The sequence below is a fragment of the Paraburkholderia sp. BR10936 genome, assembly GCF_040965735.1.
In the GTDB taxonomy this organism is placed as follows: Bacteria; Pseudomonadota; Gammaproteobacteria; order Burkholderiales; family Burkholderiaceae; genus Paraburkholderia; species Paraburkholderia nodosa_A.
The window spans coordinates 1-112,644 of the sequence record NZ_JBFRCM010000009.1; the positions used below are offsets into that span (position 1 = coordinate 1).

111 protein-coding genes and 1 tRNA gene (1 of these 112 only partly in view) are annotated in these 112,644 nt (G+C 64.5%); 45 read left to right on the forward strand and 67 right to left on the reverse strand.

The features are described from left to right. From AB4Y36_RS19430 to AB4Y36_RS19455, 6 genes are all read left to right on the forward strand, one after another. Positions 1-234, forward strand: a 234-nt coding sequence (locus AB4Y36_RS19430; RefSeq protein ID WP_368683858.1) for a hypothetical protein, incomplete at its 5' end; no start/stop codon positions are given. Positions 235-439: 205 nt separating this feature from the next. After that, positions 440-1,654 carry a DUF2863 family protein gene (locus tag AB4Y36_RS19435; RefSeq protein WP_368683859.1) on the forward strand — a complete coding sequence of 405 codons (1,215 nt, stop codon included), beginning with the start codon at positions 440-442 and terminating at the stop codon, positions 1,652-1,654. 325 nt (positions 1,655-1,979) lie between these two features. Further along, positions 1,980-2,261 carry a hypothetical protein gene (locus AB4Y36_RS19440; protein ID WP_368683860.1) on the forward strand — a complete coding sequence of 94 codons (282 nt, stop codon included), beginning with the start codon at positions 1,980-1,982 and terminating at the stop codon, positions 2,259-2,261. Positions 2,262-2,293: 32 nt separating this feature from the next. Next, complete coding sequence (locus tag AB4Y36_RS19445) at positions 2,294-2,773, forward strand: hypothetical protein (protein WP_368683861.1); 480 nt, start codon at positions 2,294-2,296, stop codon at positions 2,771-2,773. Positions 2,774-2,805: 32 nt separating this feature from the next. Then, the gene (locus tag AB4Y36_RS19450) at positions 2,806-3,081 is read left to right on the forward strand and encodes a hypothetical protein (protein ID WP_368683862.1); all 276 of its coding nucleotides are present in this window, start codon (positions 2,806-2,808) and stop codon (positions 3,079-3,081) included. Between the two features lie 73 nt (positions 3,082-3,154). Then, a complete protein-coding gene (locus AB4Y36_RS19455) occupies positions 3,155-3,511 on the forward strand; it encodes a DUF4224 domain-containing protein (protein WP_368683863.1) in 357 nt (118 codons plus the stop codon). An 18-nt stretch (positions 3,512-3,529) separates the two neighbouring features. On the opposite strand, the gene AB4Y36_RS19460 is transcribed toward AB4Y36_RS19455, so the two are convergent. From AB4Y36_RS19460 to AB4Y36_RS19485, 6 genes are all read right to left on the reverse strand, one after another. Then, positions 3,530-4,369 carry a hypothetical protein gene (locus tag AB4Y36_RS19460; protein WP_368683864.1) on the reverse strand — a complete coding sequence of 280 codons (840 nt, stop codon included), beginning with the start codon at positions 4,367-4,369 and terminating at the stop codon, positions 3,530-3,532. Positions 4,370-4,379: 10 nt separating this feature from the next. Beyond that, the gene (locus AB4Y36_RS19465; RefSeq protein ID WP_368683865.1) at positions 4,380-4,811 is read right to left on the reverse strand and encodes a hypothetical protein; all 432 of its coding nucleotides are present in this window, start codon (positions 4,809-4,811) and stop codon (positions 4,380-4,382) included. Continuing rightward, positions 4,798-5,337, reverse strand: coding sequence for a hypothetical protein (locus tag AB4Y36_RS19470; RefSeq protein WP_368683866.1), 540 nt, complete (start codon positions 5,335-5,337; stop codon positions 4,798-4,800). Before AB4Y36_RS19470 ends, AB4Y36_RS19465 begins: the two co-directional genes overlap by 14 nt. 507 nt (positions 5,338-5,844) lie before the next feature. After that, positions 5,845-7,125 (reverse strand): hypothetical protein, encoded by a 1,281-nt coding sequence (locus AB4Y36_RS19475; RefSeq protein WP_368683867.1) that lies wholly within the window; start codon positions 7,123-7,125, stop codon positions 5,845-5,847. 23 nt (positions 7,126-7,148) lie between these two features. Further along, on the reverse strand, positions 7,149-7,946 hold the full coding sequence (locus AB4Y36_RS19480) for a hypothetical protein (RefSeq protein WP_368683868.1): 798 nt from the start codon (positions 7,944-7,946) through the stop codon (positions 7,149-7,151). 31 nt (positions 7,947-7,977) lie between these two features. Then, a complete protein-coding gene (locus AB4Y36_RS19485) occupies positions 7,978-8,169 on the reverse strand; it encodes a hypothetical protein (RefSeq protein WP_368683869.1) in 192 nt (63 codons plus the stop codon). A gap of 542 nt (positions 8,170-8,711) precedes the next feature. On the opposite strand from AB4Y36_RS19485, the gene AB4Y36_RS19490 reads away from it, so the two are divergent. After that, positions 8,712-9,302 (forward strand): recombinase family protein, encoded by a 591-nt coding sequence (locus AB4Y36_RS19490; protein WP_368683870.1) that lies wholly within the window; start codon positions 8,712-8,714, stop codon positions 9,300-9,302. Positions 9,303-9,352: 50 nt separating this feature from the next. Here the strand turns inward: AB4Y36_RS19490 and AB4Y36_RS19495 are convergent, their stop codons facing one another. After that, positions 9,353-10,435 (reverse strand): hypothetical protein, encoded by a 1,083-nt coding sequence (locus AB4Y36_RS19495; RefSeq protein ID WP_368683871.1) that lies wholly within the window; start codon positions 10,433-10,435, stop codon positions 9,353-9,355. A 143-nt stretch (positions 10,436-10,578) separates the two neighbouring features. On the opposite strand from AB4Y36_RS19495, the gene AB4Y36_RS19500 reads away from it, so the two are divergent. Beyond that, positions 10,579-10,833 (forward strand): hypothetical protein, encoded by a 255-nt coding sequence (locus tag AB4Y36_RS19500; RefSeq protein ID WP_368683872.1) that lies wholly within the window; start codon positions 10,579-10,581, stop codon positions 10,831-10,833. 889 nt (positions 10,834-11,722) lie between these two features. Here the strand turns inward: AB4Y36_RS19500 and AB4Y36_RS19505 are convergent. The 3 genes from AB4Y36_RS19505 to AB4Y36_RS19515 form a co-directional block, all read right to left on the reverse strand. Further along, a complete protein-coding gene (locus AB4Y36_RS19505; protein WP_368683873.1) occupies positions 11,723-14,194 on the reverse strand; it encodes a DUF5906 domain-containing protein in 2,472 nt (823 codons plus the stop codon). 145 nt (positions 14,195-14,339) lie between these two features. After that, entirely contained in the window at positions 14,340-14,567 is a 228-nt protein-coding gene (locus tag AB4Y36_RS19510; RefSeq protein WP_368683874.1) for a helix-turn-helix transcriptional regulator, read from the reverse strand. Positions 14,568-14,842: 275 nt separating this feature from the next. After that, on the reverse strand, positions 14,843-16,135 hold the full coding sequence (locus AB4Y36_RS19515) for a tyrosine-type recombinase/integrase (RefSeq protein ID WP_368683875.1): 1,293 nt from the start codon (positions 16,133-16,135) through the stop codon (positions 14,843-14,845). 135 nt (positions 16,136-16,270) lie between these two features. Between AB4Y36_RS19515 and AB4Y36_RS19520 the strand changes: the two genes are divergently transcribed. The 3 genes from AB4Y36_RS19520 to AB4Y36_RS19530 all read left to right on the forward strand — a co-directional run bounded on the left by AB4Y36_RS19520 (position 16,271) and on the right by AB4Y36_RS19530 (position 18,781). After that, positions 16,271-17,218 (forward strand): LuxR C-terminal-related transcriptional regulator, encoded by a 948-nt coding sequence (locus AB4Y36_RS19520; protein ID WP_368683876.1) that lies wholly within the window; start codon positions 16,271-16,273, stop codon positions 17,216-17,218. Between the two features lie 10 nt (positions 17,219-17,228). Next, entirely contained in the window at positions 17,229-17,903 is a 675-nt protein-coding gene (locus tag AB4Y36_RS19525; RefSeq protein ID WP_069265487.1) for an energy-coupling factor ABC transporter permease, read from the forward strand. A gap of 206 nt (positions 17,904-18,109) precedes the next feature. Beyond that, positions 18,110-18,781, forward strand: a complete 672-nt coding sequence (locus AB4Y36_RS19530) for a hypothetical protein (RefSeq protein WP_368683877.1) — start codon at positions 18,110-18,112, stop codon at positions 18,779-18,781. Between the two features lie 86 nt (positions 18,782-18,867). On the opposite strand, the gene AB4Y36_RS19535 is transcribed toward AB4Y36_RS19530, so the two are convergent. Both AB4Y36_RS19535 and yaaA read right to left on the reverse strand, forming a co-directional pair. Beyond that, the gene (locus AB4Y36_RS19535) at positions 18,868-20,031 is read right to left on the reverse strand and encodes a M14-type cytosolic carboxypeptidase (RefSeq protein ID WP_069265255.1); all 1,164 of its coding nucleotides are present in this window, start codon (positions 20,029-20,031) and stop codon (positions 18,868-18,870) included. A gap of 29 nt (positions 20,032-20,060) precedes the next feature. Next, positions 20,061-20,855 carry a peroxide stress protein YaaA gene (gene yaaA, locus AB4Y36_RS19540; RefSeq protein ID WP_069265256.1) on the reverse strand — a complete coding sequence of 265 codons (795 nt, stop codon included), beginning with the start codon at positions 20,853-20,855 and terminating at the stop codon, positions 20,061-20,063. Positions 20,856-20,919: 64 nt separating this feature from the next. Here yaaA and AB4Y36_RS19545 point away from each other — a divergent pair, with 64 nt between their 5' ends. Beyond that, entirely contained in the window at positions 20,920-21,435 is a 516-nt protein-coding gene (locus tag AB4Y36_RS19545) for a putative toxin-antitoxin system toxin component, PIN family (RefSeq protein ID WP_368617034.1), read from the forward strand. 105 nt (positions 21,436-21,540) lie between these two features. Continuing rightward, positions 21,541-22,731, forward strand: coding sequence for a pyridoxal phosphate-dependent aminotransferase (locus AB4Y36_RS19550; RefSeq protein WP_368606359.1), 1,191 nt, complete (start codon positions 21,541-21,543; stop codon positions 22,729-22,731). Positions 22,732-22,812: 81 nt separating this feature from the next. Here the strand turns inward: AB4Y36_RS19550 and AB4Y36_RS19555 are convergent, their stop codons facing one another. Then, entirely contained in the window at positions 22,813-23,454 is a 642-nt protein-coding gene (locus AB4Y36_RS19555) for a glutathione S-transferase (protein WP_368683878.1), read from the reverse strand. 108 nt (positions 23,455-23,562) lie between these two features. On the opposite strand from AB4Y36_RS19555, the gene AB4Y36_RS19560 reads away from it, so the two are divergent. The 6 genes from AB4Y36_RS19560 (at position 23,563) to AB4Y36_RS19585 (ending at position 29,999) form a co-directional block, all read left to right on the forward strand. Then, on the forward strand, positions 23,563-25,125 hold the full coding sequence (locus AB4Y36_RS19560; RefSeq protein WP_368683879.1) for a 3-hydroxyacyl-CoA dehydrogenase: 1,563 nt from the start codon (positions 23,563-23,565) through the stop codon (positions 25,123-25,125). After that, the gene (locus AB4Y36_RS19565; RefSeq protein ID WP_368683880.1) at positions 25,122-25,910 is read left to right on the forward strand and encodes an oxepin-CoA hydrolase, alternative type; all 789 of its coding nucleotides are present in this window, start codon (positions 25,122-25,124) and stop codon (positions 25,908-25,910) included. The genes AB4Y36_RS19560 and AB4Y36_RS19565 overlap by 4 nt, the downstream gene beginning before the upstream one ends. Before the next feature lie 31 nt (positions 25,911-25,941). Continuing rightward, positions 25,942-26,661, forward strand: coding sequence for a histidine phosphatase family protein (locus tag AB4Y36_RS19570; RefSeq protein ID WP_368683881.1), 720 nt, complete (start codon positions 25,942-25,944; stop codon positions 26,659-26,661). Positions 26,662-26,703: 42 nt separating this feature from the next. Further along, positions 26,704-27,822 (forward strand): phosphotransferase, encoded by a 1,119-nt coding sequence (locus tag AB4Y36_RS19575; RefSeq protein ID WP_368683882.1) that lies wholly within the window; start codon positions 26,704-26,706, stop codon positions 27,820-27,822. A 59-nt stretch (positions 27,823-27,881) separates the two neighbouring features. Further along, positions 27,882-29,141, forward strand: a complete 1,260-nt coding sequence (locus tag AB4Y36_RS19580) for an acyl-CoA dehydrogenase family protein (RefSeq protein ID WP_368683883.1) — start codon at positions 27,882-27,884, stop codon at positions 29,139-29,141. A gap of 156 nt (positions 29,142-29,297) precedes the next feature. Then, on the forward strand, positions 29,298-29,999 hold the full coding sequence (locus tag AB4Y36_RS19585; protein ID WP_069265265.1) for a glutathione binding-like protein: 702 nt from the start codon (positions 29,298-29,300) through the stop codon (positions 29,997-29,999). An 83-nt stretch (positions 30,000-30,082) separates the two neighbouring features. On the opposite strand, the gene AB4Y36_RS19590 is transcribed toward AB4Y36_RS19585, so the two are convergent. From AB4Y36_RS19590 to AB4Y36_RS19725, 28 genes are all read right to left on the reverse strand, one after another. Continuing rightward, on the reverse strand, positions 30,083-30,535 hold the full coding sequence (locus AB4Y36_RS19590; protein WP_368617054.1) for a MaoC family dehydratase: 453 nt from the start codon (positions 30,533-30,535) through the stop codon (positions 30,083-30,085). A gap of 14 nt (positions 30,536-30,549) precedes the next feature. Further along, the gene (locus AB4Y36_RS19595; RefSeq protein WP_368683884.1) at positions 30,550-31,008 is read right to left on the reverse strand and encodes a MaoC family dehydratase; all 459 of its coding nucleotides are present in this window, start codon (positions 31,006-31,008) and stop codon (positions 30,550-30,552) included. A gap of 49 nt (positions 31,009-31,057) precedes the next feature. Further along, on the reverse strand, positions 31,058-32,188 hold the full coding sequence (locus tag AB4Y36_RS19600; RefSeq protein ID WP_368683885.1) for an acyl-CoA dehydrogenase family protein: 1,131 nt from the start codon (positions 32,186-32,188) through the stop codon (positions 31,058-31,060). 11 nt (positions 32,189-32,199) lie between these two features. Further along, entirely contained in the window at positions 32,200-33,396 is a 1,197-nt protein-coding gene (locus AB4Y36_RS19605) for an acyl-CoA dehydrogenase family protein (protein ID WP_368683886.1), read from the reverse strand. A 69-nt stretch (positions 33,397-33,465) separates the two neighbouring features. Continuing rightward, the gene (locus AB4Y36_RS19610; RefSeq protein ID WP_069265269.1) at positions 33,466-33,900 is read right to left on the reverse strand and encodes a DUF1178 family protein; all 435 of its coding nucleotides are present in this window, start codon (positions 33,898-33,900) and stop codon (positions 33,466-33,468) included. A 231-nt stretch (positions 33,901-34,131) separates the two neighbouring features. Beyond that, positions 34,132-34,722, reverse strand: coding sequence for an NUDIX domain-containing protein (locus tag AB4Y36_RS19615; RefSeq protein WP_069265270.1), 591 nt, complete (start codon positions 34,720-34,722; stop codon positions 34,132-34,134). Positions 34,723-34,848: 126 nt separating this feature from the next. Then, positions 34,849-35,151, reverse strand: a complete 303-nt coding sequence (locus AB4Y36_RS19620) for a DUF2818 family protein (protein WP_028205666.1) — start codon at positions 35,149-35,151, stop codon at positions 34,849-34,851. Continuing rightward, positions 35,151-36,623 (reverse strand): NADH-quinone oxidoreductase subunit NuoN, encoded by a 1,473-nt coding sequence (nuoN, locus tag AB4Y36_RS19625; RefSeq protein WP_069265271.1) that lies wholly within the window; start codon positions 36,621-36,623, stop codon positions 35,151-35,153. The genes AB4Y36_RS19620 and nuoN overlap by 1 nt, the downstream gene beginning before the upstream one ends. Before the next feature lie 25 nt (positions 36,624-36,648). Next, positions 36,649-38,148, reverse strand: a complete 1,500-nt coding sequence (locus AB4Y36_RS19630; RefSeq protein ID WP_069265272.1) for an NADH-quinone oxidoreductase subunit M — start codon at positions 38,146-38,148, stop codon at positions 36,649-36,651. A 23-nt stretch (positions 38,149-38,171) separates the two neighbouring features. Then, the gene (gene nuoL, locus AB4Y36_RS19635) at positions 38,172-40,217 is read right to left on the reverse strand and encodes an NADH-quinone oxidoreductase subunit L (protein ID WP_069265273.1); all 2,046 of its coding nucleotides are present in this window, start codon (positions 40,215-40,217) and stop codon (positions 38,172-38,174) included. A gap of 14 nt (positions 40,218-40,231) precedes the next feature. Then, the gene (gene nuoK / locus AB4Y36_RS19640) at positions 40,232-40,537 is read right to left on the reverse strand and encodes an NADH-quinone oxidoreductase subunit NuoK (protein WP_006052894.1); all 306 of its coding nucleotides are present in this window, start codon (positions 40,535-40,537) and stop codon (positions 40,232-40,234) included. 17 nt (positions 40,538-40,554) lie between these two features. Next, positions 40,555-41,250 (reverse strand): NADH-quinone oxidoreductase subunit J, encoded by a 696-nt coding sequence (locus AB4Y36_RS19645; protein WP_069265274.1) that lies wholly within the window; start codon positions 41,248-41,250, stop codon positions 40,555-40,557. 175 nt (positions 41,251-41,425) lie between these two features. Next, positions 41,426-41,914: an NADH-quinone oxidoreductase subunit NuoI gene (gene nuoI, locus AB4Y36_RS19650; protein WP_069265275.1), complete on the reverse strand. Its 489-nt coding sequence runs from the start codon at positions 41,912-41,914 to the stop codon at positions 41,426-41,428. A 15-nt stretch (positions 41,915-41,929) separates the two neighbouring features. Next, positions 41,930-42,994, reverse strand: a complete 1,065-nt coding sequence (gene nuoH / locus AB4Y36_RS19655) for an NADH-quinone oxidoreductase subunit NuoH (protein ID WP_042271744.1) — start codon at positions 42,992-42,994, stop codon at positions 41,930-41,932. Continuing rightward, the gene (nuoG, locus tag AB4Y36_RS19660; RefSeq protein ID WP_368683887.1) at positions 42,995-45,328 is read right to left on the reverse strand and encodes an NADH-quinone oxidoreductase subunit NuoG; all 2,334 of its coding nucleotides are present in this window, start codon (positions 45,326-45,328) and stop codon (positions 42,995-42,997) included. Between the two features lie 121 nt (positions 45,329-45,449). Further along, the gene (gene nuoF, locus AB4Y36_RS19665) at positions 45,450-46,778 is read right to left on the reverse strand and encodes an NADH-quinone oxidoreductase subunit NuoF (protein WP_133182095.1); all 1,329 of its coding nucleotides are present in this window, start codon (positions 46,776-46,778) and stop codon (positions 45,450-45,452) included. Continuing rightward, entirely contained in the window at positions 46,775-47,260 is a 486-nt protein-coding gene (nuoE, locus tag AB4Y36_RS19670) for an NADH-quinone oxidoreductase subunit NuoE (protein WP_069265279.1), read from the reverse strand. Before nuoE ends, nuoF begins: the two co-directional genes overlap by 4 nt. Positions 47,261-47,389: 129 nt before the next feature. Next, positions 47,390-48,643, reverse strand: coding sequence for an NADH-quinone oxidoreductase subunit D (locus AB4Y36_RS19675; RefSeq protein ID WP_133182092.1), 1,254 nt, complete (start codon positions 48,641-48,643; stop codon positions 47,390-47,392). A gap of 9 nt (positions 48,644-48,652) precedes the next feature. Next, entirely contained in the window at positions 48,653-49,258 is a 606-nt protein-coding gene (locus tag AB4Y36_RS19680) for an NADH-quinone oxidoreductase subunit C (RefSeq protein ID WP_069265281.1), read from the reverse strand. A 22-nt stretch (positions 49,259-49,280) separates the two neighbouring features. Next, positions 49,281-49,760: an NADH-quinone oxidoreductase subunit B family protein gene (locus AB4Y36_RS19685; RefSeq protein WP_027819582.1), complete on the reverse strand. Its 480-nt coding sequence runs from the start codon at positions 49,758-49,760 to the stop codon at positions 49,281-49,283. Between the two features lie 72 nt (positions 49,761-49,832). After that, positions 49,833-50,192, reverse strand: coding sequence for an NADH-quinone oxidoreductase subunit A (locus AB4Y36_RS19690; protein WP_028205678.1), 360 nt, complete (start codon positions 50,190-50,192; stop codon positions 49,833-49,835). Positions 50,193-50,356: 164 nt separating this feature from the next. Further along, a tRNA-Leu gene (locus AB4Y36_RS19695) sits at positions 50,357-50,441 on the reverse strand. Positions 50,442-50,551: 110 nt separating this feature from the next. Further along, the gene (secG, locus tag AB4Y36_RS19700) at positions 50,552-50,956 is read right to left on the reverse strand and encodes a preprotein translocase subunit SecG (RefSeq protein ID WP_069265282.1); all 405 of its coding nucleotides are present in this window, start codon (positions 50,954-50,956) and stop codon (positions 50,552-50,554) included. Positions 50,957-51,057: 101 nt separating this feature from the next. Further along, positions 51,058-51,840, reverse strand: coding sequence for a triose-phosphate isomerase (gene tpiA, locus AB4Y36_RS19705; protein ID WP_069265283.1), 783 nt, complete (start codon positions 51,838-51,840; stop codon positions 51,058-51,060). A 153-nt stretch (positions 51,841-51,993) separates the two neighbouring features. Then, a complete protein-coding gene (locus AB4Y36_RS19710) occupies positions 51,994-53,010 on the reverse strand; it encodes an NAD(P)H-quinone oxidoreductase (protein ID WP_368617053.1) in 1,017 nt (338 codons plus the stop codon). A gap of 145 nt (positions 53,011-53,155) precedes the next feature. Then, positions 53,156-55,303, reverse strand: coding sequence for a polyribonucleotide nucleotidyltransferase (pnp, locus tag AB4Y36_RS19715; protein ID WP_069265284.1), 2,148 nt, complete (start codon positions 55,301-55,303; stop codon positions 53,156-53,158). Positions 55,304-55,667: 364 nt separating this feature from the next. Continuing rightward, the gene (gene rpsO, locus AB4Y36_RS19720) at positions 55,668-55,937 is read right to left on the reverse strand and encodes a 30S ribosomal protein S15 (protein ID WP_042271770.1); all 270 of its coding nucleotides are present in this window, start codon (positions 55,935-55,937) and stop codon (positions 55,668-55,670) included. 154 nt (positions 55,938-56,091) lie between these two features. Further along, positions 56,092-57,384, reverse strand: coding sequence for a branched-chain amino acid ABC transporter substrate-binding protein (locus AB4Y36_RS19725; protein WP_368683888.1), 1,293 nt, complete (start codon positions 57,382-57,384; stop codon positions 56,092-56,094). A 194-nt stretch (positions 57,385-57,578) separates the two neighbouring features. Between AB4Y36_RS19725 and AB4Y36_RS19730 the strand changes: the two genes are divergently transcribed. Continuing rightward, positions 57,579-58,130, forward strand: a complete 552-nt coding sequence (locus AB4Y36_RS19730; protein ID WP_069265286.1) for a hypothetical protein — start codon at positions 57,579-57,581, stop codon at positions 58,128-58,130. A 111-nt stretch (positions 58,131-58,241) separates the two neighbouring features. Here the strand turns inward: AB4Y36_RS19730 and AB4Y36_RS19735 are convergent, their stop codons facing one another. The 6 genes from AB4Y36_RS19735 to AB4Y36_RS19760 all read right to left on the reverse strand — a co-directional run bounded on the left by AB4Y36_RS19735 (position 58,242) and on the right by AB4Y36_RS19760 (position 65,336). After that, entirely contained in the window at positions 58,242-59,795 is a 1,554-nt protein-coding gene (locus AB4Y36_RS19735; protein WP_342947955.1) for a 2-isopropylmalate synthase, read from the reverse strand. 324 nt (positions 59,796-60,119) lie between these two features. Next, complete coding sequence (gene pssA / locus AB4Y36_RS19740; RefSeq protein ID WP_028205687.1) at positions 60,120-60,995, reverse strand: CDP-diacylglycerol--serine O-phosphatidyltransferase; 876 nt, start codon at positions 60,993-60,995, stop codon at positions 60,120-60,122. A gap of 12 nt (positions 60,996-61,007) precedes the next feature. Next, positions 61,008-61,661, reverse strand: a complete 654-nt coding sequence (locus AB4Y36_RS19745) for a phosphatidylserine decarboxylase (RefSeq protein WP_028205688.1) — start codon at positions 61,659-61,661, stop codon at positions 61,008-61,010. Positions 61,662-61,809: 148 nt separating this feature from the next. Next, on the reverse strand, positions 61,810-62,826 hold the full coding sequence (gene ilvC, locus AB4Y36_RS19750; RefSeq protein WP_028205689.1) for a ketol-acid reductoisomerase: 1,017 nt from the start codon (positions 62,824-62,826) through the stop codon (positions 61,810-61,812). A 116-nt stretch (positions 62,827-62,942) separates the two neighbouring features. Next, entirely contained in the window at positions 62,943-63,434 is a 492-nt protein-coding gene (gene ilvN / locus AB4Y36_RS19755) for an acetolactate synthase small subunit (protein WP_027795483.1), read from the reverse strand. 126 nt (positions 63,435-63,560) lie between these two features. After that, positions 63,561-65,336, reverse strand: a complete 1,776-nt coding sequence (locus AB4Y36_RS19760; protein ID WP_069265490.1) for an acetolactate synthase 3 catalytic subunit — start codon at positions 65,334-65,336, stop codon at positions 63,561-63,563. A gap of 397 nt (positions 65,337-65,733) precedes the next feature. Here AB4Y36_RS19760 and AB4Y36_RS19765 point away from each other — a divergent pair, with 397 nt between their 5' ends. From AB4Y36_RS19765 to AB4Y36_RS19810, 10 genes are all read left to right on the forward strand, one after another. Further along, complete coding sequence (locus AB4Y36_RS19765; protein ID WP_069265288.1) at positions 65,734-66,297, forward strand: RNA polymerase sigma factor; 564 nt, start codon at positions 65,734-65,736, stop codon at positions 66,295-66,297. Continuing rightward, positions 66,294-66,722 carry a DUF3619 family protein gene (locus AB4Y36_RS19770; protein ID WP_069265289.1) on the forward strand — a complete coding sequence of 143 codons (429 nt, stop codon included), beginning with the start codon at positions 66,294-66,296 and terminating at the stop codon, positions 66,720-66,722. The genes AB4Y36_RS19765 and AB4Y36_RS19770 overlap by 4 nt, the downstream gene beginning before the upstream one ends. Before the next feature lie 25 nt (positions 66,723-66,747). After that, positions 66,748-67,575: a DUF3106 domain-containing protein gene (locus tag AB4Y36_RS19775; RefSeq protein WP_368683889.1), complete on the forward strand. Its 828-nt coding sequence runs from the start codon at positions 66,748-66,750 to the stop codon at positions 67,573-67,575. A gap of 165 nt (positions 67,576-67,740) precedes the next feature. Then, positions 67,741-68,262, forward strand: a complete 522-nt coding sequence (locus AB4Y36_RS19780; protein WP_256094758.1) for an RDD family protein — start codon at positions 67,741-67,743, stop codon at positions 68,260-68,262. A 142-nt stretch (positions 68,263-68,404) separates the two neighbouring features. Continuing rightward, positions 68,405-69,364, forward strand: coding sequence for a UDP-2,3-diacylglucosamine diphosphatase (locus AB4Y36_RS19785; protein ID WP_342947953.1), 960 nt, complete (start codon positions 68,405-68,407; stop codon positions 69,362-69,364). 67 nt (positions 69,365-69,431) lie between these two features. Next, complete coding sequence (locus AB4Y36_RS19790) at positions 69,432-70,463, forward strand: glycosyltransferase family 1 protein (RefSeq protein ID WP_069265293.1); 1,032 nt, start codon at positions 69,432-69,434, stop codon at positions 70,461-70,463. A 116-nt stretch (positions 70,464-70,579) separates the two neighbouring features. After that, entirely contained in the window at positions 70,580-71,287 is a 708-nt protein-coding gene (locus AB4Y36_RS19795) for a diacylglycerol kinase (protein ID WP_368683890.1), read from the forward strand. A 194-nt stretch (positions 71,288-71,481) separates the two neighbouring features. Then, positions 71,482-72,204, forward strand: a complete 723-nt coding sequence (locus AB4Y36_RS19800) for a TetR/AcrR family transcriptional regulator (RefSeq protein WP_069265294.1) — start codon at positions 71,482-71,484, stop codon at positions 72,202-72,204. Between the two features lie 13 nt (positions 72,205-72,217). Further along, on the forward strand, positions 72,218-72,802 hold the full coding sequence (locus tag AB4Y36_RS19805) for a TIGR00730 family Rossman fold protein (RefSeq protein WP_368617021.1): 585 nt from the start codon (positions 72,218-72,220) through the stop codon (positions 72,800-72,802). A gap of 75 nt (positions 72,803-72,877) precedes the next feature. Next, positions 72,878-73,624: an SDR family oxidoreductase gene (locus AB4Y36_RS19810; protein ID WP_368617020.1), complete on the forward strand. Its 747-nt coding sequence runs from the start codon at positions 72,878-72,880 to the stop codon at positions 73,622-73,624. Positions 73,625-73,643: 19 nt separating this feature from the next. Here the strand turns inward: AB4Y36_RS19810 and AB4Y36_RS19815 are convergent, their stop codons facing one another. The 16 genes from AB4Y36_RS19815 to AB4Y36_RS19890 all read right to left on the reverse strand — a co-directional run bounded on the left by AB4Y36_RS19815 (position 73,644) and on the right by AB4Y36_RS19890 (position 90,754). Further along, positions 73,644-74,231, reverse strand: coding sequence for a DUF924 family protein (locus tag AB4Y36_RS19815; protein ID WP_368683891.1), 588 nt, complete (start codon positions 74,229-74,231; stop codon positions 73,644-73,646). Then, positions 74,228-74,965, reverse strand: coding sequence for an alanyl-tRNA editing protein (locus AB4Y36_RS19820; protein WP_069265298.1), 738 nt, complete (start codon positions 74,963-74,965; stop codon positions 74,228-74,230). Before AB4Y36_RS19820 ends, AB4Y36_RS19815 begins: the two co-directional genes overlap by 4 nt. 159 nt (positions 74,966-75,124) lie before the next feature. Next, positions 75,125-75,535: a group II truncated hemoglobin gene (locus AB4Y36_RS19825; protein ID WP_069265299.1), complete on the reverse strand. Its 411-nt coding sequence runs from the start codon at positions 75,533-75,535 to the stop codon at positions 75,125-75,127. A 96-nt stretch (positions 75,536-75,631) separates the two neighbouring features. Further along, on the reverse strand, positions 75,632-78,181 hold the full coding sequence (locus AB4Y36_RS19830) for an ABC transporter permease (RefSeq protein WP_368683975.1): 2,550 nt from the start codon (positions 78,179-78,181) through the stop codon (positions 75,632-75,634). 179 nt (positions 78,182-78,360) lie between these two features. Further along, the gene (locus AB4Y36_RS19835; protein ID WP_069265300.1) at positions 78,361-78,975 is read right to left on the reverse strand and encodes a DUF4126 domain-containing protein; all 615 of its coding nucleotides are present in this window, start codon (positions 78,973-78,975) and stop codon (positions 78,361-78,363) included. 209 nt (positions 78,976-79,184) lie between these two features. Then, positions 79,185-79,505, reverse strand: a complete 321-nt coding sequence (sugE, locus tag AB4Y36_RS19840; protein ID WP_069265301.1) for a quaternary ammonium compound efflux SMR transporter SugE — start codon at positions 79,503-79,505, stop codon at positions 79,185-79,187. Between the two features lie 114 nt (positions 79,506-79,619). Beyond that, positions 79,620-80,318 carry a two-component system response regulator KdpE gene (gene kdpE / locus AB4Y36_RS19845; RefSeq protein WP_069265302.1) on the reverse strand — a complete coding sequence of 233 codons (699 nt, stop codon included), beginning with the start codon at positions 80,316-80,318 and terminating at the stop codon, positions 79,620-79,622. Beyond that, positions 80,311-83,253, reverse strand: a complete 2,943-nt coding sequence (locus AB4Y36_RS19850) for a DUF4118 domain-containing protein (protein WP_368683892.1) — start codon at positions 83,251-83,253, stop codon at positions 80,311-80,313. The genes kdpE and AB4Y36_RS19850 overlap by 8 nt, the downstream gene beginning before the upstream one ends. Positions 83,254-83,385: 132 nt before the next feature. After that, positions 83,386-83,964 carry a potassium-transporting ATPase subunit KdpC gene (kdpC, locus tag AB4Y36_RS19855; protein WP_368683893.1) on the reverse strand — a complete coding sequence of 193 codons (579 nt, stop codon included), beginning with the start codon at positions 83,962-83,964 and terminating at the stop codon, positions 83,386-83,388. Between the two features lie 44 nt (positions 83,965-84,008). Beyond that, positions 84,009-86,093 (reverse strand): potassium-transporting ATPase subunit KdpB, encoded by a 2,085-nt coding sequence (gene kdpB / locus AB4Y36_RS19860; protein ID WP_368683894.1) that lies wholly within the window; start codon positions 86,091-86,093, stop codon positions 84,009-84,011. A gap of 32 nt (positions 86,094-86,125) precedes the next feature. Next, positions 86,126-87,931, reverse strand: a complete 1,806-nt coding sequence (gene kdpA / locus AB4Y36_RS19865; protein WP_368683895.1) for a potassium-transporting ATPase subunit KdpA — start codon at positions 87,929-87,931, stop codon at positions 86,126-86,128. Further along, positions 87,928-88,020, reverse strand: coding sequence for a K(+)-transporting ATPase subunit F (gene kdpF, locus AB4Y36_RS19870; protein WP_027819619.1), 93 nt, complete (start codon positions 88,018-88,020; stop codon positions 87,928-87,930). Before kdpF ends, kdpA begins: the two co-directional genes overlap by 4 nt. Beyond that, the gene (locus tag AB4Y36_RS19875) at positions 88,017-88,139 is read right to left on the reverse strand and encodes a potassium ABC transporter ATPase (RefSeq protein WP_069265305.1); all 123 of its coding nucleotides are present in this window, start codon (positions 88,137-88,139) and stop codon (positions 88,017-88,019) included. The genes kdpF and AB4Y36_RS19875 overlap by 4 nt, the downstream gene beginning before the upstream one ends. A 264-nt stretch (positions 88,140-88,403) precedes the next feature. Further along, positions 88,404-89,378 carry a quinone oxidoreductase gene (locus AB4Y36_RS19880; RefSeq protein ID WP_342947942.1) on the reverse strand — a complete coding sequence of 325 codons (975 nt, stop codon included), beginning with the start codon at positions 89,376-89,378 and terminating at the stop codon, positions 88,404-88,406. Positions 89,379-89,435: 57 nt separating this feature from the next. Next, positions 89,436-89,825 carry a methylglyoxal synthase gene (locus tag AB4Y36_RS19885; protein WP_069265494.1) on the reverse strand — a complete coding sequence of 130 codons (390 nt, stop codon included), beginning with the start codon at positions 89,823-89,825 and terminating at the stop codon, positions 89,436-89,438. Positions 89,826-89,974: 149 nt separating this feature from the next. Next, positions 89,975-90,754, reverse strand: a complete 780-nt coding sequence (locus tag AB4Y36_RS19890; RefSeq protein WP_069265307.1) for an SDR family oxidoreductase — start codon at positions 90,752-90,754, stop codon at positions 89,975-89,977. Positions 90,755-91,136: 382 nt separating this feature from the next. On the opposite strand from AB4Y36_RS19890, the gene upp reads away from it, so the two are divergent. The 10 genes from upp to mnmH all read left to right on the forward strand — a co-directional run bounded on the left by upp (position 91,137) and on the right by mnmH (position 100,641). Beyond that, the gene (gene upp, locus AB4Y36_RS19895) at positions 91,137-91,787 is read left to right on the forward strand and encodes a uracil phosphoribosyltransferase (protein ID WP_368683896.1); all 651 of its coding nucleotides are present in this window, start codon (positions 91,137-91,139) and stop codon (positions 91,785-91,787) included. A 373-nt stretch (positions 91,788-92,160) separates the two neighbouring features. Beyond that, positions 92,161-92,889: a YebC/PmpR family DNA-binding transcriptional regulator gene (locus tag AB4Y36_RS19900; RefSeq protein WP_069265309.1), complete on the forward strand. Its 729-nt coding sequence runs from the start codon at positions 92,161-92,163 to the stop codon at positions 92,887-92,889. Between the two features lie 123 nt (positions 92,890-93,012). Continuing rightward, the gene (purD, locus tag AB4Y36_RS19905) at positions 93,013-94,287 is read left to right on the forward strand and encodes a phosphoribosylamine--glycine ligase (RefSeq protein WP_368683897.1); all 1,275 of its coding nucleotides are present in this window, start codon (positions 93,013-93,015) and stop codon (positions 94,285-94,287) included. A 316-nt stretch (positions 94,288-94,603) separates the two neighbouring features. Continuing rightward, positions 94,604-95,539 carry an oxygen-dependent coproporphyrinogen oxidase gene (hemF, locus tag AB4Y36_RS19910; RefSeq protein ID WP_368610235.1) on the forward strand — a complete coding sequence of 312 codons (936 nt, stop codon included), beginning with the start codon at positions 94,604-94,606 and terminating at the stop codon, positions 95,537-95,539. A 4-nt stretch (positions 95,540-95,543) separates the two neighbouring features. Beyond that, positions 95,544-96,287: a nicotinate-nucleotide adenylyltransferase gene (locus tag AB4Y36_RS19915; RefSeq protein WP_368683898.1), complete on the forward strand. Its 744-nt coding sequence runs from the start codon at positions 95,544-95,546 to the stop codon at positions 96,285-96,287. Between the two features lie 2 nt (positions 96,288-96,289). Next, positions 96,290-96,757, forward strand: a complete 468-nt coding sequence (gene rsfS / locus AB4Y36_RS19920) for a ribosome silencing factor (RefSeq protein WP_069265313.1) — start codon at positions 96,290-96,292, stop codon at positions 96,755-96,757. A 36-nt stretch (positions 96,758-96,793) separates the two neighbouring features. Further along, the gene (gene rlmH, locus AB4Y36_RS19925) at positions 96,794-97,264 is read left to right on the forward strand and encodes a 23S rRNA (pseudouridine(1915)-N(3))-methyltransferase RlmH (RefSeq protein ID WP_368683899.1); all 471 of its coding nucleotides are present in this window, start codon (positions 96,794-96,796) and stop codon (positions 97,262-97,264) included. A 138-nt stretch (positions 97,265-97,402) separates the two neighbouring features. Next, complete coding sequence (locus AB4Y36_RS19930; RefSeq protein ID WP_069265315.1) at positions 97,403-98,026, forward strand: nucleoside triphosphate pyrophosphatase; 624 nt, start codon at positions 97,403-97,405, stop codon at positions 98,024-98,026. Between the two features lie 8 nt (positions 98,027-98,034). Then, a complete protein-coding gene (gene rng / locus AB4Y36_RS19935; RefSeq protein ID WP_069265316.1) occupies positions 98,035-99,504 on the forward strand; it encodes a ribonuclease G in 1,470 nt (489 codons plus the stop codon). Between the two features lie 36 nt (positions 99,505-99,540). Next, the gene (gene mnmH / locus AB4Y36_RS19940) at positions 99,541-100,641 is read left to right on the forward strand and encodes a tRNA 2-selenouridine(34) synthase MnmH (protein WP_368683900.1); all 1,101 of its coding nucleotides are present in this window, start codon (positions 99,541-99,543) and stop codon (positions 100,639-100,641) included. Between the two features lie 53 nt (positions 100,642-100,694). Here the strand turns inward: mnmH and AB4Y36_RS19945 are convergent, their stop codons facing one another. Both AB4Y36_RS19945 and AB4Y36_RS19950 read right to left on the reverse strand, forming a co-directional pair. Beyond that, positions 100,695-101,012 (reverse strand): DUF4148 domain-containing protein, encoded by a 318-nt coding sequence (locus AB4Y36_RS19945; protein WP_069265337.1) that lies wholly within the window; start codon positions 101,010-101,012, stop codon positions 100,695-100,697. 178 nt (positions 101,013-101,190) lie between these two features. Then, complete coding sequence (locus tag AB4Y36_RS19950; protein ID WP_368606731.1) at positions 101,191-102,117, reverse strand: glycosyltransferase family 2 protein; 927 nt, start codon at positions 102,115-102,117, stop codon at positions 101,191-101,193. Positions 102,118-102,511: 394 nt separating this feature from the next. Between AB4Y36_RS19950 and AB4Y36_RS19955 the strand changes: the two genes are divergently transcribed. Then, positions 102,512-103,576 carry a glycosyltransferase family 9 protein gene (locus AB4Y36_RS19955; RefSeq protein WP_368683901.1) on the forward strand — a complete coding sequence of 355 codons (1,065 nt, stop codon included), beginning with the start codon at positions 102,512-102,514 and terminating at the stop codon, positions 103,574-103,576. Positions 103,577-103,668: 92 nt separating this feature from the next. On the opposite strand, the gene msbA is transcribed toward AB4Y36_RS19955, so the two are convergent. Next, positions 103,669-105,453: a lipid A export permease/ATP-binding protein MsbA gene (gene msbA, locus AB4Y36_RS19960; protein ID WP_368683902.1), complete on the reverse strand. Its 1,785-nt coding sequence runs from the start codon at positions 105,451-105,453 to the stop codon at positions 103,669-103,671. Between the two features lie 280 nt (positions 105,454-105,733). Here msbA and AB4Y36_RS19965 point away from each other — a divergent pair, with 280 nt between their 5' ends. After that, on the forward strand, positions 105,734-106,549 hold the full coding sequence (locus tag AB4Y36_RS19965) for a glycosyltransferase family 2 protein (protein WP_368683903.1): 816 nt from the start codon (positions 105,734-105,736) through the stop codon (positions 106,547-106,549). Next, on the forward strand, positions 106,546-107,379 hold the full coding sequence (locus AB4Y36_RS19970) for a glycosyltransferase family 2 protein (RefSeq protein ID WP_368617006.1): 834 nt from the start codon (positions 106,546-106,548) through the stop codon (positions 107,377-107,379). Before AB4Y36_RS19965 ends, AB4Y36_RS19970 begins: the two co-directional genes overlap by 4 nt. 69 nt (positions 107,380-107,448) lie before the next feature. On the opposite strand, the gene dnaE is transcribed toward AB4Y36_RS19970, so the two are convergent. Beyond that, positions 107,449-111,006, reverse strand: coding sequence for a DNA polymerase III subunit alpha (dnaE, locus tag AB4Y36_RS19975; RefSeq protein ID WP_368683904.1), 3,558 nt, complete (start codon positions 111,004-111,006; stop codon positions 107,449-107,451). Positions 111,007-111,295: 289 nt separating this feature from the next. On the opposite strand from dnaE, the gene AB4Y36_RS19980 reads away from it, so the two are divergent. Both AB4Y36_RS19980 and gluQRS read left to right on the forward strand, forming a co-directional pair. Beyond that, positions 111,296-112,177, forward strand: a complete 882-nt coding sequence (locus AB4Y36_RS19980) for a sulfurtransferase (RefSeq protein WP_368683905.1) — start codon at positions 111,296-111,298, stop codon at positions 112,175-112,177. Between the two features lie 9 nt (positions 112,178-112,186). Then, a protein-coding gene (gene gluQRS / locus AB4Y36_RS19985) for a tRNA glutamyl-Q(34) synthetase GluQRS (RefSeq protein WP_368683906.1) crosses the window boundary here: on the forward strand, positions 112,187-112,644 show its beginning. It continues 481 nt past the right edge of the window; only the first 458 of its 939 coding nucleotides appear in the window; it begins with the start codon at positions 112,187-112,189; the stop codon falls past the right edge of the window.

Below are 112,644 nucleotides of genomic sequence, written 5' to 3' on the forward strand. Positions count from 1 at the left end.
CTTCTTTCTGCGTTGCTGCGTCAGCAGCAGAGAAACGAGATTATGAAGACTGTCTGGCGATCTGTCAACAGGTTTTTTTACTTCGTTCAACCTGCCGCTCAACTTCGAATCACCCGCAGACCCAGCCACCACAAGGCTTTCGCCCTAGGCTTCCCGTCTCCCCGCGCCTTCATCGAAAGCGCGAAAGACCGGAATTCTAGTCACGCAGATGACATCTTGCAAGCGGTTTTTTGACCGGCTAGTAAAGTCGGGCTGACCACGGCTCGCCTGCTCCATAGAGCAGTCGTCATAGTGCTTCCGGTCGATGCCTTCCGGCTGTGCAGCAACGACGATCCTGCATCGCACCGAGGCCCATTCGGTGCGCTCCTGCTGCCCAAACCGATGGCGCGCACGGAACCGACTAGAATATGGGGTTCTCTGCACCCAAACTCACAGATTTATGCGCTCGCGAATCGCCAAACGCCTTCCTCCTGACGCCGACAAACTCGTCGGCCTCTCGCTCGCCCTGTTCGCCTCGGGCAGCCGCACCGAAGACCGCTTCTGGGAGGCAAAGCTCGACACGCTGCTAGCGAAGGTCGTGCGCAACGGCAATCAGACTACACTCGACGCCGCGCTCGATCATCTGCAGCAGAATCATCCGGACGCCTACGGCGCGCTCGCCGACATGGCGGAGACGCACAGCGAGTCGTTCATCGTCGAACACGACGGCGCGCAATACGAGGCGCTGCTCGTCGCCGCGCCGGTGCTGGCCTGGACGCGCTATGTCATCCCTTCGGGCCCGCTGAAGGCCGACGGCGCCGACGCCCTGCGCACCCATCTTCAGGCCCATGTGCTGGCGAACGGCACGCGCGTGGCGATGGCCCCCTATCTCTATAGCATCGACCAGTTGCCGCGCCACCATGTCGAAACCTGGCGCCTCGCACAACAGCTTACGCAGGCGGCATTGAGCGGCGCGCCGGCGAAAATCAGCTCGGGCGAACTGCCGGAAACGTCGCCGATCCTCGCCGATCCGCGTTTCCTGCTCGCCGTCGTCGCCGCGCCCGTTGGCGCCCCGCTCTTCCGCTGGCAAGAAGAGGAACACGGCTCGCGCATCGAGCGCGGTCAATGCCTGGAACAATGGGCTACCCAGGGCGGCGCCAACCTTGCCGTCGTCATGCCAGGATGCGAGTTCGAATGCCTGCTGCCGGACGCCTACTACTCCGCCTGCCGTGACGCGGACGAGCGCGTGCGCCCGCACACGATCCGCACCGCCGTGCGCTATCTGCTCGACACGATCGGCGCGGGTGCGCAGGACTTGCGCGCCGTCGTCGCCGGCTTCGGCGAGCGCCGTATCGACGAATACCGCATCGGCTTCACGAAGCGCGGCAGCAATGACGTGCTGTATGGCGTGGTCTGGCCGCTCTATGGCCGCGAGAACGGCGACGCCGACATCGACGAAGAGCCGACCGAAGAGAGTGTCAGCAGCGGTCCGCTCGAAGAGATCGTTGCGCTGCTGAAGGAATCGGGCATCGCCGATATCCGTCGTCACGCTGGCCGCTTCGAGCCGGAATACTGCGATGACTGCGGCGTGCCGCTCTATGCGGATCCACTCGGCGAGATCGTCCACGCCGAGATGCCAGAAGATGCTGAGCCCGTACAGCCACATTTCCACTAGGACAACGCCCAAATTCCTACCCGGTCCCGCCTGTGTGCGGGACTTTTTTTTGCCCTATGTCTTATGCCTTTTGGACAGGCCGCCAGCGCGCAACCTTTTTGTCATCATGGTGCTGCTGGTCTGGTTCACCGCCGAGTAGAAGCGGTGCGCATTTCACAATATTGCGAGAGGCCGTTACGAAAGGAGGGCATATCCATGCGGTTCGTTGTACTCAATCCGAATTGTGATTCAATGTCTATAACGTTGGTAGATAAGGGTTCTGAGCGGATTGGTGCAAAAACCTACCCCCGCTCATACCCCCAAGATTTTTCCCGCGGGGTGATTCATGGCAAAGACGATGCGCGCTGTTCCCGCTTGGCCATCCGGACCAGGCGCAATCCTGTCGCTACGCGCTGCGGGCGATCAATTCGGAGCGAAGTGCAGCGCGGCGTTTAGCGCAACGGAGCCCGTCCCGACCGACGCCTGCGCGATCGACACGGTACTGGTGCGGCCTGACGGCGCGCGCGTTGTCTATATCCGCCGCCTCGATGGCTCGCAATTCGCGCTCGAACTCAACGCCGCCGATGCGCAGATGATCGGCGACAGCCTATTCGACGACTTGTTGTAGACACGCCGGTAACCGGCACACTGGAGGACATCATGAACGCAAGGATTCTTGAACTCGCCCGCACGCTCAGCAGCGCTACGACTGCCGCGGCCGCTGAAGTGCTGTGCTTTACCCCCGCACAAATTCTCGCATTCGCGCACGAACTCACGTCCGCCAGCGCGCGCGGCGCGCTGTCGCCCCAGCAGCTCGACGCGGTGACCATCGCAGCCGCGGCAGTCGGCATTTCTCCCGCGGCGACTATGGCCTTTGCATCGCGTGCGCAGGAAGCGTTGCACGCCGGCCACTTAGGGCGCCGCGGCGCCGATGTACTTGCCGAGCTTGCCACGGAGACGGCATCGGTACACAACTGGGACGAAACGAACGATGGTGTTCACTTTGGCGAGTTCTGGACGTTCGAGCGCGATGCTTTGGAGGATTTTGCTCACGCGTTGATCAACCGACCGGCAATCGAGGTGCCGGCGGGCTGGGCGCTTGTCCCCCGTCCCAGCGAAGGTGATACGCTCCACTCCTGACAGCCCCGGCCATCCGCAATCGGAGACTTGCCATGCTATTGACCTTGCTAGCCATCGCAGCGGCCTATGTCGGGTTGATAGCGTGGCTCGATTGCCGCCAGCGCGAAGAGGCACGACTGCAGTACGAGCGGGTCCTCAAGGACTTCCGCCTGCAATCGGGCTGGAACTACTTGCTGACCGGGTACTGCTATCGGGACGGCGACTACTTATCCTACGGCGACGTGTACAGGAAGGACGGGACGCAGGTTCAACCGAAGCGACCGGGGCGCGCGGAACGCCGGCGTTTCAGATCTCACGTAAGGGCGTAACCAGCTCTAGCAGTACGCGCGCTGCACTCACTCAGGAGTCGAGGTGGAAAGCCTTCAGCAGGTTGTCTTGCGCATGCGCGCAGCAGTGGATTTCGCGCAGAGTCACAGCGCAGAGCACATCGAACTGTCCGTCGATGATGCGCAGCAGCTGCTGGCGGCAATATCGACGGCTCTGCAGACGCCGTCCCTTCCCCCGCCCTCTGCGGTATCCCGCTTCATGTCCCCAGCGGATCTCGCAGCGCTCACCGGCATGAAGCGCTATTCGAAGCAGGCCGACTGGTTCAAGCGCACGTACGGCGCCGACGTCACACGGCGCGATGACGGCAGTATCGTAATGACCTGGGTAACGTACGAAGCGCTCAACGCGAAACTGTACGGCGTCGCGCCGGCGGCACCTCTAGAACCCACCTTCGAACTGTGCTTCGACTGATCTCGGTAGATAGAGCCATCACGACACCCGCATGATGTAGCACAGCGCGTAGTACGGCGGCAGGATGCTGAACGCCGTTCCAGACCCGGTGTTCTGGATCGAGATGCCCGTGCCATTATTCGCGATGCTGATCCCGGTCAGTGCCGGGTTCAACGTGATGCCCGTCAGTGCAGCGGCAGTCGTCGAATAGGCCGCGTAACCACCGCCTGACGGGGCTACGCCAGACGAGCTGGCGTTCGTCAGGAACGCACCGGCCGGTGGGGTGTGATAGTGCCCTGGGTCGACAAGCCCGTGATTGTGGCTGGGGTCGTTCACGCCGTGACCGTGCGTCGGGTCGTTCACGCCGTGGCTGTGCGCCGGCAGGTTCGTGATCCCAAGCGTCGCTGTCGTCGCGCCGCCCGTCGCCCCCACGGCATATGAGTTGCCCGCGCCAACTACAAACTTGTCCTGCAGGTTCGGGGTGCCATTTGAGCCGTTACACAGTGCCCAGTTTTCAGGGATGGCGTTCGCCGCGCCCGACCACAGCATGATCGAACCGATCGGGGGCACAGCATTCAGCAGCTTCAACTGCCCCGCCGTCGCTCTCATCGACACGATATCGCCTGCGTTCCACGAAAGCGCGCTCGTGCCGTCCTGCGCACGTGTAATCTGGAACACGCTGCCGCTGACCTGCGTGACGAGTACGATCTCGATCTGCGTCTGCGTCGCGGCATCTGTGATCGTGGCGTAGAAAACGTCGGGCGCCGTCGGATTGGGAAACGCTGCTGCCTGCCCTGTGTTCAGGGTGAGCGATGTCGCACCGGACGTGATGCCCGCGGCGAGCGAGCCTGCAGCGTTATTCGCGAATAGATAGGACACGGCGCTTCCCTTAATAGACGACCGGGCCGAAGCCGTATCCAACCGGCTCGACGTTCAGCGCAGCGAGTTGCGCCTGTTCGGCCAATGTGAAACCGTCGAACATTTCACGACATATGCGGCGGCCCGCTGGCACCTGAAGCTGCCCGATCCCCTGCTTGCGCGAGACCCAGACCAGCGCGCGAGGCCAACGGCCGGATTGACGGGCCAAGGCGTGAATCTCCACCCACACTTCGCCAGACTTTGTGCCGCTGACGGTCAGCTCAAAGCGCCGGCCATCCAACTCGATGATGGCAGTCGTACGCGGCGGGGCCGCCGGTCGTCGGTCTTCGGCCGGCATGTCGAGAGTGAACAGGTTCCGTTCGAGAGCCGTGTTGACGAGAAAAACCGCCAGCTGGCGCCACGCGCGAGCGCGCAAGGAATCGGGCAATTTAGCGGCGTGCATGATGTCCCTCCTGCGCTGCCCAGTTAGCGATGGGTACGCCGCCAATCAGCGTCCCGTTGATCGTAAGCGCTGGCATCGCACGTCGTGCCCGCAGGTCCGACCACTCGAAGCCTATCTCTGAAAGTTCCGGGTAAAGGGTGCCAATTGCCTCCACATCGACGCGCGACCAGCCGCTGAACGCCAGGAGCTTTTCAGGTACGCGTGCGATGACCGTTCCGCGCCGAACAATGAGATCGACTGCTGCGAGCGCGACGATGCCGTCGCGACGGCGGTTCGTATCAAGCAACTGAAAGTGAATTTCGCCTGAAACGGCGCGAGTGATGCCGAGGCTAAACCAGCGGCCGAGAAGCTTGATATCGGCGTGCACGCTGATTGGGCGGTCCGCGTCCAGTTCGGTACGGAACGGCGCTAGCAGGTGGCGCGACTGAGCATGCGCGAGGCCGTAGCCAATCACGCGACGCCATGCGGCAACCCGCGTGGAGGTACGCAACGCGCCCCGGGCGCAGATGCAGTTGTTGGAAGTCATTGGCGGCTTTTTGCAAAAACGAACAAGGGCCCCGATGTCGCGGAGGGTTCTGTCCTGCTTTGCGTTTAAGCCCTGCGGCGCCGTTGTCGGCGCCAGCATCTGCGCATTTTTGGGCAAGGTCCAGCGACCGTCGTCGCTTCGGTGGCCTCTAGCCACTCGCCGCCTTAGTGCTGGTCACGAATAGGCCGACGGGGGCGTGTAGTCGTCGGCGTGCGGTACTCGACCTGTGCTGTGGACAGGTAGCGCCGGTCGGCCACCGGAGCTACGAACGCGCGGCGCATGGGCTCGTCACGTTCGCCGAATCGCCCGATTCGGGCTCGACAACCGCCTTTGCGGTCAGGTCATCGTTACGCCAGATTTTATGCTTAGCGATCCGAACTTTCAAGAAGCGATATTTGCCAGAATTGGCAGGCTCTTCGGTTCTGCGCGAGCGTCAAAGCCACCCTCTTACAGCTCGTCGGCCGCGCGCTTTTACCCCACCCCCGTGCGGCTGAGATACCGACCGCGTTAGATCAGAAAGACACCCGGAGCAGACATGATCGATTCGAAACGCGCACTGTCCTCGGCCCGCACCGCGCCGGCCGAAGTGTACTGGGCCATGAGTTCTCCGGGATCCGGAGGGGTAATGATGTCGAACCGGACGCCAACAAGGCGCGTGTACGTCGCCAACAGGCTTTGAGATAGCTGATTCAATGCTTCTTGAATCATTGGCACGTTGGCTTTCTCTCCGATACCGTAGAGGTTCGAATTCACGTGCACGCGGACTACGCCGGGCTGGTGCTCACGCAACTGGCGCCGGCACGCGGCCGCAACCGTCGCGCGAACATTCTGCTCAGTGTGCGCGAGCGCTGCGGACCGTACGCAAACAAGCACTGGCCTTCTGACTGCCGTCGCGATGAGATTCGAGAAGTTCGCGATTTGCACTTCGGCGAACGGTGAGACCACGTGCCAATCGCGCCACCCGTCGAAGTCCATCATCCATTTCCAGAATCGGGCGGTATGGACGCTCATGTTCTGCGGCAGATCAATTGGCCCAGGCTCGTAGGGCGTGACCTTTACCTTGGCGTAGTGGGTCGACTTTCGCTTCAGGCGATCTGCGAACATCGATCGCAGCATCCCAGGGAGTGATATCAGATGCGCATCGTCGTGGATGTCGATCTCAATGAGAAGTCCGTTGCTAATTTTCGACGCCTCCTGGAATATTTTGTCCCTCGCGAGGCGATTGAATTTGCCAACGAATTCAGCGACCTTTTCGTCAAGCTGAAGCTTGGCTTTGCATTCAACAAAAACCGTGCGATCGACGCACATGTCAGGAGCGGCCGACTCTCCTTCCGGCAGCAACTCGACGGCTCCCGACTGCGCTTGAGAGCAAGCCACGAGCAATTCGTAGAGCGCCGCTTGCCACTGATCACCCGTGAGCCTTGATAACCGCTCGCTCATATTGCCGACGACATCGAGGTGGCGTGCGACGTCCCTGAGCGAAAGGAGCCGGTAGACGAATGCTCCGACGAGGAACGAACCCGTTCTCTCGTAGTACTCAATCACCTTTTCAGATCCGATCACCGCCTCAGCAAGCGGGTGCATAAGCCCAGCTCGCGGCACGCCTTCTCGAAGCGCCCTGGCTGCTTCCCGAGCAGATAACATCGGCAGCTCTGTGAACAAAAGAATGTCGCTCGGCCTTCGGGACGCTTGCTCAACCAGCCAACTATCGTCAAACAAACGACGCGCCACAGGAACTGCGGCCTTAACTACGTCGACTGTGATATCACCCAAATGATCCGCGATCATTGACTGGAATCCCCTGTGGGCGGCTATGCCGGCACTTGGTGTTGAACTCGGGCATGCCCGATCTGATAAAACTGGTTGTGCCACGCGGAAGCATCAAGTGTTCCGACGCTTTCGCCAGTCGCGGCTTCAATCGCCACGATCAGTTTGGCCAATTTGGCGCCGTAAACGCCGGTCATTTCTGCGTTAAAGCAACTCATTGCGGGTGGGATGAACTGCGCCAAGCGCATCGCTGACAGTACGCGATCCAGCTGCCCGCCGACCGTGAGAAAGTCTGAATCGAGCAGATCCTCCGCCCAACCCACAACCTCACTTGTCGCGCAATTCGCATAGGTAGCAATCCAGCTCTCCAAGCTCGCCGAAAAGATGCGAAACGTCTGCGCTATCCACTCCGCATAGAGCGGCGATGTCGGGAAACCCGCATCAGACGGAGCCAGGATATTGAGATGTGGAATCGGACCTGCAAAGTGCCGTTCAACGAACTCGCGAAATGACCCGACACCCCCCGGCGGTTGCGCTTCGATCGAGCTTCTATACATGCTGAATAGCACGCCACGAACGTGCTTGCGAACCGCGTGAGCCAGCCGGCGCATGGCAACCCGCCGCCGCGCGTCCACGTCCGCTTGGGCACGGCGTTCTACGATCTGGTCGTAAAAAGCGATGAGTACCAGCGACGTGGCAAAACCGGCGCCGATGTTTTGTAAAAGACCCTGCCACCATTGCGAGCCGTAGTTCGATCCGACAATCGCGGCTGCAGCGAACACCAAAATAATTCCGCCGACAACAAGGCGTGAATCGACGATCTTTCCCAACAACTTTTTCATTATCACGACGCGTAAGATTTCGGTGAGCGGGCTATTGCTTCTGCCAGCCCATTCGGGCGTAGGCAGCTGAGCAGTCATCGATTTCGTGCTGGGCGATGATCGGGAAGATGCCCGGCGTGGATGCGTTGCACTGCGCGACCTGCCCTGTCTGGGGATCTCGGTACACAGTCGGCGACGCACAGCCGGCGAGCGCGGCTGCAATGATCAGGATTGTTCGCTTCATTTTTTGCCCCTTGCGGTCGGCATCGCGATCGGCCCCGGTCGCTTTTTGCCGCCGACGAAATTCTATCGCCGCGCGGGGCCTTGCGGGGTTTCCTTTGTTTCTGCGCGAGCGCCGGAAAAAGGGTGGTTATTGATACCGTCATTCGACGTTTGCTCCCCCCGGCGGCCCGAAAATTCGGTCACCCCGCGGCGGCACCGCGTCATCAGTCTGCCGCGCCCCGGCGGCACGGCGCACATCACAGATCGCGCTGACGATGGTGCGCGCTGCCGCCTCACCTGTCAGCGCGGCCTCTACGCTCAGTCCGCCGTCGATTCGCAGGCCCTGCGCTTTCGCATTTTGTGGCGGATCGGCAAAGCGACAACGCCCGCCTCCCGCTCGCCTCTGTCAGATGTGCGAAAACGTTCGAATGCGCACAGCGGCAAAAGGAGTGTTCATAAATTAGCCTTTACTATTTCGCACACTCGCATATAATTCGCACATCGGTTTCGCACACCAACTCACAGGCTATCAGTGCTTACGTACTGGCTATCGGAGAATAAGAAATGTCGCGCACGTTCATCTACGCTCGAGTATCAACGACCGACCAAACCACAGAGAACCAAGTCCGCGAGATTCAGGCGGCGGGGTTTGCAGTTGAGGAGCGCCGCACCGTCGCCGAGAAAGTCAGCGGCAGCGTCGCAGCGATGCAGCGCAAAGGGTTCGCCAAGCTGCTCGACAAGCTCGAGTCAGGCGACGTGTTGATCGTGACGAAGATGGACCGACTTGGTCGCAACACGATGGACGTACTCGCAACCGTCGAGCATCTGGCGGCGATGGGCGTGCGCGTGCATTGCTTGAATCTCGGCGGCGTGGATCTCACGAGTCCAGCCGGGAAAATGACGATGACCGTCTTGGCAGCTGCCGCCACGTTAGAGCGTGAGCTGTTGATCGAGCGTACGCAAGCAGGGCTCGCGCGCGCAAAGAGTGAAGGCAAGGCGCTCGGCCGTCGGCCATCGCTCACGCCACCACAACAGGCCGAAGCGCTGCGCCGCCTCAATGCGGGCGAATCGGTTTCGCAACTCGCCCGCGAATTCGATACCTCGCGCGCTACCATCCTGCGAATTCAGAAAGCCGCTGCGCCAACTGCGGTTTGATGCCCCAGCGGGCCGCCCGCGCGCCGGGTTTCTACATCTGGCGTCCCGGGTTATGCCTGCGGCGCTTCACGAAACGTGTAGGGCTCCGCCGCGGCTCCTTCCGCATCGTACGTTTTGCATGCTTTCTTCTTCGGATCCCCGCCCTGTCCGAAGTCGGCCCAAAAGGCTCCTTCCAGTTCGTGAATGGAGCCGTGGAATGCGTCGCTGTGATCGCCCAAATAAAACCGCATCTCCCTCGCCAGGATGTTGCGCGACGATGTCTCGCAATCGATGAGCGCCCGGCACAGCCATCGCGCCACGAGACATTGCTTCGCTACTCGAAACGCTTGTTCCGGTCCAGCGTCAGCTATTTCGTGAAAGTCCGTCTCGCTGCCGTGCCCAAAATATTTGTGCCGGACATTGAACACCTGATGGCAAATGATTTGGACATCCCGGCTGTTTTTTAGCGGCTTCTTCGCAATCTCTTTCTGCACGACTTCGAGTCGGTGATCTCCCGTGCTGGCCTCAATCGCTTGATAGAACTGCATATAGGCTGCATCGATCAGTCCCGGTGTATGGTCTTCGAGCGCTAACAGTGTCATGCCCGTCAGGTAATGCCGGATGGCAACTTTTTGTTTGGATCCAACTGCGCCGAGCACCCCGCGGAAATACTCGAAATCTTCGTTGATTTTGCCGCTCGCTGCGCCGCGCTCTTCGATCTCGAAACCCACGCCCCGTCCTATCGGGCGACGCGACGCGTGGAATACAGCCGTACCCCACTGGTCAACAAACTGCATCGCCTTGACGTCTAGCGGAAAGTCAGTGCACACGGAAAGTGTACCGACGTAGCTAAGCACATCGTCGATCTGCTCTCGTGCAGAGCGGCCGACATCGAATTGCCCCCAGATATCGATTACAAAATCCTGCCCGTTCGCCGGCAGTCCTGCCTCCGCAATATCAGGCCGGATCTGACGTTCCAACCGGAGAGGCCGCGGGTACCTTAGCTCAAAACCCTCAGCCAGAAACCCAATCGTTTGTCGGGACATCAGGAAAGCGGGAACGACGCATTGATAGCGTCCGGTGATCGCGCCTCCGCTCGTCTTTGCCCGCTCATTGATGAAAATGTCCCACTCTCGGTAGCTCAACGATGACACGGCGCTTCTCCATCCTGAAAGGAGCCGCAAGTTTCGCAGATCATGGACGGCCAGGCCAGCGGCCAAGCGATCAGCGAATGGCCTTAAAGTTTTTCGCGCCCATGCCGTTATCACAAAGGGATATCCCCCAACGGAGCCACGAGATGATCAAGTACATTGGTGCAGCAGTAGCGGCAATAGCGATTGCCTACGAAATGACAACTCTTGCGTATGGGGCATTGATGGTCGGCGTAGCGGTTCCGGCAGAACAACGGTGCGAATCGAGTGCGCTGTATGCTGCGGAGCAGGCGTTTAAATCGCCGCAAAACGGTGCCGACGCTTTTGCGAACGTCGAGCAGATCTGCAAACACTCGGCAGCTGTTGCCGGTGCACTGGTGCCGTCCGGCCTGAAACCGTAAACAACGGCGGGGGCGGCGCGGCCTAAGAGGGCAGACCGGGCTCCCGCCGGTCTGGGTGGCCGCCGTTTACGCGCGTGCGCTTTTTCCCTGCTTCTTTCCCGACGCTGCACCCGTGTGGCGGCTCGTCCGGGTAGAGCACGCGCCGCCAGCTAGCAAGACGCGCAGCGCGCCTTTGCCGCGGCCTTAATACGAGCCTTTAACATACGGGAAGACCCAGCCCGGTAATTTGGGGGCTGGATCCGTTTCCCGCATCCGTTGCACCGAATCCTTTTCCGCCAGCGCACCCAGTCGACATCGGGGCGCATCTCCGCCGCCGTCAGTGGGAACCCCGCGATCCGCTCAAGCACAAGGGCACCGAGAGCAGAGATACGCTTTCGATGCACCCACAACCGCGCGGAATCTTTGCCCAGACCCGCCGCGGCCGACAAGGCCGCCGCATCGCCGCCAGCCCATTCGAGCGCTATGAGCAGCGCCTTTGCGGCCACTGCCCGGTGAAACCCGTCAATCTCGTCCTGCAATTTGCCCATTTCTCGCCCCCTACTGCGAGCCCCGCGGGGATTTGTCCGACCGGGGGCGGTTACAAGGTTACGAATGCCTGGTTACGAATCGAACGTCGCTCAACTGCTTACCCCGCAAGGCTCTCAGCGATTTTGGTCACAAGTTACAAGTTTTCTCATATCGCACGGCACAGATAGCGGGCGCTACAGTGAGGGCACCTTATGTACCCTCTATCTCTTTTTCTCCATATAACTCTATTGACTTGTAACTTGTAACCGAGAACAGCTAGAACCCTTACGGCATAAGGCTTTTGGCGAGGTTACGAATTGAGTTACAAGAGATGCAGGTTACAAGATGATCCTGCCTCGCCGCTACCTTCGGCGCGCGCCGATCACTCCGCCGCTACCATTTCGCCGATCTCGGCGAACTCCACTCCACCCGCCGCCGCCTTCGTTGCGTCGAGCAGCTTCTGAACGCGTTTTCGCGCGAGATCCGTGTCGGTGTCGACCATGCGAGCGTCCTTCACATAGACGCGATGCGTCTTGCCATCCCATTTCAGGGGTTTCGAACACGGCCTGTAGCCGCGCGAATCGAGCAGTCTTTGTAGCTTGCGGGTCTGCGGCGCATCCCCGCCCATGACCTCCCTCAGCAGATCGGAAATCGCCGATGATGCGATCGCGTCTTTGCTGACACCGTACGCCCCCTGTTCGATGTAGCTGTCGAGGTAGTCGCCGCCCACCAGGTCGCTTTCGGCGCGGATCATGCGCCGCCGTCCTTCCGTCTCCGGTGCGCGCATGTTGTAGCGCACGCTCTTGTGCAGCTCGCACTCGAGGAAATGCTTGCGCAACGCGCCGCCGTGCGCCTCGATTGCCGCGTGGAGTTCGTCGAAATGGCTGGCGAGATTGCCCCCGACCGACTCGGTGAGCTGGGCGATGTGGGTGAATGGGGTGTCGACGATCCACCAGCGGCGGTCACCATCGTCGATCGGCAAGGCATCGTCGAAATTCGTCAGCGCGACATAGTTGGTCGTGTTCAGGGAGTCGATACTGTCCCTCCCCTTGCCCTCGATCGCGACAGTCTCATTCGTGATGTACGGCTTCACGGAGTTCAGCACGTCGTGCCGGCTATGCCCGGCCGCTTTGACCTCTTCCACAACGCGTATCGCCCGGCCGCTCGCCCACGCTGTGAAGTCCCGTCGCAACGTCGTATTCGATACGTTGCCGACGTTCTCAGCGCCCATGACGGCCGACATCAGCTTAGAGAATATGGTCGTCTTGCCGTCGCCCTGAATGCCCTTCACGAGCAGTGCGACACCAATAAGCTTGCCGGGCGAACGCACGTTGAGTGCGATCCACGTCTCGAGCATTCGCGCGGTGTCGTCGTTACCGGCAATGAGCCGGATATGCCGCCTTACCAGATCGACCGCGGCCCGCTGCTCGCTGGACAATGCGGCCGGCGTATCGGGCGCGCTGGCCGGTCGGTACGAGTTCACGAAGGTGTGCCCCTGGAACTTGAAGACCGGCGCCTGACCAGGCGCGTATGCAAGCGCGTCAGCCATTCCGAATTTTTGGCGCTTCTCGACAAATTCGAACGGGGTTGGAGGACGGCCCTTACCAGCGGCGAGCACCAACCCGGCGTGGCGCACGTTGAACCCCTTCATGGTGTAGGAACTCACCTCGCCCAAACGCACGACGCGGTCCGATGCACTCAGGAAATACCAGCCCTCATGCCACGGGGGGTCCTGCGGCTCATCAACCACGCCAAACTCATCGGGCGATGCCACTGTCCAGCGTCGATCCCAGCCGGGGGTGCACCGACTGGCCATACGGAACAGCGTGCCGACGCCGACGAGCTTTTCGAGCGTGCCGTTGTTGCGCGCGGCGTCCCATTTCTTGAAGCCGTGCGCCCATTGCTTGTCGTCTTCTGCCTCGTCGTATTTGGAAGACAAGGATGTCCAGCTGCGGAGCAATTCGCGCCCTTCGTCGCTCCAATGCGAGCCGGCGCCGACTGCCCACATAACGTCCAGATAGCCGCCGCGCTCGCCGTTGTGGTCGTACTCGAGTGAGTCCGTGCCGCCGTTCGGGAGAGCTTCGAGCGCCGCCTGGATCTTTTCGAGTTCGACCGGCACTTCGCCGTGCGGCACCGCCGCGCGCTCCGTCTGCGCGGCTCGATCGAGCATGGGCACCGGCTGAGACGCAGGCCAGTCAATGGCGACCACCGCCTCGACTGGCATATCGTCCAGCTCATCGAACGTGTCGTCGAGTGGGCGCGACTTCCACTGGCACGGCAACGCAAGCCAATTGCCGCATTCCCCTTCGCCGACAGCGGGCTGCTTTGGAAAAATTTCAGCCTGGCCAACGCGCACGCCACCGCCGCCGTTTGCCAAGCCGCATTCTTTGAGCACGTCAAGCAGCAGGGCGCGCACGCTGTACGCATCCTGCGGTGCATCGAATCGAAACCAGATGTGGACGCCGTGCCCGCCCGGCGACCTGTCGGTGAAGCCGTACAGCCCACGATTTCGGGCAATGCCTAGCAGATTGAGCGCTACGGCCTGCATGTCCGACCAGGCCATATCCTTGCCGTGGTCGTCCAGGTCGAATGCAGCGAGGTATGTGGTGTTCTCGCCGGGTTTGATGAAGCCAAGCCCGCATGCAAACCCTTCACCCGGACACGCCTCTAGCGCCGCTTTGAGCACGCCACGATTGAACGCGCCGAACGACCACCCCAGCTTCCCCTTGTATTGCGGGTGGGTTCCCTTCCAGCCATACCTCGACAACCACATGCGCCGAGCGAAGTTGTCCCAAATCCAATCTGCGACGCGAGAATCGATTGCGATTTCGCTATTGCTAGAAAAATCGTTCATGTTTAGTATGGAGTCCTGAGTTCAGCCGTTAAATTCTGGCCCGCCACGAGAGTGACGGGCTTATTTTTTGGAGCTGGCTGCGGCTTGCGCGCTCGTTGCGCGCCGCGCGTGCCGCCCCACGGGAGCAAGCCGCCGCTTAAGATCGTCAACCTGCCGCATTGGCCACCTCCACCGGCTGCGCGTTGGCTGGCTCGTCCGACTGCACGAACCGCTCAAGGAACGCGTCGAGCACCGACTGACGCCAACCGGAGCACCGCGCGCTCATCTTGACGGGGCGAGCGATCTTCCCGGCCGCAGCCCAGCGATCGAGTGTGGGTACCGCGACGCCGAGGTACTTGGCCGCTTCTATGCGGCGAATCAGCGGATCGTTCACTTAGCCCTCCGAGGCTTTGTAGCGTTCCGCCCAGTCTATGCGCGCTCCTGATGCCTTCATAGCCGCTTGCAATTCGCCGGCACACCGATAGCCCCGTACTACCCGGACGCCATTTACGCCTATTGATTTGCATTGAGCGTTAGTGATCTGTGGGCACCCGCTCGACAAGCGAGGTCGCTGTTGCTAGAGTGCAACGCGTCGCTGGCGGATTGCGATTCTCCACCCACCGCTCTGGCGCGTGATCGCATCCGTCGAGCAGTTTCTGCTGTCCAAATTCAGCGGCTGACAGCCAGGGGTCGCCCGGTAGACGCTTCTTGTTCGCCCTCGCCTTGGTCGGCGGCACTCGGCGCCTCCTTTCGTGCCAGCTCACACAAACTGCCCAGGTACGCAGACCACCACTTCATCATCTCGACCCGCTCTTTGAGGTAGATGGCACGGTTGTAAACGCCGCGCACGCCTGGGCGCGAGTGCGCGAGCTGCGCCTCGATCACGTCTATTTCGAATCCCTCTTCATGAAGTCTCGTGCTCGCCGTTGAGCGGAAACCGTGCGACACCATGACATCGCCGGGGTAGCCCATCACGCGCAACGCCGCCAGCAAGGTCGAACTGCAGACCTTCCGGCTTGCCTTCCGCCCGGGGATCACCAGACCATCATCCTGGGTCTTTAGTTGCTCCAGCTGCTGGAAAAGCTCGACCGTCTGGTCGGTAAGCGGGACGAGGTGCGGGCGACGCGATTTCATTCGCTCACCCGGCACGGTCCACAACCGCGCCTTAAGATCCACTTCCGGCCATCGGGCGCGCAGCAACTCATTGGGACGGACAAAAGTATGCGCGAGTAGTGTGAGCGCAACCCTGGTCTGAGGCATGCCCCAATACCCATCGACCGCCAGCAGCAGCTTTCCAATTTCTTTCGGCTGCGTCACTGCAGGGTGATGCTTTGTCGACACTCGTGTGAGTGCGTCCCGTACGTCGACCGCGGGATCTCGCTCGGCGCGACTGGTGACCACGGCATAGCGCATGATGCTGCTCGTGTACTGCTGCGCCCGCTGGGCGATCTGAAACGCGTTGCGCTTTTCGATTGTCGCGATCATGTCGAGCACGTCGGCCGCACGGATCGCACTGACTGGTATCTGGCCCAATGCTGGGAAAACGTCCGCCTCCAGCCGGGAAGTGACCACCGCAAGATATTTCTCAGACCACCGTGGCCGATCGCCACGCACACCACCGCCGCGCGCCTGTTTCGCGAGCCACTCCCGCGCCACGGCTTCGAAGCTATTCCCTGCGGCGCGTCTCGCCTCTGTTCGCAAGGTGCGGCGATGCTCAGAAGGGTCTTTGTCTGCACGAAGCAGGCGGCGCGCGTCTTCGCGTGCGTCGCGCGCCTCCGCTAGTGAGACATCCGGGAACGAGCCCAGCGCCAGCAGCTTTTCTTTGCCCGCATGTCGATATTTGAACCGCCACAGCCGCCCGCCGGCCGGCGTCACGAGAAGGTAAAGGCCGCGCTCATCGGCGAGTTTGTACGGCTTTTCCTTCGGCTTTGCGTTTTTCGCGCCCAGGGTCGTTAGCGGCATATGTACCTTTTTGAACGGGGGTATTTAGCGCAAATTGTACCCCCGGAATCGGTTGGCTTGCCACAGTAAATACCGATAAATAGCGGTAAACGCTTTATTTTTTCTCTGTATTTTCAATCACTTAGATAGCACGTGATGGCTTCTGATAGCCTATTCTTGATTCTCAATCCGGACGCCGAAAGGCGCGAAGGACTCAAGGCGCTGTTAAGACAAATCGACCGTCGCGCACGCTTCAATGATGCGCCGGACTGGCGCAGCGCTGAGCGCGCCTTGCAACGGTTCACCCCCAACCTGATCGTGATCGACTGGCACGACGACATCCGTGCCGGCGAACTGCGCCACTTTGTCATGCGGCACCGCAGCTTGCCCGTCGCCATACTGGTTGACAGCGCCGAGACGCCCACGACTGTGCGCGCGCTCATCAACGAAGGCGCCCGCGGCGTCATCCGGCGCACAACGGACTCCGTCCTGATTGTGAAGTTTCTGGAACTCATCATGCTTGGTGGCGATCATCTGCCGGCCGACGTGCTCGGTCCATGCACGCCATGGCCGCTGCCGCCCCGGCGCGATGCCCAGGCCGCCGCACAGGCCCGCAAGGTACGTCCGAAGGTGGACCTGTCACCGCGACAGGAGCAGATCCTTCGCTGCGTCCATATGGGCAATACGAACAAGATGATCGCGAGAGCGCTCGGCATCAGCGAGGGCACGGTGAAAGTCCATCTGACAAGCATCTTTCAGCAGCTCGGCGCGCCCAATCGCGCGGCAGCCGTCGCGATCTACAACGGATTGCTCGCGAACCAGCTGCAGGTGCTGCGCGCAGAATGCGAGCGGGCGGCGAAGCCCCGGCACGGCGAGCACGGTCCGGTGCCATTGCGCGCACGCGACGCTCTTGCGCATCGCTATCCGTTGCTGTCAGGCGACAGTGCGGCTCCCCTACCCATCGCCGCGGAGCCAGTGACGCCCTATGGCGACCTCGCCGCGGCGCAGCAGATGCGCCCCGTCGACGTCGGCGAGGCCAGTGAGAGCACGGAGGAGGAAGCCCTGGTGCTCGCTCGCGCACACGGCTCGCCTTCCAACGAGTAATATGAAGCACATGGGGTTCCTATTTACGCCGCTTCCGTTCTGGGTTGCTATCGGTGCCTGGGTTGTCACCGTGGGGCTGCTCGCGCTCGCGCTATGGAAGAACCCCTTCAAGCGTCTGCAGGACGCCACGCTCCAGCACGTGTGGCTTGCGATCGTCGTCGCAATCTCCGTGCTGTGGGCAAGTAATGCGTGGCTCGAAGACGGCACCGTGCTGCACCTGCTCGGCGCCACACTCGTGGTCACGCTATTCGACTGGGGGCTCGCGCTCGTCGCCATGGGCGTCGTCGTCGGGCTCGCCGCACTGGTCTTCGACGCCCCCTGGGAAGGCGTCGCCCTCACCTTCCTGATATTCGGCGCCTTCCCTGTCGCGATTTCGGCGCTACTGCAGCGCGCCTGCACCGCGTGGCTGCCGCGCAACCTCTTCATGTTCATCGTCGGCCAGGGTTTCGTGTCGCCAGCCATCGCCGTTTCGGCGGCGGCCTATCTCGCGCTCGGCACCCATGTGGCGCTCAACGGCGGATCGGCGATCACCGTGCCCGCAGGCTATGCATTCAGCGTATTTCTACTCGCTTCGGGCGAAGCCTGGTTCACAGGTATGGCAACGGCGCTGATCGCCGTCTACCGGCCGGCCTGGGTCACCACGTACGACGTGCGTCGCTATCGCCTGGGCGGCCCGCGAACCTGAACGCTGCCTCAGCCAGACGCCCCACCGCCAGCAACGTGGCGACGGCGCGACCGCACGTCGCGCTCGGCCGCAAGCGCATACGCAGCAGCGCTTGCGCCGATCCCACTGCTCTGACAGAAGAAAATAATTGTTTCCGGATTGAACTCAAGCTGGCTGGGCTGCATCTTACGGTGCCTGACGTCTCACCCCTCATCCCTAGCAAGCAGATGGACTGCAACCATGCATCTCGCCGGCTGTTGTTCGTAGCCGGTCAACTGGCGGCGTGCGCCGCGAGCCTCATGCTCATCGCCGCGCCAGCCGCGCAGGCCGATCAACTCGATCAACACAACGATCTCGTCAAGCAGTTCGTCACCCAGATGCACGCGGACCCGTTAGTCGCGGACTGCGCGGCGCACGGCGACTTCGTCGCAAGCACATCGACAGCGCTCGATCACGTCGAGTTTCCGCCCAGTTCGTTCGACAGCGCGCACGCGAGCGTGACGCCGTGGAACGACTCGTTCGACGAAGGCAAGCAGCGCGTAAAGGTCGATACGATCGTGACAGTCGACGGCATCGGCATTCCCAAAGAAAGCGGCAACTCGCCCTATGACCTGAAATTTCGCTGCGGCTATGTCGGGCAGCAGATGCTCGCGTTCAGCTGGAACGATCCGGTCCCGCCGGCGCACGCACGCAGCGAGCGCGGCACGGCGTCGAGCGGCGCCCATGGAAAGGGCAAGCATTCGACCAGGAAGGCCACTGGCAACGGTTCGAAAAAAGCGCCTGCGAACAAGTCGAGCCACAAAACGTCGACGAGCAGCACGAAGTCGTCCAGCAAATCGACGACGACAAAATCCATTGCGAAAAAAGCGACTTCAAAGAAGAAGACGACGGCCAACTGAACCCGTCGGTGTTCTCGACGCGAAAAAGGGGGAAACGGCCTGGCCGTTTCCCCCTTTTCTTGATGTCTGCGCGGTGAAGACGCGTGTTACGCAAACGCCTCCACGTGATGCAGGATGGCCTGCAGCATCGCAGCGCCAAGTGCGGCGCTACGCTCACCGTTCCAACCTACGCGTTCGTCGGGCAGATTGGCGTTGTCCTTGAACGGCATCTCGAGCGTGAGCGACAGGCAGCCGTAGCGATGGCCGATGTACTTCGACGCGAGTTTGAGCGCATCTTCGCGGTAGCGGCTCGCCTCGTAGCCGTGCTGATCCTGGAAGTCGGGGCTCGCCACCTTGAACGCCTCGATGAACGCCTTCTGCTCCGCGCGTTGCTGATCGGTAAAGCCAGGCAGCATTTCCGAGCCCGCCACGAACACATAGGGCAGCGTCTCGTCGCCGTGGATGTCGAAGAAGAGATCGACGCCCGTGGCTTCGATCGCATCGCGCACGACCAGCACTTCGGGACTACGCTGCGCGTCCGGCGCCATCCACTCGCGGTTCAGGTTCGCGCCCACGGCGTTGGTACGCAAATTCCCGTGCACGCTGCCGTCCGGATTCATGTTCGGCACGATATGGAACACGGCGCGGTCGTAAAGCTTGCGCGCGACCGGATCGCCAGCCCAGTCGCCCCAACCGGCGAGCCGCTTGACCAACCCTTCGACGAACCACTCGGCCATGCTCTCACCCGGATGCTGGCGCGCGATGATCCAGACCGTCTTCTTGGGCTTGCCGTCGGGCGCGGTGTCGCCCGGCATGCCAAGCGAGAGCAGCGACATGGGGCGGCCCTCGACGCTCTGGCCGAGTTCCGTCAGTGTGGCGTGCGGCAGTTGCTGAAGCGCGCCGAGGAACTCCGAGTGACGCTCTTCGCTATACGGCTCGAAGTACGCGTAGTAGATGCTGTCGAAGTCGGGCGTGTGGTCGATGACGAGTTCCTTCCCGTCATACGAGGTCGGCACGCGGAACCAGTTCACGCGGTCGTAGCTCGCCGCGGCCTGGTAGTCGCGCCAGCCCTCGGGAAATGCGCAGGCCGACGCGTTCTCGAACGTCATCACGCAACGTTCGCCGCGCGCGCCCGAGAGGCGGAAGTAGAACCATTGCGCGAACTCGGACTGGTTATCCGCTCGCACGCGCAGACGGATGTCGTCGGCGCGCTCGCACGACAGGACCTCGATCGCGCCCGCATCGAAATGGCTGGAGATGGCAATCGTCATGGTGTTTTCCTTCCCGCTTGCTTGTTCATTTACTCGGCGATGCGCCGACGAAATACATAGGTCGAATCGTTCGATGCATCCGCATCGAACGCGTAGCCTTCCACATCGAACGCCTTGAGCGCCTCGGGCTCCGCCACGCGGTTCTCGACGGCATAACGCGCCATCAAGCCGCGCGCGCGCTTCGCGTGGAAGCTGATGATCTTGTAGCGCCCACCCTTCCAGTCTTCGAATACCGGCGTGATCACAGGCGCGGCGAGCTTCTTCGGCTTTACGGCCTTGAAGTACTCGTTCGACGCGCAGTTCACCAGCACGCGCGCACCCTTCGCCGCTTTCGCCTGGTTGTGCTCGATCTGCGCATTGATCGCGTGCGTGATGCGCTCGCCCCAAAACGCGTAGAGATCCTTGCCGCGCGCATTTTCGAAACGCGTGCCCATTTCCAGGCGATAAGGCTGCAGCAGGTCGAGCGGACGCAGCAGGCCATAGAGCCCGGAGAGCACACGCACATGCTGTTGCGCATAGTCGAGATCCGCCGACGAGAGCGACTTCGCGTCGAAGCCTTCGTAGACATCGCCGTTGAACGCGAGCACGGCCTGCTTCGCGTTGGTCTGGCTGAACTGCTTCGACCAGTCGGCGTAGCGCTGGAAATTCAGGCGCGCGAGCGGGTCGGAAATGCTCATGAGCGAACCGATCTGCTGCGGCGAGAGGCGGCGCAAGCCCGCGATCAGCTCGGCTGCGTCGTCGACGAAATCGGGGATAGTGTGGGCTTCGATGTGCGCCGGCGTGTCATAGTCGAGCGATTTGGCCGGCGACAGAACGATTATCATAGAGGCTTGCAGGCACGATGTGCCGATGTTCAAAGGCGAAAGCCCGATTGTAGCGAATTCACGAATGACCGGCCTCACGCCCCCAACCGCAGCATCCCTCTCGCCCGCCGCCGCTCGCGCGCTCCCCGTGGTTCTCGACTCGAATGTCTGGCTCGATATCCTCGTGTTCGACGACGCGCACACGCGCCCCATTCGCGCGGCGCTCGAGCGCGGCGCGATCCAGGCGCTGATCGACGCGCGTTGCCAGGCCGAGTTGGCCCACGTGCTCGACTATCCGCAGTTCGCTGGCCGCGGCGTCGCGAAAGCGGACGCGCTCGCGGCGCTGGCCGGCCTCGTTGAACTGATCGAGCTGCCCGGGCTTGCCGCCGACGCGCGGCCCCTGCCCCAATGCCGCGACCGCGACGACCAGAAGTTTCTCGAACTGGCGCGCGCAAGCGGCGCACGGTGGCTCGTCTCGAAGGACCGCGCGGTGCTCAAGCTCGCGAAGCGCGTGGCGCGCGACTTTGGCTTTCGCATCGCAACGCCCGACGCCTTCGTCGCCGAATGCGTGCAAAGCGCTGCTCAAGCAGCGCAGGCGTGATGCCCCTGCATCACGGCGTGCGCGCCCGGCCTGACCACCGCAGCGGTGCCGATTTGCCTACAATCGGACTTTGACCCAACCCAACGCCCGACTCCCGCCCGCGACATGAACGCACCGCATCCCACGCAGAATTCGCAGGACACCCTGCTCACGCCCTCTTTTCCGTCGCGTCTGCCGAACGTCGGCACGACGATCTTCACCGTGATGAGCGCGCTCGCCGCCGAAAAGGGCGCGGTCAACCTGGGCCAGGGCTTTCCCGACTTCGATTGCGACGGGCGCATCGTCGACGCCGTCTCGCAAGCCATGCGCGAGGGTCACAACCAGTACCCGCCGATGGCAGGCATCGCCGCGCTACGCGAAGCGATCGCGGACAAGATCGAGCACGTGTACGGCCGCCGCTACGACGCCAATAGCGAGATCACGGTGACGGCCGGCGCCACGCAAGCGCTCCTCACGGCGATTCTCGCGACCGTGCACGCGGGCGACGAAGTGATCGTGGTCGAGCCGACCTACGACAGCTATTTGCCGTCGATCGAACTGGCGGGCGGCAAGCCCGTGTTCGTGACGCTCGAAGCGCCCGACTACGCGATTGCGTTCGACCGCCTCGCCGCGGCCATCACGCCGAAAACGCGCCTCATCCTCATCAATACGCCGCACAACCCCACGGGCACAGTGTGGCGCGCCGAGGACATGCAAAAGCTCGAGGAGATCGTGCGCGGCACCAACGTGCTGATCCTCTCCGACGAGGTCTACGAGCACATGGTCTACGACGGCCAGCCGCACGAAAGCGTGGCGCGCTATCCGGAGCTGGCCGCGCGCAGCTTCATCGTGTCGAGCTTCGGCAAGACCTATCACGTGACGGGCTGGAAGGTGGGCTATGTCGCCGCGCCCGCGCCGCTCACGGCGGAGTTCCGCAAGGTGCACCAGTTCAACGTCTTCACCGTGAACACGCCGATGCAGTTCGGCCTGGCGCAGTATCTGCGCGATCCGAAGCCGTATCTGGAACTGCCCGCGTTCTACCAGAAGAAGCGCGACTTCTTTCGCGCCGGACTCGCCAACACGCGCTTCAAGCTGCTGCCGTGCGAAGGCACCTACTTCCAGTGCGTGGACTATTCGGCGATCAGCGATCTGCCCGAAGCGGAATTCTCGAAGTGGCTCACTGCGGAGATCGGCGTGGCCGCCATTCCGGTGTCGGCGTTCTATCACGAGGCGCACGAATCGGGCGTCGTGCGCTTTTGCTTCGCCAAGCAGGAAAGCACGCTCGCGACCGCGCTCGAGCGGCTTGCGCGGCTCTGATGTCGTGCGCGCGCGATGAATCCACGAACGGCAGTGCGTTCCCGATCATCGCGCGCAACAACGTGCAAAACGCCGCAACGCTTACGAGTTCGCCTCGATATACGCCTTGCGGTCCGCGTTGACGCGCTGCGCCGTCGGGCGTTCACCGACCAGCTTGATATACGTTTTCCAGTCGATACCCACGTCGGCGAGGAAATCGCTGCCGTAGACGGCCTGCGTCGCGCGGCCCACGAGCGGCAGGCTCACGAACGCCGCCGCATCGGCCACGCCGAACTGCTCGCCCGCCACGTAAGGCGCGAACTTCGCGATCCGCCTGAAGGCCGCCACGTAACGGCGCAGCCGCTTTTCCATGGTCGCTTTGACCTCGTCCGTCACCTTGCTGCCGAAGAACGCCTCGCCATACAGCTCACGCGCGTTCAACTCCAGATGCGTTTCGATGAAAACGATGAGTTCGCGCTCCTTCGCTGCCTGCCACGGATCCGCCGCGAAAATGTGCTTCTCTGGAAAGCGCGCTGCCAGATACTCGACGATCACTTCCGACTCGCACAAAAAGCCCTGCTCCGTTTCGATATAAGGCACCTTGCCGGCCGGCGACTGCGCGAGCTGCGCCTCTTCGAGCGGCAGCTTGTTCGGCAGCTCCTCGAACGCGATGCCGTGCTCGAGCAGCAGAAGCTTGACCTTGTTGTAGTAATTCGAAAGCGCGAAACCGTGCAGCTTGATCATCCTCGTTGCCTCCTTCAGAGAGGCAGCTCCCTTTTCGGAACTGCCGAACCGTTTTCATAAAATTGTACGACCGTGCTATTCTAGGCCAATCATGGAGCCAGGCTTCCAATGACTTCACATCATTTCAACATTGAGACAATCGGCATCGTCGGCACCGGCGCGATGGGCCGCGGCATCGCCCAGATCGCTGCGCAGGCAGGCCTCGCGGTGCGCCTCTACGACACGAACCCGCAGGCGGTCGCCGCCGCGCGCGATTATCTCGCCGACACCTTCGCGAAACTCGCGGCAAAAGGCAAGCTCGATGAGGCTGCCGCCAACGCCGCGCTCGAACGCGTGAGCGGCGCGCATACGATCGATGAACTTGCTGTCTGCGATCTCGTGATCGAGGCGATCGTCGAGAATCTCGAGGCCAAGCGCACGCTCTTTCGCGAGCTCGAAAGCGTGGTGAGCGAGCGTTGCCTGCTCGTTTCGAACACCTCTTCGCTTTCCATTACCGCCATCGCTGCCGCGTGCAGCGATGCATCGCGTGTGGCGGGCTATCACTTCTTCAACCCCGTGCCGCTCATGAAGGTGGTCGAAGTGATCGACGGCCTGCGCAGCGATCCCGCCGCCGGCGACGCGCTCATGGCGCTCGCGCGCCGCATGGGCCACACGCCAGTGCGCGCGAAGGACATGCCCGGCTTCATCGTCAATCACGCGGGCCGCGGCATGAATACCGAAGGCCTGCGCGTGGCGGGCGAAGGCGTAGCGAGCTTCGTCGAGATCGATCGCATCATGCGCGAACAGGCTGGCTTTCGCCTCGGACCGTTCGAGTTGCTCGACCTCACCGCCCTCGATGTCTCGCATCCGGTGATGGAGTCGATCTATCACCAGTTCTATGAGGAGCCGCGCTTCACGCCCTCCCCCATCACGGGTGTGCGGCTCGCAGGCGGCCTCGTTGGCCGCAAAGCCGGTGAAGGCTTCTATCGCTATGTCGATGGCAAGCAGCAGGCGCCCGACGAGCCCGCAGCGCCCACGGCACTGCCTGCGCGCATCTGGGTGAGCCGCCGCAACGCCGCCGCGCGTGACGCCGTGCTCGCGCTCGCAGCGAAAGCGAGCGTGGCCGTCGACGAAAGCGATACGCCGGCAGCCGGTTCGCTGATCGTCGTCGCGCCGCTCGGCCTCGACGCCACGACCGCCGCGCTCGACGAGCAGCTCGACGCGAGCCGCGTCGTCGCCATCGACACGCTGTTCCCGCTCGACACCGCGAAGCGCCGCACGCTGATGACGACGCCCGCCACCACGCGCGAAGCCCGCGACGCGGGCCACGCGCTCTTCGCCGCCGACGGCGTGCCGGTCACCGTGATCCGCGATTCGACGGGCTTTGTCGCGCAGCGTATCGTCGCGACGATCGTCAACATCGGTTGCGACATCGCGCAAAAACAAATCGCCACGCCCCGTGACATCGACCTCGCGGTCACGCTGGGTCTCGGCTACCCGCGCGGCCCGCTCGCGCTCGGCGACGCGCTGGGCGCGCACACGATCCTCACGATCCTGCGCAACATCCACACCGTGCTCGGCGATCCGCGCTATCGCCCGTCGCCGTGGCTCGCGCGCCGCGCGCAGCTCGGCCTTTCGCTGACGCAAGCAGACGCAGCAGACATCAACGCATCGAACGAGGCACCGCAATGAGCGCCGAACTCCTCAGCACCCGCCCGCAAGGCCACGAATCGACACTCGTCCTCACGCTGTCGAACCCCGGCGCACGCAACGCGCTGCATCCCGACATGTACGCCGCTGCTGTCGAAGCCTTCGACGCCGCCGAGCGCGACTCGTCATTGCGCGCAATCGTCCTCACCGGCGCCGATAACTTCTTCTGTGCGGGCGGCAACCTCAACCGCCTGCTCGAAAACCGCGCGAAGGACCCTTCGGTGCAGGCCGCCAGCATCGACATGCTCGCTGCGTGGGTCACCGCGATGCGCCAGTCGAGCAAGCCGATCATCGCCGCCGTGGAAGGCGCGGCCGCCGGCGCGGGCTTCTCGCTCGCACTCGCCGCCGACCTGCTCGTCGCCGCCGACGATGCGAAGTTCGTCATGGCCTATTCGCGCGTGGGTCTGACGCCCGACGGCGGCGGCTCGTGGTTCCTTGCGCGCTCGCTGCCGCGCTCGCTCGCGTTCGAGCTGATGGTGGAAGGCAAGCCGATCGGCGCGGCGCGTCTCGCGGAACTGGGCGTCGTGAACCGGCTCGCGAAGCCGCAAACGGCGCTCGATACGGCGCTTGCCTGGGCCGACGAACTCGCGAAGATCTCGCCGAATTCGGTGGCGCGCATCAAGGGTTTGACGAGCGTCGCGGACTCGCAACCGCTCGAAGCACAGCTCGCTGCGGAGCGCGAAAGTTTCGTCGCGTCACTGCATCACCGCGACGGCCTCGAAGGCATTACCGCGTTCCTCGAAAAGCGCGCCCCTGTCTACAAGTAAATCCGCTTCAATCCGCACGAGCGGCACACCCATGACCGAATATCAGTTGCCCGCGCGCCGGCGCCTCTATGTGATGCGTCACGGCGACGTCACCTACTTCGACGAGACGGGTCGCGCAATCGACCCGGACACCGTGCCGCTCAACGAGAACGGCCGCGCCCAGGCCACCGCCGCCGGCGAAGCGTTCGCGTTGCAGGGGGTGCGTTTCGATCGCGTGATCGTGAGCGGACTGCGCCGCACGGTCGAGACTGCGCAGCGCGTGCTCGCGGCAACCGGTCAGTCGATCGAACTCGAAGTGCAGAGCGCGTGGGAAGAGATTCGCGGCGGCCGTCTCGCCGCTATTCCCCCCGCTGAAGTCGAAGCCGCCTTTCTGCGCGTGTTCGACGGCATCGTGCCGGAAGACACGCGCTTCCTCGGCGGCGAGACCATCGGCGAGCTGCTCGACCGCGTGCTGCCGCCGCTCGATGCGCTGCGCACCGACCTTTCGTGGGACTCGGCGCTGCTCGTGCTGCACGGCGGCGTGAACCGCGCGATTCTCTCGCATGCGATCACGGCGGGCGGACGCGCATTCTTCGGCCATCTCGCGCAGGCCACAGGCTGCATCAACGCGCTCGATGTCGGCGCCGAGCCGCGAGACTGGGTCGTGCGCATGCTCAACCACGCGCCGCCCTCGCCGCTGCACCGCGACACCCGCAACACGACGATGGAGATGCTGTACGCGCAGTACCTGCGCTATAAACCGCGCGGCTGACGCGCGGCGACCCACAGGAGAATCAGGAGAAGGGAGACGAATATGGCGCAAGCCACCCCGGATGGAGACACGCAAAACAACGCGCAACCGCGCCCCGACTACTCGGCGTTCGAAGGTACGCGCCCGGTTGCCGAGCGCCAGCGCTTCGACACCGAGGCGCTGGGCGCCTGGCTCGCCGCTCACGTGGAAGGCTTCCAAGGCCCCCTCACGATCGAGCAGTTCGCCGGCGGCCAGTCGAACCCGACGTTCAAGCTCGTCACGCCCGGCCGCACCTACGTGATGCGGGCCAAGCCGGGACCCAAGGCGAAGCTGCTGCCGTCCGCGCACGCGATCGAACGCGAATACCGCGTGATGGACGCACTCGCCGCAACGGACGTACCGGTCGCAAACATGCTCGCGCTGTGCGACGACGAAGCGGTGATCGGCCGCGCGTTCTACGTGATGGAGTTCGTCGAGGGGCGCGTGCTCTGGGACCAGTCGCTGCCCGGCATGACGCGCGAGCAGCGCGGCGCGATCTACGACGAGATGAACCGTGTGATCGCCGCGCTCCACAACGTGACGCCCAACGCCGTGGGCCTCGCCGACTACGGCAAGCCAGGCAATTATTTCGCACGCCAGATCGATCGCTGGAGCCGCCAGTATCAGGCCTCGGAAACGGAGCGCATCGACGCCATGCATCACCTGATCGAATGGCTGCCGCAGCACATGCCCGACGATGCGGGCTCGCGCGTATCGGTCGTGCATGGCGACTACCGGCTCGACAACCTGATCTTTCATCCGAGCGAGCCGCGCGTGCTGGCCGTGCTCGACTGGGAGCTCTCCACGCTCGGCGACCCGCTCGCCGACTTCTCGTATCACTGCATGGCCTGGCACGTCGATCCCGCGCAGTTTCGCGGCATTGCCGGCCTCGACTGGCAGGCGCTCGGCATACCCGACGAGGCGCAGTACGTTGCGCGCTATTGCGAGCGCACCGGCCTCGAGATTCGCGGCGACTGGAACTTCTATCTTGCGTACAACATGTTCCGGATCGCGGCGATCCTGCAGGGCATCATGAAACGCGTCGTGGACGGCACAGCCGCGAGCGCGCAGGCCATCGACGCCGGCCGCCGCGCGAGGCCCATGGCGGAACTCGCCTGGCGCTACGCGCAGAAGGTGCGCTGAAACCCCGTTCGAGAACGACTCACTTTTCACTGTCACCGCATCGCATTGCGAGGTCACCGATGAATTTCGATTACTCCCCGAAAGTGCAGGCCCTGCGCGAGAAACTGCTCGCGTTCTTCGACGAACACATCTATCCGAACGAAGCCATCTTCCACGAGGAAGTCGAGCGCAATCGCGCGAACGGCAATGCGTGGGTGCCGACGGAGATCGTCGAGCAGTTGAAGGAAAAAGCTCGCGCGGCCGGGCTATGGAACCTGTTCCTGCCCGCCTCCGAACGCGGCGCGGGTCTCACGAACCTCGAATACGCGCCGCTGTGCGAGATCATGGGCCGCGTGCACTGGGCGCCTGAAGTATTCAACTGCAGCGCGCCCGACACCGGCAACATGGAAACCATCGAGCGCTATGGCAGCGAGGCGCACAAGCAGCAATGGCTCACGCCGCTGCTGGCAGGGCAGATCCGCTCTGCCTTCCTGATGACCGAGCCCGACGTGGCCTCGTCGGACGCGACGAACATCCAGACGCGCATCGAGCGCGACGGCGATGACTACGTGATCAACGGCACGAAGTGGTGGTCGTCGGGTGCGGGCGACCCGCGCTGCGCGATCTACATCCTGATGGGCAAGACCGATCCCGATGCGCCGCGCCATGCTCAACAGTCGATGATCCTCGTGCCCTCGGATTCGGCCGGCATCACCGTGCGCCGCCCGCTCACCGTGTTCGGCTACGACGACGCGCCGCACGGCCATATGGAGATCACGCTCGAAAACGTGCGCGTTCCCGCTGCGAACATTTTGCTCGGCGAAGGCCGCGGGTTCGAGATCGCGCAAGGGCGACTGGGACCGGGCCGCATTCACCACTGCATGCGCCTGATCGGCCTCGCGGAACGTGCGCTCGAATTCATGGCGAAGCGCGCCCTTTCACGTGTGGCATTCGGCAAGGCGGTCGCCCAGCAGACCGTCACGCAGGAGCGCATCGCCGAAGCGCGCTGCATGATCGAACAGGCCCGGCTGCTCACGCTCAAGACCGCGTACATGATGGACACCGTTGGCAACAAGGGCGCGCGCGGCGAGATCGCCATGATCAAGGTGGTGGCGCCGAACATGGCCTGCCAGGTGATCGACTGGGCCATGCAGGTGCACGGCGCGGCGGGCGTGAGCGGCGACTTCCCGCTGGCGTACTCGTACGCTTCGGCGCGCACGCTGCGCTTCGCCGACGGCCCCGACGAAGTGCACCGCAACGCCATCGCCAAGCTCGAACTCGCGCGCCATATGGACGCGGGCGCGGCATCGCGCGTGGAAATGCCGGTCACGCGCTCGTAAGTCTGCGCGAGTCCACGTAAGTCCACAAGCACAGCAGGGGCGCTCTGGCGCACTCTGCGAGCGACGCCGATCTATGCTAATTTGCGCCAGATCGGGCGTCGCGCAAGACTATCCAGACTTTCGCGGCGCCTTCTTTCATGGTGCCAAGGAGCCACGATGATCGACGTCTACAGCTGGGCCACGCCGAACGGTCACAAAGTCCATATCATGCTCGAGGAGACCGGCCTCGAATACCGGGTGCATCCGGTCGATATCGGCGCGGGCGACCAGTTCAAGCCCGAATTCCTCGCCATCAGCCCGAACAACAAGATTCCCGCCATTACCGACTCCGAAGGCCCGCGCCGCGCCGACGGCCAGCCGTTCTCGCTGTTCGAGTCGGGTGCGATCCTGATCTATCTCGCCGCGAAAACCGGCCGCTTCATGCCTGAAGACCTCGCGGCGCGCTACGACGTGCTGCAATGGGTGATGTTCCAGATGGGCGGTCTCGGCCCCATGCTCGGCCAGGCGCACCACTTCCGCATCTACGCGCCCGAGAAGATCGAGTATGCGGTCAATCGCTACACGAACGAGGCGAAGCGGCTCTACAACGTGATGGAAACGCAGCTGGAAAAGACCGAGTATCTGGCCGGGGACGAGTACACCATCGCGGATATCGCCGCATTCCCGTGGACGCGCTCCTGGCAAAACCAGGGCATCGATCTCGATTCGCTGCCCAACGTGAAGCGCTGGCACGAAACGATCGCCGCGCGGCCGGCAGTCAAGCGCGGCGTGGAAGTGCTCGCCAATGCGCGCAAGCCGCTCATGGATGAGAAGGCGAAGGAGATGCTGTTCGGCGCGACGCAGTACGCCAGACACTAACGCATTACGCGGAAATCCGCGCAAAACCAAAGGGGCGCCCGCCGTGCAACGGAGCGCCCCTTTTCGTTGAGCACGCAATCAAACTAGAAGTAGTGCCGCGTGATGAACTCGGCCACGCATGCGGGCCGCTCGCTGCCTTCACGCTCGATGCTCACATCCCACACGACTTGCACGCCGCCGCCCTCCACGTCGCTCACTTCTTTCACCGCGATGCGTGCACGCACCTTCGCGCCCACGGGCACCGGCTGCGTGAAGCGCACGCGGTTGAGCCCGTAGTTCACGCCCATGCGCTGACGCATGTGCAGCGTCCCTCCGAGCAGCACGGGAATCAGCGAAAGCGTGAGAAAGCCGTGCGCGATCGGGCCGCCAAACGGCGACTCGCGGCGCGCTCGTTCGGCGTCGATATGGATCCACTGGTGGTCGCCCGTGGCGTCGGCAAAACCATGCACGTCCGCCTCGCTCACCTCGCGCCAGCCGCTCACGAGCGGCCCTGCGCCGATCAGCACGCGCAACGCCGCCGCGTCGGCAATCTGCATGACATCGCTTTCGCTCACATTGCGCTCCCTGGATGGCGAAGGCCGAACAGCGCCTTCGAACGCACGGTCACGATCAGTTCGCCGTGCTGGTTGTGTCCTTCCCACTGCGTTTCCACGATGCCGCGATCGGGCTTGCTCGCCGAAACGCGCTTGCTCAGGATCGCGTTCGTCATCGTCAGCGTGTCGCCCACGCGCGTGGGCTTGAGCCAGCGAATCTCGTCGACGCCGGGCGAGCCCATCGAGGTCGAGTCCTTGAGAAAGTTGCGTACGAGCATGCCCATCATGACCGAGCAGGTATGCCAGCCGCTCGCGACGAGCCCGCCGAACATCGACGCCTCGCCGCCCGCCTCGCTCATGTGGAATGGTTGCGGATCGAACTGCTCCGCGAATTGCACCACCTCGTCACGCCCAAAGGTGTGCGAACCGACCACATAGCGCTTGCCCACTTCGAGATCTTCGTAACTCACGCCCATCCGTTTTCTCCGCCGATGTTGCCCTGTTGTTGCCTGCTGCCGCCACGCGTTACGCTGCTGCCTGCGCGAAACCGGGCAGCGATGCGAAGCGTTCGAGGTGGTGATCGACATCGCCGAGCGTCGTTTCGATGATCGCCAGACGCTTGAACAGATGCGCGGCCGCCACTTCGTTGGTGACGCCCATGCCGCCGTGCAGCTGCACGGCCTGCTGGCCGATGAAACGCGCCGCCTGCCCCACGCGCACCTTCGCTGCCGAGATCGCGCGGCGCCGCTCTTCGGCCGACTCGCTACTGTAACGCGCGGCGGCCAGGTAAGTCAGCGAGCGGGCCTGCTCGTCGTGGATCAGCATCTCTGCCATACGGTGCTGCAGCGCCTGGAAGCGCGCGATCGGCACGCCGAACTGTTGACGCGTCTTCGTGTATTCGACCGTGGCGTGGTTGAGCGCGTCCATGGTTCCCACGGCTTCCGCGCATAGCAGAAACGTGGCGTAGTCGGCAATCTTCTCCCATGTCGCCGCGCCGGTGTGCGCGTCGCCAAGACGGCGCGCGTGCGCTTCGTTGAAGGTCAGCGTCGCAGCGCGTTGGCCGTCGATCGTGCGGTAATCGCCCACCTCGACACCGTGCGCATCGCGCGCCACGACGAAGAGCGCAACCTCACCCGCGAAGCGCGCCGGCACGATCCAGTGGTCGGCCTGGGCGCCGTGCTGCACGACCGATTTCGTGCCGGTGAGCGCGAAGCCGTCGCCCGTCTCCTTCGCCTGTGTATCCAGCGAGAACAGGTCGTAGCGCGACTGCGGCTCGTGGAACGCGGCAGCGAGCTTGATCTCGCCCGAGGCGACGCGTTCGAGCAGCGCTGCGTTTTCCGCTTCGGCCGCACCGCCCGCGAGCTTGAGCGCCTCGACGCCCACCGCGGTTGCCCAGTACGGCTCGACCACGAGCGCGCGGCCCAGCTCCTGCATGACGACGAGCATGTCGAATGGCGCGCCGTCGAAGCCGCCCTGCGCCGCCGGCACCGGCAGCGCGGTCAGACCCAGTTCGACGAACGCGTTCCAGTGCTGGTCCGAAACGCCGGCCGGTGTCTTCACGATCGCCTGGCGTGCTTCGAAGCCGTAGTTCTTGTCGAGATAGCGACGCAGCGCGTCGGCGAGTTGCTGTTGTTCTTCGGTGAAATTGAAGTTCATGGCGCCGCTCCTCAAATCCCCAGAATCATCTGCGAGATGATGTTCTTCTGAATTTCGTTCGACCCGCCGTAGATCGACGTCTTGCGATAGTTGAAGTAGTACGCCGCGAGCGGGGCCGCGTCGTCGTCGCCGCCGGCCGCGTGTTCGTGCTCGCCCTCGAGGTAGGCCGGGTCGAACGGCGCTGCAAGCGGGCCGACCGCGTCGACCATCAGCTCGGTCAGCGCCTGCTGGATCTCCGTACCCTTGATCTTGAGCATCGACGCTTCGGGACCGGGGCCGCGTCCGCCCTCCGCGCTCGCGATCACGCGCTCGGCGGTCACTTCCAGCGCCATCAGCTCGATTTCGACGGCGGCCACGCGCGCCGCGAACACGGGATCTTCGAGCAGCGGTTTGCCATGCTTCTTCTGCCTGAGCGCAACGCTCTTGAGGAAGGCGAGTTCGCGGTTCGACGCGCCCACGCGCGCGATGCCCGTGCGCTCGTGGCCGAGCAGATACTTCGCGTAAGTCCAGCCGCGGTTCTCGTCGCCGACGAGATTTTCGACCGGCACCTTCACGTCTTCGAAAAAGACTTCGTTGACCTCATGGTCTTCATCGAGCGTGATGATCGGACGCACGGTGATGCCGGGCGTTTTCATGTCGATGAGGAGAAACGAGATGCCTTCCTGCTTCTTGGCCGCAGGATCGGTGCGCACGAGGCAGAACATCATGTCGGCGTGCTGGCCGAGCGTGGTCCAGGTCTTCTGCCCGTTCACGACGTAGTGATCGCCTTCACGAACTGCGCGTGTACGCAACGATGCGAGGTCCGATCCCGAGCCCGGTTCGGAGTACCCCTGACACCACCAGTCTTCACCGGAAAGGATGCGCGGCAGATAGCGGCGCTTCTGGGCCTCGTTGCCGTACTTCATGAGCACGGGGGCGACCATCGACACGCCGAAGGGCAGCACCGGCGGCGCGCCGATGCGTCCGCACTCGGCGTCCCAGATGTGGCGTTGCGCTTCGGTCCAGCCTGGGCCGCCCCATTGCGCGGGCCACGCGGGCGCGGACCAGCCCTGCTTGCCTAGCAGCTTGTGCCAGTTGGCAATGTCGTCGCGCGAGAGGCGTTTGTGGTTGAGAACCTTGTCGCGCATCGCTTGAGGCAGATTGGCCTCGAGCCAGGCGCGGATTTCGGCGCGAAATGCGTCGTCAGCGGGGGTGTAGTCCAGATCCATGCGCAATGTCTCCTGGCCGCGGCCGGTGCGGAGCGTTTCCCCCGCGCCGCGGCGAAGACCCGCATGGCGTTATTGCAGCGGACCCTTCAACGCGGCCGGAACCGGCAGCGGCATCACATCGATGCCTTCTTCGACGAGAGCTTGCGCATCGTCCGCAGAAGCGACTCCACGAATATTGCGCGACGGCGCTTCGTTGTAGTGAATGCGCCGCGCCTCCTCGACGAAACGGTCGCCTACGTTCTCCGTCTTCTCGAGGACCTCGCGGATCACACGCATCGCATGCGCCTGCCATTGCGCCGCCTGCTCGTGCGGCGACGCTTTCGGCGTTTCGCTCGCGCCGGACAGGTTCAGCCGGGGCGCGGACGGCAAGCGGGTCACATGGGTGGCGCCGCACATCGGACATTCGACCAGCTTGCGGGACAGTTGCGACTCGAAGTCGTCAACCGAGGCGAACCAGCCTTCAAACCGATGGCCGTCTGGACACTGTAAATCGAGGACCTTCATGGGGAATCGAGGCTTGCGATGAGTTTAGCGCAAATCGTAAATTTGTGAACGACCGTTCGAAAAAATTCCTGCGGCCAGCCACCGGGACTTTCCCGGGGGTTCGATTGTAGCGCCGCGCGGGCGGGCGCGCTGAAGGTGCTTCAGGTGTACCTGCGCTTGGGGTGCGCGTAGAAGCGACAACGGCGGCCACAAGGGCCGCCGCTGCTCAGGAATTCGCTGCCGGGTAGCGTGTCAGCCCTGCTCAGCGTTCGCGAGCGGCCACGCGCCCGACAGCGCCTTTTCGAGCCAGAACGTGCCGATGATCGTCTTCACGTCGGTGATCTTGCCCGTGCGCACCCATTCGAGCAGTTCCGGAACCCTCGCCGTGAAGGTTTCGAGAAACTCGCCGTCGTCGAGTTGCGCCGCGCCCGCGGTCAGCCCGCGTGCGAGGTAAATGTCGATGAACTCGGTCGAGTACGAGATCACGGGATGGATCTGCGCGAGATAGACATACTCGCGCGCCGTATAGCCCGTCTCCTCCTTGAGCTCGCGGATCGCACAGGCGAGCGCGCCCTCCTGCGGATCGAGCTTGCCTGCCGGGAATTCGGTCATCACACGCGAGAGCGGATAGCGGTACTGGCGCTCCATCAGCACGCGGCCGTCGTCGAACAGCGGGATGACCATCACCGCGCCAGGATGCTGCACGAACTCGCGCGTCGCATGCTTGCCGTCCGGCAGCGCAACGGTGTCGCGCTTCAGGGTAAGAAAATTACCGGCGTAGAGCGTCGTGCTTTCCACGCACGTCTCGGCGAGCGCCGGGTCGTGTTGATGATGTTCAGCCATAGTCAGCCTCGTGGGTGCTCAGGAAAATCTGGAAGCCGCGCGCGCGCCGCTTGAAGTGAAACCGGCCAGACTGCGGCCGGACTGCGGGTCGCACCGCGCGTGCCGGCCGCGGGCCGGCCACGCGCGTCACGCCGGGCGGCGTTTGACGAGATATTGCCAGGTGAAGCCGGGAAACGCGAACACGACAAAAAGACTGAAGGTGATCGCGTAGAACTGCCAGCCCTGGTCAAAACGATTGCCGGCGCGCGCCTCCAGCAGGAAGCCGAACGTACCGACCACAAAGTACAACACGATCATTTCAGCGATGCGAATCCACGCACTCTTCTTCGGTGCGCGAAGCGGCACCACGCCGAACAATCGCTGGTTGAGGAACGGCAGGTTGGCGCCCGCGAGCGCCAACAGCACGATGAACCAGCCCGCTGCCGACATCAGAGCGGCAGCGTATGCGTGACAGCCTGCAGGCAGATCGACATCAGCGGGCCAGGAATGATGCCCAGCAAGAGCACCGCCACGCCGTTGAGCGTGAGCAGCCCGCGGTTCAATGCGTGGCTCTCGATCGGTGCTTCGTCCTGCGGTGCGTCGAAGTACATCAGCTTGACGATACGCAGGTAGTAGAACGCGCCGAACAGCGACGTAACCACGGCGAGCACGGCAAGCCACGTGAGGCCCGCGTTCATGGTCGCTTCGAGCACGGCGAGCTTCGCGTAGAAGCCGACGGTCGGCGGAATGCCGGCGAGCGAGAACATCATGAGCATCATCACGAACGCGAACACCGGGTTGCGCTGGTTCAGGCCCTTGAAGTCGTCGATCGTTTCCGCTTCGAAATCGCGGCGGGACAGCAGCATGACGATGCCGAACGCGCCGAGCGTCGTGATCAGATAGACGATGCTGTAGAACATGGCCGAGCTGTATGCGCTGGCCGCGCCCGTCGCCTTGTTGTCGACGATGCCGGCGAGCAGGCCGAGCAGCACGAAGCCCATGTTCGAGATGGCCGAGTACGCGAGCATGCGCTTGATGTTGCGCTGGACGATACCCGTGATGTTGCCGACGATCATCGAGAGTGCCGCGAGGATGATCAGCATCTCCTGCCAGTCCACTGCCAGCGGCAGCAGGCCCATCACCAGGAAGCGCACGGCCCAGGCGAATGCCGCGACCTTCGGGCCGCCGCCGGTCAGCAGCGTCATGGCCGTAGGCGCGCCTTGATAGACGTCGGGCACCCACATGTGGAACGGCACCGCACCCATCTTGAACGCCACGCCGGCGACGATGAACACCACGCCGAACAGCAGGACGATATCGTTGATGTGGCCCGAAGCCACGGCCTTGAACACTTCGTTCAGCTCGAGCGAGCCGGTCGCGCCGTACAGCATCGAGATGCCGTAGAGCAGGAAGCCCGAAGCGAGCGCACCCAGCACGTAGTACTTCATGGCCGCTTCGTTCGACTGTGCCGCGTTACGGCGCAGTGCGATGACCGCGTAGAGCGAGAGCGACATCAGCTCGAGGCCGAGGTACAGCGTGAGGAAGTTGTTGCCCGAGATCATCGTGAGCTGGCCGAGCAGCGAGAACAGGCCAAGCAGGAAGAACTCGCCCCGGAACATGTCGCGGTCTTCGAGGTACTTGCGCGAGTACACGATCGACACGGCGTAGCCGAGCGTGACCACCGCCTTCATGGCGCTCGCGAACGGATCGACCACGTACATGCGCGTGAAGTAGTAGTACACGTGCGGATCGAACGCGTCCACCGCGAACCAGATACCGGCTATGACCGTGGTCAGCAGCGCGATGAAGTAGGTCGTGCGCCGGCCTTCAGGTCCGGTGAACGTGTCGTTGAGCCACGCGACGACGAGGCCGGTCATCACCAGGCCGTCGGGCAGCAGAGCGTACATAGGGGCGTTTGGCATGATCTTTTGTTCCTCCGCTCGGGTATTACTGTGACAGCGGCAGTTTCGACACTGCGACGTGGGAGAGGAGGTTTTCCACGGAAACGTGCATCACATCGGTAAAGGGCTTCGGGTAGACGCCCATGAAAAGCGTAAACAGTGCGAGTACTCCGAGAATGAAGTATTCGCGACCGTTAATGTCCTTCAGCTCGCGAACATGGTCATTCGCAACGGCGCCGAAATACACCCGCTTGTACATCCACAACGTATAGGCCGCGCCCAGGATCAGCGTGAACGCCGCCCCGAATGCGATCCAGAAGTTGTACTTCACGGCCGCCAGAATCACCATGAATTCGCCGACGAATCCCGAGGTGCCCGGCAGACCGCAGTTGGCCATCGCGAACAGCATGACCAGCGCCGCGAACTTCGGCATGGTGTTGACCACACCGCCGTAATCCGCGATATCGCGTGTGTGCATGCGGTCATACAGCACGCCGATGCACAGGAACATGGCGCCCGAGACGAAACCGTGCGAGATCATCTGGATGATCCCGCCTTCCATCGCGAGCTGGCTCGATTCGCCGAACATAAAGAAGCCGAGCGTGACGAAGCCCATGTGGGCAATCGACGAGTACGCGACCAGCTTCTTCATGTCCGCCTGCACCATCGCTACGAGGCCGATGTAAATCACGGCGATCAGGGACAGCGTGATGATGACCGGCGCCAGGTAGTGGCTCGCGTCCGGCGTGACCGGCAGCGAGAAACGCAGGAAACCGTACGCCCCGAGCTTGAGCATGATCGCGGCCAGCACGACCGAGCCGCCCGTGGGCGCTTCGACGTGCGCGTCCGGCAACCACGTGTGGACCGGCCACATCGGCACCTTGACCGCGAACGCGAAGAAGAACGCGATGAACAGCAGGATTTGCGGCGTCATGGCGATCTTCGCGGCCTGCCAGGTGGCGAGGTCGAAGGTCCCGGTAATGCGGTACAGGTACAGCAACGCGACCAGCATGAGCAGCGAGCCGGCCAGCGTGTAAAGAAAGAACTTGAATGCTGCATACACGCGGTTCGGGCCGCCCCACACACCGATGATGATGTACATCGGAATGAGCGTGGCTTCGAAGAACACGTAGAACAGCAGACCGTCGGCGGCGCAGAAAACGCCGATCATGATGCCCGACAGGATGAGGAACGACGCGTAATACTGCGCGACGTTCTTCGTGATGACCTGCCAGCCCGCGATCACGACGATCACGGTGATGAGTGCCGTCAGCACGACGAACCACATCGCGATGCCGTCGACGCCCAGGTGATACGCAATATTGAACCGCTCGATCCAGACCGCCTTCTCCTCGAACTGCAGGGAAGCCGTGCTCGTATCGAAGCCCGCAACGAGCGGAAGGGTGACGAGGAAACTAAGCACCGAACCGATGAGTGCGAGCCAGCGGTCCGCACTCGGGTTCCGACGGGAACCCACTACAAGAACGATGATGCCGAATACGATCGGCATCCATATCGCAATACTGAGAATCGGAGTTGCGTGCATGCGTTTCCTCGCCTTATTTTGCCTTATTTGCCGCCGAGCGTTACAAACAGGGTAAGGAGGCCAAGCATGCCAATGATCATGGCAAATGCGTAGTGGTAGATATAGCCGGATTGCAGGAAACGAATGACAGTTGCAAACCAGCCGATAAACTTGGCGCTCCCGTTTACGACGCCGTCGATCACGACGACATCGCCCTCCTTCCACAGACCGCGACCGATCGCGACGGCTCCGCGAGCGAAGACAATTTCGTTGATCTTGTCGAGGTAATACGCGTTTGCCAGCAGCTTGTAGACCGGCGAGAAAGTGCGCGACACGACGGCCGGCAGTTCCGGGCGCTTCATGTAGAAGAACCACGCCACCACCACACCCGCGAGTGCGAGCCACACCGGCAGACCCGAGAACGCATGCGCGCCCATCGCGGCCCAGCCCTGGAATTCCTTGCCCATCTCCGCGAGCGCTTCGTGGTTCTCGCCAACGAAGATGACGTTCTGGAACGCCACGCCATGCGAGAAGAAGTCACCGAAGAGCAGCGGCTGGATCGCGAACGCACCGGCGATCACCGAGGGAATCGCGAGCAGAACGAGCGGCACCCAGATGACCCACGGCGACTCGTGCGGCACGTGCACGTGGTGTTCGTCGTGGCCATGATCGCCATGACCGTGGGCTGCTTCGATCGCCATCGGCGATTCCGGATGCTTCGGACCGCGGAAGCGCTCTTCACCGTGGAACACGAGGAAGTACATGCGGAACGAATAGAGCGCCGTGACGAACACGCTCGCGACCACCGCGAAGTACGCGAAGCCCGAACCCGGCAGGTGCGAGAGCTTCACGGCATCGATGATCGAATCCTTCGAGTAGAAGCCCGAGAAGAACGGCGTGCCGATCAGCGCGAGCGAACCGATGAGCGACGTGATCCACGTGATGGGCATGTACTTGCGCAGGCCGCCCATGTTGCGCATGTCCTGATCGTGGTGCATGCCGATGATGACCGAGCCCGCGCCGAGGAACAGCAGCGCCTTGAAGAACGCGTGGGTCATCAGGTGGAAGATCGCCACCGGATAAGCCGACACGCCGAGCGCCACCGTCATGTAGCCGAGCTGCGAGAGCGTGGAGTAAGCCACCACACGCTTGATGTCGTTCTGGACCACGCCGAGGAAGCCCATGAAGAGCGCGGTAATGGCGCCGATCACGACGATGAACGACAGTGCGGCTTCCGAGAGTTCGAACAGCGGCGACATGCGCGCGACCATGAAGATACCGGCCGTCACCATGGTTGCCGCGTGAATCAGCGCGGAGATCGGCGTCGGGCCTTCCATCGAGTCCGGGAGCCAGACGTGCAGCGGGAACTGCGCCGACTTACCCATCGCGCCGATGAAGAGGCAGATACACGCAACGGTGAGCAGGTTCCACGAGGTGCCCGGGAACGTCAGCGCGGCGATTTCATGACCCTTCGCGAAGATGTCGTTGTAGTTCAGCGAGCCGCCGAACGCGAGCAACAGGCCAATACCGAGCAGGAAGCCGAAGTCGCCCACGCGGTTCACGAGGAACGCCTTCATGTTCGCGTAGATCGCGCTTTCACGCTTGAAGTAGAAGCCGATCAGCAGGTACGAGACGAGACCCACTGCTTCCCAGCCGAAGAACAGCTGCAGGAAGTTGTTGCTCATCACGAGCATCAGCATCGAGAACGTGAAGAGCGCGATGTACGAGAAGAAGCGCTCGTAGCCCTCTTCTTCCGCCATGTAGCCGATCGTGTAGATGTGCACCATCAGCGACACGAAGGTCACGACGACCATCATGAGCGCAGTCAGCGAGTCGATGAGGAAGCCGACTTCGAACTTCAGGCTGCCAACCGACATCCATTCGTAGACCGTCGCGTTGAAGCTCGCGCCGCCCATCACGTCGAAGAGCGTGATGCACGACAGCACGAACGCAATCGCGACGCCGAGAATGGTCACCGTATGCGCGCCCGCGCGCCCGATCGTTTTGCCAAAGAGACCGGCAATCAGGGAACCGGCGAGAGGAGCCAGCGGGATCGCCAGCAGAAGAGTTTCGTTGAGAGTCGTTGCCATAAAGTCAGCCTGCCTTAGCCTTTGAGCTGATCGAGATCCTCGACATTGATCGTGTCGAGGCTGCGGAACAGGGTCACAAGAATAGCCAGACCAATTGCAGCTTCCGCCGCCGCAACTGTAAGCACGAAGAACACGAAAATCTGTCCGTGAACGTCACCGAGGTAATGCGAGAACGCGACAAAGTTCGTGTTCACCGCTAACAGCATCAGCTCAATCGCCATCAGGATGATGATGACGTTGCGCCGATTCAAAAAGATTCCGACGATCGAGATCGCAAAAAGGATCGCGCCGAGGACGAGGTAATGGGCCAGTGTCAGCATGGTTCGCTCCTTCGCGCTTAGCTCTTCGTTGCCGGTGCGGCCGGCGCGGCGCCCGCCGCGGGCGCAGCCCCGGCTTCGGCTTGCGCCGGTTCCGCGGGCTCCGGCACTTCCACGACGGCCTGCATCTTCACGAGGCGCACGCGGTCCTGACGACGCACGTTGACCTGCTTCGATACGTCCTGACGCTTCGAGTCCTTCGGCTCGCGCACCGTGAGCGCGATGGCCGCGACGATCGCCACCAGCAGCACGAGGCCGGCGACTTCGAAGGCGAAGATGTAGTCGGTGTAGATGATTTTGCCGATCAGGTGTGCGTTCGAGATCGCGGCGGCGGCAGCCGGCGTGGTATCGGGCACCGGCGCGCTCGTCGCGCCGAAGCCGTGCCACAGGATCAGCGCGGTTTCGACCACGATGATCGCGCCCACGATGGTCGCCACCGGGATGAAGCGCTTGAAGTCGCGGCTCAGCACGTCGATGTTGATGTCCAGCATCATCACCACGAACAGGAACAGCACCATCACCGCGCCCACGTAGACGAGCACCAGCAGGATCGCGAGGAATTCGGCCTCGAGCAGCATCCAGATCGCGGCCGCGTTGAAGAACGCGAGCACGAGGAAGAGCGCAGACGCGACAGGATTGCGCGAAGTGATCACCTTCAGCCCTGACAGCGTGAGCAGCAGCGCGAAGATGTAGAACAGGACGGTCGTGAATTCCATGATTACTGGTTCATCGTTGAGGCCTTCGTGAAGCGGATTGCGCGGCGCAGACTGGCGGCCAGACCAGTGAGCGTCGCGCCGCGGCGGTCAGGCTGCGGTATCGCGCGGGCGTTCGGCACACGCGTTCCCCACAGCCGGCCCGAACCGCGGGCCGATGCAGCGTCAAACTGAAAGATCAACGGTACGGTGCATCCGCTGCCTTGTTCGCCGCGATCTGCGCTTCATAGCGATCGCCAACGGCCAGCAGCATATCCTTCGTGAAATAGAGATCGCCGCGCTTCTCGCCGTGATACTCGAGAATGTGCGTTTCGACGATCGAGTCGACCGGGCAGCTCTCTTCGCAGAAACCGCAGAAGATGCACTTGGTCAGATCGATGTCGTAACGCGTCGTGCGGCGCGTGTTGTCCTCGCGCACTTCCGATTCGATCGTGATCGCGAGCGCGGGGCACACGGCCTCGCACAGCTTGCACGCGATGCAGCGCTCTTCGCCATTTTCATAGCGGCGCAGCGCGTGCAAACCCCGAAAACGCGGCGAGATAGGCGTCTTTTCTTCCGGGAACTGCACGGTGAACTTGCGCTTGAAGGTGTAACGACCCGTCAGCGCGAGCCCCTTGAGCAGCTCGGTCAGGAAAAACGTCTTGAAGAAGTTTTGGATAGCGTTCATGGTTGTGTTCGCCCCTTATTTCCAGATGCTCAACGGCGACATGTACCAGAAGCCGACCACGATCAGCCACACGATGCACACCGGAATGAACACCTTCCAGCCGAGACGCATGATCTGGTCATAGCGATAGCGCGGGAACGTCGCGCGGGCCCAGATGAAGACCGACAGCAGGCAGAAGACCTTCAGCACCAGCCAGAACACGCCCGGGATGAAGTCGAGGAATGCGAACGGGGCGCTCCAGCCGCCGAGGAACAGCACCGAGGCGAGCGCCGAGATCACGATCATGTTGATGTACTCGGCGAGGAAGAACAGCGCGAACGCCATACCCGAGTAATCGATCATGTGACCCGCGACGATTTCCGACTCCCCTTCCACCACGTCGAACGGGTGACGGTTCGTTTCGGCAATGCCCGAGATGAAGTAGACGACGAACATCGGCAGCAGCGGCAGCCAGTTCCACGAGAGGAACGTAATGCCCCAGTTTGCGAACATGCCGCGCATCTGGCCTTCGACGATCACCGAGAGGTTCAGGCTGCCCGACACCATCAGCACGACGACGAGCGCGAAGCCCATCGAAATCTCGTATGAAACCATCTGCGCCGCGGCGCGCATGGCGCCGAGGAACGCGTACTTCGAGTTCGACGCCCAGCCCGCCAGAATCACGCCGTACACGCCGATCGACGAGATCGCCATCGCGTAGAGCAGGCCCGCGTTGATGTCGCCGAGCACCGCGCCCGCCTGGAACGGAATCACCGCCCAGACCGCGAAGGCCGGCACCACCACCATGATCGGCGCGACCATGTAGATCCAGCGGCTTGCCTGCGCAGGCTGAATCACTTCCTTGAGCAGCAGCTTCAGCACGTCGGCGATCGGCTGCAAGAGACCTGCCGGGCCCACGCGGTTCGGGCCGAGACGCACGTGCATCCAGCCGATCAGCTTGCGCTCCCAGAGGATCAGGTACGCCACGCACAGCAGGATCACCACCGCGACGACGAGAATGCGCACCAGCGCCCAGACGGTGGGCCATGCCACGCCGAGCAGCTGGCTGCCGCCTGCATTGATCGTATCGAACAAGCTCATTTACGCCTTCTCCACCAGCAGTTCACCGAACAGGCTGCCGAGTTGCGCACCGGCCGGCGTCGCCGCCGACACACGCACGACTGTCGGCGCAAGATTCGCATCGCGCGTTGCAGGCGCCGTCACCGACAGCTCGCCCTGGCGCACGCGCACGGCGTCGCCTTCCTTCAGGCCGAGCTGGTCGAAGTATGCCGCCGGCAGGCCGATCGCGTTCGCCACGCGGGCAGCCATGGTGAGCTGCAGCGCTTCGCCGCGGCGCACGATTTGATCGGCGTGGTAGATCGGCACGTCGGCGATACGCTCGAAGCGGCCTTCCGCGGCCTTCGCGAGGCTGCCGCGTGCAATCGTGGCGCCGGCCTTGTTCGACAGACGGCCTTCGAAGCTGCCGTCGCCCATCGCCTTGCGGCGCACTTCTTCGGCGGTGTCGTATTCGAAACCCTTGGCGCCCAGCAGCGTGCCGAGCACGCGCAGGACCTTCCATGCCGGACGCGTGTCGCCGAGCGGGCGCACGACGCCGTTGAAGGTCTGCGACGTCCCTTCTGCGTTGATGAAGGTGCCCGACGTTTCCGTGTACGGCGCGATGGGCAGCAGTACGTCCGCGTAGTCGAGGCCCGTCTTGTACGGCGAGAACACGGCGACCATTTCGGCCTGCGCAAGCGCGGCGCGCGCGGCGGCCGGGTTGGCCGTATCGAATTCCGGCTCGACGTTCAGGAGCAGATAGCCCTTGCGCGGCTGCTCGAACGCTTCGCGTGCGTTCAGGCCGTCGCGGCCCGGCAGTGCGCCGGCGATATGCGCGCCGACCGTGTTGGCCGCTTCCGTGAGGAAGCCAAGCGTCGCGCCCGTCGTTTCGGCGATGAACTGCGCGGCGGCGTGCAGGCGCGAGAATTCCGGATGCTGGACCGCGGCGTTGCCGAGCAGCACGTAGCGGCGCTCGCCGTTCGCAAGCGACGCGGCAACCTGCTTCGCGGCTTGCGTGGCCTGTGCGCCCGCGAAACCTTCCGGCACCGCAACGCCCTTCGCTTCGGCGACAGCCGCTGCGATCGAAGCGAGTTCGTCCAGCCATGCCGAGGGCGCGGCGACGATGCGCTGCGCGTTCGGGATCAGCGAGCCGTCAGCGCTGGCCTGCAGGAAGCTGACCTGTGCACCGCCCTTCGCTGCCTGGCGCAGACGCGCTGCGAACAGCGCGTGGTCGCGGCGCAGGAACGAACCGATCACGAATGCCGAGTCGGCATACGAGAGTTCGGCGATCTTCGTGCCGAGCCACGGCGCGCCTTCGAGCGGCGCCGAGAAGTCGCTCTGGCGCAGACGGAAGTCGACGTTCGGCGTGCCGATCGCGTCCGCGAACTGCTTCGCGAGATAGAGTTCTTCGAGGGTGCTGTGTGGGCTCGCGAGCAGCGCGAGCTGGTTCTCGCCATGCTCGTCGCAAATGCCCTTGATGCCCTTCACGACGTATTCGAGCGCGGTCTGCCAGTCGGTCTCGATCCACTCGCCGCCCTGCTTGATCATCGGGCGCGTGAGGCGGTCTTCGCTGTTCAGGCCTTCGTACGAGAAGCGGTCCTTGTCCGAGATCCAGCATTCGTTGATGGATTCGTTCTCGAACGGCAGCACGCGCATCACGCGGTTGTTCTTCACCTGCACGACGAGGTTCGCACCCGTTGCGTCGTGCGGGCTCACCGACTTGCGGCGCGACAGTTCCCACGTCCGCGCCGAGAAGCGGAACGGCTTGCTCGTGAGCGCGCCGACCGGGCACAGGTCGATCATGTTGCCCGAGAGTTCCGAGTCGACCGTCTTGCCGACGAACGAGGTGATTTCCGAATGCTCGCCGCGGCCGAGCATGCCGAGCTCCATCACGCCGGCGATTTCGTCGCCGAAGCGCACGCAGCGCGTGCAGTGGATGCAGCGCGACATCTCTTCCATCGAGATGAGCGGACCGACGTTCTTGTGGAACACCACGCGCTTTTCTTCGCTGTAGCGCGAGGCGGACTTGCCGTAACCGACGGCCAGATCCTGAAGCTGGCATTCGCCGCCCTGATCGCAGATCGGGCAGTCGAGCGGGTGGTTGATCAGCAGGAATTCCATCACGGCTTGCTGACCCTGCACGGCCTTGTCCGACATGGTGCGCACGACCATGCCTTGCGACACCGGCGTCGCGCATGCGGGCACGGCCTTCGGCATCTTCTCGACATCGACGAGACACATCCGGCAGTTGGCCGCGATGGAGAGCTTCTTGTGATAGCAGAAGTGCGGGATGTACGTGTCCACGCGCTGAGCAGCCTGGATCACCATGCTGCCCTCGGGCACCTGCACCTTCTTGCCGTCTATTTCAAGTTCAACCATGATGGTTAATCGTCCCTAACCTGTTACCGCTCAATTTCACAGCGGCATTCCCCGTCACTGCGCCGTTGCGTCGTTGCGTCGTGCTACGCGGTTCGCGCACAACATGCTGTCTCTTCGCCTGTCAGGCGGCCACCGTCTCCGAGGCCGCGTGCGAGCCGGCATGACCGCCGACCAGACAACGCTTGTTGTGCACGTGATATTCGAATTCGTCCCAGTAATGCTTGAGCATGCCGCGCACCGGCATGGCCGCCGCGTCGCCGAGCGCGCAGATCGTGCGGCCCATGATGTTGCCCGCCACCGAGTTCAGCAGATCCAGGTCTTCCTGGCGGCCTTCGCCGTGCTCGATACGGTTCACCACGCGATACAGCCAGCCCGTGCCTTCGCGGCACGGCGTGCACTGGCCGCACGACTCTTCGTAATAGAAGTACGAGAGGCGCAGCAGCGAGCGCACCATGCAGCGCGTTTCGTCCATGACGATGACGGCGCCCGAGCCGAGCATCGAGCCCTGCTTGGCGATGGAGTCATAGTCCATGTCCGTCTGCATCATCAGGTCGCCCGGAATGACCGGCGCCGACGAGCCGCCCGGAATCACGGCCTTCAGCTTCTTGCCGCCGCGCACGCCGCCGGCCAGTTCCATGAGCTTCGCGAACGGGGTGCCGAGCGGGATCTCGTAGTTGCCCGGACGCTCCACGTCGCCCGAGATCGAGAAGATCTTCGTGCCGCCGTTGTTCGGCTTGCCGAGTTCCATGTACGTCTGCGGACCGACGGTCAACAGGAACGGGACGGCTGCGAAGGTCTCGGTGTTGTTGATCGTGGTCGGCTTGCCGTACACGCCGAAGCTCGCCGGGAACGGCGGCTTGAAGCGCGGCTGGCCCTTCTTGCCTTCGAGCGACTCGAGCAGCGCGGTTTCCTCGCCGCAGATGTACGCGCCATAGCCATGGTGCGCGTGCAGCTGGAACGAGAAGTCCGTGCCGAGAATGTTGTCGCCGAGGTAGCCCGCCTGGCGCGCTTCTTCCAGCGCAGCCTCGAAGCGGCGATACACCTCGAAAATCTCGCCATGGATGTAGTTGTAGCCGACGGTGATGCCCATCGCGTACGCGCCGATGGCCATGCCTTCGATCACGCTATGCGGATTCCAGCGCAGGATGTCGCGGTCCTTGAACGTGCCAGGCTCGCCCTCGTCCGAGTTGCAGACGAGATACTTCTGCCCCGGGAACTGACGCGGCATGAAGCTCCATTTCAGGCCGGTCGGGAAGCCCGCGCCGCCGCGGCCGCGCAGACCGCTCGCCTTCACGTCGGCGATCACCTGCTCGGGCGGAATCTTTTCTTCGAGAATACGGCGCAGCTGCTTGTAGCCGCCGCGCGCGACGTAGTCTTCGAGATGCCAGTTCTCGCCGTTGAGGCCCGCGAGAATCAGCGGTTTGATGTGACGGTCGTGCAACGAAGTCATTTCGAAAGCTCCTCGAGCAGCTGGTCGATCTTCTCGCGGCTCATGAAGCTGCACATGCGGTGATTGTTCACGAGCATCACCGGTGCATCGCCGCACGCGCCCATGCATTCACCTTCTTTCAAGGTGAACTTGCCGTCGGGCGTGGTTTCGCCGAAGTCGATTCCGAGCTTCTGCTTCAGGTATTCGGCGGCGCTCTCCGAGCCGCCTTCCGGGCCGAGCTGGCACGGCAGATTCGTGCAGAGCGTGATCTTGTGCTTGCCGACCGGCGTGGTCTCGAACATCGTGTAGAACGTGGCCACTTCCTGGACCGCGACAGGCGGCATGCCGATGTAGTCGGCCACGAACTGCATGATTTCGGGAGACAGCCAGCCATGCTCTTCTTGAGCAACGGCCAAAGCCGCCATCACGGCGGACTGTCGTTGATCGGCGGGGTACTTCGTCAACGCGCGATCGATTTCTTTCAGGCCTTCAGCTGAGATCATTTTCAGACACGACTCTTTCAATTCCTACCGAACGAAAACCTGCCGCGCGTTCTCATACATTCGCTGCGGCAGACGTGGCGTTCCATGCTGCGTGCGCCCGGGACCGGGCGTACCTTACTGCGCGCCGCCCTAGCGGTCGATTTCACCGAACACGATGTCCTGCGTGCCGATGATCGTGACCGCGTCGGCAATCATGTGGCCGCGCGCCATTTCATCGAGCGCGGACAGGTGGGCATAGCCCGGCGCACGGATCTTCAGACGATACGGCTTGTTCGCGCCATCTGACACCAGGTAGATGCCGAATTCACCCTTCGGATGTTCGACGGCAGCGTACGCCTCGCCTTCGGGCACGTGGAAGCCTTCCGTGAAGAGCTTGAAGTGGTGAATCAGCTCTTCCATGTTCGACTTCATGTTCACTCGCGAGGGCGGCGCAACCTTGTGATTGTCGATCATCACGGGGCCGGGATTCTTGCGCAGCCACTCAATGCACTGTTTCGCAATGCGGGTGGACTGACGCATTTCCTCGACGCGCACGAGATAGCGGTCGTAGCAGTCGCCGTTCACGCCCACCGGAATGTCGAAGTCCATCTGGTCGTAGACTTCGTACGGCTGCTTCTTGCGCAGATCCCATTCGATGCCCGAACCGCGCAGCATCGCGCCCGTGAGACCAAGCTGCATGGCGCGCTCGGGGCTCACCACGCCGATGCCGACCAGACGCTGCTTCCAGATACGGTTGTCGGTGAGGAGCGTTTCGTACTCGTCGACGCAACCGGGGAAGCGCGTGAAGAAGTCGTCGATGAAGTCCAGCACCGAGCCCTGGCGCGCCTCGTTCATGCGGGCGAGCGCCTTCTCGTTGTGGATCTTCGACGCCTTGTATTGCGGCATTGCGTCAGGCAGATCGCGATACACGCCGCCCGGACGGTAGTAAGCCGCGTGCATGCGCGCACCCGAGACCGCCTCGTAGACGTCCATCAGGTCTTCGCGCTCGCGGAACGCGTAGAGGAACACCGCCATCGCGCCGACGTCGAGCGCGTGCGAGCCGATCCACATGAGGTGGTTCAGCACGCGCGTGACTTCGTCGAACAGCACGCGGATGTACTTCGCGCGGATCGGCACTTCAATGCCGAGCAGCTTTTCGATGGCGAGCACATAGCCGTGCTCGTTGACCATCATCGACACGTAGTCGAGACGGTCCATGTACGGCACCGACTGAATGAACGTCTTGCTCTCGGCGAGTTTTTCGGTCGCGCGATGCAGCAGGCCGATGTGCGGATCGGCGCGCTGGATCACTTCGCCGTCGAGCTCGAGCACGAGGCGCAGCACACCGTGCGCTGCCGGGTGCTGCGGGCCGAAGTTGAGCGTGTAGTTCTTGATCTCTGACATGCGACCCTCTTAGTGTTTCTTCAGACCGCCGTAGCGATCTTCGCGGATCACACGCGGCGTGATCTCGCGCGGCTCGATCGTGACGGGCTGGTAGACCACGCGCTTCTGCTCCGGGTCGTAACGCATTTCGACATAGCCCGAAACCGGGAAGTCCTTGCGGAACGGATGGCCGATGAAACCGTAGTCGGTCAGGATGCGGCGCAGGTCGGGGTGGCCTTCGAAGACGATGCCGAACAGGTCGAACGCCTCGCGCTCGTACCAGTTGGCCGAATTCCAGATCTCGACGAGCGAGGGCACGATAGGCACTTCGTCGTCCGGCGCGAACACGCGCAGACGCACGCGCCAGTTGTTCGCGAGCGACAGCAGATGCGACACCGCGGCGAAGCGCGGGCCTTCCCAGGCGCCGTCGCCGAAGGTCTGGTAGTCGACACCGCACAGGTCGACCAGTTGCTCGAAGCGCAGCGAGGGATTGTCGCGCAGCTCCTTGGCCACCGCGAGGGACTCGCCCGCCTTGACGACCAGCGTCAGCTCGCCGAGCGCCTCGGTGAGGCTGACGATGCGCGCGCCGAGGGCCGCTTCGAGGTTCGCTTTCAGGGTCTCGAGTTTGCTTGCCATATTGTGGGGAGGCTCGCGGCCTTTATTGACGGGCGATGGTGCTGGTGCGGCGAATCTTCGCCTGCAACTGGATCACCCCGTAGACCAGGGCTTCCGCTGTCGGCGGGCATCCCGGCACATAGACGTCGACCGGCACGATGCGATCACAGCCGCGCACGACAGAATACGAATAGTGGTAGTAGCCGCCGCCGTTGGCGCACGACCCCATCGAAATGACCCAGCGCGGCTCGGCCATCTGGTCGTAGACCTTGCGCAGCGCCGGCGCCATCTTGTTGCAGAGCGTGCCGGCGACGATCATGACGTCCGACTGACGCGGGCTCGGACGAAACACTACGCCGAAACGGTCAAGGTCATAACGGGCCGCGCCCGCGTGCATCATCTCGACCGCGCAACACGCCAGACCGAACGTCATCGGCCACAGCGAGCCAGTGCGCGTCCAGTTGATCAGCTTGTCAGCCGTAGTGGTGACAAACCCTTCCTTCAAGACCCCTTCGATACTCATGTGCTTTCCACTCCAGACGGACAGCCCACAGTTTCCCCGCAGTGCCGCCCATGCAATCCGGCGATTAACCCATTATTCCCAGTCGAGACCACCCTTCTTCCAGATGTAGGCAAAGCCCAGCAGGAATTCGAGCAGAAACAGCATCATCGACAGGAAGCCCGGCCAGCCGATGTCGCGCAGGGCCACACCCCACGGAAACAGGAACGCCGTTTCGAGGTCGAAGATGATGAAAAGGATGGCGACCAGGTAGTAGCGTACGTCGAACTTCATTCGGGCGTCTTCGAAGGCTTCGAAGCCGCACTCGTACGGCGAATTTTTTTCGCTGTCTGGCCGGTTGGGACCGAGGACCTTGCCGATTGTCACTAGCGCTATGCCCAGACCAACACCCACGAGGAGGAACAGAAGGACGGGGAAATAGGCAGCGAGGTTCAAGGCTATCCTCTATATCGGTTGGTTCTGAGGTTCCGCTGGAACTTGCATCGCTCCGCGGGAATCACTTCACGTACTTCGCGCTGCGAACAGAAGACGAACACGACGTAAGAAGCAAAAATGCCAGCCGAAGCTGAAGCAAGCGGCTGGCATTTTTTAGATAACATTGGTGCCGACGGCGAGACTCGAACTCGCACAGCTTTCGCCACTACCCCCTCAAGATAGCGTGTCTACCAATTTCACCACGTCGGCACTACATGCAATCCGGGACAACAAAATCTTGCAACCCGCGAATCGCTTCAAGACTTAGATTCTAACTTGTTTCCGTTCGTTGTTCAACGCACAAAACAGGTTTTTCGAACTTATTTCGGAACGTCGTTGCCGGGTTGCGAGGCTGCTGCAGCCGGCGAAGCCGCCGCCGGAGCGGATGCGCCAGGAGCAGGTGCAACCGGCGCCGAAGCAGCCGGCGCCGAGGCTACGACCGGGGCTGGAACCGAAGCGCCAAGCACGCCCGCCGAAGGCTTCGCATGATACGACCCCAGGTAAGTTAACGCAAGGGTGGAGCAGAAAAACACCGTTGCGAGAACTGCCGTAGTGCGCGAAAGGAAGTTCGCGGAACCGCTTGCGCCGAACAGGCTGCCCGACGCGCCGCTGCCGAATGCGGCGCCCATGTCCGCGCCTTTGCCGTGCTGCAGCAAGACGAGGCCGATCACCCCGAGCGCCGACAGAAGCTGGACGACGATAATCAACGTTTTCAAATACAGCATCACACTCACCTGAGTCCTGGTTGAACGCCCGCCCCTCCCGGAGCAGACGCATAAGCAGCCCGCACGACGCGTTTTAGTTCGAATGCTTCGTGCGCAAGCCTTTAGCTCGCGATGCTGGCGCCCGCCGCAGCGGCCACGCAGATCGCGAGGAAATCACCCTCTTTCAGCGACGCACCGCCGATCAGGCCGCCGTCGATGTCGGCCTGACGGAAGAGCTCCGCCGCATTTTCCGGCTTCACGCTGCCACCGTAGAGCAGCGGCACGTCCGCGACTTGCGCGCCCTTGGCCGCGAGGCGGGCACGCAGGAACGCATGCACCTGCTGAGCCTGCTCCGAGCTCGCGCTCTTGCCCGTGCCGATCGCCCAGACCGGCTCGTAAGCGACGACGATACGCGCGGCCTCTTCGACCGACAGCGCGGCCAGCACGGCGTCGATCTGTGCGCCGACCACGCGCTCGGTCGCGCCCGACTCGCGTTCTTCGAGCGTTTCACCCACGCAGACGATGGGCGTGAGGCCCGCCGCAAGCGCGCGCTGCGCCTTCACAGCGACGCATTCGGAACTTTCGCCGTGGTAAGCGCGGCGTTCCGAGTGACCAACGATCGCAAACGTGGCCTCGAAGTCGGCAACCATGCCTGCCGCGACTTCGCCCGTATAGGCGCCCTGCTCGTGCGCCGAAACGTCCTGTGCGCCCCACTGAACCCGGCTGCCGCCGAGCAGTGCCTGCGCCTGCGCGAGATACGCGAACGGCACGCACACACCCACGTGCACGTCCTGGGGCAGCGCCTGCGCGCCGCGTGCAACGCCTTCCAGCAGTGCCGCATTGGCCGCGAGGCGGCCATGCATCTTCCAGTTACCGACTACGAGCTTCGATCGTTGTTTCGTCATTGTTCCGGTTGCGGTTAAAAGCGGACGCAAAACACATAATTTTACTGCGTGAAAACCAGACGGGTCAAACCGCCCCGCCCGGGATGCACAAAAATTCGCGAAAAAAAATCCCGAAAAATCAAGCAGGAGCGGATCGCTCCTGCCGACGCGCGCTCACGCCGCGCTACTCCAGTCGAGCATGATCTTGCCGATATGCTCGCTGCTTTCCATCAACGCATGGGCCTCGGCGGCCTGTGCGGCGGGAAATACGCGAAACACGACGGGTTTGATGCGACCCTCTTCGATGAGGGGCCAGACCTTCGCCTTGAGCTCCTGAGCGATCCGGGCCTTGAACTCGACGGAGCGCGCACGCAGCGTCGAACCGGTCACCGTGAGCCGGCGGCGCAGGATCTCGCCCATGTTGAGTTCGGCCTTGGAGCCGCCGAGCGTCGCGATGAGCACGATGCGTCCGCCGGTCGCCAGCGCGGACAGCTCGCGCGCCACGTAGCCGCCGGCCACCATGTCGAGAATCACGTCCACGCCGCGGTCGTTCGTGAGCGCCTTCACGACCTCCACGAAATCGCTGCTGCGGTAGTTGATGGCGCGGTCGGCGCCGAGCGCTTCACAAGCGCGGCACTTGTCGTCCGAGCCCGCGGTGGCGAACACACGAAAGCCGAGGGCATGCGCGATCTGGATCGCCGTCACGCCGATGCCGCTCGAGCCGCCCTGCACGAGCAGCGTCTCGTTCTCGCCGCCCTCGCCCTGGCCCAGGTAGGCGCGCTGGAATACGTTGCTCCAGACTGTGAAGAACGTTTCGGGCAGCGAGGCCGCCTCGACATCGGTGAGCCCCTGCGGCACCGGCAGGCATTGCCCGAGCGGCGCGACCGCATATTCGGCGTAACCACCGCCCGCGATCAGCGCGCACACGCGATCACCGATCTTCAGGCCGAACGGATTGTTCTTCTCGTCGATCGAGCCATCGACGATCTCGCCCGCCACCTCGAGTCCCGGCAGATCGGAAATGCCCGGCGGCGGCGCATACGAGCCCTTGCGCTGGAACACGTCGGGACGGTTCACGCCCGAGGCGCTCACCTTGATCAGCACTTCGCCGGCCTTCGGCTCGGGAGTTGGCCGTTCCGCCAGCTTGAGCACGTCCGGCGCACCGAATTCCGTAATCTCGACTGCCTTCATCTCGCGTCTCCTCAGCGCTTCGCGCCCCGTCTGGATGGCGCTGCGCACGCGACAGGATTGACGCATGCGCACTGCCATTCACCCTCATTGTCATAAAAAACGGCCGGCGCGTTTTGCACGCTGCCGGCCGTTGGAGCTTACCGCTTTACTGCTGCGGCTCGCCTTGCGGTGCGCCGCCATTCGCTTGCTCGTTGAGCAGCGCCTTGGCGGACAGGCGCACGCGGCCCTTCTCGTCCGTCTGGATGACCTTGACCTTCACGACCTGGCCTTCCTTCAGATAGTCGTTGATGTCCTTGATACGCTCGTTGGCGATCTCGGAGATATGCAGCAGACCATCCTTGCCGGGCAGCAGGTTCACGATCGCGCCGAAGTCCAGCAGCTTGAGGACCGCGCCTTCGTACACCTGGCCCACTTCGATTTCGGCCGTGATGTTTTCGATGCGCTTCTTCGCTTCGGCCATGCCTTCGCTCGACGTCGAAGCGATGGTCACGACGCCGTCGTCGGAGATATCGATGGTCGTGCCCGTTTCTTCCGTCAGCGCGCGGATCACCGAACCGCCCTTGCCGATCACGTCGCGGATCTTTTCCGGGTTGATCTTGATCGTGATCATGCGCGGAGCGTACGCCGACAGTTCGGTGTTCACACCCGACACGGCCGAGGTCATCTTGCCGAGGATGTGCATGCGGCCTTCCTTCGCCTGCGCGAGGGCGACCTGCATGATTTCCTTGGTGATGCCCTGGATCTTGATGTCCATTTGCAGCGCGGTCACGCCAGCTTCCGTTCCCGCCACCTTGAAGTCCATGTCGCCGAGGTGATCTTCGTCGCCGAGGATGTCGGTCAGCACGGCAAACTTGTTGCCTTCGAGGATCAGGCCCATCGCGATGCCGGCGACGTGCGCCTTCATCGGCACGCCGGCGTCCATCAGCGCGAGGCAGCCGCCGCACACCGAAGCCATCGACGACGAACCGTTCGACTCGGTGATTTCCGAAACGACGCGGATCGAGTAGCCGAACTCTTCGGCGCTCGGCAGGCACGCGACCAGCGCGCGCTTGGCGAGACGGCCGTGGCCGATTTCACGGCGCTTGGGCGAGCCGACACGGCCCGTCTCGCCGGTCGCGAACGGGGGCATGTTGTAGTGGAGCATGAAGCGGTCGCGGTACTCGCCTTCGAGCGCGTCGATGATCTGCTCGTCGCCCTTGGTGCCGAGCGTCGCGACGACCAGCGCCTGCGTTTCGCCGCGCGTGAAGAGCGCCGAACCGTGGGTGCGCGGCAGCACGCCCGTGCGGATTTCGATCGGGCGCACCGTGCGCGTGTCGCGGCCGTCGATACGCGGCTCGCCGTTCAGGATCTGCGAGCGGACGATCTTCGCTTCGAGGTCGAACACGATGTTGCCGACCGTGGCCTTGTCGGCCGCCGTCGTGCCGGCCGCAGCCGCTTCTTCTTCGAGCTTGGCCGACGTCGCTGCGTAGACTTCCTTCAGCTTGGCCGAACGCTGCTGCTTGTCGCGCAGTTGGTACGCGGCGAGCAGGTTGTCGTTGGCGATGGCCGTGACGCGTGCGATGAGCGCTTCGTCCTTCGGCGCCGGCGTCCAGTCCCACTCGGGCTTGCCGCCGTCACGCACCAGTTCGTGGATCGCGTCGATGGCCGTTTGCATCTGCTCGTGGCCGAACACGACCGCGCCGAGCATCACGTCTTCCGGCAGCTGGTCGGCTTCCGATTCCACCATCAGCACGGCGCGCTCGGTACCGGCCACGACGAGGTCGAGGCGCGATTCCTTGATCTGGGCGCGCGTCGGGTTGAGCACGTACTCGTTGTTGATGTAGGCCACGCGTGCGGCGCCCACCGGGCCGTTGAACGGCAGACCCGAGATCGCCAGCGCAGCCGACGCGCCGATCAGCGCGGGGATGTCAGCCGGGACTTCCGGGTTGATCGACAGGACGTGGATCACGACCTGGACTTCGTTGTAATAGCCTTCCGGGAAAAGCGGGCGCAGCGGACGGTCGATCAGGCGCGAGATCAGCGTTTCGCCTTCCGACGGACGGCCTTCGCGGCGGAAGAAGCCGCCCGGGATCTTGCCGGCCGAATAGGTCTTTTCGATGTAGTCGACGGTGAGCGGGAAGAAGTCCTGACCCGGCTTGGCGGTCTTCGCGCCGACGACGGTCGCGAGCACGACGGTGTCTTCGACGTCGACGATGACGGCGCCGCTTGCCTGACGGGCAATCTCACCCGTTTCGAGGCGCACGTTGTGCTGGCCCCATTTGAACTCTTTCACGACTTTATTGAACATGGTCATGGTCACTCACTCCTTACTCATTTGTTATGCGCCGCCCGCACACGCGGACGATGCGGCAAGACAGGCTCCGACACCGCGCAGGAAGAGGAGTGTTATGCCATTCCAGCGGATCGCGAGGTTGCAAAACGGTTGCAATGCGGCTGTGACGCATCGCCGCGTACGATCTGCTGGAATGACACAAAGCTCTGCCCCGAGGCCCGGCCCTGCTGCTTGTACTGCTGGTGCTACGTGGTGTTGCCTTGTGTTACGGACCGGTGTTTATCGCATCAAAACAGCTTGAAAAGCCGCATGAAGCGCACCGTTCAAAAACAAAATGCCTGCATCAGTGGAACTGACACAGGCATCTTTGCGGAAGACCTTCCGATTACTTACGCAGACCCAGCTTCTCGATCAGCGCGCGGTAACGGTCAGCGTCCTTGCCCTTCAGGTAGTCGAGCAGCTTGCGGCGGCGGCTCACCATGCGCAGCAGACCGCGGCGGCTGTGGTGATCCTTCGCGTGCGACTTGAAGTGCGAGGTCAGTTCGTTGATACGCGACGTCAGGAGCGCAACCTGGACTTCGGGCGAACCCGTGTCGTTGGTGCCGCGCGCGAATTGCGCGACGACGTCGGACTTCTTGATATCTGCTACGGACATTTTGCTTTTCCTTTAAAACAAACGAGCGGTCACGGAAGAAAGGCCGTGCCGTGGCTTGGTTCTGACTGCGTGATTGTCTTGCCGCAGGTTCGCGACAAGGGGCGTATTGTAGCACAGCCCCGATTTGCCGCGAAACCGCTTGTAAGGGGCGCTGTCAAGGCCGCTTCATCTGGCAGACCGTGGCGGGCACGGTCTTCTCCGCGGGCAGCGCCAGCACTGTGCGAAAGCCGTAGCCGGAACCCTCGTTGTCGTTGCGCACACCGGGCGTACCCTGCTTGTCCATCTCCATGACGTAAAGGGGCTGAATCACCTGGTGGTCGTCGGCGCGCATCCACATGGGGTGAAAGCCATTGTCGAAGCGCATGCCTTCCAGCGCCTTCGCGACCGTCGCGGGGTCGGCCGTGCCCGCCTTCGTCAGGGCCTGCGCGAGCATCTCCACCATCATCGACATGCGCAGCACCGGGTAGTCGTCCTTCGCGGCCGGATAGCGCGCGCGGAACGCCTTGTACCACGCGTCGGAGGCGGCGCCGTTCACGTTCGGATGCCAGTCGGCTACCGCGATCACGCGCTTCACGCCCGCGTCGCCCAGCGCCGCCGGCGCGCCCAGGCTATTGCCGTAGAACGTGTAGAACTTCGCGTCGAGGCCCTGCTCGCGCGCGGCCTTCACGAGCAGCGTGAGGTCATTGCCCCAGTTTCCTGTGATGACGGCGTCGGCGCCCGCTGCGCGAATCTTGGCGATGTAAGGCGCAAAGTCCTTCACGCGGCCGATGGGGTGAAACTCGTCGCCGACGACGGCGATGTCCGGACGGTCCTTCGCGAGCGCCGCGCGCGCGAGCGTGCTGACGTCGTGACCGAAGCTGTAGTCCTGGTTGAGCAGATAGACCTTCTTCACCGACTTGTCCGCGGCGATTACGTCCGCGAGCGCGTCCATGCGCATGCCCGCGTGCGCGTCGAAGCGGAAATGCCAGAAGCTGCAATTCGCGTTGGTGAGCGCGGGGTCGTCGGCGGAATAGTTGAGGAAGAGCTCGCGGTTCTCCGGATCGCGCGTAGCCTGGCGATCGACCGCCGACTCGAGCGCCGCCGCCACCGCCGAGCTGTTGCCCTGCATGACGTAGCCGATGTGGCGGTCCTGCGCCATGCGCAGCTGCACGAGCGCCGCCTCGGGGCTGCCCTTGCTGTCGAGCGTCACCAGTTCGAGCGGATGCGCCCCGTCACGCAGCACGACGCCGCCGCGCGCATTGACGCGCTCCACGCCGAAGCGCAGATTGCGCTCGACGGCCGCGCCCGCGTCCGCGAAGGGGCCGGACATGCCTTCGATGAGCGCGAGCTGGATCGGCTTGCCGGTCGGCGCCTCATCCGCCTGTGCGCCGGTTGCGGCCCCAAGGCCTGCCGCCAGCGCCGTCATGGCGACCATGATCGCCGCCGCACGCGTCGTGCGTGCCGTCATGCGCTTTATTCTCATTGTTTGATGCCAGCCCGATTGTCATTCGAAGCGCGGATCATAGGCCGCAAGGCGGGGCGACGGCAAGGCCGCGATCCACCGCCTGCCGGACGGGGCCGCCCCGCGAGCGTCTCGCGCCGTGTCAAAATAAGGGTTCCACATTCACGGCGGTCATTGAAACCTTGCCATCGGGGGACATCATGTTCACGCGCCTCTCAACCTCGCTCGCAACACCCGTGCGCTTCGCCTCGCGCCGCTTGCGTCTCGGGCTCCTCGCGGGCGTGGGCGCACTCGCGCTCGCCGGCTGCGCCCAGCCGTGGCAACAATTCCATGCAGGCGACGACGCGCAGTCCGTGATCGCCCGCTTCGGCCCGCCGGCTGAAACCTACGACCTGCCCGACGGCGGCAAGCGCCTGATGTGGCCGACCCAGCCGATGGGCGAAGTCACCACGGCCGCCGACATCGACGCCAGCGGCCGCGTCGTGAACGTGCGCCAGGTGCTGCAGCCCAACGAGTTCTATCGCGCGGAAATCGGCAAATGGACGCGCAGCGACGTGCTCGTGAACTTCGGCCGCCCGGTCGAAACCTCCTACTTCCCGCTGATGAAGAAGGAAGCGTGGACCTACCGCTACCTCGAAGACAACGTCTGGTACATGCTCTACAGCTTCTACTTCGACGACCAGGGCATTCTGCGGCTCACGCAGAAGACACCCGATCCGCTGCACGATCCGGATCGCCGCAGCCTGTTCTGATTGCTTTGGCCGCAGCGGCCCCGGCGCCGCAAAAAACAAAACCCCCGCGCTCTAGCGAGCCGGGGGTTTTTCATCGGCTGTGCGATGCGAGGCAAGATGCCTCGCAACCGCTCAAACCGTTTCGGAGCGCTGCGGATTGACCTTGTCGCCCGAGTAGAGCTTGTTGAGCGCCGAGATATACGCCTTCGCCGAAGCGGCGACGATATCCGGATCGGTGCCCACGCCATTGACGATGCGGCCGGCCTTCGAGAGACGCACCGTCACTTCGCCCTGCGCCTGGGTGCCCGTCGTGATCGCGTTCACCGAGTACAGCAAAAGCTCCGAGCCGCTGCCCACTTCGGTTTCGATCGCGTTGAGCGTGGCGTCCACCGGGCCGTTGCCCGCGGCTTCGCCGGTCACTTCCTTACCGTCGGCCGAGAACACGACGCGTGCGTGCGGACGCTCACCCGTTTCCGAGTGCTGCGCGAGCGAGATGAACTTGAAGTGCTCCTGATCCTGCGCCTGGGCCGACTCTTCCGTGACGATCGCGATGATGTCTTCGTCGAAGATTTCGGCCTTGCGGTCCGCCAGTTCCTTGAAGCGTGCGAACGCGTTGTTCAGTTCGCCTTCGCTGTCGAGCTGGATGCCCAGTTCCTGCAGACGCTGCTTGAATGCGTTGCGGCCCGAGAGCTTGCCGAGCACGATCTTGTTCGCGCTCCAGCCCACGTCTTCCGCGCGCATGATCTCGTAGGTGTCGCGCGCCTTGAGCACGCCGTCCTGGTGGATGCCCGAGGCGTGCGCGAAGGCGTTGGCGCCGACCACGGCCTTGTTCGGCTGCACGACGAAACCGGTGATCTGCGAAACGAGCTTCGAAGCCGGCACGATCTGCGTGGTGTCGATGCCGAGATCGAGACCGAAGTAGTCCTTGCGGGTCTTCACGGCCATCACGATTTCTTCGAGCGAGGTGTTGCCCGCGCGCTCGCCGAGACCGTTGATCGTGCACTCCACCTGGCGCGCGCCGCCGATCTGCACGCCGGCCAGCGAATTCGCCACGGCCATGCCGAGGTCGTTGTGACAGTGCACCGAGAACACGGCCTTGTCCGAGTTCGGAATGCGCTCGCGCAGCGTCTTCACGAGGTTGCCGTACAGCTCGGGAACGCCGTAGCCGACCGTATCGGCGATATTGATCGTGGTCGCGCCTTCGTTGATCACGGCTTCGAGCACGCGGCACAGAAAGTCCATGTCCGAGCGGCTGCCGTCTTCGGGCGAGAACTCCACGTCGTTCGTGAACTTGCGCGCGAAGCGCACCGCGAGCTTCGCCTGCTCGAGCACCTGCTCGGGCGACATGCGCAGCTTCTTCTCCATGTGCAGCGCCGAGGTGGCGATGAACGTGTGGATACGGAAGTGGTCGGCGGGCTTGAGCGCGTCGGCGGCGCGCTGGATGTCCTTGTCGTTCGCGCGGGCGAGCGAACAGATCGTGCTGTCTTTCACCATGCCGGCGATCGTGTGGATCGCGTCGAAGTCGCCGTTCGAGCTGGCCGCGAAGCCGGCTTCGATGATGTCGACCTTCATGCGCTCGAGTTGCTTCGCGATGCGGATTTTCTCTTCCTTCGTCATCGACGCACCGGGCGACTGCTCGCCGTCACGCAACGTCGTATCGAAGATGATGAGCTTGTCTGCTGCCATTTCGGGTCTCCAGGGGGACTTGTTCAATGTCTAAAACGGATTTTGGGTGTTCGCGCCACCGATGGCGACGCTGACAATGAACGAGGCTTACGGAGGGCGAGCGAGATCAGCGCGGCAGGCGCGCTAGCGCTAGCGTGCTTAGTAGCGCGCCGGCTTGAAGAGAGGAGAGGGGGAACTGGATGGTGTCCATGCCGCCGACTATAGCCGGAATCCGCCGATAGCGCAATTGGAAGAGACCAGCCCGGGCAACCGCGTGGGCGCGCGCAAAAAGAAAAAGGGCCGCGCTCGCGCGCAGCCCCTTTGCAGCCCTCCCGCACCCGCGCCCTACCGCTCGCGCGGCGACGAACGCGCCGGGTTCGAGCGTCCGCGCACGGCCTGGTACGCCCAGAACACGTAGCCCGAGAGGCCGTAGAGCACGAACAGGCCGAACAGCATCAGCGGCGGATCGGACGACACCAGCACGAACGCCACCACCACGAGCAGCGTGGCCGCGAACGGCACGCGATGGCGCACGTCGAGCGCCTTGCCGCTGTAGAACGGCGCGTTGGACACCATCGTCACGCCGGCGTAAATCGTCAGGACGAACGCCACCCACGGCAGCCACGAGAGCTTCACGGGCACGCGGTTGTCGGTGGCGAGCCAGACGAAGCCGGCGATGAGCGCGGCCGCAGCCGGGCTCGGCAGGCCCTGGAAGAAGCGCTTGTCCACCACGCCGATGTTCGTATTGAAGCGCGCAAGACGCAGCGCCGCGCCCGAACAGTAGACGAATGCCGCGAGCCAGCCCCAGCGCCCGAGATCCTTGAGCACCCACTCGTACATCACGAGCGCGGGCGCCACGCCGAACGACACCATGTCCGAAAGGCTGTCGAACTGCTCGCCGAACGCGCTTTGCGAGTGCGTCATGCGGGCCACGCGCCCGTCCATGCCGTCGAGCACCATCGCCACGAAAATGGCGATGGCCGCCACCTCGAAGCGCACGTTCATGGCCTGCACGACCGCGAAGAAGCCGCAGAAGAGCGCCGCCGTGGTGAACGCGTTGGGCAGCAGGTAGATGCCGCGCTTCTTCAGGAACTCCTGGCGCGCCGCGCGCCGGTTCGCGGCGACGCCCATGGGCTCCTGCACGGCCTTGTTGCGCCGGAACGGCCGCGGCAGCGGCCCGCCGGCGGGGTTACGGGGTCGACGCTGTTTGAATCCGGCCATCGCAGCCCTCCTTTATGCCGATTGGGTCGGCAGTTCGGCGAGGATCGTCGACGAGGCGGACACCTTCTCGCCAATCGACACGCGCGGGCGGCTGCCCACGGGCAGGTAGACGTCGACGCGCGAGCCGAAGCGGATGAAGCCATAGCGCTGGCCGCGCGAAAGCGGCTCACCGGCACGCACGTAGCAGAGAATGCGGCGCGCGATGAGGCCCGCGATCTGCACCGAGGTGACGGTCGTGCCGTCTGCCATCGTCAGCACCACGGCATTGCGCTCGTTCTCGGTCGAAGCCTTGTCGATGGCGGCGTTCAGGTACGCGCCCGGAAAGTACTCGACCTTGGCGACGGCGCCGTCCACGGGCGAACGTTGCGAGTGGACGTTGAAGACGTTCATGAACACGCTGATCTTGAGCGCTTCACGGTTTGCATACGGGTCGTGCGCGGTTTCCACAGCGACGATGCGGCCGTCCGCCGGGCACAGCACGGCGTTGGCCTGGCTCGGGATCGGGCGCGGCGGATCGCGGAAAAACTGGACGACGAAGATCAGGATCAGCCAGAAGGGCCATGCGAGTCCGAAGCCTGCGACCGCATGGATCAAGAGCGCCACGACGGCCGCAATGGCGATGAACGGCCAGCCTTCGCGCGCGATGATCGGATGAGGGTAATTCATGGTGGCTTCGCTGTTATTTTGAAAACCGTAGGATAGCAAAAGCCGCCCAGGGTTCATCCCACCTGGGCGGCTTTTTCGGGTCTGACTCAGGTCAAACTGATGAGTGTCGGCAAAAAACCGTACACGCAGTCAGATTAATACCGTCAGATTAGTTCTTCGACTGGTCGACCAGCTTGTTCGCGGCGATCCACGGCATCATCGCGCGCAGCTTTGCACCGACCACTTCGATCTGGTGCTCGGCGCCGAGGCGGCGGCGCGATTGCAGCGTCGGTGCGCCGGCCTTGTTTTCCAGGATGAAGCTCTTGGCGTATTCGCCGGTCTGGATGTCCTTCAGGACTTCCTTCATGACCTTCTTCGTCTCGGCCGTGATGACGCGCGGGCCCGTCACGTACTCGCCGTACTCGGCGTTGTTCGAGATCGAGTAGTTCATGTTGGCGATGCCGCCTTCATAGATCAGGTCGACGATCAGCTTCAGTTCGTGCAGGCACTCGAAGTAGGCCATTTCCGGCGCGTAGCCCGCTTCGACCAGCGTTTCGAAGCCAGCCTTGATCAGGTCGACCGTACCGCCGCACAGCACGGCTTGTTCGCCGAACAGGTCGGTTTCGGTTTCTTCGCGGAAGTTCGTTTCGATGATGCCGGCACGGCCGCCGCCGTTCGCTGCCGCGTACGACAGAGCGATGTCACGCGCTGCGCCCGACTTGTCCTGGTGGACAGCGATCAGGTGGGGCACGCCGCCGCCTTGCGAGTAGGTGCCGCGAACCGTATGGCCCGGTGCCTTCGGGGCGATCATGATGACGTCCAGATCCGCGCGCGGGATCACCTGGCCATAGTGCACGTTGAAGCCGTGGGCGAACGCGAGCGCTGCGCCGTTCTTGATGTTCGCGTGGACTTCCTTCGCGTAGACATCGGCGATCTGCTCGTCGGGCAGGAGCATCATGACGACGTCGGCGTTCTTCACCGCTTCGGCCACTTCCTTGACCTGCAGGCCGGCGTTCTCAGCCTTGCTCCACGATGCGCCGTTCTTGCGCAGACCGACCGTGACGTTCACGCCGCTGTCCTTCAGGTTCAGCGCGTGTGCGTGGCCTTGCGAGCCGTAACCGATGATCGTGACCTGCTTGCCCTTGATGAGGGAGAGATCGGCGTCCTTGTCGTAGAAAACTTTCATGTTGGTTCCTTGGCGAGAGTCTGGTGAATATCGGTACTGCTATTAGCTTTTGCTGCACCGGATGCGATTAAGGACGCATCCGGTCAGGTTCCGGTGCAAGATCGACTGTGGTCGGGTCACACCTTCAGAATGCGCTCTCCGCGCCCAATGCCCGAGCCGCCCGTACGGACGGTCTCGAGAATCGCGGTCGCATCGATCGCTTCGATGAACGCGTCGAGCTTGTCGCTCGCGCCCGTCAGTTCGATCGTGTAGGTCTTTTCGGTGACGTCGATGATACGGCCGCGGAAAATATCCGCCATCCGCTTCATCTCCTCACGTTCCTTGCCGACCGCCCTTACCTTGATCAGCATCAGCTCGCGCTCGATGTGGGCGCCCTCGGTAAGGTCGACCACTTTCACCACCTCGATCAGGCGGTTCAGATGCTTCGTGATCTGTTCGATCACGTCGTCCGAGCCAATGGAAACGATGGTCATGCGCGACAGCGAACGGTCTTCGGTCGGCGCCACCGTCAAGGTTTCGATGTTGTAGCCGCGTGCCGAGAAGAGGCCGACCACGCGCGAGAGCGCGCCCGGCTCGTTTTCCAGCAGAACGGAAATAATGTGTCTCATGATGTGATCCGCGATTTATCCAGTTTCGCATTTGGCAGATGCGGCTGCCGCCCTTCCCCGCGAACCCGCGCGCCCCTTGTGTGGACGCGCGCCGCGCGAGCTCGAAACGGCGCCGTGCAAATACCGTTACAGGTCTTCCGAGCCGAGCAGCATCTCGGTGATGCCCTTGCCGGCCTGTACCATCGGCCAGACGTTTTCGGAAGGGTCGGTCTGGAAATCGAGGAACACCGTGCGGTCCTTCAAACGCAGCGCTTCCTTGAGCGCCGGCTCGACGTCCGCGGTCTTTTCGATCCGCATGCCGACGTGGCCGTACGCTTCGGCGAGCTTCACGAAGTCGGGCAGCGCATCCATATAGGAATGCGAATAGCGCTTGCTGTATTCGATCTGCTGCCACTGGCGGACCATGCCGAGGTAGCGGTTGTTCAGCGAAATGATCTTCACGGGCGTGTCGTACTGCTTGCAGGTCGACAGCTCCTGAATACACATCTGGATCGAGCCTTCGCCCGTGATGCACAGCACGTCGTCGTCCGGGTGCGCCATCTTCACGCCCATCGCCGCCGGCAGGCCGAAGCCCATAGTGCCGAGGCCGCCGGAGTTGATCCAGCGGCGCGGCTGGTTGAAGCGGTAGAACTGTGCGGCCCACATCTGGTGCTGGCCCACGTCCGAGCACACGAACGCGTTGCCGCCCGTGAGCTCCCACGCCTTCTCCACCACGTACTGCGGCTTGATGATCTCGCTCGAACGGTCGAACTTCAGGCAGTTCTTCTCGCGCCAGCCTTCGATGTCCTTCCACCAGTCGGCGAGCGCGGCCGTATCCGGGCCGTGATCGGCGTGCTGAAGCTGCTCGATGAGCTCCTTGAGCACTTCCTTCACGTCGCCGACGATGGGGATATCGACCTTCACGCGCTTCGAGATGGACGACGGATCGATGTCGATGTGGATGATCTTGCGCGGACGCGAGGCAAAGTGCGCCGGGTCGCCGATCACACGGTCGTCGAAGCGCGCACCGATCGCGATCAGCACGTCGCAGTGCTGCATCGCCATGTTGGCTTCGTAGGTGCCGTGCATGCCGAGCATGCCGAGGAACTTGCGGTCGCTCGCGCGGTAGCCGCCCAGACCCATCAGCGTGTTCGTGACCGGGTAGCCGAGCAAATCGGCGAACTGGTTCAGTTCGCGCGACGCATCCGCGAGGATGATGCCGCCGCCGGTATAAATGTACGGACGCTTTGCCGAGAGCAGCAGCGACACCGCCTTGCGGATCTGCCCCGAGTGGCCCTTGGTGACGGGGTTGTACGAACGCAGCGTGACGTTTTTGATCGGTTCATACGTGCACGGCGTCTTCGACACATCCTTCGGAATGTCGATCAGCACAGGGCCGGGACGGCCGGTGCGCGCAATGTAGAAAGCTTTTTTGACGGTGGCGGCGAGATCGCGCACGTCCTTCACGAGGAAGTTGTGCTTCACGCAGGGACGCGTGATGCCGACCGTGTCGCACTCCTGGAAGGCGTCTTGACCAATCGCGGCGGTAGGCACCTGGCCGCTGATGATCACCATCGGGATCGAGTCCATGTAGGCCGTCGCGATGCCCGTCACCGCATTGGTGACGCCAGGCCCCGAGGTCACGAGACACACGCCGACGTTGCCGGTCGAACGCGCATAGGCGTCGGCCGCGTGCACGGCTGCCTGTTCGTGGCGCACGAGAACGTGCTGAATCTTGTCCTGCTTGTACAGCTCGTCGTAAATGTAGAGTACCGAGCCGCCGGGATAGCCCCAGATGAATTCGACCTGCTCGTCTGCGAGCGCCTTCATCAGCACGGTTCCGCCGATGGACGTATGCGCTTGAGGGTCAGATTCTTGCGAAGGGGGGACCGACGTGGAGAATTCCGCGCTGGGCATGTTCATCATTGACCTTTCGAATTTTCGGCAAAAAATTGATCGGGTGCTCTCTGCCGGGCTTGTGGCTCGGGTTCAAGCGGCGCGTCCAGTTGACAGATGAGCTTCTTGGGCCACATCCGAATTGAGACTAGTCACTTATGTTGCGAACCGTCGAAGATAGCGGCTCGGTGCCTTTCGGTCAAGCAATTATTGAGAAGCCGGGCACGAACGTTGCGACAGCGCGCACGCCTCGCGGCGCCGGCCAGGGGCCGACAGGACAGGCATCAGGGCCGGCGCATCCATGATGCGAAGCATTCTCACGGCCTTCCGCTAGCCTGTTGGCGCGAAAATTTGCTACGATCCGCGAGTTTTACGACATTTTTCGAACGATTACGCGTACGCTGGCGGCGGCGCCCTGCAACGGATGGCATCAGACAAGGAACTCGCCGACTTTCTGGCGGGCGTCGAAAGACGCGCGTTCAAGCAGACGGTCTACGCCGTAAGGGACGACGACGCCTCGCTCGACATCGTGCAGGACGCGATGATCAAGCTCGCGGAAAAATACGGAGACCGCCCGGCCGCAGAACTCCCCCTGCTCTTTCAGCGTATTTTGCAAAATACGATGCACGACTATTTTCGTCGGCAGAAAGTACGCAATACGTGGGTGAGCCTGTTTTCGTCGCTCGGCAACGCCGACGACGAGGAATTCGACCCCCTCGAGACCTTCGAGGCCGAGCAGGGTACGGCTGGCGCCGAGAGCAGCGAGCAGCAGATCGAGCGCGCGCAGGTGCTCCAGATGATCGACGACGAAATCCAGAAATTACCGGCACGTCAACGGGAGGCGTTTCTGATGCGTTACTGGGAGGATATGGATGTCGCCGAGACTGCCGCCGCAATGGGCTGCTCCGAAGGCAGCGTGAAAACGCACTGCTCGCGGGCAACCCACACGCTGGCTCAAGCGCTCAAGGCCAAAGGAATCACCCTATGAGCTCCGCCCTCGAAAATAAAGAACTGGCGTTCGTGCGGGAAATGCGTCGTGCGCTCGACGAGAGCGCCGCCAACCTGCCCGCTGCCACCACCGCCCGACTCGCCGCCGCACGCAAGACCGCACTCGCCCAGAAAAAGGCCGAGGTCGTGCTCGTACGCGCCCCGGCGCTCGCCGCGGCCGGCGTCGGCGGTCTGTCCGGCGCGCCCATGCCCCGGCCCGCGCGGCGCCGTTCCGCGCTCGCGCGCTTCGCGCTCGCCTGGCCGCTCGCGGCACTCGTGGCGGGCCTCTTTGCCATCGCGTACTTCGAAGATCAGCAACGCACCGCTGAACTCGCCGATATCGACGCGGCCATGCTGAGCGACGACCTGCCGCTCACGGCCTACCTCGATCACGGGTTCAACGCGTATCTGACGCGCGCGCACTAAGGACTCTGAGCGGGAGACTGACGGGGTGAGTTACAAGCGCGGCCTGGCCGTTGTCATTGGATGTCTGGTCGCGGCAGTGGTGTCGTATGTGGCGACCTACCCGCGCTTTCATCCCGAGCCCACCGGCGAAAACACCGCTGGCGCGCCCGCGCAGGCGAAAGCGCCTCCGGTCGATAATTCGATCACGACCACCTTTGCGCCGCTGCCCGGCCAGTCCAATCCGCTCGCGTGGGCGCATCTGAGCGATGCGCAGCACACGGCGCTCGCGCCGTTCGCCGTCGAATGGGACCGCTTCAGCGACGAGCGCAAGCGCAAATGGCTAAAGATCGCCGCCCGTTACCCGAAAATGTCGCCCGACGCCCAGAAGCGCTTGCATGAGCGCATGGCGGAATGGGTCGGCATGACGCCTGAGCAACGGCGTGTGGCGCGCGAAAACTACCAGGTTTCCAAGGAATTGCCGGCGCAGGCGCGCCAGCGCGCCTGGAAGGCTTACCAGCAACTCCCTGAAGAGCAGAAAGAACGCCTTGCCGCGAGCGAGCACAAGCGCCGGCCCACCGTCGTGAGCGCCCCGCCCAGCGGCAACAAGAGCGAGATCCGCGATATCCAGCGCCTCGTCAACGAGCGTGATCACCGCGGCCTGCCGCACGCGCCCGCAGGCGTCACCGGGGCATCGGGCTCGGCTGGCGCGAGCAGCACGGGTTCGGGTCTCGCGCCCACAGCGCCCGGCGCGCCGGGCGAGCCGGCGGTGGCTTCGTCGTTTGCGTCGGGCATTCCCGCCGCCGGGAGCTTCGTCCCCGCCACGCCCATCCCTGTCTCGCCCGCCGAAGCACCCGCGGCGTTCAAGGGCTCCTGAAGCCTCAACCCGGTGCTCGCGGCGCCCTCGCGCGCACCCTTCGCACCCTCGTTAACCCCGCCGCGGCGTTGCGGTCGTTTCGCCGCGCGCGTTTTCGAGGTTATGCTTTGGACGTCCCGTCCCCGAACTGACGCCATCGTGTCCGAAAGCGCCCAAGCCGCCGCCCTGCCGCCCGCCGCAGTCTTCGCGGTTGAACCTGCGCCCGTTTCGATTCGTCGCCGCCTCGCCGCGTTCGTCTACGAAAGCGTGCTGCTGTTCGGCGTCGTCTTCGCCGCGGGACTCGCGTTCAGCCTCGTCCTGCAGCAGCGCAATGGCTACACGCATCACAACGCGATGGCAGTCTGGATCATCTTCGTGGCCGGCACGTACTTCGTCGGCTTCTGGCACAAGGGCGGGCAGACGCTGCCGATGAAGACCTGGCGTTTGCGTGTGGTCGGCCCCGACGGCAAGCCGCCCGCGCTCGCGCGAGCGACGCTGCGCTATCTCGCCGCCTGGCTCTGGTTCCTGCCGCCGCTCGTGCTGCATCCGCTGCTCGATCTTTCGATTCCGCACACGCTTGCGCTCGTTGCCTGCTGGTTCGTGATCTGGGCCGCGAGCGCCCGCTTCTCCCACGACCGCCAGTTCCTTCACGACCGCATTGCGGGCACGCGCATTGTCGCAATCGCGCCACAAGGCGCGAAGGCGTAGCCGGCGCACGACATCCCCTATCGCGCCGGAAAAGCGGCTGCACGGGACCCCTGGGACTGCGTAACGAGACCTTCTCGTGACTGTCATGTTGCCGTCACGGCGGCATGGCGCAATGCGCGTATTACAACCTGCCGCGCGCGCCATGGCCCAAAAGACGTCAGCGACCACCCTGTTCCGGCAGACCACCGGACGAGGCACCGACTCCGCCACGTTCCACCCATCTCCCGGCGGAGCCACCTTTCCCGTCCCGCCCCTGCCGCCCTCGTCGATCGACGACGCCCCCGCCTCCGGCCCCCACGACGACGACCATCCCGATCCCACCCGCTACCGCACGATCTGGCTCTCCGATATCCATCTCGGCACGGGCGGCTGTCAGGCGTCGTATCTGCTCGACTTTCTGCGCCACAACGAGTCGGAGTATCTGTACCTCGTGGGCGACATCATCGACGGCTGGCAGTTGAAGAAGGGCTGGTACTGGCCCCAGGCGCACAACGACGTCGTGCAAAAGGTGCTGCGCAAGGCGCGCAAGGGCACCCAGGTCATCTACATCCCGGGCAACCACGACGAGAGCGCGCGCCAGTTCTGCAATCTCGCGTTCGGTGACATCCACGTGCGCGAGGAAGCCTTTCACACGACGCTCACCGGCAAGCGCCTGTGGGTCGTGCACGGCGATCTCTTCGACGGCGTGATCCAGCACGCCAAGTGGCTCGCCTATCTCGGCGACTCGGCCTACACGCTGATCCTCCTGCTCAACCGCTGGTTCAACCGCGTGCGCGCGAAGCTCGGCTTCCAGTACTGGTCGCTCTCGCAGTACCTCAAGCATCAGGTCAAGAACGCGGTGAACTTCATCTCCTCGTTCGAGCGCGTGATGACCGACGAAGCGCGCCGCCGCGGCTGCGACGGCGTGGTCTGCGGCCACATCCACAAGGCCGAGATCCGCGACATCGACGGCATCCTGTACTGCAACGACGGCGACTGGGTGGAGAGCCTGTCCGCGCTCGTCGAGACGTTCGAGGGCGAGTTGCGCATCGTCTACTGGACCGTGAAACGCGCGCCGGAAGCGCAGGTCTCCACGCGCAAGGCGCGTGTGAGCGCCGCCTGAGTATCGACTGATACCGTTACGCAGCAGCCATAACCGCACTACCGAACGACGAGAGGGCCGACGACCGATGAAAGTAATGATCGTGACCGATGCATGGGAGCCGCAGGTCAACGGCGTAGTTCGAACCCTGAAGAACACGACGCGCGAACTCATCGCGCTCGGCCATCAGGTCGAACTGCTTACGCCGCTGGAGTTCCGCACGATACCGTGCCCCACCTACCCGGAAATCAAGCTCTCGCTGTTTCCGAAGCGGCATCTGCACGAACGCATCAGCGCATTCGGGCCCGATGCAATCCACATCGCGACCGAAGGTCCGCTCGGACTCGCCGCGCGCCGCTACGCGATCGACCACGACCTGCCGTTCACGACCGCTTATCACACGCGCTTTCCCGAGTACGTGCAGGCGCGCTTCGGCATTCCGCTCTCGGCGACGTACCGCTTCCTGCGCTGGTTCCACAAGCCTTCGCTCGCGGTGATGGCGCCCACGCCCGTCGTGAAGACCGACCTCGAGAAGTTCGGCTTCACGAACGTCGTGCTGTGGACGCGCGGCGTGGACCTCGACATCTTCCGGCCGATGGAATCCAAGGTGCTGAACACGGCGCGCCCCATCTTCCTGTATGTGGGCCGCGTGGCCGTGGAGAAGAACGTCGAGGCGTTTCTCAAGCTCGATCTGCCCGGCTCGAAATGGGTGTGCGGCGAAGGCCCGGCGCTCGCCGAACTGAAGTCGCGCTATCCCCAGGCGAATTACCTGGGTGTCCTGAGCCAGCCCGAGCTTGCGAAGGTCTACGCGGCCGCCGACGTCTTCGTGTTCCCGAGCCGCACCGACACCTTCGGTCTCGTGCTGCTCGAAGCGCTCGCATGCGGTACGCCCGTGGCCGCCTACCCGGTGACAGGCCCGATCGACGTGCTGGGCACGGGCGGCGCGGGTTCGATGAACGAAGACCTGCGCGAAGCGTGCCTCGAAGCGTTGAAGATCGACCGCGCCGAGGCGCGCGCCTGGGCCGAGCGCTTCTCGTGGCGCGCCGCCTCCGAGCAGTTCGCGGCGCATCTGAAGCCGCGCTCGCGCGCGACGATGGAGCCGTCCAGCGCCGCAGCCTGAGCGCGGGGCCGGCTATGGTGCGCGCTTCGATTGTCCGCGAGCGCGCCGGGGACACGGACGGCCTCGGCGCAACCGCGTCGCACGCGTGCGATACTGGGGTACTACCTGGCACGACCATGACGCCACGTCCTCCGTTACCGCCGCATAGCGCCCAGGGCGCACGCAGTTCCAATGCGCCAGCCAGCCAGCGTGCCGGCGGCTCTACGCGCGCCGCACGCGCCGCCGAAGCGCTCGATCCGCGCGCGAGCGCTGCCGCCGCGGCCGCATCTGGCGTTGCGCCGCCAGCCGCACCGGCATCGGCAAGCGAGCCAGCCAAGCCCACCGGGCCCGCTGCGCCACGCGCGGCCGCACCGGAACCGCCCGAGCCGCCGCATCTGCACGAACCGCTCGGCCCCGACGATCCACTCGCCCCGCTGCCCTTCAACCCCTACAAGGGCAACCGCGGCATCACCCGGGCATGGAAGGCGCTCAAGTACTCGATCAAGGGCTTTCGCGCCGCCATCCGCGAGGAAAGCGCATTTCGCCAGGAGCTCACGCTCGCGGCCATCCTCGTGCCGATCGGCGTGTTCATTCCGGTCGAGCCCGTCGAGCGCGTACTGCTGCTCGGCTCGGTGATCCTCGTGCTGATCGTCGAGCTGCTCAATTCGAGCATCGAGAACGCGGTGGACCGCATCGGCCTCGAGCGCAACGAGCTCTCGGGCCGCGCCAAGGACCTGGGCAGCGCGGCGGTGACGCTCGCCTTGCTGCTCTGCGTCCTGACCTGGGGACTGATTCTCGTGCCCCGTTTCGGCCCGCTGCTGTTGCACGGAATCGGCGTACTCTAGCGCCCCATGCCCCCAGTCCGCGGCGGCCTCGCCACGCTCCCCGGCATCTGACAGGCGCAAGCTGTCGGTGCGCGCGGGCCGTCGGTTTATAATCGAACGACAGTCTTATAACGACCAACCGCGTCCGGGCCGCGCGCACCGCAACATACGAGCGGGCGCCTGAGCCCGGCACTGCATTTTCAGGGCCGGACGACATGGATGCCAAACCTCCCCGCCGTACACGCGAACGGATTCTCGAGCTGTCGCTGAAGCTGTTCAACGAGATAGGCGAGCCGAACGTCACCACGACGACCATCGCCGAGGAAATGGAGATCAGTCCAGGCAACCTGTACTACCACTTCCGCAACAAAGACGACATCATCAACAGCATCTTCAGCCAGTTCGAGCAGGAGATCGAAAAGCGTCTGCGCTTCCCCGAGGACCATCGCGCCACCATCGACGAGATGTGGGCGTACCTGCAGTACATGGTCGACTTCACGTGGCGCTACCGCTTTCTCTATCGCGACCTGAACGACCTGCTCGCGCGCAACCGCACGCTGGAGATGCACTTCAAGCAGATCATCAGCCACAAGGTGCACTTCGCGAAGCAGTTCTGCGAGCAGCTCGTGGAAGACGGCGACATGGTCGCCACGCCCGCCGAGATCGACGTGATCTCGACCAATATCGGCGTGATCGCCACCTACTGGCTCTCGTACCAGTTCGTGATGAATCCGCGCAAGTACAACGACCAGGAAGCGATTCGCGACGAGCTGCACCAGGTCAGCGTGCAGATCGTCTCGCTGATGGCACCGTATCTGCGCGGCCGCGCGCGCGAGCTGTTCGACGATCTCGTCTCGGGCAAGCTCGCCAAACGCGAGTTCTACGACTACCTGCCGCCGCGCGAAGGCGCGGGCGCCGCCAAGGACAACCGCGAATAAAGGCAAAAGCCGAATGAAAGCAGTCTGCGTATATTGCGGCTCCTCGCCCGGAGCCAATCCGGTGTACACCGAAGCCGCACAGGCATTCGGCCGCGCGCTCGTCGCCTCGAACCTCGCGCTCGTCTATGGCGGCGGCAAGGTCGGCCTGATGGGCGTGATCGCCGACACCGTGATGGAGGGCGGCGGCCGCGCCATCGGCGTGATCCCCAAGCTGCTGGTGGACAAGGAAGTGGGCCATGTGGGCCTCACCGAGCTGCATGTCGTGCCCGACATGCACCACCGCAAGAAGATGATGGCCGACCTCTCCGACGCCTTCGTCGCGATGCCGGGCGGCGCGGGCACGCTCGAAGAGCTGTTCGAGGTCTATACGTGGGCGCAGCTCGGCTATCACCGCAAGCCGGTGGGCGTGCTGAACATCGGCGGCTTTTACGATCCGCTCATGGCGCTGCTCGATCACACGGTGCGCGAAGGCTTCATGCGCCAGACCTACCGCGACATGCTGCAAACCGACGGCGATCCCGTGGCGCTGATCGCCAGGCTCAAGCGTTACCACGCGCCCACGAAGGACAAGTGGGCGGATTTGCGCGAGAACGTTTGACCCGGCCGCATCGCGCCGTTCGCCCGACAATCCGCAGGCACCACGCGCAGTTACCTCCATGACGAGTACATCGCGATGAGCAAGGTTGTCCTGATCACCGGCGCGAGCCGCGGCATCGGCCGCGCGACGGCGCGCCTGCTCGGCGCATACGGCTGGACCGTGGGCGTCAACTATCTGCACAACGAACCGGCCGCCGACGAAACCGCCGCCGAAGTCGGCCGCGCGGGCGGCCACGCGCGCGTGCTGCGCGGCGACGTCGCGAGCGAGGCAGACGTCGTCGCGATGTTCGACGCGCTCGAATCGGCCTATGGCCGTATCGATGCGCTCGTGAACAACGCGGGCATCGTGGCGCCCGGCAGCCAGGTCGCCGACATGAGCGCCGAGCGTCTGAAGCGCATGTTCGACGTGAACGTGTACGGCGCGTTTTTGTGCGCACGCGAAGCGGCGCGGCGCATGTCGAAGGATCGCGGCGGCGACGGCGGCTCGATCGTCAATGTTTCTTCGGCTGCCGCGCGGCTTGGCTCGCCCAACGAATATGTGGACTATGCGTCGTCCAAAGGCGCGGTCGACACGATGACGATCGGGCTCGCCAAGGAACTCGGCCCGCAGGGCGTGCGCGTGAACGCGGTGCGCCCCGGCCTCATCGACACCGAAATCCACGCGAGCGGCGGCCGCCCCGACCGCGCGGCCGTGCTCGGCGCGCAAACGCCGCTCGGCCGGCCCGGCAGCGCCGACGAAGTCGCACAAACGATCGTGTGGTTGCTCAGCGACGCGGCCTCGTATGTCACAGGCGCCCTGCTCGACGTGAGCGGCGGACGCTGAACTCGCGCGCTGGCTTTTGCTAGAACGACGAACCCCGCTCGCGCAAAAAAGCGGCTTCTTCGTCGGTGGAATCGCGGCCCAATTGCACGTTGCGATGCGGGTAGCGCCCAAAGCGCTCGATGATCTGCGCGTGGCGCACCGCGTAATCGTAGTAGCCCTTGCCCTCGGGATCCTTCGCCAACTCGCCGAACAGACGCAGCGATTCGCGCTGCGCTTCGGCGCTTTCGGCGTGTTCGAACGGTAGATAAGCGAAGGAGCGATGCTGCAGCGTGGGCAGGCGCAGATCCGCGCCGTTCGCCACCATCCTGCGCGCGATGCCGAGCGCCTTGTCGTCCGCGGAGAATGCACGCGGCGTGCCGCGGTGGCAGTTGCGCGAGAACTGGTCGAGCACGATCACGAGCGCGAGCGCGCCTTCGGGCGTCTCGCACCATGCGTCGAGCTCGCCTGCACACGCGGCGTCGAGCAGCGCGCCGAAGCGTTCGCGCAGCCTGGCGTCGAACGCGGCGTTCTTGCGGAACCACATCTTGCGCTCGCGGCCGAACTCCTCCGAACCCGGCGCGCCGAACCAGAAGTCGAGCACCTCGCGCGCACGCGCGTCGAGAGTCATGACGCCAGTTCCAGCACGAGACGCCGCGTGCGCGCGCTCTTCTTCTCGAGCTTCGCCACCCGCAGCGCACCGATTTCCTGCGTATTGCGCACATGCGTGCCGCCGCAGGGCTGCAAATCGACGTTATCGATACGCAACAGCCGCACACGGCCCAGGCCCATCGGCGGCTTCACGCTCATCGTGCGCACGAGTTCGGGGCGTTGTGCCATTTCCTCGTCGGTGATCCATTCGGTCGCCACCGCGTGCGCGCCCGACACGAGTTCGGCGAGCCGCGCCTCCACCATCTCGCGCTCGATCGGCTCGACGGTCGCGAAATCGAGGCGCGCATAGTCGGTCGTGATGCTGCAGCCGTCCACGGGATATGGCAGGACCGCGCACATCAGATGGCTCGCCGTATGCAATCGCATGTGCCGGTGACGGCGCGCCCAGTCGATCTCGGCGCGCACGCGCTCGCCCGCGCTGAGACGCGCGAGCAGCGCCTCCTGGCCGGGCTTGGGAACATGGAGCGCGTCGTCGGGCGTCGCGCCTTCGAACTTCGCCTTGCGCGTGTCGGCGATCTCGATGCGCGTACCGTCGGCGAGCACCAGCGCGCCGGCGTCGCCGGCCTGGCCGCCGCCGAGCGGATAGAACACGGTCTGGTCGAGTCGCACGCCGTCCTCGCCAACGGCAAGCACGGTCGCTTCGCACTGCGTGAGATAGGCGTCTTCGCGAAAGAGCGCGCGGGTGGTCGTCATCGTGGGTGTCTCCTTGTTTTGCGTACGGCGAGCCGCTCAAAGCCGGACGCCCGCCAAAGGGCCATTATGGCCGCGAGGCGAAACGCCCCGCCGGACGGCCGCGATGCGTGAGCGCCTGACTGTACCGGCGCAGGGACCGGCACAATCGGGCCCAGTCAATCAGCCCGGATGATTGCGCATCCAGTCGGCGGTATCGAAGAACGAGTGCAGCAGGCGCTCGCGCAACGGTTCCGCCAGGCCCACGTCTTCCATCGCCCAGGCCATGCAGCGCAGCCACTGGTCGCGCTCGGACGAGGCGATCGCGAACGGCAAATGGCGCGCGCGCAGGCGCGGATGGCCGAAGCGTTCGATGTAGTGGTCCGGGCCGCCAAGCCAGCCGCAGAGAAACCAGAACAGCTTGTCGCGCGAACCGTCGAGCGTTTGCGGATGCATCGCGCGGATGCCCGCGAAATCGGCCTCGAGGTCCATCAGGTCATAGAAACGGTCGACGAGCTCGCGCACGCGCGCCTCGCCGCCGACGAGTTCGAAGGCCGTGGGTTTCTGCGGCGCTTCGTCGGCTGGATCGGTCATACGGTTGAATCGGGAAAAAAGAGGGACGGCAGCGCACTGCCGTAGATCGTTGATTTTCGCACAGCGGCGCGTGGCGGGCGGCGGCGGGCTGCTGCACTACGCGTCGCGCAGCGACTGCAGCGCCGGCCGCGCGAGCACGTGCCGCAAGCTGATCCACCCGCCCACGCCCGCGCACACCACCCCTGCGGCGATGCCCGCAGGCAGGAGCCACGGATCGAACGGAAGATAGAAGAGAAACACGTGCGTGGCGAGCACCGAGCCCACCGCCTGCGCGCCGATTGCCGCCATGAGCCCCGCGAGCGCACCCACGGAAACGAATTCGGCCACCTGCACCGCGCGCACCTGCTGGTGCGATGCCCCCAGCGCGCGCAGCAGCGCCGACTCGCGCATGCGCTCGTCGCGCGTGCCCGCGAGCGCCGCGTAGAGCACCAGCACGCCGGCGGCGAGCGTGAAGAGAAAGAGGAACTGCACCGCGCCGATCACCTGCTCCAGCACACGCTCGATCTGCGCGAGAATCGGCGCGATGTCGATCGCGGTGACGTTGGGATAGCGGGCCACGAGACCGTCCACGACCTGGCGCTGCCCGGGCGGCAGGTGAAAGCTCGTGATGTACGTCGCCGGAAAATCGCGCAGCAGTTCGGGCGGCATCAGCACGAAGAAGTTGACCTTGAACGAGCCCCAGTCGAGCTTGCGCACGCTCGTCACGGGCGCCGTGACTTCCAGGCCCGTCACGTCGAACTTGAGCACGTCGCCGGGCTTCACGTTGATGAGCTTCGCGAGTCCCTGCTCGATCGATAGCTGCGGCGTGGCCGCATCGCCATACCAGGTACCGGCCTCGATGCGATTGTCGTCGGGCAGCTTCGTCGTGTACGAGAGATTGAACTCGCGATCGACGAGCCGGCGCGCGTCCTCGCTCTTGTACGAGTCGGGATTCACGGGCTTGCCGTTGATCGAGATGAGGCGCCCGCGCACCATCGGCTGGAGATCGCTGTCGGCAGCCCCGGCAATGCCATGCGAGCGCAGCCAGGCGGCCACGGCGTCGCGCTGATCGGGCTGGATGTCGATGAGGAATTCGTTGGGCGCGTCGGGCGGCGTGGACTTGCGCCAGCCTTCGACGAGGTCGTTGCGCGTCATCGCGATCAGCAACAGGCACATGAGGCCGATGGCGAGCGCCGTGATTTGCAGCGCGCTAGCGCCCGGACGCCGTTCGAGCGACGCCAGGGCATAGCGCCAACCCACGCCCGCGCGCGCCTGCCCGGAGAGGCGTCCGCTGCGGGCCACGCGCGCCGCGCACCAGAGCGACGCGCGCGCCACGCCGGCGAACACGAGCAGCCCGATCGCGAAACCGCCCGCGACGATGCCGCCCAGCTTCAACTCCCCCGCCGCGATCACGAGCAGCCCCGCGAACAGCGCAATGCCGACGCCATAGGCCGCCCACGCGGCGCGTCCTTCGTCGCCCCACTCGCGGCGCAGCACGCGCACCGGCGGCACGCGCGTGAGCGGCAGGAGCGGCGGCAGCGCGAAGCCAAGCAGCAGCACGATGCCCGCGGCGATGCCTTCGAGCACGGGCAACGGGCCGGGCTGCGGCAGCACGACGTCGATGAGATTGCCGAGCCACGCCAGCAGCGCGAGATGACCCGCGTAGCCGAGCGCCACGCCCGCTGCGCCACCCACGAGCCCGAGCCCCGCGAACTCCAGCACGAAAAGCGTGCGCAACGTGCGCTGGCTCGCGCCGAGGCAGCGCATCGCGGCGCAGGCGTCGAGATGGCGGCGCGTGTAGCGATGCGCGGCCATGGCGATCGCCACCGCCGCGAGCAACGCTGTCAGGAGCGAAACCAGCGTGAGGAAGTGGCGCGCGCGGTCGAGCGTCTGGCGCACCTGAGGCTGGCCGTCCTGGAGCGATTCGAGCGCGACGCCGCGCATCTTGCCGCCATCCACGCGCGCACGCGCCCAGGACGCGAACTGCGCGACGGCCGGATCGGCGCCCGCCACGAGCAGGCGGTAGGTCACGCGGCTGCCATAGCCGAGCAGTCCGGTCGACGCGACTTCGTCGGCGCGCATCATGAGCCGCGGCGAGAAGTTCACGAACGAAAAGCCGCGGTCGAGTTCTTTCGTGATGAGCGCATTCACGGTGAAGGTGCGTGTGCCGACCTTCACCGTGTCGCCGACATGGAGCTTGAGCGCGTCGAGCAGTTCGTCGTCCACCCAGACGGTGCCGGGCGGGGGAATGCCTTGCGCCGCGTGATCGGGTGCACCCGGCGCCGCGGCGATGCGCAGCGCGCCGCGCAACGGATAGTCCGCCGAGACGGCCTTGACGGCAGCAAGACGAGTGGCCGTGGCGACCGGGGCGGCGGAAGCGCCCGCCGCTGCCGCGGCCTGTGGCGTCCCCGAACTCACCATGCTCGGGAAGATCGCCGTGGTCGCCGTGCGCAGCGACAGCGACTGCGCCTCGCGCGCGAACATGGGATCGACGGGGTGATCGGCGCGCACGATGAAATCGGCGGCGATCATGCGCCGGGCATCGCGCTCAAGGCCGCGCTGCAGTCGATCGGCGAGAAAACCGACGCTGGCGAGCGCCGCCACGGCCAGCACGAGCGCGAACAGCAGCATGGTGAGTTCGCCCGCGCGCCAGTCGCGCGCCGTCATGCGCGCGGCAAGATGCACGAGATCGGACCAGCCTGGTGTGGTGCGCACGGCCACCGGCGCACGCGGGCCGCCAGGACCGGCCGGGCCACCAGCCGCGCCCGGCGGCTCAGCCTGCACGAAGCCCGGGCCGCCTTCGCTGCGCGGAGGTCTGGCGTTGGAGGAAGAAGGCGCGCCGCCGCTCAATCGTGACGACCTCGCAGCGAAAGCCGCGAAACCATGTGCGTCGCCATGCCGCGAAAACCGCCCTGCACGCCGCGCCACAGGCGCGGCAGCGCCCAGGCCGCGAGCACGAGGAACGCCACGAGCATGACGAGGAAGAGCACAGGCACGAAGAGCGCGAGCAGCACGCCGACGAAGGTCATACCGTCTTCGGCGCTCGATGTGACGACATTCGACACCGGCTCAGGCGACAGATTGATCAACGCGCGCGTGCCCGCCTTGGCGAGATGCGCCGTGCCCGCGAGCGTGCCGCCCGCAAGCGCCGCGACGGTCAATAGCGCCGGATCGGCATGGCCGAGCGCACCGGCTGCGAGCACGGCCCCGGCCGGAATACGGATGAAGGTATGCACCGCGTCCCAGAGCGAATCGAACGCGGGAATCTTGTCGGCGAGGAATTCGAGGACCGTGAGCGCGGCGGCGATGCCGATCACCCACGGCGAAGCGAGCGCGGCAAGCGTGTCGGGCAGATGGATCAGGCCAAGACGTTGCAAGACGCCGGCCATCAGCACCGTGAGATAGAGACGCAGGCCGCTGCCCCAGGACAGGCCCGCTGCTAGCGAAAGTGGTTCCAGCATGGCTTGCCTCCTCGCGCGGGCGGCCGGGGCGCCGGCGCTCCACGCGCAAAGCGGGAGAGCAGGCGCTGTGCGCACACGCTCGCCGCTCATGCGGCGCGGAGGGTTATCGGGTTATGACCGTTCCATTATAGCCACGCTCGCTGCGGTGCCGCAGCGGTGTTGCGCGGCCGCGGCACAGGTCCGCATCGAGGTATGCGCAGCGAATTTAATCAGGCGGCCGAAGAAAGCTTGAGTCCGATGAGGCCGAGCACGATCAGCGCGGCGCTTGCCACGCGCGCGGCGCTCACTGCCTCGCCCATCATGAGGATGCCGAACACGAACGCGCCGACCGCGCCAATGCCCGTCCACACCGCGTAGGCGGTGCCGAGCGGCAGCTGACGCATGGCCATGGCGAGCAGGACGAAGCTGCCCAGGGCAGTGACCACGGTGAACACCGAGGGCCAGAGCCGCGTGAATCCTTCGGAAGATTTGAGACCGGCGGCCCACGCCACTTCGAGCAGGCCGGCGACGAGAAGAAGAAACCAGGACATGGGGAACGCTCCATTTAAAAAATGGGGCCGTCCCCGATGACGTCAGAATCCGTAAGGCCGTCCTTACAGAGCTGTAATGATAGCACCGGCGCAGTGCAGGCTCGCAGTGCAGCCCTACTGCACGCCGACCAGCCGATACCCCACGCCCGTCTCCGTGATGATGTGCTCCGGTTGCGCGGGATCGCGCTCCAATTTCTGCCGCAGATGCGCCATGTAAATGCGCAGGTAATGGCTGCTCTCCACGTGCGACGGCCCCCAGACCTCGCGCAGCAGTTGCCGGTGCGTAAGCACGCGCCCCGCATCGCGCACGAGCGTGGCGAGCAGGCGGTACTCGATCGGCGTGAGATGCACGGGCGCGCCTTCGCGCGTGACCTGGCGCAAGCCCAGATCGACGTTCACGGCGCCGAAGCTCACCTGCGGCACCTCGTTCGCCCCGCCTCGGTTGCGCCGCCGTAGCTGCGCGCGAATGCGCGCGAGCAGTTCGGACACGCCGAAGGGCTTCGTGAGGTAGTCGTCGGCGCCGGCGTCGAGCGCGGCCACCTTCTCGCTTTCCTGGGTGCGCGCCGACAGAACGATCACGGGCAGATCGCTCCAGCCGCGCAGTTCGCGGATCACGTCGAGGCCGTCGGTGTCGGGCAGGCCCAGGTCGACGATCACGAGGTCGGGCTTGCGCGTGGCGGCCTCGACGAGGCCCTGCTTGCCGGTCTCGGCGTCGTGCACGACGATGCCTTCGCCCTCCAGGGTTGCGCGCACGAATCGGCGAATCTGTTTTTCGTCTTCGATGAGAACGACGGCGATGCTCGGGTCACTCATTTGCGGGTTTGGGATCGACGTTTTCTTGAGAGGCGGGCATCCGTGCGACGGATTCGCCTCTGACAGGTTCGGCGGCGCTCGCATGTTCTGCATCGCCGGCGGGCTCGAGCGGCTCGAGCGGCTCAAGCGCTTCGTGTGCCTCCGGCGCATCGGTCACATCGGCGGGCAGCGGCGGCGGCGACTCCACGGGCAGCGCGAACCAGAACGTCGCGCCTTCCACATGGCCGTCGGCGGCAACGCGATTGGCTGCGCCGATTGTACCCCCGTGCGCCTCCACGATCGCGCGGCAGATGGCGAGTCCGAGCCCGATGCCGGGCTTGGCCGACTCCTTCTCGCCGCGCGTGAACTTCTCGAACACGCGCTCGCCCATGCCGGGCGGCAGACCCGGCCCGTTGTCCTCGATCGAGACGCGCACGAACGGCTGGCCGCCCTCCTCCACGCGCCGCGCCGCGATGGTGAGCGGCGTGTCGGCGGGCGTGTACTTGGCGGCGTTCTCCAGCAGGTTCGAGAAGAGCCGCTCCATCAGCACGGCGTCGAGCTGAAGCAGCGGCAAGCCTTCTTCCAGCCTCACCTGCACGGGGTGCCGCGCGAGCACGCGGCGGCAAGCGGCGAGCGCGGCGCCCACGGTTTCCTCGAGCAGCGTCCACTGACGATTGAGATTGAGGCTGCCCGCCTGCAGCCGGGCCATGTCGAGCAGGTTCGTGACGATGCCCGTCATGCGCAGCGCCTCGTCGTGAATCGCCTCGATCAGCTCGCCCGAGCGCGAGTCTTGCGCATCCTCGGGCTCGTGCGTTTGCGCGAGCATCGACGAGAAGCCGACGATCGCCGTGAGCGGCGTGCGCAGGTCGTGCGAGATGGCCGAGAGCAGCGAGTTGCGCAGCCGCTCCGACTCCATGTTGACGAGCGCGTCGCGCGCGATGTCGACGTAGTGCACGCGCTCGAGCGCGAGTGCGATTTGCGCGGCGAACGCGTCGAGCATGCGCTGCTGCTCGGGCACCTGCAGCTCCCGTGCGTCGCGTGTGACGACGGCGAGCACGCCGCGCGTGCGCATCGGCGCCTTGAGCGGCAGATAGCGCGCGACGGCCGCCGGCAGCGTGTCGGTGCCGTTGCCCGCGGGCTTTTGCTGGTCGTAGACCCACTGCCCCACGTCGATGTCGAGGTTTTCGGCGTCGAGCATGATTTTCGGATCGGGCTCCTCGATCTTCTGCTGCACCTTGTCGGCGCTATCGGGCAGCAGCAGCGCCACCCGCGCGCCGAACACCTCGCTCACGTGGCGGCTGCCGATCGCCACGATTTGCTCCGTGGTCAGCGCCGCGGCCAGCTCGCGCGCCATCGCGTACATCGCGCCGGTGCGCTGTTCGCGCCGCTGCGCGACGCTCGCCTCGCGGCGCAGGCTCGACGTGAGATGGCTGATGACGAGCGAAGTGAGCAGCATGCCGACGAACGTCAGCAGATATTGCGTATCGGAGACCGAGAACGACATGCGCGGCGGCACGAAGAAAAAGTCGTACGCCGCGACGCTTGCAAACGAGAGCATCACGCCCGGTCCGCGCCCGAGCTTCGTCGCCGCGAAGATCACGCCGAGCAGATACAGCATCACGAGGTTCGCGAGATCGATGCGGTCGATCAGCTGGTTCGCGACGAGCGTCACGCACGCGCAGATCACGAGCGCCGCCCCGTAGGCGCGCGGCGGCGAGCGCTCGGCGCCGCCCGCCGCAAGCGCATCGCGCCAGGCGTTGGCGGCGCGCGTCGCGGCACTGGCCACCCCCCCGGGCTCGCTGCCCCCACGCACGGCTTCGCCCGCGCTCGCGCGCACGAGCGTGAGATCGACGTCGCCGGCTTTTTCGGCAAGGCGCTCGCCGAACGGGCGCTTCACCCAGCGTGACAAGCCCGTGCGCAGCGACCCGCCCGCCACGAGCTTTGAGACATTGCGCAGCCGCGCGTAGCCGACCAGCGTGGTCGCGGCGTCCTCGCCCGCGAGCGTCGCCGTTTCGGCGCCGAGTTCGGAGGCGAGCTTGAGCGCGCCGAGCGTGCGCTCGCGTACGGCGTCGGGCAGACGCTGGAGCTTCGGCGTCTCCACGTACACGGCGATCCAGTCGGCCTTCAGGCTCGCGGCGAGTCGCGCGGCTGCGCGCACCAGCGCGTTCGCCTCGGGCCCCGGCCCGACGCAGACGACGAGGCGCTCGCGCGCCTGCCACACATGCTGGATCGAGCGATCGGCACGATACTCGCGCATTTGCGCGTCCACGCGATCGGCGGTGCGGCGCAACGCAAGCTCGCGCAGCGCGATCAGGTTGCCCTTGCGAAAGAAGTTGCGCACCGCGCGTTCGGCCTGCGCCGGCATGTACACCTTGCCGTCGCGCATGCGGTCGAGCAGTTCTTCGGCGGGCAGGTCGACGAGCGTGACTTCGTCGGCGCGGTCGAACACGCGGTCGGGCACGGTCTCCCAGACGCGAATGCCCGTGATCTGCCCCACCACGTCGTTGAGACTTTCGAGGTGCTGCACATTGACGGTCGTGTAGACGTCGATGCCCGCGTCGAGCAGTTCGTAGACGTCCTGCCAGCGCTTCATGTGGCGCGCGCCGGCCACGTTCGAGTGCGCCAGCTCGTCGACGAGCACGAGCTGCGGCTTGCGTTCGAGCGCGGCGTCGAGATCGAACTCTTCCAGCAGCCGCCCGCGGTAGGCGATACGCTGACGCGGCATCACGTCGAGGCCGGCGGTGAGCGCGGCGGTCTCGCTGCGCCCATGCGTCTCGACGATGCCGACCACCACGTCCACGCCTTCCTCGGCGCGCCGGCGGGCGGCCTGCAGCATCGCATAGGTCTTGCCGACGCCAGCTGACGCGCCGAAGAAAATCTTCAGCTTGCCGCGGCGGCGTTTTTCTTCGTCGCGCTGCAGCCGGTCGAGCAGTTCGTCGGGATCGGGGCGGTTCATGCGGAAGTCGGGATGAAATTCACGGAGGTTGCACCTGTGGCACGAATGATCGTCTCACCGTGGCACGGAAATGGCAAACCGCACGCGCGACGCGCGAGGCGTCGAGCGTGCGGCGCGGCTCGACGTTTCCGCTCAGCTAACCTCTTTGCCGTCGAGCGCGAGGTTGAGCTCGAGCACGTTCACACGCGGCTCGCCAAAGAGGCCGAACTGGCGGCCCTTCGTAAAGCGGTCCACGAGCGCCTGCACGTCGTTCGCACTCAAATGGCGCGCCTGCGCCACGCGCGCCACCTGGTAGGCGGCCGCGGCCGGCGAGATCTCGGGATCGAGCCCGCTGCCCGAGGACGTCACGAGGTCGGCCGGAATGGGCTGCGAGACATCGGTGCCCGCGGCCTTGAGGGCGGCGATGCGGCCTTTGATCTCGTCGGCGAGCGCCGGGTTGGTCGGCCCGAGGTTCGAGGCGCCCGAGCCCGCCGGGTTGTACGGCATCGGCGACGTGGCCGACAGACGGCCCCAGAAGTACTGGGGCGCGTCGAACTGCTGGCCGATGAGCGCGCTGCCCGCCACCTTGCCGTCGACTTCGACGAGACTGCCGTTGGCCTGGTGATGGAACGCGGCCTGGCCGAACGCGGTCATCACGGCCGGATACACGAGGCCGGTGATGACCGTCAGCACGGCGAAGATCACGATCAGAGGACGAAACTGCGATTTCATTTTGGCTTCCTATGTATCTATCCGTGGGCGTCTGCCTGCGCGGCTCAAACCCAGCCGAACGCGGCGAGCACCATGTCGATGAGCTTGATGCACGGGAACGGCAGGAGAATGCCGCCGAGGCCGTAGACCAGCAGATTGCGGCGCAGCAGCGTCGCGGCGCCGAGGGGCCGGTACTTCACGCCCTTGAGCGCGAGCGGAATCAGCATCACGATGATGAGCGCGTTGAAGATCACCGCCGAGAGGATTGCCGACGACGGCGACGTCAGATGCATCACGTCGAGCACGCGCAGTTGCGGATACGTCGAAGCGAACGCCGCCGGAATGATCGCGAAGTACTTCGCGACGTCGTTGGCGATCGAGAACGTCGTGAGCGAGCCGCGCGTCATGAGCATCTGCTTGCCGATCTCGACGATCTCGATGAGCTTGGTCGGATTCGAGTCGAGGTCGACCATGTTGCCCGCTTCCTTCGCGGCCTGGGTGCCCGTGTTCATCGCCACGGCCACGTCGGCCTGCGCGAGCGCCGGGGCGTCGTTGGTGCCGTCGCCCGTCATCGCCACGAGCTTGCCTTGCGCCTGATGTTCGCGGATCGTCGCGAGCTTGGTTTCAGGCGTGGCCTGCGCGAGGAAGTCGTCCACGCCCGCTTCGGCGGCGATCGCGGCGGCGGTCAGGCGGTTGTCGCCCGTCACCATCACGGTCTTGATGCCCATCTTGCGCAGTTCGGCGAAACGCTCCTTGATGCCGCCCTTCACCACGTCCTTCAGCTCGATCACACCGAGCACGCGCGCGGCGCCGTCATGCATTTCGGCCACCACGAGCGGCGTGCTGCCGCGGCGGGCCACATCGTCCACGGCGTTGTCGACTTCGCCGGGGAAACGGCCGCCATGCGCCTGAACATAGTTCTTCACGGCGTCGGCCGCGCCCTTGCGGATCTCGCGGCCGGGCATGTCCACACCGCTCATGCGCGTTTGGGCGCTGAAAGCGAGGAACGCGGCGTGCAGCGAATGCATGTCGCGCTGGCGAATGTTGAAGCGCTGCTTCGCGAGCACGACGATGCTGCGGCCTTCCGGCGTTTCGTCGGCGAGCGACGAGAGCTGTGCGGCGTCGGCGAGCACTTCTTCGCTCACGCCGGGCGCCGGCAGGAACATCGATGCCTGACGATTGCCGAGCGTGATCGTGCCGGTCTTGTCGAGCAGCAGCACGTCCACGTCGCCGGCTGCTTCCACCGCGCGGCCCGAAGTCGCGATCACGTTGGCCTGCATCATGCGGCTCATGCCGGCCACGCCGATCGCCGAAAGCAGACCGCCGATGGTCGTCGGAATCAGACAGACGAGCAGCGCCACGAGCGCCGTGATCGTGACCACGTGGCCCATCTTCGCGGCCTCGACCGAGAACATCGAGAACGGCAGCAGCGTCGCGGTGGCGAGCAGCAGCACGATGCTCAGCGCGACGAGCAGGATCGTGAGCGCGATTTCGTTCGGCGTCTTCTGGCGCTTCGCGCCTTCGACCATCGCGATCATGCGATCGAGGAACGCTTCGCCCGGGTTCGCCGTGACGCGCACGACGATCCAGTCGGAGAGCACGCGCGTGCCGCCCGTCACGGAGGAAAAGTCGCCGCCCGACTCGCGGATCACCGGCGCCGATTCGCCCGTGATGGCCGATTCGTCCACCGATGCCACGCCTTCGATCACTTCGCCGTCGGCCGGGATCGTGTCGCCGGTCTCGACGAGCACCACGTCGCCGCGGCGCAGATCGGACGCCGTCATGATGCGGATCGGAGCCTTCGGATGCGGCTCGTTGAGCTTCTTGGCCATGACGTCTTTCTTGGCCTGGCGAAGCGACGCCGCCTGCGCCTTCGAGCGTCCTTCGGCGAGCGCTTCCGCGAAGTTCGCGAACAGCACCGTGAACCACAGCCAGAGCGCGACCGCGAGGATGAAACCCGCGGGCGCTTCGGCCTGGCCCACGAGCGCCGCGATCCAGAGGATCGTCGTGAGCACGCTGCCCACGTAGACGCAGAACATCACCGGGTTGCGCAACTGCGTGCGCGGATTGAGTTTTCTGAACGAGTCCACGATGGCCGGGCGCACCAGCGCCGGATCGAACATGGACCGAGTTGCACTATGCTGATTCATTTTCGTTTCGCTCATGTTGCGAAGGCCCCCGTTCAATGCACGCCCATCATGATCAGATGCTCGACGCCGGGACCGAGGGCGAGCGCGGGCACATAGGTGAGCGCACCGACCAGCAGCACCGTGCCGAGCAACAGCACGACGAAGAGCGGGCCATGAGTGGGCAGCGTGCCGCCCGTCACAGCAATGCGCTTCTTGCTCGCGAGCGAACCCGCGATGGCGAGCACCGGAATGATGGTGCCGAAGCGGCCGAACCACATGGCAATGGCGAGCAGCCAGTTATAGAACGGCGTGTTCACGGTCAGGCCTGCGAACGCGCTGCCGTTGTTGTTGGCGGCCGAGCTGAACGCGTACAGGATCTCGGAGAAGCCATGCGCACCCGGATTGGCGATACCGGCCTTGCCCGCGTCGGAGAGCACGGCGATCGAGGTGCCGAGCAGCACGAGCAGCGGCGTGAGCAGCACGACGATCGAGACCATCTTCATCTCGAACGACTCGATCTTCTTGCCGACATATTCCGGCGTGCGGCCGATCATGAGCCCCGCCACGAACACCGCGAGCAGCGCGAACACGAGCATGCCGTAGAGACCCGAACCGACACCGCCGAAGATCACCTCGCCGAGTTGGATGAAGAGCAGCGGAACGAGACCGCCGAGCGGCGTGAGCGAGTCGTGCGCCGCGTTCACGGCGCCGCACGAAGCCGCCGTGGTCGCGACCACGAAGATGCCCGTTTGCGCGATGCCAAAGCGCGTTTCCTTGCCTTCCATGTTGCCGCCGGCTTGCAGCGCGCTGCCGTGCTGGTCGACGTTGAGCGTCGTGAACATCGGATTGCCCGACTGCTCGGCGGACAGCACGCCGCCCACGGCCACGGCGAACGCCACCGTCATCACCGCGAGCACCGCGACGCCCTGCCTGCGATCGCCCACCATATTGCCGAACACGAGGCACAGCGCGGCCGGAATGATCAGGATCGCCAACATTTCGATGACGTTCGAGGCCGGCGTGGGGTTCTCGTACGGATGCGCCGAGTTCGCGTTGAAGAAGCCGCCGCCGTTGGTGCCGAGCATCTTGATCGCGACCTGCGAGGCGACCGGACCCATGGCGAGCGTCTGCGACGTGACCTTCGTGTCCACCGTCTCGGGATTGCCCTTCGCGTCCTTCACCGGGTTGCCCTGGGCGTCGAGCTTCGGCGCGGCGTAGGTCGTGGTTTGCAGCACCGGCACGTCCTGATACGCCTTGAAGTTCTGGATCATGCCCTGGCTCATCAGGAGCCCAGCAATGATCGCCGACATCGGCACGAGGATGTAGAGCGTCGTGCGCGTGAGGTCGACCCAGAAGTTGCCGATGGTCTGTACCGAGTGGCGTGCAAAGCCGCGGATCAGCGCGATCACGACCACGATCCCCGTCGCCGCCGACAGGAAGTTCTGCACGGTGAGGCCGAGCATCTGCGTGAGATAGCTCACCGTTTGCTCGGGCGTGTAGTCCTGCCAGTTGGTGTTGGTGACGAAACTCACGGCCGTGTTGAACGCGCCGTCCACCGTCATCGCGCCGAACTGCTGCGGATTGCCGGGCAGCCAGCCCTGAATGCGCAGCAGCACATAGAGAAAGCCCACGCCGAGCACGTTGAACGAGATGGTGGCGAGCGCATAGCGCTTCCAGTTCATCTCGGCCTGCGGATCGACGCCGGCGATGCGATAGAGGAAGTTTTCGAGCGGCGCAAAGAGCCGCACGACGCGCGAGCGTCCGTCGAGAACGCGCGTCATGTAGCCCGATACAGGCACCGCGAGCGCGAGCAGAATGACGAGGAAAATCCCCGCCTGGAGCAGATTGTTGGCGTTCATTCGATATCCTCCGCGCGCAGCAGCGCATGGACGAGATAAACGAACAGCAACAGCGTTGCCGCCCCCGATAGCCAGAAGATCCAGGTCATGGGCGCACCCCCTTCGCACCTTGATCGCGGCGGTACTGCATGAGCTTCTCGCAGCCCGCGATCAACGCGTATGTGAGCGCGGCGAAAACCACCAGCCCCCCGATATACAGCACATCCATTGTCGTGTTCTCCATTCGCGGATGACGGATGGCTGAAAGTTACCCGCTGCGGCATTAAATCCGGATCAAAGGTTTTGGCGCTCGTATAAAAAGCGCGTAAACGCGGGCGCGATCACGGGCCGGGGCACAAAGAAAAAAGGCGCGCAACGTTGGCGTTGCGCGCCTTTTGGGGCTCCATGGCGGAGTCAGGAAACGTAAAGGTCGAATCAATGCGCCGGCGCCGGAGCATGTCCCATGCGGCGCAGCAGTGCATCAATGGTCATGTCACGGAATCAGCACGGTCGAACCGGTAGTCTTGCGCGCTTCGAGACCGGCGTGGGCCTGCCCGACGTCCTTGAGCGCGTAGCGCTGGTTGATCGACGTCTTGACCTTGCCCGAGGACACCACGTCGAACAGTTCGGCGGCCATCGCCTCGTAGTCGGCGCGCTTCGCGATATACGTGAAGAGCGTCGGGCGCGTGAAGAAGAGCGAGCCGCGCCCGGCGAACTCCGACGAATCGAGCGGCGGCAGCGGCCCCGATGCATTGCCGAAGCTCACGAACATGCCGAGCGGCGCAAGACAGTCGAGCGACTTCGTGTAGGTGTCCTTGCCGATCGAGTCGTACACCACGGGCACACCCGCACCGTTCGTGATCTCACGCACGCGCGCCGTGAAGTCCTCGCGCGTGTAGACGATCGGATGATCGCAGCCGTGCGCCTTCGCAATCGCGGCCTTCTCGTCCGAGCCCACGGTGCCGATCACGGTCGCGCCCAGCGCCTTCGCCCACTGGCACACGAGCAGGCCCACGCCGCCCGCCGCAGCCTGGATGAGGATGGTGTCGCCAGCCTTCACGCGATACGTGCGACGCAGCAGGTATTGCGCGGTGAGGCCCTGCAGCATGATCGAGGCCGCCGCTTCGTCGCTGATCGCGTCGGGCAGCTTGATCACCTGGTCGGCACGCAGCACGCGCTCCTGTGCATAGGCACCCGGCGGACGCGCGACGTAAGCCACGCGATCGCCCACTTTCAGCGCGCTCACGCCACTGCCCACCGCCGTCACCTCGCCGGCCGCTTCCATGCCGAGGCCTGCCGGCAGCGGCTGCGGGTACAGCCCGGTGCGGAAATACACGTCGATGTAATTGAGGCCGCAGGCGGTCTGGCGCAAGCGCACCTCGCCCTCGCCCGGCTCGCCCACGTCGACATCGACCCACTTCATCACTTCGGGGCCACCGGTCTTGTCGTATCGGATTGCCTTGGTCATCACGTCTCCTTGGTGTTGTCCTGGCGGGTTTCCTGAAATCGGGCTTCGCGGCGCGCGTCAGACCGCGTTCTTCTGGCGCAGCGTGAGCACGTCGAGCAGCATGCGCGCCGTCGAGATGTTGGTTGCGCACGGCACGTCGTGCACGTCGCATGCGCGCACGAGTGCGTTGATGTCGGGTTCGTGCGGCTGCGGCGTCATCGGGTCGCGCAGGAAGATCACGATGTCGACGTTGCCCTCCGCGAGCCTCGCGCCGATCTGCAGGTCGCCGCCGTGCGGGCCCGAGAGCATGCGCTCGACGTTCACGCCCGTCGCGGCCTCGATGCGCGAGCCGGTCGTGCCGGTCGCGACGATCTCGCAGTGACGCAGCGTATCGACGTATTCGGTCGCCAGCTTGACGATGTCATCCTTCTTGTGGTCGTGCGCGATCAGTGCGACGCGGGTTGGCATGGCGTAACTCTCCTTGACGTGTGGTTTGCGTGCGTAATTGTCGTGATGCGTGTCGTGATGCGTGTCGTGATGCGTGTCGTGATGCGTGTCGTGATGCGTGTCGTGATGCGGCGCCAACGGCGCCGCTGCTGCCTAACGCTGACTCGATATCAGTAGGTGCCCGGATAAGCCCCGCCGTCGATCAGCCAGTTCTGCCCGGTGATATAGCCCGCGTGCACGCTGCACAGGAACGCACAGGCGCGGCCGAATTCCTCGGGCGTGCCGAAACGTCCGGCCGGAATCGCCTTCATGCGGCGCGCTCGCGCTTCCTCTTCCGAAATCTGGCTCGCCTTCGCCTGCGCGACGATGGTGGCCTGGATGCGGTCGGTGTCGAACGCGCCCGGCAGCAGGTTGTTGATCGTGACGCCCGTGGCCGCGACCTGGCGCGCCACGCCCGCGACGAAGCCCGTCAGGCCCGAGCGCGCGCCGTTCGAGAGGCCGAGCACGTCGATCGGGGCCTTCACCGACGAACTCGTGATGTTGACGATGCGCCCGAACCCGCGCGCGATCATGGCGTCGATGGTCGACTGGATCAGCGCGATCGGCGTGAGCATGTTCGCTTCGAGCGCCGCGATCCACGCCTCGTGGGTGTACTTGCGGAAGTCGCCCGGCGGCGGCCCGCCCGCGTTGTTCACCAGGATATCCGGCGACGGACACGCCGCGAGCGCGGCGGCGCGGCCCGCTTCGGTCGTGATGTCGCAGGCCACCGCCTTGACGTCCACGCCCGTGCTCTTGCGGATCTGCGCGGCGGTTTCTTCCAGCGTCTGCGCGGTGCGCGCGACGATCGTCACGTTGACGCCTTCGGCGGCGAGCGCCTCGGCACAGCCGCGCCCAAGTCCCTTGCTGGCCGCGCACACCAGCGCGTTGCGTCCTGCGATGCCCATGTCCATCGTTTTCGTGTCCTTTTGCGTGGATGACCGTCCTGTGACAGGGCGGATACGGCCAAGCCTTGCTCCGTCCCGCCCTGCGACCTTTTTGGGATTCTAGAAGAATCGGGCGCGACGCGTGGAAGGCCGATGGCAGGCCGATGGCGCGCGGCCCGGCAACCCGTGAGCGAAGGCGCGTCGCAACGCGCCATGCGCGCGCCGGTGCGCGCATGCTTACCGGTATACTTGCGCCTGTAGCGCGGCCCGGCGCCCTCGCAAGCCTTGAGCGCTTGCCGCGCGGCGGCCCGTGCTCGCCGCCACCGCGCAACCCGGGCGTGCGCTTCGGGCTCGCGCGGCAGCGGCACGACCGATTCTCCGATTCCCTTGCAGCCTCGTGCGCCCCGTCATGAAACAGGACAGCCGTTTCCCGAATCTCTTCATCCTCGATCACCCGCTGATCCAGCACAAGCTCACTCATATGCGCGACAAGGACACGTCCACGCGCACGTTCCGCGAGCTGCTGCGCGAGATCACGCTGCTGATGGGCTATGAAATCACGCGCGACCTGCCGGTCGCGCCGCGCCGCGTGAAGACACCGCTCGTCGAAATCGATGCGCCGGTGATCGCGGGCAAGAAGCTCGCCATCGTGCCGGTGCTGCGCGCGGGCGTGGGCATGTCCGACGGCCTGCTCGAGCTGGTGCCCTCTGCGCGCGTCGGCCATATCGGCGTGTACCGCGCCGACGACCATCGCCCGGTCGAGTACCTCGTGCGCCTGCCCGACCTCGAAGACCGCACCTTCATCCTCTGCGATCCGATGGTCGCGACGGGCTACTCGGCGGCGCACGCCATCGACGTGCTCAAGCGCCGCGGCGTGCCCGGCGAGCGCATCCTGTTCCTCGCGCTGGTGGCCGCGCCCGAGGGCGTCGACGTGTTCCAGAAGGCCCACCCGGACGTGAAGCTCTACGTGGCGTCGCTCGATTCGCATCTGAACGAGCACGCCTACATCATCCCGGGCCTGGGTGACGCCGGCGACCGGCTCTTCGGCACGAAAAACTAACAGCTGCGCCAAGCTTGCTCAGGGGCGGTCGGCGAAAACCGGCCGCCCTCTCCCCCTACCCCGCCTTGGCCGGGCGCACCCGATCCCGCCCCCTTAGCACCCTCTGCGGCCGGCGTAACCGGCAATCGTCTGGCGTTACGTTACGTAGGCAGGCGAAGCCGGACGGTCCCGGCGTGATAAAATTCAGATCCACCTGAACGGGCGCTGCGTCCCATCCTGCCGGCACATCGTGCTGCGCGGCCGTGACGCGCGAGGCACGCGCAACATTCACGCGCGCCGCGCGAACGACGCGCGAAGGCCGCACCCGGGAACATCGCAACGACAACGGCACATTGCACACTGCACGCGCATGGCGCGTGAGACGGAGAAAGGTATGGCGGGTCATTCGAAATGGGCCAACATCAAGCACAAGAAGGCTGCTGCTGACGCGAAGCGCGGCAAGGTCTGGACGCGGCTCATCAAGGAAATCCAGGTCGCGGCGCGCATGGGCGGCGGCGATGCCGACACGAACCCGCGCCTGCGTCTGGCCGTCGACAAGGCGTACGACGCCAACATGCCCAAGGACAACATCAACCGCGCCATCCAGCGCGGTGTGGGCGGTGTCGATGGCGCGAACTACGAGGAAATCCGCTACGAAGGCTACGGCATCGGCGGCGCGGCCGTCATCGTCGACACGATGACCGACAACCGCACCCGCACGGTCGCGGAAGTGCGCCACGCGTTCTCGAAGTTCGGCGGCAACATGGGCACGGACGGCTCGGTTGCGTTCATGTTCGATCACGTCGGCCAGTTCGTGTTCGCGCCGGGCACGCCCGAAGACGAGCTCATGAACGCCGCGCTCGAAGCGGGCGCCGACGACGTCGTGACGAACGACGACGGCTCGATCGAAGTGGTCTGCCCGCCGTTCGACTTCACGAAGGTGAAGACCGCGCTCGAAGCCGCGGGCTTCAAGGCCGAAATGGCCGAAGTCACCATGAAGCCGCAGAACGAGGTCGAATTCACGGGCGACGACGCCGTGAAGATGCAAAAGCTGCTCGACGCTCTCGAAAACCTGGACGACGTCCAGGATGTGTACACGAACGCGTCGATCGCCGAGGAATAAGGCGTCGGCGCGGGAGGCCGCGTCGAGGTCTGGTTCGGCCCCGCCTCCTGCTTGCGATTTTCACGGCCGGCGCACTGCGCGCCGGCCGCAACTGTTTCTGGTCTTGGTCTTTCGGGGATTCTCATGAAGTTACTCGTCGTCGGTTCTGGCGGCCGCGAACATGCGCTGGCGTGGAAGCTCGCGCAGTCGCCGCGCGTGCAGCTCGTCTACGTCGCACCCGGTAACGGCGGCACCGCGCAGGACGAGCGGCTCGCCAACGTCGACATCACGGATATCCACGAGCTCGCCGATTTCGCCGAGCGCGAAGGCGTCGCCCTCACGGTGGTCGGCCCCGAAGCGCCGCTCGCCGCGGGCATCGTCAACGTGTTCCGCCAGCGCGGCCTGAAGGTGTTCGGCCCGTCGAAGGAAGCCGCGCAGCTCGAAAGCTCGAAGGACTTCGCCAAGGCGTTCATGAAACGCCACAACATCCCGACGGCGGCCTACGAGACCTTCTCGGACGCCGCGGCGGCGCACGCCTACGTCGAGAAGAACGGCGCGCCCATCGTCATCAAGGCCGACGGCCTGGCTGCCGGCAAGGGCGTGGTCGTGGCGATGTCGCTGGAAGAAGCGCACCAGGCCATCGACATGATGCTCGCCGACAACAAGCTCGGCGACGCCGGCGCGCGCGTGGTGATCGAGGAATTCCTGACGGGCGAGGAAGCGAGCTTCATCGTCATGGTGGACGGCAAGCACGTACTCGCGCTCGCCTCGAGCCAGGACCACAAGCGCCTGCAAGATGGCGACCAGGGCCCGAACACGGGCGGCATGGGCGCCTACTCGCCCGCACCGATCGTCACGCCGCAGCTGCACGCACGCGTGATGCGCGAAATCATCCTGCCGACCGTGGCGGGCATGGAGAAGGAAGGCATCCGCTACACGGGCTTCCTCTACGCCGGCCTGATGATCGACGCGCAGGGCAACCCGAAGACGCTCGAATTCAACTGCCGCATGGGCGACCCCGAAACGCAGCCGATCATGGCGCGCCTGAAGGGCGACTTCTCGAAGGTCGTGGAGCACGCCATCGCCGGCACGCTCAACCAGGTCGAGCTCGACTGGGACCGCCGCACGGCACTTGGCGTCGTGCTCGCCGCGCACAACTACCCGGAAACGCCGCGCAAGGGCGACCGCATCAGCGAGATCCCCGCCGAAACCGACGATTCGGTGACGTTCCATGCGGGCACGCAGATGGTGGACGGCAAGCTCGTGACCTCGGGCGGCCGTGTGCTGTGCGTGGTGGGTCTCGCCGATTCGGTGCGCAGCGCGCAGAACGTGGCGTACGAGACCGTGAACCGCATCTCGTTCGACGGCATGCAGTATCGCAACGACATTGGCTATCGCGCCGCGGGGCGCAAGCAGTAAGCGCAGCGCTTTGCCGGGGCCGCCCGCTTTCGATGCGGCCCCAAAGAAAGCGAGCGGCCATGCGCCACCGCGCAACGGCGCGCTCACGGCATTTTCGTCTGGCCGGTTTCGTACGCTGAAAAGCCATCCGCCACGCAGCAGCCTGAAGCGCGCGCAGCATGCAGCCCGCGCGGCCGCCGTTGGCGCCGGGCGTCGCGCCGATCGGCGCTACACTGCCGCTGTCAGGCCGCGCCGGGCGGCCTATTCGAGTAACCCAACGCATAACCCGACGAAGAACCGATTCCAGCGCCCGAGCGCTGCCGTCCCCATTTCATCGATGACCGACACCCCTAACCGCGCCTACCCCGACAGCGCCGCCGTCCGCGCCTGGCTGGCCGGCCTGCAGACGCAGATCGCCGACACGCTCGGCGCCTTCGACGGCAAGCCGTTCGCCACCGACAACTGGCAACGCGGCCCCGGCGAGAAGCTGCGCGGCGGCGGTTGCACGCGCATCATCGAAGGCGGCGAGTTCTTCGAGCGCGGGGGCATCGGCTTTTCCGACGTTTCCGGCGACGCCTTGCCACCCTCGGCAACGGCGGCGCGCCCCGAACTGAACGGCCGCGGCTTCGAGGCGATGGGTGTTTCGCTCGTGCTGCATCCGCGCAATCCGTATTGCCCGACCGTGCACATGAATGTGCGCATGCTGCTCGCCACCAAGGCGGGCGAGGCGCCGGTATTCTGGTTCGGCGGCGGCATGGACCTCACGCCTTTTTATGGCTTCGAGGAAGACGCGCAGCACTTCCACGGCGTGTGCCGCGACGCGCTCGCGCCCTATGGCGAGGACCTGTACCCGCGCTTCAAGCGCTGGTGCGACGAGTACTTTTTCCTGAAGCACCGCAACGAAGCGCGCGGCGTGGGCGGTATTTTCTTCGACGATTACGCCACTGGCGGCTTCGACGAGGCGTTCGCCATGCTCAGGAGCGTGGGCGACGGTTTCCTGAAGGCGTATCTGCCGATCATCGAAAAGCGCCGCGCAACGCCCTACGGCGAAGCCGAACGCGAATTCCAGGCGTACCGGCGCGGTCGCTACGTCGAATTCAATCTGGTCTGGGACCGCGGCACGCATTTCGGCTTGCAAAGCGGCGGCCGCACCGAATCGATCCTGATGTCGATGCCGCCGGGCGCCACCTGGCGCTACGACTGGCAGCCGCAGCCGGGCACGCCGGAAGCGCGCCTCTACAGCGACTTCCTGCCCGTGCGCGACTGGGTCTGACGCCGTGACGCACGCTTTCACCGTCCCGCCCAACGCGCTCGAACGGCGCGTCGGGCTGCTCGGCGGCACGTTCGACCCGATCCACGAGGGCCACCTCGCGCTCGCGCGCCATTTTGCGCGCGTGCTGGGCCTGAACGAGTTGATCCTGCTGCCCGCCGGACAACCGTGGCAAAAGCCGGGCGTCACCGCGGCGCAGCATCGGCTCGCCATGACGCGTGCCGCAACTGCCTCGCTCGCGCTGCCGGGCGTGACGGTGACAGTGGATGCCGACGAAATCGAGCACAACGGCCCGACCTACACAGTGGAAACGCTGCGCCGCTGGCGTGCGCGACGCGACGTCGACGGCAACGCGAGCAACGCGAAAGCGGCGCTCACGCTGTTAATGGGCGCCGATCAACTGCTGCACCTCGATTCGTGGCACGAATGGCGCGCGCTTTTCTCGCTCGCGCATCTGGCCGTGGCGAGCCGCCCCGGCTTCGGCTTTGACGAAGACTTCGCGGCGCTGCCGCCTGAAGTCGCGCGCGAAGCCACCGCTCGCCGCGCAAGCGCCGCCGCGCTTGCGACCACGCCGTACGGCCACCTGCTGGTCGACGAAACGCTCGCGCTCGACGTTTCGGCGACCGAAATCCGGCGCGACCTGCCCGCCTGCGTGGCAAGCGGGCAACGTCGCGGCACCGCCGCCGACAAGCTTCCCGCGGCCGTGTGGGACTATATCCTTCAACATCATCTCTATCTGCATCACGGGTAACTATGGACATCCGCAAACTTCAACGCGCCATCGTCGACGGTCTCGAAGACGTCAAGGCGCAAGACATCCGCGTCTTCAACACGAGCCATCTGACCGAGCTGTTCGACCGCGTGGTCGTTGCGAGCGGCACCTCGAACCGCCAGACCAAGGCGCTCGCCAACAGCGTGCGCGAGAAGGTCAAGGAAGCCGGCGGCGACATCATCAGCACGGAAGGCGAGGACATCGGCGAATGGGTGCTCGTGGATTGCGGCGACGCGGTCGTCCACATCCTCCAGCCCGCGCTGCGCCAGTACTACAACCTCGAGGAAATCTGGGGCGACAAGCCGGTGCGCGTGAAGCTCGCCGCCAGCACGGGCTTCGTGGGCGCACGCCCGAGCGAGCCGATGGACGGCGAGGACGAAGACGAAGAAGCCGCGCCGGCCGTGAAGAAGCCCGCGCGCAAGAGCGCCGCGCGTAAGACCGCAAAGTAAGCGCGGCGCGTTCGCGAACGACCATCGACCCGCACGATGAAACTGCATATCGTCGCCGTCGGCCACAAGATGCCGGACTGGATCGCCGAGGGCTTCGAGGAATATACGAAGCGCATGCCGCCGGAGCTGCGCATCGAGCTGCGCGAGGTGAAGCCCGAGCAGCGTTCGTCGGGCCGCGCAGCCGAAAGCGTCATGGCGGCCGAGCGCGTGCGCATCGAGGCCGCGCTGCCGAAGAACGCGCGCATCGTCGCGCTCGACGAACGCGGCCGCGACTGGACCACGATGCAGCTCGCCAAGACGCTGCCGCTGTGGCAGCAGGACGGCCGCGACGTGGCGTTCCTGATCGGCGGCGCGGACGGCCTCGACCCCGAACTCAAGTCGCGCGCCGACACGCTCCTGCGCCTGTCCTCCCTCACGCTGCCGCATGCGATGGTGCGCGTGCTGCTCGCCGAGCAGCTTTACCGCGCGTGGACCATCACGCAGAATCACCCCTATCATCGCGTGTGATGGAGGTTTACAGTGCGCCCGCGCCGCCTCTCGTCGTGCGCCGGCGCCCCGCTTGCGCCCCCCCGCTCGAGCCCCGCTTGCGCCCGACATGGCGGCCGCGCACGTCAACCCGAAGTCCGTAACGACAAAGACGCTCCGATGCCCACCAACGCGCCCTATCCGTTCGTCTATCTCGCCTCGCAGAGCCCGCGCCGCCAGGAGCTGCTGCAGCAGCTCGGCGTGCGCTTCGAACTGCTGCTGCCGCGCCCCGACGAAGACGCCGAAGCGCTCGAAATCGCGCTGCCCGGCGAGCAAGCCGCCGTTTATGTCGAGCGCGTGTGCGCCGCCAAGGCCGACGCCGCCCGCGCGCGCCTCGTCGCAGGCTCGCACAGGCACGCGCCGATTCTGACCGCCGACACCACGGTCTCCATCGACGGCCATATTCTCGGCAAGCCGCACGATGCAGCCGAAGCGTATGCGATGCTCGAGCGCCTCGCCGGACGCGAGCACGAAGTGCTCACGGCGGTGGCCGTCGTCAACGCCGAAGGGGTGTGCCTGCCCGTCGCGGTCTCGCGCTCGCACGTGCGCTTCGCCCCGGCGCTGCCCGCCGCGATCGCGCGCTACGTGGCGAGCGGCGAGCCGTTCGGCAAGGCCGGCGCGTACGGCATACAGGGCCGCGCGGCGGAATTCGTCGAGCGAATCGACGGGTCCTATTCGGGTATCATGGGTTTGCCACTATTCGAAACGGCCGCCCTCCTGCGCGCCGCGGGCATCGACTTCTAGAACAAATCATGAACGAAGAAATCCTGATCAACGTCACGCCCCAGGAGACGCGCGTCGCATTGGTCCAGCAAGGCGCAGTACAGGAGCTTCACGTCGAGCGCACGCTGTCGCGCGGGCGCGTCGGCAACGTCTATCTCGGCAAGGTCGTGCGCGTGCTGCCGGGCATGCAGTCCGCGTTCATCGACATCGGTCTCGAGCGCGCCGCGTTCCTTCATGTGGCCGATATCTGGCATCCGCGCATTGCCGGCGAAGCGCATGCGCCGGTGCATCATCAGCCCATCGAAAAGACGGTGTTCGAAGGGCAAACGCTCATGGTGCAGGTCGTGAAGGATCCGATCGGCACGAAGGGCGCACGGCTTTCCACGCAGGTGAGCATTGCGGGGCGCACGCTGGTCTATTTGCCGCAGGAACCGCACATCGGCATCTCGCAGAAGATCGAGAGCGAGGCAGAGCGCGAAGCGGTGCGCGCGCGCCTCACGGCCGTGTTGCCCGCCGACGAAAAAGGCGGCTATATCGTGCGCACCATCGCCGAAGACGCCACGAGCGAAGAGCTTGCGGCGGACGTCGCGTATCTGCGCAAGACGTGGGCGACGATACTCGCCCAGGCGCAGCGCCTGCCCGCCACGAGCCTGCTGTATCAAGACCTGAATCTCGCGCAGCGCGTGCTGCGCGACTTCGTGAACGACGAGACCTCGCGCATTCAGGTCGATTCGCGCGAAACGTTCCAGAAGCTCACCGAGTTCGCCACCGAATTCACGCCAGCCGTGCTGCCGAAGCTGCATCACTACTCGGGCGAGCGGCCGCTCTTCGATCTCTACAACATCGAAGCCGAAATCCAGCGCGCGCTCTCGCGCCGCGTGGACCTCAAGTCCGGCGGCTACCTCGTGATCGACCAGACCGAGGCGATGACGACCATCGACGTGAACACGGGCGGCTATGTCGGCGCGCGCAACTTCGACGACACGATCTTCAAGACGAATCTCGAAGCGGCGCATACGATCGCGCGGCAATTGCGTCTGCGCAATCTGGGCGGCGTGATCATCATCGATTTCATCGACATGGAGAACATCGAGCATCGCGACCAGGTGCTCGGCGAGCTGAAGAAGGCGCTTTCGCGCGACCGCACGCGCGTGACCGTGAACGGTTTCTCGCAGTTGGGACTCGTGGAGATGACACGCAAGCGCACGCGCGAATCGCTTGCGCATGTGCTGTGCGAGCCTTGCCCGACTTGCCTCGGCAAAGGCCAGGTGAAGACCGCACGCACCGTTTGCTATGACGTGCTGCGTGAAATTCTGCGCGAGTCGCGCCAGTTCAATCCGCGCGAGTTTCGCGTGGTCGCTTCACAGCAGGTGATCGACCTCTTTCTCGAGGAAGAGTCGCAGCATCTCGCCATGTTGATCGACTTCATCGGCAAGCCGGTTTCGCTGCAGGTGGAGTCGAATTTGAGTCAGGAACAGTACGACATCGTGCTCATGTAGCGCGACGCCGTGGCAGGCATCACCGGAGCATCGCAGTTGAATCACCAGCGCGTCACCATTGAACAGATCGGCGAATTCGACGAGATCGTCGATGTACGAACGCCGCTCGAATTTGCCGAGGACCACATTCCCGGCGCGATCAACGCACCCGTGCTCAGCAACGAGGAGCGCGTGATCGTCGGGACCATGTACAAGGACTCGCCCTTCGAGGCGACGCGCGTGGGCGCGGCCATGGTGGCGCGCAATATCGGCATGCATCTCGACACGTTGTTCGCCGACCGTCCGCGCAACTGGCGCCCGCTCATCTATTGCTGGCGCGGCGGCAAGCGTTCCGGCTCGATGACGGCGTGGTTCAACATGATCGGCTGGCGCGCGCGTCAGCTGGATGGCGGATACAAGGCGTACCGGCATACGGTCGTGGAAGCGCTTGGCACGCTGCCCGATGGATTTCGCTATATCGTCGTGGCCGGGCCGACCGGCAGCGGCAAGACGCGCCTGTTGAAGGCGCTGGGACAAGCGAACGCGCAGATGCTCGATCTCGAAGGGCTCGCCGCGCATCGCGGCTCGTTGCTGGGTGCGCTGCCCCAGCGGGCGCAGCCATCGCAAAAGTCGTTCGATACGGCGCTCGTGCAGACGCTGCGCGGTTTCGACGCCACGCGGCCCGTGTTCGTCGAGGCCGAGAGCCGGCGCATCGGCGTCATCACGCTGCCGCCCGCGCTCGTCGAGCGTCTGCATGCCGCGCCTTGTGTCGTACTCGACGTCGCGCGTAAAGAACGTATCGACTTGCTGCTCGAGGAGTACGGACATTTGTTCGATGAACGTAACTATTTCCGCGAGCAACTGGACAAGCTCACGCCGCTGCACGGGCGCGAGCGTATCGAATCGTGGTGCAAGCTGCTCGACGAAGATCGACGGGCCGAGCTTTACGAGGCGCTCGTCGCGCAGCACTACGATCCCGCCTATACACGCAGCACGCGGCGCAACTTCGCGAAGCTCGAAAAATCGCTGCACTTCGCGTTCCAGCCGATGACGGGCGACACGCTCGCGCAAGCCCGCACGCTGCTCGCGCGGCTGGAGGAAACGTCCTACGCCGCAGAACCTGCGGACAGCGAAGCCGAAGCGCCTCGCACTGTCTGACGTATACCCTTCCCCTTCGCGGACTTCATAAAAGGCGCGCGCGCCGCGATGGCTTAGCGCGAGTACATCGCGTTCCAGTCTTCAGGCGAAACCGTGGCACGGCCGCCCGCTTGCGAGGCGTTCGCCACGCCGCCGTAGCTGCTGTTTGCGCCATTCAACGCTGCGACCTTCGCCTGGGCGGCCTGGATGGCTTCGGGGTAATGGGCGTTGTCACCGTCACCGACGCGGTAGCCCACCTGCTGGAGCTGCACGAGTTCGGCGCGCACCTGGGCGCGCGTGATGGTCGAGTGCGACTGCGCGAACGAAGCGGTGGGCAGAGCGGCAGCGGCAAGAACGGTGGCGACGGCAACGGCTTGAATCAGGGACTTCATGGAAACGACCTCCAGTTGGATTGGCGGTCGACGTGCGACTGTGTGTGCATGCGACCGATGTACACATCGTATGCTCACGAATCCCTAGGGTTAACCCCTAGAATCCTAAGGCACTGTTCCAATTCGAGGCAAAGTCCGCGCGATCCGGCGCCGAAGGGCGCCGTCGGCGTTGGCGCGATTACTGGCGCGGCGTGGCGTTTTCAGTCAACGAAGCGGTGTGCTGGAGCTGCGCGGGCAGATCGGGCTCCCACGCTTCGAGATCCTGAGTCGGATAAAGGCCGAACGCGTAGATCACCCGCTTTAGGCGGCTCACGAAGTTGGGACGCGGGACGTTCGCAAGCGTGCCCGGCGCGGCCTCGGCCGTGCGGGCCATGTAGTTGTACTTGAAGTCGCGCTGCGTCACGCCCCACTTCAGGAGGAATTCGCGGCCGCCGCGGTTGCGGCGAATGCGTCCCGTCGTCCGGCAGCCGAAATGGTAGATGCGGCTCGCGCCGACCGAGCGGAACGTGCGGCAGCCGACCAGCCAGAGCTTCATCAGGAAGTCGTCGTCGCTGCTCATGCCCGGCCCGAACTCGATGCTATAGCCACCCACGCGCAGCCAAAGTTCGCGGCTCACGAGCGTCGGCTGCAGCGCGATGCCGTTGCGGTCCACTGTGTTCATCTTCGCGGCGAATTCGAGCAGCCCCGCCTCGTTGAAGTCGGCAGGTCCCGTGCCGAAGTGGGCGACCGTCACGAGGCCGTTGCCGGTGTCGGTCGGCTCGATGATCTGCGAGGCGAGATAGGCAGGCGCCGGGCCGATTTCGCGCAATGCGTCGACGAAGGCCGTATCCCAACCGGGCGTGCAGAACATGTCGTCGTTCATGAACAGGATCCACCCGGTCGTCGCGAGGCGCGCCACGTCGTTCACGGCGAGGCATACGCCCACGTTCCCCTTGCTCCACGTATGGCGAATACCCTGCTCACGGACCCAGTCGAGCGTGCCGTCGCTGCCGTCGTTGACGTGCACGAGAATCTCGTGCTCGAACGAAGAATGGCGCCGGATGCTGTCGACGCACATCTTGAGATACGGCAGGTTATTCCAGGTCGGGATCAGAATACTGAACATGAAGGTTTGCCCTAGAAAGGGTCAGATTTGACATGCATGCATTTCGTGCTCGCCGCGAGAACGGCCAGCACGCAAGCCTGAAGAAATGGGTTCTCTCATGACGTCCTGACTACGCGGCTTTGGGGTGCGAAGCATGACGAGAAACGCGATATTGTACGCATACATTCTTCTTGCCCAAACTGCCGCGGGAGTTCGTACCCCACGGTGGCCGCCCATTAAGCCGTCCCTGATTCTTCGTCAAGCGCACGAGCTGCTATCGTGTGATAATAAGAGGTTATCTTGAAGATCAAGTAGACCCGTGTTTCAGCAGACCAACTCAAACACTTCGTGGGTTTCGCCGGCAAGCTGGCTCGATCGGGCAGTTTCCCGGTCCTGCACGATCCCCTACCGGGGCGTGCCTTACGAGCCGGAGCCGTTTCTTCGCAGCACCACCCGCATCAAGATCGCGAAGAAATACCTGCACAAGCAATTTCTTCTGAAGGCGCACGGCCAGTTGCGCCTCGAACAGGCGCATCTGGACCCTTCGCAGCGCATCCTGTGGGTCTACGCCAAACGCAACTTCGGCGACGCGACGATGGACATGGCCGGCCGCGCCCTGCTCAAGGGCCTCGGCATGCGCATCGATCTCCTCGCGTTGCCGTCGCTGGTGCCGCTTTTCAGCGAAGACGACGTGTTCGGCAAGGTCTACGGTGATCCGGACGAGGTCGATGCGAGCCGCTACGACGCGATCCTGCTCTCCGAATACAACCTGCCGTCGATTCGCATCAAGACCCGGCACTTCGCGAAGCTGCCCTACGCGGGCCTGTTCCGTTACTTCAACGGCCCCGACCGCAACCAGACCTGCTTCAGCTTCGCGAGCGTCAACGACGTGTTCTCGCTCGGCCACGACGCCGACACGCTCGCCGCGATCAGCAAGCCCTATCTCGCCAGCGAGCCGGCAACGCGCGAGTCGGTGCGCGGCCTCCTGCCGGCGCGTCCGTTCATCGCGATCGCGGCGGGCGGCGTGGACCCCGATCGCACCTACAACCGCTGGCCCGAAGTCGTCGAATTGCTGAACAAGTACGACACCGCCGGCGCCGCGAAGGAAATCGTCGTGCTCGGCTCCGACAACGGCACGCAGATCGCGGAGCAGTTGTGTGCGAGCGCGCCCGCTGGCGTACATATCCGCTCGTTGACCGGCAAGCTCGCGTTCCTTCAGGCACGCGAGATCGTGGCGCACGCCGAACTGTTCGTGGGCGCGGACGGCGGCCTGATGCACGTCGCCCACACCACGCAAACGCCCAGTGTCTCGCTGTTCAGGGATCAAGAGCCGCCCGCGCTGCGTTTGACCGAAGCCTGCCGATCCATCGGTCTGCAGGGCAGCGGCAACGTGGACACCATCCCGCCCGCGCAAGTCGTCGGCGCGGTGCTGCGCCAACTCGCCGCTCACGCGCCCGCTACGGCGCCCGCGGCGGCCTGATCACTCCAAACGTAACGGCTCAGGCCCACGCCGGCGCGCCTTCATGACCGCGGCGCGCCTGAACGCGCGCGCCGCGTCATCGCCCGGAAGACTCAGGCAGCGCTCTGCTGATACTGGATCTTGTGCAGGTGCGCGTACGTGCCGCCCTTCTCGAGCAGCTGCTGGTGCGTGCCCGATTCGACGATATGGCCGCCATCCATCACGAGGATGCGGTTCGCGCGCTCGATCGTCGACAGGCGGTGTGCGATCACGAGCGTCGTGCGCCCGCGCATCAGCGTTTCCAGCGCCGCCTGCACGTGGCGCTCCGACTCCGAATCGAGTGCCGAGGTCGCCTCGTCGAGAATCAGGATCGGCGCATCCTTGTAAATCGCACGGGCGATCGCCAGACGCTGGCGCTGACCGCCCGAGAACTTCATGCCGTTATCGCCGATCAGCGTGTCCATGCCTTCGGGCAGCGCCGAGATCGTTTCCCACAGGTTCGCGGCGCGCAGCGCGCGCTCCACGCGCTCGCGGTCGGCCGTCTGGCCATAGGCGACGTTGTTCGCAACCGTGTCGTTGAACAGCACCACGTCCTGGCTGACCATCGCGATCTGGTTGCGCAGCGCATGCACGTCGTAATCGGCGATCGACACGCCGTCGACCATCACCTGGCCGCCGCTCGGATCGAAAAAGCGCGGCAACAGATTCACGAGCGTGGTCTTGCCGCTGCCGGACGGGCCGGCGAGCGCCACCATTTCGCCGGGATTGATGCGGAACGACACATGGTCGAGCGTCACGCGATGGCTCTCGCCATAGGCAAACGAGACGTCGCGGAACTCCACTTCGCCGCGCGCGCGTTCGAGCGGCAAGCCGCCGCCCGCGGGCTCGGGCGGCTCGTCGATCAGCCCGAAGATCAGCTCGGCCGCGGTCATGCCGCGCTGCAGCGGCTGATTCACGTCGATCAGGTGCTTGAGCGGCGAGATCACGAGCAGCATCGACGTGACGAACGCCACGAAGCCGCCGACCGTCGTCTGGTCGTTCGAGGCTTGCACAACGGCAATGGTGATGACGATCGCCAGCGCGATCGAAGCGAGGAACTGCGTGAGCGGCTGCGCGAGCCCGCCCGACACCGTCATGCGCATCTGGTAGCCGCGCAGGCGGCGGCTCATTTCGCCGAAGCGTTCCTTTTCGTAGGTCTCGCCGTTGTGAACCTTGACGACCTTGTAGCCGCCCACCGTCTCCTCGACGATATAGGACAGGTCGTTCGTGAGCATCTGATGCTCGCGGTTCAGTCGGCGCAGACGCCGGTTGATCTTGCTGACGAGCCAGCCGATCGCCGGCAGCAGCACCGCGACGATCAACGTGAGCCGCCAGTTCAGGTAGAACAGGTAGCCGAGCAGGAAGATCACCGTGAGCGAGTCGCGCACGAGCGTGACCAGCACGCCGAGCAGCACGCCGAGAATCTGGTTGACCTCGAACACGATCGCGTTGATGACCGTACTCGCGGTTTCGCGCTGAAAGAAGCCGACGCTCGCGTGAATCATGCGTTCGAACATCTTCAGGCGCAGCGCGAGCAGCACGCGGTTCGACACGTACTGCAGCAGGTAACCGGACGCGTATTGCGCGAGGCCGCGTACGAGCGCCAGCCCGATGACCGCGATGGGCACCAGCCACTTCGCTTGCGGAGCGCCGCGCGTGCCGAAGCCGTGATCGAGCAGCGGCTTGAGCAGCGCGGGAATGCCGGCTTCGGTGGCGGCCACCACGGCCATCGCGATCACGCCTGCGAGGAGCACCCACATAAGCGGCTTCACATACGGCCACAGCCGCCGGCCAATCACGACCGGCGACGACTTGGTGTCGGAGCCGATCGGCTTGCTCAAGGTTGATCTCTCGCCCAAAATTTCCTCGAAAAAAATGCGGGTAATCTGCCCGCCCCCTGGCAAACAGGTACGCCATTGTAAACGTTCGGCCCAGGAGGCGATGTATCCGTCCGGACGGGCCTGGCGCCGGGGCGGTTTCGTCGTCGCCGGCGTTTTTGTATATACTCAGCGATTCGGCTTCGGGGCACGAACGCGCGCGCAGCAAGCGTCTATGCGAAGCGCTCTCCGAACGCGAGGCCGGCTCCAGCCGGCCGTCCCACCCTCTTCACCTTCTTCCAGCCATCGCGAGCCAGCGCCGATGAACGACAGCGCCAAACCCGATGCGATCAGCGTCATCGTCATCGTCAAAAACGAAGCACACGATATTCGGGACTGCCTTGCTTCCGTGCACGGCTGGGTCGACGAAATCGTCGTGCTCGATTCGGGCAGCACGGACGGCACCCAGGCCATCTGCCGCGAGTTCGGCGCGACGGTCGTCGAAACCGACTGGCCCGGTTTCGGCCCGCAAAAACAGCGCGCGCTCGACGCGGCCCGCGGCCCGTGGATTCTCTCGCTCGACGCCGACGAACGCGTCTCCCCCCAGCTTCGCGACGAAATTCTCGCAAGCTTGAAGTCGAACGGCGCCGACCTGTTCCGCGTGCCTCGCCAATCGAACTACTGCGGCAAGTGGATCCGCCATTCCGGCTGGTCGCCCGACTATGTGACGCGGCTCTTTCGCCGCGACGCGGCGCGCTTCTCGAACGATCTCGTGCACGAACGCGTGATCGCCGCGCCCGACGCGCGCGTCGGCACGCTCACTCAGGCGCTGATTCACTACAGCTTCCGCGACTTCTCCGAAGTGCTCGGCAAAATCGACAGCTATTCGACCTACGGCGCGACCCAGGGCGCGGCGCGCGGCAAGCGCGGCGGCCTGCGCAAGGCGCTGCTGCACGGCTTCTGGTCCTTCGTGCGCAGCTGGATCATTCAGCGCGGCTTTCTCGACGGCAAGATGGGCTTCGTGCTGGCGATCTCCAACGCCGAAGGCACCTACTACCGCTACCTGAAGCTCATGCTCCTCGAGACACAGCAGTCCGCGGCGGCAAAAGCCCGCGACGCCGCGCCGGAGAGCCGATGAACGCGCGTCGCGACATGCTGATTTCGGTGATCGTCAGCACCTACAACCGGCCCGATGCGCTCGAACGGGTACTGGCCAGCTTGAGCGCGCAGTCCGACACGCGCTACGAAATCATCGTCGCCGACGACGGCTCGGCCAATGCGACCCGCGCAACCGTGGAGCGCTGTGCGGCGTCGAGTCCGGTGCGCATGGCGCACGTGTGGCACCCGGACGACGGCTTTCGCCTCGCCGAAATCCGCAACAAGGGCATCGTGCAGGCCCGCGGCGATTACCTGATCTTTCTCGACGGCGACTGCGTCGCGCAGCACGATTTCGTTGCGCGCCATCGGCAACTCGCGAGTGAGCGCGCCATCATCACCGGCAGCCGCATCCTGCTCGACGAAACGCTCACGCAACAGGTGATCGCACAGACGATTCCGCTTGCGGATAGGGGCTTCGGCTTCTGGGTTCAGCAACGCCTCGCTGGCCACGTCAACAAGATCGCGCCCCTCTTCGTCAAGTTGCCGGATCGCAAATGGCGCGTGATCGAGCAGTTCAAGTGGCGCGGCATCAAGGGCTGCAACATGAGCGCCTGGCGCAGCGACATCGAGCGCGTGAACGGATTCGACACCAGCTTCACCGGCTGGGGGCACGAGGACGCCGATTTCGTGGCCCGGCTCGCCAATGGCGGCGTGCACCGCAAGCTCGGCGCCTATGCCACGGAAATCTTCCACCTGTGGCACCGCGAGCAAGCGCGCGCGCAGGCAAGCTCCAATGAAGCAAGGGTCAAGGTACGTATCGCGGACGGCACCGTGCGCGCCGAACGCGGTCTGGCCGAACTCGCGAGCTGAACGACGCGCGTTTCGCAGAACCACGGCGCGGCATGGCAGCGGTGAAGACCGCCATACCGTCCGATCCCGTCAGTAAACAATCTCGATTTCGCTACCCGCGAACTCGCCACGCAGCGCGGCGAGCAGGTCGTCGGTAGGTTTCACGCGCCAGGCGTCGCCCAGACGCACTTCGCCTTCCGCCCGATCGTTGCGATAGGCGATCTGCACCGCGAGCCCGTTCGGAATGACCGCATGCGCGCGCTCGCCGCGATCGCGCCCGACACCGCCGCGGCCCCGCGTTTCCGCGGCAGGCGCCGGCAGCGAGTCGTCGGGCTTCGCGCGATAGGCTTCGAGCACCGTGCGCAGCGCGCCGGCATTGGCATTGCCGTTCATCTGCAGCTTCACGGCTTGCGCGTAGCGGCTGCGCGCGCGCTCGAGATCCATCACGGTATCCACGGTGAAGCGAATACCGCCCGTGAACGCGTCATTGCGCGCCCCGCCCTGCACGACGAGCAACTCGTCTTCCTTGAAGAGCGCCTTGTGCGCCTCGAACTGCTCGTTGAACACCGTCACTTCGCACTGCCCGGTGCCGTCGTCGAGCAGCGCGATCAGCATCTTGCCGCGCTGGGTCATTTGCGTGCGCAACGAAGCGATCACACCCGCGATCAGCTTGTCGCGCCCTTCCTTGAGCTCGCCGATCTTCTGGCGCACGAAGCGGCGCACTTCGTCCTTGTAGGCGTCGAACAGATGGCCCGAGAGGTAGAAACCAAGCGCCGCCTTCTCTTCCTGAAGCTTGCGCTTCTCGCCCCACGCCGGCTCGTCCACCAGTTCGTGCGCGGCGAGCGGTGCATCGCCCATGTCGAAGAGGCCGGCCTGCATGGCGTTGGCGCTCGCCTGGTCGGCGGCTTCCATCGCCATCGGCACGGACGCGAGCAACTGTGCGCGGTTCGCGTGAATCGTGTCGAACGCGCCGGCGCGGATCATCGCTTCGATGGTGCGGCGATTGACGAGACGACGGTCGATGCGCTCGCAGAAGTCGAACAGGTCCTTGAACGGACCGCCCTCTTCACGCGCGCGCAAGATTTCTTCGATGGCGTTCTGGCCGCTGCCCTTGATCGCGCCGAGACCGTAGCGGATCGTGCGCGAGCGCTTGCCTTCGGCCACGCTGGCGTCGGCCACCGGCTCGAAGCGGTACGCCGAGGCGTTCACGTCCGGCGGCAGCACGACCATCTTGTTGGTCAGGCAGTCCTCGAAGAGGATCTTCACCTTGTCGGTGTCGTCCATGGCGAGCGACATATTCGCTGCCATGAATTCGGCCGGATGGTGCGCCTTGAGCCACGCCGTGTGATAAGCGAGGAGCGCGTAAGCGGCCGCGTGCGACTTGTTGAAGCCGTAGCCCGCGAACTTCTCCATCAAGTCGAAGGTCTCGTCCGCCTTCTCGCGCGTGAGGCCGTTCTTCGCCGCGCCTTCCGCGAAAATCTCGCGGTGCTTGGCCATTTCCTCGGGCTTCTTCTTGCCCATCGCGCGACGCAGCAAGTCCGCGCCGCCGAGCGAGTAGCCGCCGATGATCTGCGCCATCTGCATCACCTGCTCCTGGTAGACCATGATGCCGTAGGTCTCTTTCAGAACAGGTTCGACACGCGGATCGGGGTACTCCACCACTTCGCGGCCGTGCTTACGCGCGCAGAAGCTCGGGATCAGGTCCATCGGGCCCGGACGATACAACGCCACGAGCGCGATGATGTCCTCGAAGCGGTCGGGCTGTGCGTCCTTGAGCATGCCCTGCATGCCGCGGCTTTCCAGCTGGAACACGGCGACCGTATTCGCTTTCTTGAGGATCTGGAACGACGGCGCGTCGTCGAGCGGCACCTGGGCGAGCGACCAGTCCTTCTTCGACGGATCGAGCATACGGATATAGCGCTCGGCCCAGTCGAGAATCGTGAGCGTGGTCAGGCCCAGAAAGTCGAACTTCACGAGGCCGACGGCTTCCACGTCGTCCTTGTCGTACTGGCTCACGACGCCGCTTTCGTCACCCTGGGTGTAGAGCGGGCAAAAGTCGGTGAGCTTGCCCGGCGCGATCAGCACGCCGCCCGCGTGCATGCCCACGTTACGCGTGAGACCCTCCACGAGCTGCGCGAGGTCGAGCAACTGGTGCACTTCGTCTTCGTTGTCGTAGCGCTCCTGCAGGAGCGGCTCTTCCTTCATCGCGTCGGCGATGGTGACGTGCTTGCCCGGCTTGAACGGAATCAGCTTCGCGACGCCGTCGGTGAAGTTGTAACCCAGATCGAGCACGCGGCCGATGTCGCGCACCGCGGCCTTCGCGGCCATGGTGCCGAAGGTGGCGATCTGCGAGACGGCATCCGCGCCGTACTTCTCCTTCACGTACTGAATGACGCGGTCGCGCCCGTGCTGGCAGAAGTCGATGTCGAAGTCGGGCATCGACACGCGCTCCGGATTCAGGAAGCGCTCGAACAGCAGGTTGTAGCGCAGCGGATCGAGATCGGTAATGCCGAGCGCGTAGGCGACCAGCGAGCCCGCGCCCGAACCCCGGCCCGGCCCCACCGGCACGCCGTTGTTCTTCGCCCAGTTGATGAAGTCCGCAACGATCAGGAAGTAGCCCGGGAAGCCCATCTTGATGATGGTCCCGCACTCGAATTCGAGCCGCTCGTTGTAGCGCGCGCGCTCCTGCTCGCGTTCGGCCTCGTTCGGATACAGCTGCACGAGGCGCTTTTCGAGACCTTCCCGCGAAAGCTGCACGAGATAGTCGTCGAGCGAGAGGCCGTCGGGCGTCGGGAACAGCGGCAGCTTCGGCTTGCCAAGTTCGAGCGTCAGATTGCAGCGTCTGGCGATTTCGATGGTGTTCGCGATTGCCGAAGGAATGTCCGCGAACAGCGCGACCATTTCTTCCTGCGTGCGAAACCGCTGATCGGTCGTGAAGCGCTTCTGGCGGCGCGGATTCGCGAGGATGTCGCCCTCCGAGATGCACACGCGCGCTTCGTGCGCGGTGTATTCCTCGTCGGTCATGAACTGCATGGGGTGCGTGGCGACTACCGGCAGCTTCAGTTGCGACGCGAGCGCCACCGCCTGCTCGACATACTGCTCGCCGCCGGGCTGGCCGCAGCGCTGCAACTCGATGTAATACGCGTTCGGAAACAGCTTCGCCCAGCGCTGCGCATGGCGCTTCGCACTTTCCGCATTGCCCGCCGCGAGCGCGAGACCCACGTCGCCCTGTTGCGCACCCGAGATCGCGAGCAGGCCCTCGCCGAGTCCTTCTTCGAGCCAGGCGACGTCGACTTCCGCGCGGCCGCGATACTGGTTCGTGAGCCACGCCTTGGAAAGCAGCTCGCACAGATTCAGGTAGCCGCGCTTGTTCTTCACCAGCAGCAGGAGGCGCGACGGCTTGTCGCGGTCGTCGTGATTAGTGATCCAGACGTCGCAGCCGGCGATGGGTTTGACCCCTTTGCCACGGGCTTCGGTGTAAAAACGGACGAGGCCGAATGCGTTGCCGAGGTCGGTGAGCGCGAGCGCGCCCTGGCCGTCCCTGGCCGCCGCCTTGACGAGGTCGTCGAGGCGCACGATGCCGTCGGCAATCGAGAATTCGGAGTGGACGCGGAGATGGACGAAGCGGGGATCTGACATGGCCGTCATTGTACCTTCAGGGGCACGCGATTTTCGGCGCACGCTCGCATGGGCAAGTGACATCGGCCAGTCTGGCCTGGACCTTGCCGCGGGCGCGGGGGGCGCCCCACGGCGTGTCGACTACGCCGCAAGCGGCGCAAGGCGCGATTGAGGGATAATAGCGGATTGCGCCCGCCGCGCGCTCTGCCCCAATTCCCGTTTTCGGGGGGACGCAGTCAGGACCCGACGTTGACAGGCAAGCACGCGCGCCCGGCTCCGGTTTCACGCGCTTTTTTAATGGCGCTTTTCCAGTTGCACCATGCGTATCCTCAATCTCTCCGCTTACCAGTTCGCCACGCTCGACAAGACCGCCGAGTGGCGTCCGCTCGTGCTCGAGCGCTGCCAATCGCTCGATTTGCGGGGCACGATCCTGCTCGCGCCGGAAGGCATCAACCTGTTCGTTGCCGGCGATGAAGGCAACGTGCGCGCCTTCATGGACTACATCAATCACGATCCGCTCTTCGAGGGCAAGTTCGCGACGCTGCGGTTCAAGGAAAGCCTCTCGGAAACGCAGCCCTTCAACCGCATGCTCGTGCGCCTGAAGCGCGAGATCATCACGATGAAGAAGCCCGCGATCCGTCCCGAGGAAGGCCGCGCGCCTTCGGTGGCGCCCCTCGTGCTCAAGGAGTGGCTCGACCGCGGCTTCGACGACGAAGGCCGCCCCGTCGTCATGCTCGACACGCGCAACGCGTTCGAAATCGACGTCGGCACGTTCGACAAGGCGCTCGACTACCGCATCGACAAGTTCAGCGAATTCCCGGGCGTGATCGAGGCGAACCGCGCCGACCTCGAAGGCAAGACGGTCGTGTCCTTCTGCACGGGCGGGATTCGCTGCGAAAAGGCGGCCATCCACATGAAGGAAGTGGGCATCGAGCACGTGTACCAGCTCGAAGGCGGCATTCTCAAGTACTTCGAGGAAGTGGGCGGCGCGCACTACAACGGCGACTGCTTCGTGTTCGACCAGCGCACCGCGCTCAATCCGCAGCTCGAACCGACGGACACCGTGCAGTGCTTCGCGTGCCGTGCCGTCGTGACGCCGCAAGAGCAGGCTTCGCCGCTCTACGTGGTGGGCAAGAGTTGCCCGGCGTGCCATCCTGAGCGCGCGGGCGCGACGGATGCAGCGGCTCAGGCTGCCGCTTAAGCCACGCGCGTGAGCGCAACGCCGCAAGGGTATCGCGGGCGCTTCGCGCCCTCGCCCACTGGCCCGCTGCATTTCGGCTCGCTCGTTTCGGCGCTCGCGAGCTGGCTCGACGCGCGGGCGCACGGCGGCGCCTGGCTCGTGCGCGTGGAGGATATCGACGGCCCGCGCACCGTGCCGGGCGTAGCCGAAGACATTCTCGCGACGCTTGCGGCCTTCGGCTTTCACGCCGACGAGCCGCCCGAATGGCAGAGCCGCCGCACCGGTCTTTATCGCGCGGCGCTCGACCGCCTGATCGCCTCAGGCCACGTCTACCCGTGCGGCTGCACGCGCAAGGAAATCGCCGATTCGCAACTGCGCATGCACCAGCGCAACACCACGCTGATCTATCCGGGCACCTGCCGCGACGGCCTGCACGGCAAGCCCGCCCGCGCGTGGCGGCTGCGCGTGCCTGACGAAGACGCTGTTGA

Coding starts and splice junctions, on each gene's coding strand:
- AB4Y36_RS19435 (WP_368683859.1), top strand. CDS start 440: ATGCGCTCGCGAATCGCCAAACGCCTTCCTCCTGACGCCGACAAACTC.
- AB4Y36_RS19440 (WP_368683860.1), top strand. CDS start 1,980: ATGGCAAAGACGATGCGCGCTGTTCCCGCTTGGCCATCCGGACCAGGC.
- AB4Y36_RS19445 (WP_368683861.1), top strand. CDS start 2,294: ATGAACGCAAGGATTCTTGAACTCGCCCGCACGCTCAGCAGCGCTACG.
- AB4Y36_RS19450 (WP_368683862.1), top strand. CDS start 2,806: ATGCTATTGACCTTGCTAGCCATCGCAGCGGCCTATGTCGGGTTGATA.
- AB4Y36_RS19455 (WP_368683863.1), top strand. CDS start 3,155: ATGCGCGCAGCAGTGGATTTCGCGCAGAGTCACAGCGCAGAGCACATC.
- AB4Y36_RS19465 (WP_368683865.1), bottom strand. CDS start 4,811: ATGCACGCCGCTAAATTGCCCGATTCCTTGCGCGCTCGCGCGTGGCGC.
- AB4Y36_RS19470 (WP_368683866.1), bottom strand. CDS start 5,337: ATGACTTCCAACAACTGCATCTGCGCCCGGGGCGCGTTGCGTACCTCC.
- AB4Y36_RS19475 (WP_368683867.1), bottom strand. CDS start 7,125: ATGATCGCGGATCATTTGGGTGATATCACAGTCGACGTAGTTAAGGCC.
- AB4Y36_RS19480 (WP_368683868.1), bottom strand. CDS start 7,946: ATGAAAAAGTTGTTGGGAAAGATCGTCGATTCACGCCTTGTTGTCGGC.
- AB4Y36_RS19485 (WP_368683869.1), bottom strand. CDS start 8,169: ATGAAGCGAACAATCCTGATCATTGCAGCCGCGCTCGCCGGCTGTGCG.
- AB4Y36_RS19490 (WP_368683870.1), top strand. CDS start 8,712: ATGTCGCGCACGTTCATCTACGCTCGAGTATCAACGACCGACCAAACC.
- AB4Y36_RS19500 (WP_368683872.1), top strand. CDS start 10,579: ATGATCAAGTACATTGGTGCAGCAGTAGCGGCAATAGCGATTGCCTAC.
- AB4Y36_RS19505 (WP_368683873.1), bottom strand. CDS start 14,194: ATGAACGATTTTTCTAGCAATAGCGAAATCGCAATCGATTCTCGCGTC.
- AB4Y36_RS19515 (WP_368683875.1), bottom strand. CDS start 16,135: ATGCCGCTAACGACCCTGGGCGCGAAAAACGCAAAGCCGAAGGAAAAG.
- AB4Y36_RS19520 (WP_368683876.1), top strand. CDS start 16,271: ATGGCTTCTGATAGCCTATTCTTGATTCTCAATCCGGACGCCGAAAGG.
- AB4Y36_RS19525 (WP_069265487.1), top strand. CDS start 17,229: ATGGGGTTCCTATTTACGCCGCTTCCGTTCTGGGTTGCTATCGGTGCC.
- AB4Y36_RS19530 (WP_368683877.1), top strand. CDS start 18,110: ATGGACTGCAACCATGCATCTCGCCGGCTGTTGTTCGTAGCCGGTCAA.
- AB4Y36_RS19535 (WP_069265255.1), bottom strand. CDS start 20,031: ATGACGATTGCCATCTCCAGCCATTTCGATGCGGGCGCGATCGAGGTC.
- yaaA (WP_069265256.1), bottom strand. CDS start 20,855: ATGATAATCGTTCTGTCGCCGGCCAAATCGCTCGACTATGACACGCCG.
- AB4Y36_RS19545 (WP_368617034.1), top strand. CDS start 20,920: ATGACCGGCCTCACGCCCCCAACCGCAGCATCCCTCTCGCCCGCCGCC.
- AB4Y36_RS19550 (WP_368606359.1), top strand. CDS start 21,541: ATGAACGCACCGCATCCCACGCAGAATTCGCAGGACACCCTGCTCACG.
- AB4Y36_RS19555 (WP_368683878.1), bottom strand. CDS start 23,454: ATGATCAAGCTGCACGGTTTCGCGCTTTCGAATTACTACAACAAGGTC.
- AB4Y36_RS19560 (WP_368683879.1), top strand. CDS start 23,563: ATGACTTCACATCATTTCAACATTGAGACAATCGGCATCGTCGGCACC.
- AB4Y36_RS19565 (WP_368683880.1), top strand. CDS start 25,122: ATGAGCGCCGAACTCCTCAGCACCCGCCCGCAAGGCCACGAATCGACA.
- AB4Y36_RS19570 (WP_368683881.1), top strand. CDS start 25,942: ATGACCGAATATCAGTTGCCCGCGCGCCGGCGCCTCTATGTGATGCGT.
- AB4Y36_RS19575 (WP_368683882.1), top strand. CDS start 26,704: ATGGCGCAAGCCACCCCGGATGGAGACACGCAAAACAACGCGCAACCG.
- AB4Y36_RS19580 (WP_368683883.1), top strand. CDS start 27,882: ATGAATTTCGATTACTCCCCGAAAGTGCAGGCCCTGCGCGAGAAACTG.
- AB4Y36_RS19585 (WP_069265265.1), top strand. CDS start 29,298: ATGATCGACGTCTACAGCTGGGCCACGCCGAACGGTCACAAAGTCCAT.
- AB4Y36_RS19590 (WP_368617054.1), bottom strand. CDS start 30,535: ATGCAGATTGCCGACGCGGCGGCGTTGCGCGTGCTGATCGGCGCAGGG.
- AB4Y36_RS19595 (WP_368683884.1), bottom strand. CDS start 31,008: ATGGGCGTGAGTTACGAAGATCTCGAAGTGGGCAAGCGCTATGTGGTC.
- AB4Y36_RS19600 (WP_368683885.1), bottom strand. CDS start 32,188: ATGAACTTCAATTTCACCGAAGAACAACAGCAACTCGCCGACGCGCTG.
- AB4Y36_RS19605 (WP_368683886.1), bottom strand. CDS start 33,396: ATGGATCTGGACTACACCCCCGCTGACGACGCATTTCGCGCCGAAATC.
- AB4Y36_RS19610 (WP_069265269.1), bottom strand. CDS start 33,900: ATGAAGGTCCTCGATTTACAGTGTCCAGACGGCCATCGGTTTGAAGGC.
- AB4Y36_RS19615 (WP_069265270.1), bottom strand. CDS start 34,722: ATGGCTGAACATCATCAACACGACCCGGCGCTCGCCGAGACGTGCGTG.
- AB4Y36_RS19620 (WP_028205666.1), bottom strand. CDS start 35,151: ATGTCGGCAGCGGGCTGGTTCATCGTGCTGTTGGCGCTCGCGGGCGCC.
- nuoN (WP_069265271.1), bottom strand. CDS start 36,623: ATGCCAAACGCCCCTATGTACGCTCTGCTGCCCGACGGCCTGGTGATG.
- AB4Y36_RS19630 (WP_069265272.1), bottom strand. CDS start 38,148: ATGCACGCAACTCCGATTCTCAGTATTGCGATATGGATGCCGATCGTA.
- nuoL (WP_069265273.1), bottom strand. CDS start 40,217: ATGGCAACGACTCTCAACGAAACTCTTCTGCTGGCGATCCCGCTGGCT.
- nuoK (WP_006052894.1), bottom strand. CDS start 40,537: ATGCTGACACTGGCCCATTACCTCGTCCTCGGCGCGATCCTTTTTGCG.
- AB4Y36_RS19645 (WP_069265274.1), bottom strand. CDS start 41,250: ATGGAATTCACGACCGTCCTGTTCTACATCTTCGCGCTGCTGCTCACG.
- nuoI (WP_069265275.1), bottom strand. CDS start 41,914: ATGAACGCTATCCAAAACTTCTTCAAGACGTTTTTCCTGACCGAGCTG.
- nuoH (WP_042271744.1), bottom strand. CDS start 42,994: ATGAGCTTGTTCGATACGATCAATGCAGGCGGCAGCCAGCTGCTCGGC.
- nuoG (WP_368683887.1), bottom strand. CDS start 45,328: ATGGTTGAACTTGAAATAGACGGCAAGAAGGTGCAGGTGCCCGAGGGC.
- nuoF (WP_133182095.1), bottom strand. CDS start 46,778: ATGACTTCGTTGCACGACCGTCACATCAAACCGCTGATTCTCGCGGGC.
- nuoE (WP_069265279.1), bottom strand. CDS start 47,260: ATGATCTCAGCTGAAGGCCTGAAAGAAATCGATCGCGCGTTGACGAAG.
- AB4Y36_RS19675 (WP_133182092.1), bottom strand. CDS start 48,643: ATGTCAGAGATCAAGAACTACACGCTCAACTTCGGCCCGCAGCACCCG.
- AB4Y36_RS19680 (WP_069265281.1), bottom strand. CDS start 49,258: ATGGCAAGCAAACTCGAGACCCTGAAAGCGAACCTCGAAGCGGCCCTC.
- AB4Y36_RS19685 (WP_027819582.1), bottom strand. CDS start 49,760: ATGAGTATCGAAGGGGTCTTGAAGGAAGGGTTTGTCACCACTACGGCT.
- secG (WP_069265282.1), bottom strand. CDS start 50,956: ATGCTGTATTTGAAAACGTTGATTATCGTCGTCCAGCTTCTGTCGGCG.
- tpiA (WP_069265283.1), bottom strand. CDS start 51,840: ATGACGAAACAACGATCGAAGCTCGTAGTCGGTAACTGGAAGATGCAT.
- AB4Y36_RS19710 (WP_368617053.1), bottom strand. CDS start 53,010: ATGAAGGCAGTCGAGATTACGGAATTCGGTGCGCCGGACGTGCTCAAG.
- pnp (WP_069265284.1), bottom strand. CDS start 55,303: ATGACCATGTTCAATAAAGTCGTGAAAGAGTTCAAATGGGGCCAGCAC.
- rpsO (WP_042271770.1), bottom strand. CDS start 55,937: ATGTCCGTAGCAGATATCAAGAAGTCCGACGTCGTCGCGCAATTCGCG.
- AB4Y36_RS19725 (WP_368683888.1), bottom strand. CDS start 57,384: ATGACGGCACGCACGACGCGTGCGGCGGCGATCATGGTCGCCATGACG.
- AB4Y36_RS19730 (WP_069265286.1), top strand. CDS start 57,579: ATGTTCACGCGCCTCTCAACCTCGCTCGCAACACCCGTGCGCTTCGCC.
- AB4Y36_RS19735 (WP_342947955.1), bottom strand. CDS start 59,795: ATGGCAGCAGACAAGCTCATCATCTTCGATACGACGTTGCGTGACGGC.
- pssA (WP_028205687.1), bottom strand. CDS start 60,995: ATGGCCGGATTCAAACAGCGTCGACCCCGTAACCCCGCCGGCGGGCCG.
- AB4Y36_RS19745 (WP_028205688.1), bottom strand. CDS start 61,661: ATGAATTACCCTCATCCGATCATCGCGCGCGAAGGCTGGCCGTTCATC.
- ilvC (WP_028205689.1), bottom strand. CDS start 62,826: ATGAAAGTTTTCTACGACAAGGACGCCGATCTCTCCCTCATCAAGGGC.
- ilvN (WP_027795483.1), bottom strand. CDS start 63,434: ATGAGACACATTATTTCCGTTCTGCTGGAAAACGAGCCGGGCGCGCTC.
- AB4Y36_RS19760 (WP_069265490.1), bottom strand. CDS start 65,336: ATGAACATGCCCAGCGCGGAATTCTCCACGTCGGTCCCCCCTTCGCAA.
- AB4Y36_RS19765 (WP_069265288.1), top strand. CDS start 65,734: ATGGCATCAGACAAGGAACTCGCCGACTTTCTGGCGGGCGTCGAAAGA.
- AB4Y36_RS19770 (WP_069265289.1), top strand. CDS start 66,294: ATGAGCTCCGCCCTCGAAAATAAAGAACTGGCGTTCGTGCGGGAAATG.
- AB4Y36_RS19785 (WP_342947953.1), top strand. CDS start 68,405: ATGGCCCAAAAGACGTCAGCGACCACCCTGTTCCGGCAGACCACCGGA.
- AB4Y36_RS19790 (WP_069265293.1), top strand. CDS start 69,432: ATGAAAGTAATGATCGTGACCGATGCATGGGAGCCGCAGGTCAACGGC.
- AB4Y36_RS19795 (WP_368683890.1), top strand. CDS start 70,580: ATGACGCCACGTCCTCCGTTACCGCCGCATAGCGCCCAGGGCGCACGC.
- AB4Y36_RS19800 (WP_069265294.1), top strand. CDS start 71,482: ATGGATGCCAAACCTCCCCGCCGTACACGCGAACGGATTCTCGAGCTG.
- AB4Y36_RS19805 (WP_368617021.1), top strand. CDS start 72,218: ATGAAAGCAGTCTGCGTATATTGCGGCTCCTCGCCCGGAGCCAATCCG.
- AB4Y36_RS19810 (WP_368617020.1), top strand. CDS start 72,878: ATGAGCAAGGTTGTCCTGATCACCGGCGCGAGCCGCGGCATCGGCCGC.
- AB4Y36_RS19815 (WP_368683891.1), bottom strand. CDS start 74,231: ATGACTCTCGACGCGCGTGCGCGCGAGGTGCTCGACTTCTGGTTCGGC.
- AB4Y36_RS19820 (WP_069265298.1), bottom strand. CDS start 74,965: ATGACGACCACCCGCGCGCTCTTTCGCGAAGACGCCTATCTCACGCAG.
- AB4Y36_RS19825 (WP_069265299.1), bottom strand. CDS start 75,535: ATGACCGATCCAGCCGACGAAGCGCCGCAGAAACCCACGGCCTTCGAA.
- AB4Y36_RS19830 (WP_368683975.1), bottom strand. CDS start 78,181: ATGACGGCGCGCGACTGGCGCGCGGGCGAACTCACCATGCTGCTGTTC.
- AB4Y36_RS19835 (WP_069265300.1), bottom strand. CDS start 78,975: ATGCTGGAACCACTTTCGCTAGCAGCGGGCCTGTCCTGGGGCAGCGGC.
- sugE (WP_069265301.1), bottom strand. CDS start 79,505: ATGTCCTGGTTTCTTCTTCTCGTCGCCGGCCTGCTCGAAGTGGCGTGG.
- kdpE (WP_069265302.1), bottom strand. CDS start 80,318: ATGAGTGACCCGAGCATCGCCGTCGTTCTCATCGAAGACGAAAAACAG.
- AB4Y36_RS19850 (WP_368683892.1), bottom strand. CDS start 83,253: ATGAACCGCCCCGATCCCGACGAACTGCTCGACCGGCTGCAGCGCGAC.
- kdpC (WP_368683893.1), bottom strand. CDS start 83,964: ATGAAATCGCAGTTTCGTCCTCTGATCGTGATCTTCGCCGTGCTGACG.
- kdpB (WP_368683894.1), bottom strand. CDS start 86,093: ATGAATCAGCATAGTGCAACTCGGTCCATGTTCGATCCGGCGCTGGTG.
- kdpA (WP_368683895.1), bottom strand. CDS start 87,931: ATGAACGCCAACAATCTGCTCCAGGCGGGGATTTTCCTCGTCATTCTG.
- kdpF (WP_027819619.1), bottom strand. CDS start 88,020: ATGACCTGGATCTTCTGGCTATCGGGGGCGGCAACGCTGTTGCTGTTC.
- AB4Y36_RS19875 (WP_069265305.1), bottom strand. CDS start 88,139: ATGGATGTGCTGTATATCGGGGGGCTGGTGGTTTTCGCCGCGCTCACA.
- AB4Y36_RS19880 (WP_342947942.1), bottom strand. CDS start 89,378: ATGACCAAGGCAATCCGATACGACAAGACCGGTGGCCCCGAAGTGATG.
- AB4Y36_RS19885 (WP_069265494.1), bottom strand. CDS start 89,825: ATGCCAACCCGCGTCGCACTGATCGCGCACGACCACAAGAAGGATGAC.
- AB4Y36_RS19890 (WP_069265307.1), bottom strand. CDS start 90,754: ATGGACATGGGCATCGCAGGACGCAACGCGCTGGTGTGCGCGGCCAGC.
- upp (WP_368683896.1), top strand. CDS start 91,137: ATGAAACAGGACAGCCGTTTCCCGAATCTCTTCATCCTCGATCACCCG.
- AB4Y36_RS19900 (WP_069265309.1), top strand. CDS start 92,161: ATGGCGGGTCATTCGAAATGGGCCAACATCAAGCACAAGAAGGCTGCT.
- purD (WP_368683897.1), top strand. CDS start 93,013: ATGAAGTTACTCGTCGTCGGTTCTGGCGGCCGCGAACATGCGCTGGCG.
- hemF (WP_368610235.1), top strand. CDS start 94,604: ATGACCGACACCCCTAACCGCGCCTACCCCGACAGCGCCGCCGTCCGC.
- rsfS (WP_069265313.1), top strand. CDS start 96,290: ATGGACATCCGCAAACTTCAACGCGCCATCGTCGACGGTCTCGAAGAC.
- rlmH (WP_368683899.1), top strand. CDS start 96,794: ATGAAACTGCATATCGTCGCCGTCGGCCACAAGATGCCGGACTGGATC.
- AB4Y36_RS19930 (WP_069265315.1), top strand. CDS start 97,403: ATGCCCACCAACGCGCCCTATCCGTTCGTCTATCTCGCCTCGCAGAGC.
- rng (WP_069265316.1), top strand. CDS start 98,035: ATGAACGAAGAAATCCTGATCAACGTCACGCCCCAGGAGACGCGCGTC.
- AB4Y36_RS19945 (WP_069265337.1), bottom strand. CDS start 101,012: ATGAAGTCCCTGATTCAAGCCGTTGCCGTCGCCACCGTTCTTGCCGCT.
- AB4Y36_RS19950 (WP_368606731.1), bottom strand. CDS start 102,117: ATGTTCAGTATTCTGATCCCGACCTGGAATAACCTGCCGTATCTCAAG.
- AB4Y36_RS19965 (WP_368683903.1), top strand. CDS start 105,734: ATGAACGACAGCGCCAAACCCGATGCGATCAGCGTCATCGTCATCGTC.
- AB4Y36_RS19970 (WP_368617006.1), top strand. CDS start 106,546: ATGAACGCGCGTCGCGACATGCTGATTTCGGTGATCGTCAGCACCTAC.
- dnaE (WP_368683904.1), bottom strand. CDS start 111,006: ATGACGGCCATGTCAGATCCCCGCTTCGTCCATCTCCGCGTCCACTCC.
- AB4Y36_RS19980 (WP_368683905.1), top strand. CDS start 111,296: ATGCGTATCCTCAATCTCTCCGCTTACCAGTTCGCCACGCTCGACAAG.